This is a genomic window from Mucilaginibacter sp. PPCGB 2223, assembly GCF_001705515.1.
In the GTDB taxonomy this organism is placed as follows: domain Bacteria; phylum Bacteroidota; class Bacteroidia; order Sphingobacteriales; family Sphingobacteriaceae; genus Mucilaginibacter.
The window spans coordinates 1-115,343 of record NZ_MDJS01000005.1; the positions used below are offsets into that span (position 1 = coordinate 1).

Annotated in this window: 89 protein-coding genes and 1 riboswitch (1 of these 90 running past the window's edge); of the genes, 36 read left to right on the plus strand and 53 right to left on the minus strand. The window is 47.2% G+C overall.

All coding sequences use genetic code 11. The annotated features are described in order from the left end of the window. A partial coding sequence (locus BEL04_RS21300) for a terminase small subunit (RefSeq protein WP_066007357.1) occupies positions 1 to 641 on the minus strand: 641 nt, incomplete at its 3' end. Positions 642 to 1,564: 923 nt separating this feature from the next. Between BEL04_RS21300 and BEL04_RS24465 the strand changes: the two genes are divergently transcribed. The 6 genes from BEL04_RS24465 to BEL04_RS21325 all read left to right on the plus strand — a co-directional run bounded on the left by BEL04_RS24465 (position 1,565) and on the right by BEL04_RS21325 (position 6,199). Continuing rightward, positions 1,565 to 1,738, plus strand: coding sequence for a hypothetical protein (locus BEL04_RS24465; RefSeq protein ID WP_175404128.1), 174 nt, complete (start codon positions 1,565 to 1,567; stop codon positions 1,736 to 1,738). Further along, positions 1,738 to 2,322 (plus strand): toll/interleukin-1 receptor domain-containing protein, encoded by a 585-nt coding sequence (locus tag BEL04_RS21305; RefSeq protein WP_083228029.1) that lies wholly within the window; start codon positions 1,738 to 1,740, stop codon positions 2,320 to 2,322. The genes BEL04_RS24465 and BEL04_RS21305 overlap by 1 nt, the downstream gene beginning before the upstream one ends. A gap of 3 nt (positions 2,323 to 2,325) precedes the next feature. Next, the gene (locus BEL04_RS21310; protein WP_066007361.1) at positions 2,326 to 3,273 is read left to right on the plus strand and encodes a caspase family protein; all 948 of its coding nucleotides are present in this window, start codon (positions 2,326 to 2,328) and stop codon (positions 3,271 to 3,273) included. Positions 3,274 to 3,279: 6 nt separating this feature from the next. Beyond that, on the plus strand, positions 3,280 to 3,660 hold the full coding sequence (locus tag BEL04_RS21315) for a TIR domain-containing protein (protein WP_066007362.1): 381 nt from the start codon (positions 3,280 to 3,282) through the stop codon (positions 3,658 to 3,660). A gap of 22 nt (positions 3,661 to 3,682) precedes the next feature. Further along, positions 3,683 to 4,360: a hypothetical protein gene (locus BEL04_RS21320; protein WP_066007366.1), complete on the plus strand. Its 678-nt coding sequence runs from the start codon at positions 3,683 to 3,685 to the stop codon at positions 4,358 to 4,360. A gap of 555 nt (positions 4,361 to 4,915) precedes the next feature. After that, positions 4,916 to 6,199, plus strand: coding sequence for a hypothetical protein (locus BEL04_RS21325; protein WP_066007368.1), 1,284 nt, complete (start codon positions 4,916 to 4,918; stop codon positions 6,197 to 6,199). Positions 6,200 to 6,217: 18 nt separating this feature from the next. Here the strand turns inward: BEL04_RS21325 and BEL04_RS21330 are convergent, their stop codons facing one another. Then, the gene (locus BEL04_RS21330) at positions 6,218 to 7,165 is read right to left on the minus strand and encodes a tryptophan 2,3-dioxygenase family protein (protein WP_066007370.1); all 948 of its coding nucleotides are present in this window, start codon (positions 7,163 to 7,165) and stop codon (positions 6,218 to 6,220) included. Between the two features lie 80 nt (positions 7,166 to 7,245). After that, entirely contained in the window at positions 7,246 to 7,926 is a 681-nt protein-coding gene (locus BEL04_RS21335; protein ID WP_139113138.1) for a DUF6250 domain-containing protein, read from the minus strand. Positions 7,927 to 8,094: 168 nt separating this feature from the next. Between BEL04_RS21335 and BEL04_RS21340 the strand changes: the two genes are divergently transcribed. Then, positions 8,095 to 9,246, plus strand: coding sequence for an acyltransferase (locus BEL04_RS21340; RefSeq protein ID WP_066007372.1), 1,152 nt, complete (start codon positions 8,095 to 8,097; stop codon positions 9,244 to 9,246). Here the strand turns inward: BEL04_RS21340 and BEL04_RS21345 are convergent. Together BEL04_RS21345 and BEL04_RS21350 are read right to left on the minus strand one after the other, a co-directional pair. After that, positions 9,238 to 11,907: an amino acid adenylation domain-containing protein gene (locus BEL04_RS21345; RefSeq protein ID WP_139113139.1), complete on the minus strand. Its 2,670-nt coding sequence runs from the start codon at positions 11,905 to 11,907 to the stop codon at positions 9,238 to 9,240. The two genes, BEL04_RS21340 and BEL04_RS21345, sit on opposite strands and share 9 nt — an antisense overlap. Before the next feature lie 266 nt (positions 11,908 to 12,173). Next, a complete protein-coding gene (locus tag BEL04_RS21350; protein WP_066007377.1) occupies positions 12,174 to 13,031 on the minus strand; it encodes a beta-1,6-N-acetylglucosaminyltransferase in 858 nt (285 codons plus the stop codon). A gap of 118 nt (positions 13,032 to 13,149) precedes the next feature. On the opposite strand from BEL04_RS21350, the gene BEL04_RS21355 reads away from it, so the two are divergent. From BEL04_RS21355 to BEL04_RS21365, 3 genes are all read left to right on the plus strand, one after another. Continuing rightward, positions 13,150 to 13,647 carry a hypothetical protein gene (locus BEL04_RS21355; protein WP_066007380.1) on the plus strand — a complete coding sequence of 166 codons (498 nt, stop codon included), beginning with the start codon at positions 13,150 to 13,152 and terminating at the stop codon, positions 13,645 to 13,647. A gap of 36 nt (positions 13,648 to 13,683) precedes the next feature. Beyond that, positions 13,684 to 13,749, plus strand: a riboswitch (Fluoride riboswitch). Between the two features lie 25 nt (positions 13,750 to 13,774). Continuing rightward, the gene (locus BEL04_RS21360) at positions 13,775 to 15,088 is read left to right on the plus strand and encodes a voltage-gated chloride channel family protein (RefSeq protein WP_066007382.1); all 1,314 of its coding nucleotides are present in this window, start codon (positions 13,775 to 13,777) and stop codon (positions 15,086 to 15,088) included. A gap of 58 nt (positions 15,089 to 15,146) precedes the next feature. Next, positions 15,147 to 15,620: a universal stress protein gene (locus BEL04_RS21365; RefSeq protein ID WP_066007384.1), complete on the plus strand. Its 474-nt coding sequence runs from the start codon at positions 15,147 to 15,149 to the stop codon at positions 15,618 to 15,620. Positions 15,621 to 15,691: 71 nt separating this feature from the next. Here the strand turns inward: BEL04_RS21365 and BEL04_RS21370 are convergent, their stop codons facing one another. Then, positions 15,692 to 16,984 (minus strand): HAD-IB family phosphatase, encoded by a 1,293-nt coding sequence (locus BEL04_RS21370; RefSeq protein ID WP_066007386.1) that lies wholly within the window; start codon positions 16,982 to 16,984, stop codon positions 15,692 to 15,694. A 176-nt stretch (positions 16,985 to 17,160) separates the two neighbouring features. Further along, a complete protein-coding gene (locus tag BEL04_RS21375; RefSeq protein ID WP_066007387.1) occupies positions 17,161 to 18,135 on the minus strand; it encodes an NAD-dependent epimerase/dehydratase family protein in 975 nt (324 codons plus the stop codon). Between the two features lie 72 nt (positions 18,136 to 18,207). Between BEL04_RS21375 and BEL04_RS21380 the strand changes: the two genes are divergently transcribed. The 3 genes from BEL04_RS21380 to BEL04_RS21390 all read left to right on the plus strand — a co-directional run bounded on the left by BEL04_RS21380 (position 18,208) and on the right by BEL04_RS21390 (position 20,949). Beyond that, the gene (locus BEL04_RS21380) at positions 18,208 to 19,392 is read left to right on the plus strand and encodes a formimidoylglutamase (RefSeq protein WP_066007388.1); all 1,185 of its coding nucleotides are present in this window, start codon (positions 18,208 to 18,210) and stop codon (positions 19,390 to 19,392) included. 17 nt (positions 19,393 to 19,409) lie between these two features. After that, a complete protein-coding gene (locus BEL04_RS21385; protein ID WP_066007389.1) occupies positions 19,410 to 20,549 on the plus strand; it encodes a TlpA disulfide reductase family protein in 1,140 nt (379 codons plus the stop codon). A gap of 205 nt (positions 20,550 to 20,754) precedes the next feature. Continuing rightward, positions 20,755 to 20,949 carry a hypothetical protein gene (locus BEL04_RS21390; RefSeq protein ID WP_066007391.1) on the plus strand — a complete coding sequence of 65 codons (195 nt, stop codon included), beginning with the start codon at positions 20,755 to 20,757 and terminating at the stop codon, positions 20,947 to 20,949. Positions 20,950 to 20,979: 30 nt separating this feature from the next. Here the strand turns inward: BEL04_RS21390 and purD are convergent, their stop codons facing one another. Next, a complete protein-coding gene (gene purD, locus BEL04_RS21395) occupies positions 20,980 to 22,254 on the minus strand; it encodes a phosphoribosylamine--glycine ligase (protein WP_066007393.1) in 1,275 nt (424 codons plus the stop codon). 75 nt (positions 22,255 to 22,329) lie between these two features. Between purD and BEL04_RS24470 the strand changes: the two genes are divergently transcribed. From BEL04_RS24470 to BEL04_RS21420, 5 genes are all read left to right on the plus strand, one after another. Then, positions 22,330 to 22,521 (plus strand): hypothetical protein, encoded by a 192-nt coding sequence (locus BEL04_RS24470; RefSeq protein ID WP_066007394.1) that lies wholly within the window; start codon positions 22,330 to 22,332, stop codon positions 22,519 to 22,521. A gap of 107 nt (positions 22,522 to 22,628) precedes the next feature. After that, entirely contained in the window at positions 22,629 to 25,934 is a 3,306-nt protein-coding gene (gene secA / locus BEL04_RS21405) for a preprotein translocase subunit SecA (RefSeq protein WP_066007395.1), read from the plus strand. A gap of 42 nt (positions 25,935 to 25,976) precedes the next feature. Next, a complete protein-coding gene (locus BEL04_RS21410) occupies positions 25,977 to 26,435 on the plus strand; it encodes an SPOR domain-containing protein (protein ID WP_066007396.1) in 459 nt (152 codons plus the stop codon). Beyond that, positions 26,428 to 27,612, plus strand: a complete 1,185-nt coding sequence (locus tag BEL04_RS21415; RefSeq protein WP_066007399.1) for a M20 family metallopeptidase — start codon at positions 26,428 to 26,430, stop codon at positions 27,610 to 27,612. Before BEL04_RS21410 ends, BEL04_RS21415 begins: the two co-directional genes overlap by 8 nt. A 186-nt stretch (positions 27,613 to 27,798) precedes the next feature. Beyond that, positions 27,799 to 28,725 (plus strand): hypothetical protein, encoded by a 927-nt coding sequence (locus BEL04_RS21420; RefSeq protein ID WP_066007401.1) that lies wholly within the window; start codon positions 27,799 to 27,801, stop codon positions 28,723 to 28,725. Between the two features lie 18 nt (positions 28,726 to 28,743). On the opposite strand, the gene BEL04_RS21425 is transcribed toward BEL04_RS21420, so the two are convergent. From BEL04_RS21425 to BEL04_RS21435, 3 genes are all read right to left on the minus strand, one after another. Continuing rightward, the gene (locus BEL04_RS21425; protein ID WP_066007403.1) at positions 28,744 to 29,238 is read right to left on the minus strand and encodes a hypothetical protein; all 495 of its coding nucleotides are present in this window, start codon (positions 29,236 to 29,238) and stop codon (positions 28,744 to 28,746) included. A 143-nt stretch (positions 29,239 to 29,381) separates the two neighbouring features. Further along, positions 29,382 to 30,818, minus strand: coding sequence for an asparagine--tRNA ligase (gene asnS, locus BEL04_RS21430; RefSeq protein WP_066007405.1), 1,437 nt, complete (start codon positions 30,816 to 30,818; stop codon positions 29,382 to 29,384). A 31-nt stretch (positions 30,819 to 30,849) separates the two neighbouring features. Beyond that, positions 30,850 to 31,362 carry a DUF6252 family protein gene (locus BEL04_RS21435; RefSeq protein ID WP_066007407.1) on the minus strand — a complete coding sequence of 171 codons (513 nt, stop codon included), beginning with the start codon at positions 31,360 to 31,362 and terminating at the stop codon, positions 30,850 to 30,852. A gap of 141 nt (positions 31,363 to 31,503) precedes the next feature. Here BEL04_RS21435 and BEL04_RS21440 point away from each other — a divergent pair, with 141 nt between their 5' ends. The 5 genes from BEL04_RS21440 (at position 31,504) to BEL04_RS21460 (ending at position 38,385) form a co-directional block, all read left to right on the plus strand. Next, positions 31,504 to 32,364 (plus strand): DMT family transporter, encoded by an 861-nt coding sequence (locus BEL04_RS21440; RefSeq protein ID WP_066007411.1) that lies wholly within the window; start codon positions 31,504 to 31,506, stop codon positions 32,362 to 32,364. A 192-nt stretch (positions 32,365 to 32,556) separates the two neighbouring features. Beyond that, complete coding sequence (gene dnaG, locus BEL04_RS21445) at positions 32,557 to 34,500, plus strand: DNA primase (protein WP_066007415.1); 1,944 nt, start codon at positions 32,557 to 32,559, stop codon at positions 34,498 to 34,500. Then, entirely contained in the window at positions 34,500 to 34,871 is a 372-nt protein-coding gene (locus BEL04_RS21450) for a YraN family protein (protein ID WP_066007417.1), read from the plus strand. Before dnaG ends, BEL04_RS21450 begins: the two co-directional genes overlap by 1 nt. Before the next feature lie 10 nt (positions 34,872 to 34,881). Then, positions 34,882 to 35,952 (plus strand): glutaminyl-peptide cyclotransferase, encoded by a 1,071-nt coding sequence (locus BEL04_RS21455; RefSeq protein ID WP_066007419.1) that lies wholly within the window; start codon positions 34,882 to 34,884, stop codon positions 35,950 to 35,952. Between the two features lie 252 nt (positions 35,953 to 36,204). Further along, the gene (locus tag BEL04_RS21460) at positions 36,205 to 38,385 is read left to right on the plus strand and encodes an LruC domain-containing protein (protein WP_175404129.1); all 2,181 of its coding nucleotides are present in this window, start codon (positions 36,205 to 36,207) and stop codon (positions 38,383 to 38,385) included. Between the two features lie 81 nt (positions 38,386 to 38,466). On the opposite strand, the gene BEL04_RS21465 is transcribed toward BEL04_RS21460, so the two are convergent. After that, on the minus strand, positions 38,467 to 38,892 hold the full coding sequence (locus BEL04_RS21465) for a PepSY-like domain-containing protein (protein WP_066007426.1): 426 nt from the start codon (positions 38,890 to 38,892) through the stop codon (positions 38,467 to 38,469). 147 nt (positions 38,893 to 39,039) lie between these two features. Here BEL04_RS21465 and BEL04_RS21470 point away from each other — a divergent pair, with 147 nt between their 5' ends. After that, the gene (locus BEL04_RS21470) at positions 39,040 to 40,359 is read left to right on the plus strand and encodes a zinc dependent phospholipase C family protein (protein ID WP_066007428.1); all 1,320 of its coding nucleotides are present in this window, start codon (positions 39,040 to 39,042) and stop codon (positions 40,357 to 40,359) included. Positions 40,360 to 40,385: 26 nt separating this feature from the next. Here BEL04_RS21470 and BEL04_RS21475 read toward each other — a convergent pair whose 3' ends face one another. From BEL04_RS21475 to BEL04_RS21485, 3 genes are all read right to left on the minus strand, one after another. Beyond that, complete coding sequence (locus tag BEL04_RS21475; protein WP_066007429.1) at positions 40,386 to 40,910, minus strand: biopolymer transporter ExbD; 525 nt, start codon at positions 40,908 to 40,910, stop codon at positions 40,386 to 40,388. A 144-nt stretch (positions 40,911 to 41,054) separates the two neighbouring features. Next, entirely contained in the window at positions 41,055 to 42,575 is a 1,521-nt protein-coding gene (locus BEL04_RS21480; protein WP_066007430.1) for a hypothetical protein, read from the minus strand. Between the two features lie 25 nt (positions 42,576 to 42,600). Beyond that, positions 42,601 to 42,801, minus strand: a complete 201-nt coding sequence (locus BEL04_RS21485) for a hypothetical protein (RefSeq protein ID WP_066007431.1) — start codon at positions 42,799 to 42,801, stop codon at positions 42,601 to 42,603. Positions 42,802 to 42,990: 189 nt separating this feature from the next. Here BEL04_RS21485 and BEL04_RS21490 point away from each other — a divergent pair, with 189 nt between their 5' ends. Next, the gene (locus BEL04_RS21490) at positions 42,991 to 45,456 is read left to right on the plus strand and encodes a DUF5686 and carboxypeptidase regulatory-like domain-containing protein (protein ID WP_066007433.1); all 2,466 of its coding nucleotides are present in this window, start codon (positions 42,991 to 42,993) and stop codon (positions 45,454 to 45,456) included. Between the two features lie 180 nt (positions 45,457 to 45,636). On the opposite strand, the gene BEL04_RS21495 is transcribed toward BEL04_RS21490, so the two are convergent. From BEL04_RS21495 to BEL04_RS21520, 6 genes are all read right to left on the minus strand, one after another. After that, positions 45,637 to 46,845 carry a DUF2252 domain-containing protein gene (locus BEL04_RS21495; RefSeq protein WP_066007434.1) on the minus strand — a complete coding sequence of 403 codons (1,209 nt, stop codon included), beginning with the start codon at positions 46,843 to 46,845 and terminating at the stop codon, positions 45,637 to 45,639. A 111-nt stretch (positions 46,846 to 46,956) separates the two neighbouring features. Continuing rightward, positions 46,957 to 47,145 (minus strand): twin-arginine translocase TatA/TatE family subunit, encoded by a 189-nt coding sequence (locus BEL04_RS21500; protein WP_066007435.1) that lies wholly within the window; start codon positions 47,143 to 47,145, stop codon positions 46,957 to 46,959. Between the two features lie 169 nt (positions 47,146 to 47,314). Continuing rightward, a complete protein-coding gene (locus BEL04_RS21505; protein WP_175404130.1) occupies positions 47,315 to 48,166 on the minus strand; it encodes a DUF6515 family protein in 852 nt (283 codons plus the stop codon). 586 nt (positions 48,167 to 48,752) lie between these two features. Further along, the gene (locus tag BEL04_RS21510) at positions 48,753 to 50,378 is read right to left on the minus strand and encodes an NADP-dependent glyceraldehyde-3-phosphate dehydrogenase (protein ID WP_066007440.1); all 1,626 of its coding nucleotides are present in this window, start codon (positions 50,376 to 50,378) and stop codon (positions 48,753 to 48,755) included. A gap of 58 nt (positions 50,379 to 50,436) precedes the next feature. Further along, positions 50,437 to 51,816 carry an MFS transporter gene (locus BEL04_RS21515; RefSeq protein WP_066007442.1) on the minus strand — a complete coding sequence of 460 codons (1,380 nt, stop codon included), beginning with the start codon at positions 51,814 to 51,816 and terminating at the stop codon, positions 50,437 to 50,439. A gap of 35 nt (positions 51,817 to 51,851) precedes the next feature. After that, positions 51,852 to 52,514 (minus strand): bifunctional 4-hydroxy-2-oxoglutarate aldolase/2-dehydro-3-deoxy-phosphogluconate aldolase, encoded by a 663-nt coding sequence (locus BEL04_RS21520; protein WP_254659613.1) that lies wholly within the window; start codon positions 52,512 to 52,514, stop codon positions 51,852 to 51,854. Between the two features lie 205 nt (positions 52,515 to 52,719). Here BEL04_RS21520 and BEL04_RS21525 point away from each other — a divergent pair, with 205 nt between their 5' ends. The 3 genes from BEL04_RS21525 to BEL04_RS21535 all read left to right on the plus strand — a co-directional run bounded on the left by BEL04_RS21525 (position 52,720) and on the right by BEL04_RS21535 (position 54,971). Beyond that, a complete protein-coding gene (locus tag BEL04_RS21525; RefSeq protein WP_066008035.1) occupies positions 52,720 to 53,745 on the plus strand; it encodes a sugar kinase in 1,026 nt (341 codons plus the stop codon). Positions 53,746 to 53,865: 120 nt separating this feature from the next. Then, a complete protein-coding gene (locus BEL04_RS21530; protein ID WP_066007444.1) occupies positions 53,866 to 54,315 on the plus strand; it encodes a YhcH/YjgK/YiaL family protein in 450 nt (149 codons plus the stop codon). A 104-nt stretch (positions 54,316 to 54,419) separates the two neighbouring features. After that, positions 54,420 to 54,971: a hypothetical protein gene (locus tag BEL04_RS21535; RefSeq protein WP_066007445.1), complete on the plus strand. Its 552-nt coding sequence runs from the start codon at positions 54,420 to 54,422 to the stop codon at positions 54,969 to 54,971. Positions 54,972 to 55,092: 121 nt separating this feature from the next. Here the strand turns inward: BEL04_RS21535 and BEL04_RS21540 are convergent, their stop codons facing one another. Further along, positions 55,093 to 55,983 (minus strand): AraC family transcriptional regulator, encoded by an 891-nt coding sequence (locus BEL04_RS21540; RefSeq protein ID WP_066007446.1) that lies wholly within the window; start codon positions 55,981 to 55,983, stop codon positions 55,093 to 55,095. A 79-nt stretch (positions 55,984 to 56,062) separates the two neighbouring features. Next, positions 56,063 to 56,881, minus strand: coding sequence for an SDR family NAD(P)-dependent oxidoreductase (locus tag BEL04_RS21545; RefSeq protein ID WP_066007447.1), 819 nt, complete (start codon positions 56,879 to 56,881; stop codon positions 56,063 to 56,065). Between the two features lie 215 nt (positions 56,882 to 57,096). On the opposite strand from BEL04_RS21545, the gene BEL04_RS21550 reads away from it, so the two are divergent. Then, complete coding sequence (locus BEL04_RS21550; RefSeq protein WP_066008036.1) at positions 57,097 to 58,068, plus strand: YihY/virulence factor BrkB family protein; 972 nt, start codon at positions 57,097 to 57,099, stop codon at positions 58,066 to 58,068. Here BEL04_RS21550 and BEL04_RS21555 read toward each other — a convergent pair. Next, positions 58,055 to 58,480, minus strand: coding sequence for a hypothetical protein (locus BEL04_RS21555; protein WP_066007448.1), 426 nt, complete (start codon positions 58,478 to 58,480; stop codon positions 58,055 to 58,057). The genes BEL04_RS21550 and BEL04_RS21555 overlap by 14 nt on opposite strands. Before the next feature lie 5 nt (positions 58,481 to 58,485). Beyond that, on the minus strand, positions 58,486 to 59,766 hold the full coding sequence (locus tag BEL04_RS21560; RefSeq protein WP_254659614.1) for a D-alanyl-D-alanine carboxypeptidase/D-alanyl-D-alanine-endopeptidase: 1,281 nt from the start codon (positions 59,764 to 59,766) through the stop codon (positions 58,486 to 58,488). Between the two features lie 172 nt (positions 59,767 to 59,938). Here BEL04_RS21560 and BEL04_RS21565 point away from each other — a divergent pair, with 172 nt between their 5' ends. Then, a complete protein-coding gene (locus tag BEL04_RS21565) occupies positions 59,939 to 61,141 on the plus strand; it encodes an aspartyl protease family protein (RefSeq protein ID WP_066007450.1) in 1,203 nt (400 codons plus the stop codon). A gap of 55 nt (positions 61,142 to 61,196) precedes the next feature. Here the strand turns inward: BEL04_RS21565 and BEL04_RS21570 are convergent, their stop codons facing one another. Beyond that, positions 61,197 to 61,469: a hypothetical protein gene (locus tag BEL04_RS21570; protein WP_139113142.1), complete on the minus strand. Its 273-nt coding sequence runs from the start codon at positions 61,467 to 61,469 to the stop codon at positions 61,197 to 61,199. A 296-nt stretch (positions 61,470 to 61,765) separates the two neighbouring features. On the opposite strand from BEL04_RS21570, the gene BEL04_RS21575 reads away from it, so the two are divergent. Next, positions 61,766 to 64,774 (plus strand): TonB-dependent receptor, encoded by a 3,009-nt coding sequence (locus tag BEL04_RS21575; protein WP_066007453.1) that lies wholly within the window; start codon positions 61,766 to 61,768, stop codon positions 64,772 to 64,774. 176 nt (positions 64,775 to 64,950) lie between these two features. On the opposite strand, the gene hisS is transcribed toward BEL04_RS21575, so the two are convergent. Further along, positions 64,951 to 66,534: a histidine--tRNA ligase gene (gene hisS, locus BEL04_RS21580; RefSeq protein ID WP_066007454.1), complete on the minus strand. Its 1,584-nt coding sequence runs from the start codon at positions 66,532 to 66,534 to the stop codon at positions 64,951 to 64,953. Between the two features lie 378 nt (positions 66,535 to 66,912). Here hisS and BEL04_RS21585 point away from each other — a divergent pair, with 378 nt between their 5' ends. Further along, the gene (locus BEL04_RS21585; protein WP_066007455.1) at positions 66,913 to 67,935 is read left to right on the plus strand and encodes a GNAT family N-acetyltransferase; all 1,023 of its coding nucleotides are present in this window, start codon (positions 66,913 to 66,915) and stop codon (positions 67,933 to 67,935) included. 67 nt (positions 67,936 to 68,002) lie between these two features. On the opposite strand, the gene BEL04_RS21590 is transcribed toward BEL04_RS21585, so the two are convergent. From BEL04_RS21590 to fumC, 5 genes are all read right to left on the minus strand, one after another. Next, positions 68,003 to 68,719 carry a TonB family protein gene (locus tag BEL04_RS21590; protein ID WP_139113143.1) on the minus strand — a complete coding sequence of 239 codons (717 nt, stop codon included), beginning with the start codon at positions 68,717 to 68,719 and terminating at the stop codon, positions 68,003 to 68,005. Between the two features lie 33 nt (positions 68,720 to 68,752). Next, positions 68,753 to 69,028, minus strand: a complete 276-nt coding sequence (locus tag BEL04_RS21595; RefSeq protein ID WP_066007457.1) for a hypothetical protein — start codon at positions 69,026 to 69,028, stop codon at positions 68,753 to 68,755. Continuing rightward, entirely contained in the window at positions 69,025 to 69,468 is a 444-nt protein-coding gene (locus tag BEL04_RS21600; protein ID WP_066007458.1) for a low molecular weight protein-tyrosine-phosphatase, read from the minus strand. The genes BEL04_RS21595 and BEL04_RS21600 overlap by 4 nt, the downstream gene beginning before the upstream one ends. 128 nt (positions 69,469 to 69,596) lie before the next feature. Continuing rightward, the gene (locus BEL04_RS21605) at positions 69,597 to 70,112 is read right to left on the minus strand and encodes a hypothetical protein (RefSeq protein WP_066007460.1); all 516 of its coding nucleotides are present in this window, start codon (positions 70,110 to 70,112) and stop codon (positions 69,597 to 69,599) included. A gap of 42 nt (positions 70,113 to 70,154) precedes the next feature. After that, complete coding sequence (gene fumC / locus BEL04_RS21610; RefSeq protein ID WP_066007462.1) at positions 70,155 to 71,552, minus strand: class II fumarate hydratase; 1,398 nt, start codon at positions 71,550 to 71,552, stop codon at positions 70,155 to 70,157. A gap of 172 nt (positions 71,553 to 71,724) precedes the next feature. Between fumC and BEL04_RS21615 the strand changes: the two genes are divergently transcribed. After that, positions 71,725 to 73,467, plus strand: a complete 1,743-nt coding sequence (locus BEL04_RS21615) for a M14 family zinc carboxypeptidase (RefSeq protein ID WP_066008037.1) — start codon at positions 71,725 to 71,727, stop codon at positions 73,465 to 73,467. Between the two features lie 291 nt (positions 73,468 to 73,758). Here BEL04_RS21615 and BEL04_RS21620 read toward each other — a convergent pair whose 3' ends face one another. Continuing rightward, entirely contained in the window at positions 73,759 to 74,187 is a 429-nt protein-coding gene (locus tag BEL04_RS21620) for a hypothetical protein (protein ID WP_066007464.1), read from the minus strand. Positions 74,188 to 74,455: 268 nt separating this feature from the next. Between BEL04_RS21620 and pgi the strand changes: the two genes are divergently transcribed. Together pgi and BEL04_RS21630 are read left to right on the plus strand one after the other, a co-directional pair. Beyond that, positions 74,456 to 76,105, plus strand: a complete 1,650-nt coding sequence (pgi, locus tag BEL04_RS21625; protein WP_066007467.1) for a glucose-6-phosphate isomerase — start codon at positions 74,456 to 74,458, stop codon at positions 76,103 to 76,105. Positions 76,106 to 76,203: 98 nt separating this feature from the next. Next, on the plus strand, positions 76,204 to 77,085 hold the full coding sequence (locus BEL04_RS21630; RefSeq protein ID WP_066007468.1) for a hypothetical protein: 882 nt from the start codon (positions 76,204 to 76,206) through the stop codon (positions 77,083 to 77,085). A gap of 623 nt (positions 77,086 to 77,708) precedes the next feature. Here the strand turns inward: BEL04_RS21630 and BEL04_RS21635 are convergent. The 18 genes from BEL04_RS21635 to BEL04_RS21720 all read right to left on the minus strand — a co-directional run bounded on the left by BEL04_RS21635 (position 77,709) and on the right by BEL04_RS21720 (position 110,042). Next, positions 77,709 to 79,670, minus strand: a complete 1,962-nt coding sequence (locus BEL04_RS21635) for an OmpA family protein (protein ID WP_066007469.1) — start codon at positions 79,668 to 79,670, stop codon at positions 77,709 to 77,711. Positions 79,671 to 79,679: 9 nt separating this feature from the next. After that, positions 79,680 to 80,675 carry a PorP/SprF family type IX secretion system membrane protein gene (locus tag BEL04_RS21640; protein WP_066007470.1) on the minus strand — a complete coding sequence of 332 codons (996 nt, stop codon included), beginning with the start codon at positions 80,673 to 80,675 and terminating at the stop codon, positions 79,680 to 79,682. After that, positions 80,672 to 84,790 (minus strand): gliding motility-associated C-terminal domain-containing protein, encoded by a 4,119-nt coding sequence (locus BEL04_RS21645; protein ID WP_066007471.1) that lies wholly within the window; start codon positions 84,788 to 84,790, stop codon positions 80,672 to 80,674. The genes BEL04_RS21640 and BEL04_RS21645 overlap by 4 nt, the downstream gene beginning before the upstream one ends. Before the next feature lie 321 nt (positions 84,791 to 85,111). Then, positions 85,112 to 86,128 carry a sugar kinase gene (locus BEL04_RS21650; RefSeq protein WP_254659615.1) on the minus strand — a complete coding sequence of 339 codons (1,017 nt, stop codon included), beginning with the start codon at positions 86,126 to 86,128 and terminating at the stop codon, positions 85,112 to 85,114. Beyond that, positions 86,125 to 87,525 (minus strand): glucuronate isomerase, encoded by a 1,401-nt coding sequence (gene uxaC, locus BEL04_RS21655; RefSeq protein ID WP_066007472.1) that lies wholly within the window; start codon positions 87,523 to 87,525, stop codon positions 86,125 to 86,127. Before uxaC ends, BEL04_RS21650 begins: the two co-directional genes overlap by 4 nt. 149 nt (positions 87,526 to 87,674) lie before the next feature. Beyond that, the gene (locus tag BEL04_RS21660) at positions 87,675 to 89,327 is read right to left on the minus strand and encodes a UxaA family hydrolase (RefSeq protein WP_066007474.1); all 1,653 of its coding nucleotides are present in this window, start codon (positions 89,325 to 89,327) and stop codon (positions 87,675 to 87,677) included. 19 nt (positions 89,328 to 89,346) lie between these two features. After that, a complete protein-coding gene (locus BEL04_RS21665) occupies positions 89,347 to 90,855 on the minus strand; it encodes a tagaturonate reductase (protein ID WP_254659616.1) in 1,509 nt (502 codons plus the stop codon). Positions 90,856 to 90,956: 101 nt separating this feature from the next. After that, a complete protein-coding gene (locus BEL04_RS21670; RefSeq protein WP_066007476.1) occupies positions 90,957 to 92,885 on the minus strand; it encodes a glycoside hydrolase family 88 protein in 1,929 nt (642 codons plus the stop codon). A 7-nt stretch (positions 92,886 to 92,892) separates the two neighbouring features. Continuing rightward, complete coding sequence (locus BEL04_RS21675) at positions 92,893 to 94,533, minus strand: glycoside hydrolase family 28 protein (protein ID WP_066007477.1); 1,641 nt, start codon at positions 94,531 to 94,533, stop codon at positions 92,893 to 92,895. 6 nt (positions 94,534 to 94,539) lie between these two features. Continuing rightward, entirely contained in the window at positions 94,540 to 95,370 is an 831-nt protein-coding gene (gene kduI / locus BEL04_RS21680; RefSeq protein WP_066007478.1) for a 5-dehydro-4-deoxy-D-glucuronate isomerase, read from the minus strand. Positions 95,371 to 95,523: 153 nt separating this feature from the next. Further along, a complete protein-coding gene (locus BEL04_RS21685; RefSeq protein ID WP_066007479.1) occupies positions 95,524 to 96,294 on the minus strand; it encodes an SDR family oxidoreductase in 771 nt (256 codons plus the stop codon). A 280-nt stretch (positions 96,295 to 96,574) separates the two neighbouring features. Next, positions 96,575 to 99,400 carry a carboxypeptidase-like regulatory domain-containing protein gene (locus BEL04_RS21690; protein ID WP_066007480.1) on the minus strand — a complete coding sequence of 942 codons (2,826 nt, stop codon included), beginning with the start codon at positions 99,398 to 99,400 and terminating at the stop codon, positions 96,575 to 96,577. Between the two features lie 283 nt (positions 99,401 to 99,683). Then, on the minus strand, positions 99,684 to 101,351 hold the full coding sequence (locus tag BEL04_RS21695; protein WP_066007481.1) for a glycoside hydrolase 43 family protein: 1,668 nt from the start codon (positions 101,349 to 101,351) through the stop codon (positions 99,684 to 99,686). A 55-nt stretch (positions 101,352 to 101,406) separates the two neighbouring features. Next, positions 101,407 to 102,408 carry a pectinesterase family protein gene (locus BEL04_RS21700; RefSeq protein ID WP_066007482.1) on the minus strand — a complete coding sequence of 334 codons (1,002 nt, stop codon included), beginning with the start codon at positions 102,406 to 102,408 and terminating at the stop codon, positions 101,407 to 101,409. Between the two features lie 2 nt (positions 102,409 to 102,410). Further along, complete coding sequence (locus tag BEL04_RS21705) at positions 102,411 to 104,063, minus strand: glycoside hydrolase family 28 protein (protein WP_066007483.1); 1,653 nt, start codon at positions 104,061 to 104,063, stop codon at positions 102,411 to 102,413. Between the two features lie 24 nt (positions 104,064 to 104,087). Next, a complete protein-coding gene (locus BEL04_RS21710; RefSeq protein ID WP_066007485.1) occupies positions 104,088 to 104,873 on the minus strand; it encodes a rhamnogalacturonan acetylesterase in 786 nt (261 codons plus the stop codon). A gap of 85 nt (positions 104,874 to 104,958) precedes the next feature. Beyond that, positions 104,959 to 106,758 (minus strand): RagB/SusD family nutrient uptake outer membrane protein, encoded by a 1,800-nt coding sequence (locus BEL04_RS21715; RefSeq protein WP_066007487.1) that lies wholly within the window; start codon positions 106,756 to 106,758, stop codon positions 104,959 to 104,961. Between the two features lie 20 nt (positions 106,759 to 106,778). Beyond that, positions 106,779 to 110,042 (minus strand): TonB-dependent receptor, encoded by a 3,264-nt coding sequence (locus tag BEL04_RS21720; protein ID WP_066007489.1) that lies wholly within the window; start codon positions 110,040 to 110,042, stop codon positions 106,779 to 106,781. Positions 110,043 to 110,435: 393 nt separating this feature from the next. Here BEL04_RS21720 and BEL04_RS21725 point away from each other — a divergent pair, with 393 nt between their 5' ends. Further along, on the plus strand, positions 110,436 to 111,485 hold the full coding sequence (locus tag BEL04_RS21725; protein WP_066007490.1) for a LacI family DNA-binding transcriptional regulator: 1,050 nt from the start codon (positions 110,436 to 110,438) through the stop codon (positions 111,483 to 111,485). 7 nt (positions 111,486 to 111,492) lie between these two features. On the opposite strand, the gene BEL04_RS21730 is transcribed toward BEL04_RS21725, so the two are convergent. Beyond that, positions 111,493 to 112,638, minus strand: coding sequence for an efflux RND transporter periplasmic adaptor subunit (locus tag BEL04_RS21730; RefSeq protein ID WP_066007491.1), 1,146 nt, complete (start codon positions 112,636 to 112,638; stop codon positions 111,493 to 111,495). Between the two features lie 14 nt (positions 112,639 to 112,652). Beyond that, positions 112,653 to 115,343, minus strand: the 3' portion of a protein-coding gene (locus BEL04_RS21735) for an efflux RND transporter permease subunit (protein WP_066007492.1). The gene runs 546 nt beyond the window's last position; the window shows 2,691 of its 3,237 coding nt (coding positions 547-3,237); its start codon lies beyond the right edge, outside the window — the gene reads right to left on this strand; the stop codon is at positions 112,653 to 112,655.

Here is a 115,343-nt window from a genome sequence, read left to right on the forward strand (position 1 = left end):
CCCTCCAGCTCAAAATCCTCCTCCGGGTAATCCATCGGCAAGTTATCCAGGCTTCGGTCAACAACTGCAGTTGCTGCTACTTCTTCCGTCTTTCCGACTTCCGGACTTTCGGAAATCGGACTATCTTCCTCTTGATACTTGATACTTGCTACTTGATACTTCCCAACTCCCGAAACACCATAAAACCCCAAATGCCTCGCTATCTTATCCAGCGCGCTCATCTTATTGTGCAGCTTGATCTTGCTCTGCATCCCCACCCGATAGCCTTCCCCGTCCTGTATCTCCACAATATCATAACTGGCAATGGCTGCTTTCTCGTCCACCGTCAGTTCGTTCATCCGTTTCAGGCAGGCGTATTCGTCGTAATAATTACCCATATTGCTGAAGGCTATCTTTGATAGTTCCCGCAGGATCATATCATGCGTGATCTCCAGCCGCTGGCTGCGCCGGTTCATCGCCTCCTTTAAATAATGTTGAATTTTAGGCACATGCAGCAGCGCGCCTTTCCTGCTCGTGTTCTCGCTGTAGCCGCTGTTGATCGCAGCCTTAAAAGCGTTAAAATGGGTCAGGTACTCATCGCAAAAGCGCTGCTGCTGGTGCGTGAGTTTGCCATAAAGTTCGTTTGTTTCGTCTGTGTTCATCGGGTTGGTCTATTTAAGTTTAATTATTACTATAGTAATTTAAAATCTTAAATATACGGAAAAATTGGGGAATTACCAAGGTTTATTTATTACAAAACAAACTAACCATCACCACCATGGCATTGCGGGGCATGGCCTGTGCCGAACTTGTTTCGGTAAAGCAATCTCTCAGGAAAGTCTATGTGGAAGTCTCAAACGGCCATCTTTACTGGCGCAAGGTTAACAATTGGTGGTGATTATGTTAGCTTAGAATGGCTTGTTCTTGCGATTATATTGCAGAACTACAGGCACAACATATGCAAGCAATGAAAACGGACAAGATGTCTGACTATATGCCGAAATCGATTTCAATATAAAAAGTCCTTATTTAAGTAATTCGTAGTATTAATCAGGATAAGATTGACAAATAAATATTAAAAAAAATGGCAATTTGTCAGTAATATGTAGTCTTTAACTGACCGACATCTGACACAGGAGAGTTTTTACCCAACAAAAAAGAGAAAACATTTCCCAACACGAAATTAATTTTATCAAAACAGATATGTGTAAAAGTCTGCAGGCCAAACAAGTAACTTTGGCATAGTTATTCTTACAGCTTGAAAGATTCGATCTTTATAAATATAAAAGGAAAGCCTGAAAGGAGTCGTGATCCTGACAGGCTTATAGTTTGTCAAATGCTATCAGGGCGTCTAATCACCGCTGACATACTTTGTGACGGGTGTTGTTTGTTATTACGTGCAAAAGTATAAAAAGTTTGTTTTACGCAAATTTTTTCTCAAAAAACTTTCTCGCGCATTAATTCTGCCGTTTTTCTAAAACCTGATGCCGTAGTATCTTCCTGACACGAGATAGAAATGGAAGCCTCAATTACCTATGCCAAATGGGATTGGGAGGATTATGTTTTCAACTAAAACTAATAAGACATGGCAAACAACGGAAAAAATGAAGGCTACCGTCAAGGAGCGGTAAGAGGTCGTTCTCAATTTTTCAACCCAGTTACCGAAAAATGGGTGAAAAGAAACACTGAAACAGGTGAGTTTATGAATGTTAAACAAGATGGCTATCCTTTCAAAGGTGTCAGAAAGGAGAAGAAATAATGTCATTATATAACAGTAATTATTTGAAGAGTCTTTATAGACAAAATCTAAATACAATTAATGAAAATGCCCGAACTAAAATGTTCAGCACTAGTACAACTTCCATGTTTGATATTTTTCTTTCGCATAGTTATTTAGATAAAGAAGAGGTTTGGGGGCTTTATTTTGACCTAAAGCGAAAGGGATATAATGTCTATGTAGATTGGATTGTTGATCCGCATTTAGATAGGAGTAATGTTACCAAAGAGTCCGCACAGCTAGTGAAAACAAGAATGAAGAACTCGAAATCACTGTTATTGGCGGTTTCGTATAACGCAAGTGTTTCAAAATGGATGCCATGGGAGTTAGGATTTGTAGATGGAAATACTGATAAATGTGCTATTGTGCCGGTTAGCGAAGGAGATGTGAATAGAGCATCATTTAAAGGTGTAGAGTATTTGGCGTTATATCCATTTGTTACAAAAGATTCCTTATTGGGAACAGAAAATCTCATTATCGTAGAAAGTCCATCCACTTATGTATCCATGTATGATTGGATCAAGAGTAATGCAAAGCCAACTTTTAAATCGAGATCAATATTTTAATTTATGAGAAAAGCTTTAATTATTGGTATCAATGACTATCCGGGCGCACCATTAACAGGTTGTATTAATGATGCGACATCTATTGCAGGAATCCTAGAAAGGAACGGAGATGGATCTCCTAATTTTGATATTAAAACTATTTTGGGGCCTCCTCAAACTGTCACAAGAGCACTTATAAGAAGTGAGATTCGCAGTTTGTTTGAAGGAACTGCAGACGTAGCGTTGCTATATTTTTCTGGCCATGGATTACTACAGTCAAATTCAGGATATATAGTAACTAGTGATTATGAAAACTTTGATGAAGGAGTGCCCATGGATGAAATCCTGAAATTGGCCAATAAATCTAAAGCCAAAGACAGGATAATTATTTTCGACTGTTGCCATGCGGGTAATGTTGGTAATTCGAACAGCATCGACGATTTGACAGCGTCATTAGGTGAAGGGATGACCATCTTAACCGCTTGCCATAATTTTGAAACATCATTAGAAAGAAATGGCCGTGGGGTTTTTACATCGCTAATAACCGATGGTTTGCAAGGAGGTGCAGCAGACATAAGAGGTAATATTACTCCGGGAAGCTTGTACTCATACGTTGACGAAGCTTTAGGTGCATGGGATCAACGCCCTATCTTTAAAACAAATATCACGCGATTTACGCCTCTACGAAAAATTGCTCCCAAGATACCTTTAGAAATCATAAGGAAAATAACAACTTATTTTAATTCTCCAACCGATGAACATTCTTTAGACCCATCTTACGAATTTACTTCGACTGATGCTAAACAAGATAAGGTCGAAATTTTCAAGAATTTGCAAAAATTCGTTGCGGTTGGACTTGTAGCTCCTGTTGGCGAAGAACACATGTATTTCGCTGCAATTAATAATAAATCGTGCAAGCTAACCGCCATGGGATATCAATATTGGCGACTTGTTAAAGAAAATAAAATTTAAAAACTTATGAGAAGAATATTTGTCGCTTTTGCCATTGAAGACTGGAACCATAAAATATTATTTACAGGACACGCGAAAAACGCGCGTGTACCCTATGAATTTGTGGACATGTCTGTACGTGAGCCTTGGGATAGCCAATGGAAAACTAATTGTAGGGCAAGGATCAAAAGCTGTAGTGGTGTAGTTATTTTAATATCACCTAACTTAAAAAATGCCACGGGAGCTTTATGGGAGGCGAAATGTGCAATCGAAGAAAATAAGCCAATAATAGGAGTTTATATAAATGGTGGCAATGCTTGGCATGTACCATTAGAATTTTGGGGGAAATTCAAATGTTATACATGGCAATATGATCATATAAAAAATTTTGTCGAATCATTATATTAAATAACGCCTAAAAACCATTATTATGATAAATAAAGTGCCTGTAAAGAAATTGGTCGAGTTCAACAGATTTACCGAACGACAACAACAAACTTTTGTCAACAATTTAAAAATTCCTAAAAAGCCGAAATCGGATAAGGATGAAGGTGGAAATTACTGGACAAGAAGTCTTAGTGGTTTAGGGCGTGCTTTTAAAGAAAACAACAATGACAAAATAAGAGAGAAAATAGAAGCTTTAACAGAGGTCTACGAAACGGCAGATCTTAAGAGGACTAAAGTTATGTATCAGAGAAATCTCGAAATACTTCATATTTATGAAGATTTTGATTTTTCAATTTGGCGTCCAATGGGTAATCTCTATTTTCTCACCAAAACCCAAGAACCTTTGTCGATTAAGAATGTACCCGTGCAAGTCATCCCTCATCATGTGTTTACTTTTGGAGATAAAGATAATTTACATGTCGGTGGTATATGGTTTGTAGTTTGGTTGGATGGTTTCAAATCGAGCGATCTCGGTACTTATTCTGAAGCATTATATAAATATCTATCCCATTACTATTCAAAATACAAGGCAGATCCGAATTATTGCTTAATTGTTGATGCTGCCACTACAGAAGTAGTACGATATCAACAAATTTTAGATAATAAAGTACCATCGTTACTCCAAACTTCAATTGATGCTCTTAATAAATATCTAAATTGACCCCCACCCTAGCGCAAGTATGTCGGGCAGGCAAGCGGGCAAAAGCTACTTGTGCCTTAAGGCCCCCTGCTACCGAAAGCGTCCCGCTTGTGGTAAACCATGCAAATCCACTCTGACAACATTAATCCACAAATAATATTCAACCGGAGCGCCGGCCCGAGAATACGCCGGGCCGGGAGTATGGCCCGCGCGCCGAAGGATCGTATTCTCTTGATTTTTGGATACTTTGTATCAAGACAAAGTATCGAGCCCTCCCGCGGCGGCGAGCGGGAACCCAGATGCTATCGCAAGCATCCTCCAAGTATAGGCACAAGTTAAGCCACCACACCACCAACCCTTAAACTTGCGCCAGTAAAAAGCCATCGGGTACTTGCCTGTCGGATTCTGAAACAAGTTCAGCATGGCATGTATTTCATCATCTGTACATTCACGCACATGCCAATCGCAACAAACCCATCTTCCCGACTTGCGGACTAAAAGCCCCCGGCTTTATCCAACCCCAAGCAACCCTTTGCCACAATATGCTGTATACCCAGCGTAACCTAAACTACCTTCATGACGAATACCTTACCACCCGAAACGCACTGGAAACCCTGGCAAAAAATGTTGTTCAGGTATGGCTTTGTGTTCCTGTCGCTCATGTCGCTCATCGCCTATAACCCACTTATGCAGGCGCTCGACCTCAGGTGGGCAACCCAGACTGCTTTTTTCGGGCATCTGCACGGTTGCGCTGCCTGGCTGGACGACCATGTTTTTCATCTGGGCTATCTGCCCGCCGTACACGCCCCCGAAATCAGCGATACGCATTTTGGGGTTATCCTCACCCTAACCATCGCCATCCTGTCGATCGTGATTGCCCTGGCCTGGTCGTTTTTCGATAAAGAGCGCAGCAACTATAACCGCCTGTACTTTTGGTTCTGTAATTACCTGGCCTACTATATTTTTTTAGCGATGATACCCTACGCCGTCGAAAAAATAATACCGGTGCAGGCGCATTACCCCAATGCAACGGAGCTGATGTCGCGACTGGGCAGTTTCCGCAGGTGGGAGTTCCTGTTCCTGTTTATGGGCGCGAGCCCGGCCTATTGCATGTTTTGCGGCTGGCTCGAGTTCATCGGGTCGGCCCTGCTGCTGTTTAACCGCACCAGGGTTTTGGGCGGCTTGCTGATGATCATCGCACTGGTACAGGTGGTGTGCCTGAACATTTTTTATAACAACAACGTCATCCTGCTATCGGCCATGCTGCTATTGTGTACCCTGTTTATAATGGCCCGGGCCATGCCCAAACTTTACAGGATACTGGTCGGGCTGCAGCCCGTATCGCTGGCCGAATACCGGTACAGTTTTACCACCCCGTGGAAAAAGTACGCCCTGGTTTTATTGTGCTTTTTACCTGTATGGAAGCTTTATGCCATCACAACAAAAAGCTGGAAATATTATTGCACCCTGGTGCGTGAGCAGCAAACGCAGCGCCTCTATACGGTCGCCAGCTTCGGCGGGCAAAACGGTGCGATGCCATCGGCAGACAGCATCCGCTGGAAGTACGTTGTGCTCTTTGATCATCATCCCCGCCCGGGCACGCTCATCAAATACGATATGCAGGAAAAAACCGAGAGTTACATTTACAGCTGGGATACCCTTAAAACAACACTCGCCGTTTATACCAAAAAGGATACGCTGCACAAAAACGTGTTTACCTATTCCCGTTCGGTTAACGGCAATCTGCAACTAAAAGGGTTTTGGCAGGGTAAAGCTATTGCAATGGAGCTAAAAAACATGCCCGTCGACAGCATGACCCTGGTAAAGGATACCTTCTTATTTATGCAGGAAGATCAATAATATCTGGTTAACGGCTCATCACGATAACGCTTCCTCCACCCAACTCTTCCCCCAGTTCTCCACCTGTCCGGCCGTCCATAGTTCGGGGTAAAATATCCGTTTCTGGAAACGCGGGGGCAGGTATTTCTGCCAGTTGGTGCCACCGGTGGCCTTAATTTCTTCGGGTTCGCGGTGCAGGTAGCGCACGGCCGATCTATAGTGCGCCAGCGGCCAGTTTACGTTCACCAGCACGTCGAAGCGCCGCAGCTCGTCTTCGAGGGCGGCGGTGTTTTCGCCACGGGCCTTGAGCTGCGCCAGCAAGGCGTTAAAGTTATGGTTTACCGAAGCCTCGCCCAGCTCGACAAAGGTTTTGGCGTATTTTTTTTCGAACTGTTTTAATGTAAGCGTTTTTTTGCCGGTCGATAGTTCCGTCGCGCCGAATTTCCAGTAGATATACTCGAACTGTTCGGCCAGGGGGGCCTGGCGCAGTTCGTCGCGCTTGTCCCGGGCAACCAGGTTAATAAAATCGGTGGCGTAGATCTCGATCATGCGGTACTGCCCGCTCTGGAAACCGCTCGCCGGCAGCAGCGACATCCTGAACTGCAGAAACTGCTCCTTCTCCATCCCGTCCACCATGATCTGGAACGAGTGCGTTAAAGCTTCAAAATACCGGTTAATGCGCTGCAGCCGTCCGGTAAAAAAGGCAGCGGTAAGCGCAGTGTGGTTGGCTATCTGCCTGCATTCGTGCAGGGCCAGCTTAAAATACAGCTCGGTTATCTGGTGATAGATGATGAAGATCTCCTCATCTGGGAAAGGCGTTTTGGGGTTCTGCAAACTGAGCAGGGTATCCAGGTGGATATAATCCCAATAGGTTAAAAAATCGGCGTGCAGCAGACCGTCCAGGTACGATACCATATCCTGGCCCATGGCTTCGTATTTATCCTGCAAACGCTTTAAGCGATCTTCGATTTCGGGGGTGATGTGCATAATTGACCCGGTTAACTATGGGCTAAATTAAGGATAATTTTACAGAGGAAGATTTGACAACTTTTTAAAAGTTGTCAAATCTATAAGCGGTAAACCCTGAAGTTTTTAACCTCCTGCCGCGACCAGGTCGACCGGAAGCCGAAGTAGCCGTCGTTGAGCAGTTTGGCGTCGGCATACGTAAAATAACATTGCCCGTCAACCCAATAGCTGGTTGTACCATCCTTTACAATGATGCTGATATGATAGCTTTTATTGGCCTGCAGCAGGTGCGCAGCGTCGGTATACTCCTGTATCAGCGGCTTGGTTCCGTCGCCCAAATACTTGCGGAAGCGCGTGGTTTTATTGGTATTGCCGCCCATGCCGATGTAGTAAAGCGATAAGGCGTCGTAATCTTCCAGCTTACCTTTACGGGAAAATAAGCTGGCGTTGTTCGGGTCGGCAGCGCCCCAAAACTGGTTAAAGTCGGATAAGCGGTCGTTCTTGCCGGTATCCACCAAAACCCTGCGGTCGTACTCTATCCGGATGTTACCCTTAAGCCGCTGACTGAACCACACCGTTACGCCCTTGCGGGTGTTTAACACAAGTGCGCCATTTTGTGTATACACGCCCGAGTTGGGGGCAGGTTCCATCTCTATTATCCAGTTAGCGGTATTAAGCGGCCGGGTAAAGTTATCACTGTAAAGCAATTGGCCGCCCTGCGCTTTAAGGATGGTTGCCGACGCCATAAACAGGCAAAACAATATACCGGGTTTTAATTTCATAGCGAAAAAATGTGTGCGATGGTTTATCAACCCAATCTTAGCAAAGTTTACCGGTAAGTGCATCCTGTGGTGTTATGATAATTTTGTAATAAAGCGGCGACCGGTTGATTTTGCGCCATCCGAAACTTATATTTACACGTAGGTTAAACCCCATTTTGAACTATTGACTTGAAACGCTTTTTCGGGATACCTGTAGCCGAGCTGGAGGGCCGCAATTTCGGGCTCGACCTGTTTCGCTGCACGGCGGTTTTGCTGGTGTTAACATCGCATACGCTTTTGGGTTTTTTAAATACCGAATCGCTGCGGGCGTTTACCTTTTACCTGGGCAGCGCCGGCGTCGACCTGTTTTTTGTACTGAGCGGGTTTTTAATCGGTACCATCCTGATCAGGATACACAACAGGGAAACAGTCACCACTCTAAGCAGCATCAAAGGTTTTTGGGTGCGGCGCTGGTTCCGTACGCTGCCCAATTACCTGCTGGTTTTTGTTATCTATATCCTATTCTTTAAATTCTACAGCTTATACATCCCGTACCATAAACTGCCGCTTTACCTCACCTTTTTACAGAATGCCTTTATCCACAACGAGTGGTTTTACGGCGTGGCCTGGTCGTTAAGTGTTGAGGAGTGGTTTTACCTGTTGTTTCCGCTGGTGCTCTTACTTGCGCAGCACTTTTTTTTAAAGAGTAAGATGCGGATTGTAGTGATATCGGTATTCTGCTTTTTAACCGCCTGCCTGCTGCTGCGCATCATGGTATCGTTAAGCACGCACCACGAGTGGGACGATGGCTTCCGCAAGCAAATGCCGCTGCGCTTGGATAGCATTGCCATCGGGGTGCTGGCCGCCGTGATCAAGTTTTATTACCAGGATTTCTGGCTCAACAATAAAAACAAACTGGTCATCGCGGGCACCTGCCTGCTCACCGTTTTAACAGCCGAAATGTACCACAGCCTGTTAAAAAACAACACCATTTACGGCAACCTGTTCATGAATACGGTGTACTTTACGCTGTTCAGCCTGGCGCTGGCTATGCTGCTGCCCTTTGTACACGGCATCAGGTTGCGCCAGTTTAAATACCTGCGTTACAGCATTACCTATATCAGCCTCATTTCGTATTCCATTTATCTTATCCACCCGCTTTTCAGCTACCTGGTATCGCATTATTTAGGCGGCCGTTTAGGCGCCTGGTGGCTGATGGGCATATTATGGGTTTGCGTTTTTATCAGCTCATCGCTCATCTACAACCTCTTCGAAAAAAGGATCACCGCCCTGCGCGGGCGCTTTGCCGAAGCAAAAGAAGCAGCTCCGGTTTTAAGCTAAGGCCAGGTTATCTATCAGGTAATTTACAAAAAACAAAAACAGGTACCCTTTGGCCACCTCGTCTAAAACACGCTGCAGTATTTTGGCAAACTGCTTATCATGCGGTGGCAGCAGCATAATCTTGTGGTCGCCGGGCACATCGTTTACCACAACACCTTTTTGTGCGATTTTGCCCCAGCCCAGGGTTTTAAAATCATCCACAAAATAAACCCTTGTTTTCGCCCTGAATAAAAATATCTTTCCGTTGTACGGGGTAACTTTATAATTGGCAACGGCCGTACGCAACTTTTCAACCAGTTTGCCCATAAAATCGGGGATACCTTCGAGGTAGCTCCCTTTAAAGCTTTTCTCTTTCTCAAAAAGCTCCCGCGTTTTTAAGCTGATCATTTTGGCCTGGTATGCCACGGTAGCGCCAGGGTCGGCAAATAACGATTTAATAACAAACAGCGCTTTAGGGAACTGCCTTTTGATCTTGCTGAAGATCCGCGCTGCCTTCGTATCCCCATCCGATGGCTTCAGGTTGGTATCGATCATCCCGAGCAGCTTAACTTCTTTGCCTTGTGCTTCCAGTTGCTTTACCATCTCGATGGCGATATGGCCGCCCAGCGAGTAGCCTACGATAGCATACGGGCCGCTGGGGTTATCGGCCAGTATTTCGCTGTTATAGTGCGCGGCTATCTCCTCAATGGTATCCAGCTGCTCGTCGAAGCCGTTCAGGCCCAGCGATTGCAGGCCGTAAACCGGTTGCTCCGGATCGAGATGATTGGCCAGGCCGTTAAATACCAGCAGGTTCAGCCCTTCGCCATGGATCAGGTATAACGGTGTTTTTTTACCGCCTTCTTTGATCTTCACAAGCGATTTCCAAGCCGTTGTTTTGTCTTTATCATCAACCCAGGCCGCCAGTTGCTGTATGGTAGGATGATCAAACAGCAGCGCTATCGGCAGGCGCTGCCCGGTTAACTTTTCAAACTCAACCATAACCTGTACGGCAACCATCGAGTGCCCGCCCAGGTCGAAAAAGTTATCCGCGGTGCTGATGTTTTTTACCGCAAGGTATTTTGCCCATAACGCGGTGAGCATCCGTTCGGTTTCGGTAACGGGCGCTATGATATCCCCAACCGAAGCATGCGCCTCAATTACAGGCTTTGGCAGCGCTTTCCTGTCTATCTTGCCATTGGGCGTTAAAGGCAATTCTTTAATGATCACGTAAAAATGCGGCAGCATATAATCGGGCAGTTTGCCGCGCAGCGCATCCGTCCAAACAGCAGTATATTCATCCTGGCTTATTTTTAACGTATCATCCTTCAACTGCACATAGGCTACCAAACGCTGGTTGTCGAGCTCGTCGGTATGCACCACAACCACCGCCTCGTTCACATTCTCCAGTTTAGACAGGTTATGCTCAATCTCTTCAGTTTCGATACGGAACCCGCGTATCTTAACCTGGTGGTCTATCCTGCCGAGGCACAATACATCGCCGTTGGCTACTATCTTGCCTAAATCGCCCGTGCGGTAAATCCTGTAGTTGCTGTCGCCGTCGTCAGGATAGCGTATAAACTTTTCGTCGGTTAGTTCGGGGCGGTTATAATAACCCCTGGCAAGCCCGGCGCCGCCTATGCATATTTCGCCTACCTCGCCCGGCCTTACCGGCTTCAGCTGTTCGTTTAAAATATAGATCTGGGTACTGTTTACCGGCTTGCCTATGGTAATGTCTTCGGCCGTCGTGGTAACCTGTTTGATGATCGAATAAATAGTGGTTTCGGTTGGCCCGTACATGTTCCACAGTTCCGGGCACACGGCCAGCAGGCTGCCGGCTAACTTTTTGGTCATCGGTTCGCCGCCGCAAAACACCCTTACGGGCAACGGCTCATCCCAACCCCCTGCAACAACCATCCGCCAGGTGTATGGCGTGGCCTGCATAATGGTTACCTTCTCTTTTTTCAGGGTATCGAGCAATAGGCGTCCGTCCTTCACCGCTTCGGGGTCGGCTACGATGAGCAGCGCCCCCGATACCAGCGGCAAAAACAGCTCCACTACCGACATATCGAACGAAATGGTGGTAACGGCCAGTAAAATATCGTTATGGCTTACGCCCGGCGTAGTTTGCAGACTGTATAAAAGGTTGATCAGGTTTTGGTGGCTGATCTGTACCCCTTTGGGCAAACCTGTCGAGCCGGATGTGTATAAAATATACACCAGGTCGGTACCCTTTACCTTAACGGCGGGATCATCGATACCAAAAGCGGCCGATTGCGCCAGGGCGTCGTCAATAAATAATTTGCCGGTTTCTGTTTCAAACAGGCCGGCATATTGTTTTGATGTAATGAGCAGGTTGGCTTCCGAATCGGCCAGCATAAAGTTCAGCCGGTCGGCCGGGAAATTTGGGTCGAGCGGCACATAAGCTGCGCCTGCTTTAACTATGGCCAGCAAACAGATCACCATTTTGTCCGAACGGTCCAGGGCTACGCCAACCCTATCGCCAACCTTAATATTTTGGCTGATAAGCAACGCGGCGAGCTGGTTAACCTGCTGATTTAAGTTTTTATAGGTAAGGGTCGAATCCTTAAATTTAACAGCTAAGCGATCGGGCGATTGATGAGCCTGCTCACTTATTAAATTACCAAGGGCCTCAGGGATTGGGTACTCAGCTATAGTATTCAAAATTTTTTTACAGTATTGCAAAAACAATGCAATAAGCCTGCCACAGGGCCCAACAAATTGCGCTCTTTTTAAATATGGTTAACTACGTTTAAAAATAAATGGGCTGTTTAGCCACCCATTCAATTAAGGTATGCGAAAAATATAGATAATTCTTTAAACAAAAAAGCTTAACAGTTAAATAAGCGCCGTTTTATTAAATGGTATTTAATTTGTTACCTATTTTGATTAAGGGTCGTATTAAATATTCTCCCAAAAAAATATCAGCATTAACCAGCCTTTGTTTTGGCAGCCAAATCATCAAGCGCATCCATTACTGTGGTATCAACTCCGGGGTCAAATTTCCGGGCATAAAACTTCCCCGAGGCGGTCAGTATTTCCACATCGGCCAGGGTGAGGGTATGCGGGCGTGAGTCGCCGCGCTTAAAACGGATATACCGCAGGTGATCGTTTACGACACTGTCCCGTAAGGGCGAATTGAGCAATATCGTCTGGAAGATCAGCTCATCGGCAGCCCAGGTGAGCTTAAAAAAACGCTGTATTTTGGGGTAAGCTTTTAAATAATCGATGCAAAATTTTGCGCCAGCCGGCGTAATGGTAAACCATTGCGAGCGGCCGTATATTTGCAGCCCGGCGGGTAATTTCCGGGCCGGTAAAAACCGGTTTGCCAGTATCTGCAGCTGATGTTTACCCGGTATCGCAAAATCGCCGAAGTTATGTTTCTGCAGTCGCGATACGGGCTCGTCCCAGTCCTGCGGGATGGCAAAATAGCGCATAAAGCTTTTATCCGCATTGGCGAATAAGAATTGCTGGATCTCCCCGGCGCTTTTCAGCGGATAATCCTGCCCGCTCAGCAGGTTAATGTGGCTGTATTGCTTCCCGGTTGCCAGGATCTCGTCAAAACCGTTCAGCTCGGCTTCTATCATACTGTAATTGCCCCAGAAAACCGACACCCGGTTACGGATGAAGAACACGTTGCCGATATCAGCAAGGCTTTCAAATCCGGCCATATCGGTTTTAGCATCCAAATGGATGTATACATCCGCGCCGGCATGGTGCAGCCTGTTTATTAAACGCCTGGTTTGCTGCGGATCGTTGTGGATGAGCAATAAATGGGCTAACCTCATGCAAAATTCTGTTTCAGTAAAAATATAAATATCCGGCTCATATTTACCCGCGCAAGCGTTATTTGCAAAATAAATCTACTTTTGGCAATCATACCGCGCAGTTTTGCGTTATAACATTATGGAAAGATCAACGGGCAAATACATCAAGCTATTTATTTTAGTCGCGATAGCGGGCATGCTCAGCAGCTGCGGCAAACCAAAAGCGCTTAAAATAGGCGATATACATAACATCAGCGTAAAAAGCATCAGCTTAAGCGGCGTCGAACTCGAAGCTGTGGTGCCGGTACAAAACCTCAACGGCTATAACATCACCGCAAAGGAAGCCGAAATGGATGTACTGGCCGATAACCGGGTGGTAGCGCACATTACGCAAACTTCGCCGCCGGTGGTTATCCAGGGCAACAGCTCTGCCGATCATACCGTAAGCGTTAAGATCAACCTGCTGCACCCCGGCGAAATATTATCCCTGTCGAACCTGTTTTCGGGCAAAAGCGCGCTCAATGTGGATGGTACCATTAAACTCAGTTCGTTTGTTTTCAGCAAAACGGTGGTGGTGCACCAAACCAATGTGCAGGAGTATTTCAAGCCTATTTTCGAAGGTATTCGCTTAAACTAATTGTTTTTGCCCATCTTTTTACAGACATTTGAAATGTACTAAGGGGGTGATGGTGTACCACCTATTTGAACCGCTGCAAAAGCTGATGACGCCTGCCAAATAAATTTATTTATTTTACAGGTGTATTATGCTTAAACCCGAACTAACAAACCGCAACTTCCTGATCAGGTATATTACCCATCGTATTTTACTGGTTATACCCGTTGCCGCAGCCATTGGCAGTATGGTTGCGTTGTTTTTATGGTTACTTAGCCGGGCCATCCATTATCGCTTCCAGCATACCTGGTTGTTGTATTGTTTACCCTTAGCGGGGATAGCGATCCATTTTGCTTATAAACTTTATGGCAAATCGGCCGAAAAGGGCAATAACCTCATCATCGATGAGATACACCGCCCCGGCGCGGGTGTGCCTAAACGCATGGCGCCGCTTATTTTGGTTACCACGGTCGTCACCCACCTGTTCGGCGGCTCGGCCGGGCGCGAGGGCACGGCAGTACAGATCGGCGGCAGCGTGGCACACTTTTTTGCCGACCTGTTTAAACTCGACCCGGTAGAAATGCGCACCATGCTTACTGCCGGGATTGCGGCAGGTTTCGGGGCCGTTTTTGGAACGCCTTTAACCGGCGCCATCTTCGCTGTCGAGGTTTTAACGCTCAACCGGGTGCATTACTCGTACCTGCTGCCCTGCCTGGTGGCAGGCTATACCGGCGATGTAACCGTTTCGGCCTGGCACATCAAACACACACCTTACCATATCGATTATGTAGCGGCCGGGCATTACTTTGACGCGGCCGGCATCAGCGGTACCCTGCTGCTGTTTGTTAAAGTAGTTTTTGCCGCCATTTTGTTCGGCACAGCCAGCATTGCTTTCGCGGAAGTCACACACCGCATTAAAAAATTCTTTTTAAAACTCATCAGTATCACCTGGCTGATACCGGTATGCGGGGCGTTTATCATCATCGGCTTAACATTAGCCTTAGGCAAACCCGATTATCTGAGCCTCGGCGTCGAACCCGAATACCCCGGCGCGGTAACCATCGTATCGGCATTTGCCCATGGCGGCGCCGGTATGCTCAGCTGGTTTTGGAAATTACTTTACACCGCCATCACCTTAGGCACGGGTTTTAAGGGCGGCGAGGTTACACCCCTGTTTTATATCGGCGCTACACTGGGTAATACTTTGGCCGGCTTTTTAAACGCCCCCGTCAGCCTGTTTGCAGCGCTGGGCTTTATCGCCGTGTTCTCGGGCGCCACCAAAACGCCGGTGGCCTGCACTATAATGGGCGTAGAGTTGTTCGGGTCGGAACATGTGGTGTTTTTCGCTATTGCTTGCTTTGTAGCCTACCTGGCCAGCGGGCATTCGGGCATTTACCCTTCACAAAAAAACGGGGTCGGGCCGGCGGGATATTTTAAAATAAAGCTCGGCAGGTATAAATTATAAGCTATTTAAAACATATTGGCTGTGTATTGTTATATCAGTAACCTAACGTAACACAGCCATGAAATTTCAAAGGATACTGATAGGCATCGACGAGAGCAGATACTCCGAAAATGCCGCCGAATATGGTTTTGCACTTGCCCGCACTTACCACGCACAGGTGGGCCTGGTCCACATAACCGAACCCGTTGTGCTGACACAGCCAACCGACCCGGGTATCGTCGGTTCGATCATCCCTACCTTAGGTGCTGATGAGCCCGAATTATTAAATATTCAGCAGGAATATTCAGGCAAGCTGATCGAAAACACGATTAAAAGGTTTGGAGATGACCTGCAGATCACCCAATTTAACGAATTTGGCTCCACAGCCGATACCATCCTCGAATGCATAGCTAAGTTTAATGCCGACCTGGTCGTGCTGGGCACCCATAGCCGAACCGGCCTCGATCGCTTTTTTATGGGCAGCGTTGCCGAAGACGTGGTGCGCCACTCGCCGGTAGCTGTATTGGTAGTGCCGTTAAAAGAGGAGAAGTAAGCTCGCGCAAAGGCGCACAAGGCGCTAAGATAGATTCAGGACACTTTGCGTCTTCGCGCCTCTGCGTGCCCTTAATACAGCAGCCTGAATTTAATGGTATGCGGTATCTTTTTCAGTTCGCTCAGCACCTGCTCGTCGTAACCGGCGTTTACATCGGTAATTACATAACCAATCTGTGCGTTGGTTACCAAAAACTCGCCGACAATGTTAATATCGTGCCCGGCAAACACTTCGTTGATCTTCGCCAAAATCCCCGGTACGTTTTTGTGGATATGGATCAGCCGGTGCGCGTTGTTTACACGCGGCGGCTGCAGCTCGGGGAAGTTACAGCTCAGGTGCGTTTTGCCCTCGTTCATAAAATCCATTACCCGGCGGGGTAAAAACTCAACATTACGCGGGTTGTGCCGCGGGTCGTCGAAAATAATGATACCTTGTTCACAGGCCGCCTCGGCCAGTTTGCGGCTTTGCACACGGCCAAAACAACCGATCACCTTTAGCCTTGGGGCAGCAATAAGCTGCTCGGGCGTTGGCTGGTTCTCTTCATCGCAAAACAAAATGCCGGCTTCCTGCAGGTATTTATCTTCGATGGTTTTACGCTCGCGGATGTTGTAGCCTTCCTTGTCGAGGTAGCTCAGCGCCTCATCGGCAACATTGCCCACCACCAAACATTTAATGCGGTTTTTAGGGTACGATATAGCCCGCGGAAAGTTGTTGAGGTACAAAAACTCATCAAAGCTCGGTGTAACGTGGTCGGCTTTTTCGGCTACCGATTTGCGCTCGATATTCTCGGTAAACGCAAAAAAGGTATCGATCATCCCCGATTCTTTCAGCTGGAAATCAGAGTGCCCGTCGCCGATGCCGAATATCTCACCCGGCAGGTTGAGGTGTTTCAGCAGTTTAACCTTGCCGCCCTCCTGCGAAAGCGGGTTCTCCTTGTCATAACCAACAATATCGCCTTGTTCATCGAACACGAAGGTATTGGCGTAGATATTCTCTTTTTTGATGTGGTATTCGGTTACTACCGGGGTGATGAACTCCTTAAAGCCGCCCGAAACGATGAGCACCTTATCCTGGTGATCGCGGAAGAAAGTTTTATTGCGCGAGAACGATGCCGAAACCTTACGCCTTAAATGCCTGATGAGCAATTTTAAATGATCCTGGTTAGCTTTGAGCAGTTTTACCCTTCCCTCCAAACTTTCGGCGAAAGACAGTTTGCCTTCCATGGCGGCATTGGTCAGGTCCTCAATTTGCCTGTATATCTTTTCCCTGTCGGGATGATCTTTTAACGATATGCGTGCCAGTTCGTCGAGCGCCTCAACCTGGGTAAAAGTGCTGTCGAAATCGATAATAAAATATGGGCTCATCTATGTAGTTGTGCAGATGTGCAAATGTGCTAAAAAATACCACAAGATTGGTAGGCTTTTTGCGATTAGTGTGTAGACCATAGTCGATGGTCAATAGTTCATAGCCGACAATAAACCAATTGCCGGTAGATCTACACAGATTTTCATAGGTACCAACAGCCTCTATGGTCTATGGACTACTGACCATCGACTAAAAACTTACAGATCTCTTTAATCGACTGGCTCACCGGCTTAAACTCAATTCCTACCGCCTGCCTTATCTTGGCATTATCAAACCGGGTGTTTTTACTGGCCGCCTGCGCCGATGTTTTATCAATACCCACACGCCTGCCCGATAAAAAACTCATCAGGGCCGATGCGCGCCAGGCCAGGCCCAGCATCCAGGGTCTGGCTTCGATAGTGGGTGCCTTAACCCCAAAGCAACGTGCCGCTTCGCCCACTACATGTTTGTACTCCAGGTTCTCGGCGCTGATGATGTAGCGCTGGGCCACAATATCGCTGTTCATCAGGGCGATCATGCAGCGGGCCACATCTTCCACATCCACCCAGCCCAGGCTGCCCTTCGTATAATATTTTAAACCCTTGCGAACCATATTAAACAATGCCCCGGTGCCGCCGGTGCCCGCATTAGCGCCGATAATGAGCGAGGGGTTCACAACCACGGCATTCAGCCCCTCGGCAATGCCCCGCCACACTTCCATTTCGCTTTCGTATTTGGATATGGCGTAGCCATCTTCGTGTGGCGTTTCTTCGCGGTGGTTATTTTCGGTGATCAGGCTGCCGGGTTTGGCATCGCCTATGGCTACTATCGAGCTGACATGTACCAGGCGGATGTTGTATTGCACGCACAGGTTAACCAGGTTGGCCGTACCCTCCACATTGGTTTTGATGATCTTCTTTTTATCCGCCGCGCTGAACGACACCCAGGCCGCGCAATGGTAAACCTGCGTTACGCCCTGCAGGGCATCCTCTAACGCAAAAACATCCAGCATATCGGCTTCAACCCAGTTGATTTGGTTAGCGTACGGTTTTAATATTGCCGGGATAACCGATGCGGCGCGTTTTGTGCACACCAATTGATGGCCGGCAGCAGCAATTTGCTTCGCCACTTCTGCCCCTAAAAAACCTGTCGCGCCGGTTACCAGTATCATCCTTGGATTTTTTTTAAAACGGTGCAATTTAATGCAAAATAAGTTGATATTTGATCGTTTGATTACAGGTATATGTCGTTAGCCGATTTCTTTACACCCATCGATCTAAAAAAAATTGCACCTAAAAAGGGTTATTATACCAGCCAGCTCGGTATGAAGATTGACCATTATACGGTGGATTTTCCTTCGCTGGAGGAGAACAAACCCGATATTGCCCTGATAGGCGTACTTGAGGACCGGCAGGCGATTGATAATTCGGGCTGCGCTTTGGGCCCTGATTATGTGCGCGAGCGCCTGTACCAGTTAAACGAAGGCGCTTACACCATCAGCATTGCCGATCTGGGCAACATCCGCCAGGGCGCAACGGTAACCGATACCTATTTCGCCGTAAAGACAGTGGCTAACGAGCTGATTAAAAATGGCATCGTCCCTGTGATTATCGGCGGCGGGCAGGATCTGACCTACGCCCAGTACATGGCCTACGAAAACCTGGAACAAAAGGTCGACGTGGTGACCATCGATCCCCGTTTCGATCTCGATGACGATTTTGCCGAGCTGAGCCTCGAAACCACATCCAATTCCTATCTCAACAAAATATTTCTGCACGAACCCAACTACCTGTTCAACTTCAGTAACCTGGGTTACCAAACCTATTTTGCCAGCCAGGAAAGTTTACGGGTGATGGACAAGCTGTTTTTTGACGTGCACCGCCTGGGCGAGCTGAGCGGGCAGATCGGCGTGGCAGAGCCTGTCATCCGCAACGCGAGCATGATCAGCTTTGATATGGGCGCCATCCGCTCGTCCGACGCGCCGGGCAACACCAACGCTACGCCCAACGGCTTTTACGGCGAAGAGGCCTGCCAGCTCTGCCGCTACGCCGGCTTTAACGATAAGCTAAGCTCGATTGGTTTTTACGAATTTAACCCCGCGTATGATAATAACGGGCAAACTGCCATTTTGCTTTCGCAGATGATCTGGTACTTTATCGATGGTTTTTATAACCGTAAAAAAGACTTCCCCTTACAGCCGCGCTCACAATATTTAATATATAAAACCAGTTTAAAACACGAAGATCATGAGCTGGTATTCGTAAAAAGCAAAAAGAGCGACCGTTGGTGGATGCAGGTGCCGTACCCTACAGGCGGCTCAAAAAACGAGCGCTTTCACCTGGTGCCCTGCCGGTACGAAGATTATAACCTTGCCGTATCGGGCGAATTACCCGATCTTTGGTGGCGCACCTACCAGAAACTGGTATAAATTGTAAACAACTGATAATGAAGAGAATATTTTTAATGCTGCTGGCAGCAATCCCGGCGGCTGTTTTTGCCCAAACTACTGCCGATAATTTTACCATAAAAGCTAAAATAGGCAACATCGGCGCGCCTGCCAAAGTTTACCTGGGATACCAGGTTGCCGGTAAAAACATCATCGATTCGGCCGCCATCGTTAATGGCGATGTGAGTTTTCACGGCCATGTGAACAGCCCGGTAAGCGCCCTGATGGTGATCAATGCCAAAGGCACAGGGCTTAACAATATCCCGCGCGGCTCCGACCTGCTGAATTTTTATATCGAAAAAGGTAATATCACTTTAAACAGCGCCGACTCGCTTTCAAAAGCGGTGATAACCGGCTCGAAGGTGAACGACGATAACCTGCGGCTGATGGCTGTGTTGAGGCCCACAAACGAGGCGAAAGCAGCCGTGCTGCATGAGGCCGATACTGCGAGCGATGCCCTGAAGATCAGCCCTTATTTTCAGGACGCCATACAGCGCAAATACAAAGTAGCTTTGGATGAGGAGCAGGTAGCCATGCGCAAATTTATTGCCGATAACCCCGGCAGTTTTATGAGCCTGGCCGTGCTGGGTACGATTAACAATAACACTTCCGACCCTTACGAGATGGAGAAAATATTCAATACCCTTTCGCCCGAGGTACGCACTACCGAGGGTGGCCAGGCCTTTAAGCAGGTATTGGATATTGCCAAAACAACAGCCATAGGGTCCATAGCGCCCGAGTTTACCCAGGCCGATACTTCGGGCAAACCGGTTAGCCTGTCCTCGTTCCGCGGTAAATACGTGCTGATCGATTTCTGGGCGTCATGGTGCGGCCCCTGCCGCCAGGAGAACCCTAACGTGGTTAAAGTTTATAACCAATATAAAGCCAAAAACTTTACCATCCTGGGTGTATCGCTCGACAGGGAAGACGGCAAAGCAGCCTGGCTGAAAGCCATTAAGGACGACGGCCTGACCTGGACACAGGTATCCGACCTGAAATTCTGGGCCAACCAGGTTGGTGTGCTGTATAAAGTGAGCCAGATACCGCAGAATTACCTCATCGACCCGACCGGCAAGATCATCGCTAAAAACCTGCGCGGGGTGCAACTGGAAGAAAAACTGGCGGAGGTTTTGAAGTGAGTGGTGAATGGTCAGTAGTGAGTATCAAACTTTTTTCGTTAACTATTCACTACTTACCATTCGCTACTCACTAAATCAAATCAAACCCTATATCCCTTCTGAAATAAACGCCATCGTGATAAATACTGCACCGTCGGTTGTCGTTTTTCAAAAGTATAGGAAAGTAGACAAAAAGATAGTAAATTTATCTATAACCTAAACTCAAATGGAAGACACACAAAAGAAGGCATGGATTCAGCCTGAGCTTACTTTAATTTCAAAAAATAGCGATGTAAATGCTAAAGGAAATATTACCAGCATTCATGAACTCAGGAACACTCCTCACTATCCCTATTTGGTAACCGGCCCGGCAGGTTCGGGGAATGTCCCTCAAACTTTATTTAACAGTGTCGCGTCATAAAAAACGCTCCGTTTTAGCCCACCTCCCCCATCAGATCAGATCGAAGCCTATATCGCGCCTGAAATAAACACCATCGTAATATATGCGTGCCGCATCGGTTGTGGCGTGTTGTAAGGCTTCGAATAAATTATCCTGCAAAGTGGTTACCGCTAAAACCCGGCCACCGGCAGTTTTTACATCCTCGCCATCAAGCACTGTACCCGCCTGGAAAACGATCGAATCGCGCACGTTATCGATACCGCTGATCACTTTGCCGTTGACGTAGTCGCCGGGGTAACCGCCTGCTACGCACATTACCGTAGCCGCTGTTTTGGGTGATATTTTCAATTCGCATTGGTCGATATTGCCATTGGCTACGCCCAAAAGCAGATCCACAAAATCGCTCTCTATCCTCGGCATTACGCTTTCGGTCTCCGGGTCGCCCATACGGCAGTTGTATTCGATCACGTAAGGTTCGCCGCCGCAGTTCATCAGGCCGATAAAGATAAAGCCCTTGTAAGGGATGTTCTCTTTCTTCAAACCTTCAACGGTCGGGATCACGATGCGTTCTTCAACTTTCTGTAAGAACGCGTCATCGGCAAACGGCACCGGCGAAACCGAACCCATGCCGCCTGTATTTAAACCCGTATCGCCTTCGCCAATGCGTTTGTAATCCTTGGCCGAGGGCAGTATCTTATAATGTTCGCCGTCTGTCATTACAAAAACCGAAAGCTCAATGCCCTGCAAAAACTGCTCGATCACTACTTTGCTGCTCGCTTCGCCAAATTTGGCATCGGCAAGCATGGCTTTCAGTTCGGTTTGCGCATCTTCCCAGGTGGTGCATATCAATACGCCTTTGCCTGCGGCCAGGCCGTCGGCTTTCAGCACAATGGGCAAACCTGCGGTAGCCAGGTAAGCCAGGCCCTCATCCAAAGTATCCCTGGTAAATGTTTTGGATGCCGCAGTAGGGATGTTATGTCTGAACATAAACTCCTTCGAAAAATCCTTGCTGCCTTCCAGTTGTGCACCTTCCTGCTGCGGGCCGATAACCGGGATGGCTTTCAGCTGCTCATCGGCCAAAAAATAATCATGAATACCTTTTACCAGCGGTTCTTCGGGTCCAACCAAAACCAGCTCAACTTTATTCTCCAGCACAAAGCTGCGGATGCCTGCAAAATCCGTAACCTTCAGGTTTACGTTGGTGCCGTACCGGCCGGTACCGGCATTACCCGGTGCAATAAAAAGCTGTGAACATTTTGGGCTTTGCGCCAGTTTCCAGGCAAAAGCGCTTTCGCGGCCGCCGCTACCGATGATGAGGATATTCATGCGGGCAAAGATAGGTTTTTGGGTTAAAGGCTGAAAGGTAAAAGCAGAAAGGTTAACGGGAGTTTGCGTTAATGGATGGCAGCGGATACCGGCCGCGCGATGGGTTGTGGGCCGTGGCTAATGCCGGTGCAGTATGAGCGTACAGCCCGGGCCGCAGGCAACGCCCAAACAACGGTAATTGAAGGATTGATTGTCCGAACGATCGAATTAAAAACTTATAAAACATTGCAACCTTTCAGCAAAGCATCCGCCCATTTACACATTTAATTCAAAACTTTCGGCATTAAACCGTAATTTCGCCTGTCATTATGGCTTTTAATGGCCTGTGGCTTAATTGTTGATTGAGCCATGTTTTAATTTCAAAATATAAACCAATGTTGGGATTTATCAGCAAGCTTTTCGGAAGCAAGTCAGACAGAGACGTAAAAAGTATACAACCTATAGTCGAGAAGATCAAAAATGAGTTTTCGAAGCTTGGCGATATCAGCAATGATGAACTGCGTGCCAAAACCATCGATTTTAAAGATAGAATAAAAAACGGCCTCGCCAATATCGATACCCAGATACAAAACCTTAAAGAGCAGGTTGACGACCCCGAACTGGAACTCAGTGCAAAGGTTGACCTCTATACCGAACTCGACAAATTAGAAAAAGACCGCAACAAAGAGCTGGAAGCTATTTTGCTGGAGATATTGCCCGAAGCTTTTGCCGTTGTAAAAGAAACCGCCCGCCGTTTTACCGAAAACAAAACGCTCGAAGTTACGGCTACCCAGTTCGACCGCGACCTGGCCGCACACAAAAAGAACGTCGTTATAAACGGCAATATCGCTACCCACCACAATACCTGGGTGGCAGCCGGCAACGAGGTTACCTGGAACATGGTTCACTACGATGTACAGCTGATTGGCGGCGTAGTGCTGCACCAGGGCAAAATTGCCGAAATGGCCACCGGTGAGGGTAAAACCCTGGTTGCAACTTTACCGGCTTATTTAAATGCTTTAGCCGGCCAGGGCGTACACATTGTAACCGTGAACGATTACCTGGCCCGCCGCGACAGCGAGTGGATGGGGCCGCTGTACGAGTTCCACGGTTTATCGGTTGATTGCATCGACAAGCACGAGCCCAGCAGCGAAGAGCGCCGCGCAGCTTACCTTGCCGATATCACCTTCGGCACTAACAACGAGTTTGGTTTTGATTACCTGCGTGACAATATGACACGTAGCCCCGAAGAACTGGTGCAACGCAAACTGCATTATGCCATGGTGGATGAGGTCGATTCGGTTTTGATCGATGACGCCCGTACGCCATTGATCATATCGGGCCCCATACCCCGTGGCGACGAACATGAGTTTTACGAGCTGAAACCGCGTATCGAACGCCTGGTAAACACTCAGAAAAATTACATTGTCGGCGTGCTGAACGAAGCCAAAAACCAGATCAATAACGGCAAGACCGGCGTTGATGACGGTGGTTTAGCCTTGCTGCGTGCCCACCGCGGCCTGCCGAAAAATAAAGCTTTAATAAAATTTTTGAGCGAAGGCGGCAATAAAACCGTATTGCAAAAAACCGAAAACTACTACATGCAGGATTCGGGTAAGGAGATGCCTAAGGTCGACTCGGAATTATATTTCGTTATCGACGAAAAGAACAACCAGGTTGAGCTGACCGAAAAAGGCATCGAGCTGATCACAGCGTCGGGCGAAGACCCGCATTTCTTCGTGATGCCCGATGTGGGTACCGAAATTGCCGAGATCGAAAAATCGAACCTGAGCAACGAAGAAAAGATCGCCCAGAAAGATGCCATGATCCGCGATTATTCGATCAAGTCGGAGCGTATCCACTCGGTTAACCAGCTTTTAAAAGCCTATACCCTGTTCGAAAAAGATGTGGAATACATTTTGGACGACGGTAAAGTAAAGATAGTTGACGAGCAAACCGGCCGTGTACTGGATGGCCGCCGTTACTCGGATGGCCTGCACCAGGCTATCGAAGCTAAAGAAAATGTAAAGGTCGAGGATGCATCGCAAACCTTTGCTACCATTACCCTGCAAAACTACTTCCGTATGTACCACAAGCTTTGCGGTATGACGGGTACCGCCGTTACCGAGGCAGGTGAGTTTTGGCAGATCTATAAGCTGGACGTGGTGGAGATACCGACCAACACGCCAACCGCCCGTAAAGACGAGCAGGACCTGGTATACCGCACCACCCGCGAAAAATTTAACGCCGTTGCCGAAGAGATTGTAAAACTAACCACAGCCGGCAGGCCGGTACTGGTTGGTACCACTTCGGTTGAAATCTCAGAATTACTGAGCCGTATGCTGAAAATGCGCGGCATCAAACACAACGTACTGAACGCCAAAATGCACCAGAAAGAGGCCGAAATTGTGGCCGAAGCCGGTAAAGCAGGCACCGTAACCATCGCTACCAACATGGCGGGCCGTGGCACGGATATTAAACTGGGCCCTGGTGTTAAAGAAGCCGGCGGTTTGGCCATCGTTGGTACCGAGCGCCACGAGTCGCGCCGGGTTGACCGCCAGTTGCGCGGCCGTGCCGGCCGTCAGGGCGACCCGGGTTCGTCGCAGTTCTTCGTATCGCTTGAGGATAACCTGATGCGTTTATTCGGCTCGGAGCGTATCTCGGGCCTGATGGTGAAGATGGGTATCGAAGAGGGCGAAGTGATCCAGCATTCGATGATCACCAACTCTATCGAGCGCGCACAGAAGAAAGTGGAAGAAAACAACTTCGGTATCCGTAAACGTTTGCTCGAGTTCGACGACGTAATGAACTCGCAGCGTACCGTAATCTACACCAAACGTAAAAATGCCCTGTTTGGCGAGCGCCTGGATGTGGATCTGAGCAACACAACTTTTGATGTGGTCGACGATGTAGTTAACGAATATAAAGAGGCCAAAAACTTTGAAGGCTTTAAGCTGGAGATCATCCGCCTGTTTGCTATCGATCCCGAGCTGACCCATGAAGAATTCGACACCCTGACCATCCCTAAACTAACTGACAGAATATTTGCCGAGGTAACCGACTTTTACAAACGCAAAGCCGAAGCCATAGCCGCGCAGGCATACCCGGTTATTAAGGATGTTTATGATAACCGCCAGGAGATAGAGAACATTATCGTTCCGTTTACTGATGGCATACATGGCATGCAGGTAGCTGTACCGTTAAAAAAGGCTGTCGAAAACCATGGTTTGGAAGTATTTAAATCGTTCGAGAAAAATGTAACGCTTGCGCTGATAGATGAGGATTGGAAAGAGCACCTGCGCGAGATGGACGAATTAAAACAATCGGTACAAAACGCGGTTTATGAGCAAAAAGACCCTTTACTGGTGTATAAATTCGAAGCATTTGAGCTTTTCCGCCAGATGCTGGCCAACACCAATAAAGAGATCGTAAGCTTTTTATACCGCGGCGGCATACCGATGCAGCAGCCGGAGGAAATTCGTGAGGCCCGCCCTCAACCAAAGATCGATATGCGCAAAATGCGTACCTCGAAAGCCGAGTTCGCCCACGAGACAAGCGGCATGCCCGATGGTTTTGACGATACCCGCGAGCTGCAAAAACCAATGCCTGTTAAAGTTGAGCAAAAGATCGGCCGTAACGACCCATGCCCCTGCGGGAGCGGCAAAAAATACAAAAACTGCCACGGTGTAGGCGAGGGGTAATCCCCTAAATCCCCCTAAAGGGGGACTTAAAAAACATACTCCATGAAACAAAGCAATACCATATCGTTAACAGGCTTTTTAGTTAAAACATGTGGTGTTGCTTTTTTTATTTTACTGGCATTGTCTGTCTCTGCACAAACCCGCGGCACGGTAACCGAAGTTAAGGATCCACGCATCGACAGCGTTATCGCCAAACGGATCGAGCTGAGCAAACAGCCTAATAGCCCGATAGCACAAAACTCGGGTAATGGTTTCCGGGTACAGATCTTTATGGGATCGAACCGTACCGACGCCTACAACGCACAGGCTAAATTCAATAATCTTTACCCCGATATCAAAACATACCTGCAGTACGTCGAACCCAATTTTAAGGTAAAGGCCGGCGATTTTAAAACACGGCTGGACGCGTCGCGCCTGATGGAACAGTTGCGCAAACAGTTCACCTCGCTCATTATCCTATCCGAAAAAATAAACCTGCCTAAAACAGACAGTAATGATTAAAGAGAAAATACAGCAGCTATCAAAAACTATTTATAACGATGTGGTTGCCAACCGCAGGCATATCCATGCCAATCCGGAGCTATCTTTTAACGAATACAATACTTCGGCCTTTGTAGCCAAACAACTGGATACGCTGGGCATTCTGTACGAAAAAATGGCCGATACCGGCCTGGTAGCCTTATTAAAAGGCAATAAACCATCAAACAATGTAGTGGCCCTGCGCGCCGATATGGATGCTTTGCCGATAACCGAAGCCAATGATGTGGTTTATAAATCCACCAACGTGGGTGTGATGCATGCCTGTGGGCACGATGTGCATACTTCATCACTGTTGGGTACTGCCAAAATATTAACCGAGTTAAAGGATGAGTTTGCGGGCACGGTAAAATTCATCTTCCAACCTGCCGAAGAGCGTTTACCGGGCGGCGCCAGCTTAATGATCAAAGAAGGTGTTTTGGAAAATCCAAAACCTCAGGCCGTAATGGGCCAGCATGTAATGCCACTGATCGATGCCGGCAAAGTAGGTTTCCGCGCAGGTAAGTACATGGCTTCGACGGATGAATTGTACGTTACCGTAAAAGGTAAAGGCGGCCACGGCGCACAGCCGCAGCAGAATATCGACCCGGTAATTATCACCGCACATATTTTGGTCGCATTACAAACCATCATCAGCCGCAGTAACGACCCTAAATCGCCCTCGGTATTATCGTTCGGCAAAGTGATCGCCAATGGCGCTACCAACGTGATCCCTAACGAGGTTAAGCTCGAGGGCACTTTCCGCACCATGGATGAGCAATGGCGCAAAGACGCACACCAAAAAATGAAAAAAATGGCCGAAGGCATTGCCGAAAGCATGGGCGGTAGTTGCGAGTTTAATATTATGCACGGTTATCCATACCTCATCAACGAAGAGAAATTAACGGCCAGCGCCCGCGGTTTTGCCGAAGATTATTTAGGAAAAGAGAACGTGCTCGACCTGGATATCTGGATGGCTGCCGAAGATTTCGCCTATTATTCGCAGGTTTCCGACGCTTGCTTTTACCGTTTGGGAACACGTAACGAAGAACGCGGCATCACATCATCGGTGCACACCCCTACTTTCGATATCGATGAAAAGGCGCTCGAAGTAAGTACCGGCCTGATGGCTTACCTGGCCATTAAACAGTTAGGTAACTAATTTATTGTATTGGCCGGCTAAAAGTGCGCAATATCATATTTTAACAAGCTGTTTTTAAGCATCTTTGCCACGCCAGAAAAAGCAACTTTCTCTGCCCAAGGAACGAAGCAATGCCCAACATACAGAGCGGCTCTGCTTATTTGAGATTGCTTCGTTCCTCGCAATGACGGTTTGATATAATAACAAATGAAAAAAGCGTTCATCATCCTATTTCTAATCTGCATAAGCGGCGCTGCTTTCTCCCAGCAAATACCCCGCTTTAACCCCGACACCCTCCGTACCATCGTCATTGACAGCAGCCTGGTGAACATCCGCTCGCACAAGCTCAACGCACAGGATTTTATCGACGCGATGCTGGCTGATACCGGTTTTTATATGGCCTTCCGCAACATGAAGAAGTATGCCTTCGATGCCGAGAACCGGGTATTTACCTACGATAAGAAAAACAAGGTTGATGGTAAGATCTATCGTAAGATACATCACAGCAATGTGAAAGGCGCACACAAAATGGAGTTTTTGGCTAAGCGTGACAGTGGAGCGGTTTATAAAAAGAACGGCAAATACGAGCTATACACAGTCGAGATGTTCGATTACATTTTTATGAACGCTTACAACTCCGATTTTGTTAAAAGCGATGCACCGATAGGCAGCGGCAAAAACGAAGGGTATAAAGCTAAACTTAAAACTTTGATTTTTACGCCTGGCCGCAGGGTAAGCGGTATCCCTTTCATCAGCGGGAAGACCGAGATCTTTGGCCCCGACCTGAAACAGTTTTACATGTACCAGTTTTCGCATGCCATGTACCTGGATACCATACCCGTTTACCGCTTCCGGATAACGCCCAAACCCAGTACCGCCGATGATGATGTGATGATCAAAGAAATAACCACCATCTTTGATGTCCGCACTTTCCAGATACTGGGCCGTTATATCGACCTGAAGTTCCACAATTTTTTGATGGACTTTAACGTGCAGATGAACATCGAATGCAACAACTTTAACGGCGAGCTTTTACCCGTTAAAATAACCTACCAGGGTAATTGGGATGTGCCCTTCCACAAAGAAGAGCGCGCCAGCTTTTTGATCGTGCATAAGAATTATAAGAAAGAATAAGCTAAAAGACCAATAAGATCAATAAACTGTAACGCTCTGATCATTCTCGGTACCTTTCGTTACCGCAATAGTAGGTGCATCCGTTTTGTCGGAGTTGTTAATTACCCCATCGCCGTTAATATCCCGGAATTTTACACCACCAACCGTACCCGCAGGGTTTTGCGTTGCGCTATTATTGATATCTGTTTGCGATTGAAATAAACCTACCGGGATATAGCCGCTGTAATAGTTTTTAGCCGGGCCCTTGGTTACTACTACATAATACTGGCTCAGGTAATCAACCGTAATATCAACACTGTTATTATCAATAGTGGTTTGCGTATACAACGGGAAACTATTATTCACGTCAGTCATGTTTCGATACAGGCAAATTGTTGCGCTGCCGGTTGCCGCCGGGTTGCCGTTTATCACGGTAATATGGACGATGGTAGGTTGTTCGGCCTTTTCAAAGCAGGCTGTGCCAATGTCGATGATAATAAAGCCGGCCAGGATCAAAAGAAAAAGTTTCTTCATGGTAGATAAGCAGGTTTTAACAAATATACATTTTCGCCGGCAAACATCTGCTAATAACCTAATTACCTGTGCGATAAAAAAAGGCCGGGATCTCTCCCAGCCTTGTATCGGTGTAATCAAATAAATAATCGGTGTAATCCTGATTAAAATTCCGCTGTCTTCGGTGCTCTCGGGAAAGGTATCACATCGCGGATATTGCCCATACCGGTAACAAACAGCACCAGGCGCTCAAAGCCCAAACCAAAACCAGCATGCTCGCAGCTGCCGAAGCGGCGGGTATCCAAATACCACCAAAGCTCTTCTGTAGGCACACCCATTTCGTTCATGCGTTGCACAAGTTTGTCATAACGTTCTTCACGCTGCGATCCGCCTATGATCTCGCCAATACCCGGGAACAGGATATCCATGGCACGCACCGTCTTACCGTCATCGTTTAAACGCATGTAAAACGATTTGATGTCTTTAGGATAATCGGTCAGGATAACCGGTTTCTTAAAGTGCTTCTCCACCAGGTAACGTTCGTGCTCGCTTTGCAGGTCGGCGCCCCAGCCTTCGATCAGGTACTGGAACTTTTTCTTTTTGTTGTGGTTCGACTCTTTCAGGATGTCGATCGCCTCGGTATAGGTCAACCGTACAAAATCGTTATCCAAACAAAACTGCAGTTTTTCGAGCAGGCTCATTTCGGAGCGCTCGGCCTGGGGCTTTTGCTTTTCCTCATCCAGCAAACGCTGGGTTAAAAACTCGATATCTTCGCGGTTATGCTCCAGGGCGTAGCCTATCAGGTATTTCAGCATTTCCTCCGCCAGGTCCATGTTATCGTTCAGGTCGTAAAAAGCCATTTCGGGCTCTATCATCCAAAACTCGGCTAAGTGGCGGGTGGTGTTCGAGTTTTCGGCACGGAACGTCGGGCCGAAAGTATAGATATCGCTCAAAGCCATCGCGCCAAGCTCACCTTCCAGCTGGCCCGATACGGTAAGATTGGTCGATCGACCGAAAAAGTCCTGTTTAAAATCCACTTCCCCGGTTTCGGTCAGCGGCGGTTTCTGCGGGTCAAAGGTCGTCACACGGAACATTTCGCCCGCGCCCTCGGCATCCGATGCGGTAATGATGGGCGTATGCAGGTAAACAAAGCCTTTTTCGTTAAAAAACTTGTGTACGGCAAAAGCTAAAGTATTGCGCAAACGGAATATCGCGCCAAAAGTACTGGTACGGAAACGCAGGTGCGCTTTTTCGCGCAAAAACTCCAAAGTTTGCCTTTTAGGCTGCAGCGGAAATTCTTCCGGGTCGCAGTCGCCTAAAATCTCTATAGTTTTAGCGGTAACTTCAACTTTTTGGCCCGATCCTACCGAAGGAACCATTTCGCCGGTAACGCTGATTGCCGAGCCAAAAGTGATGCGCTTTAACAACGCCGGGTCGGTATTTTCAAAATCGACAACGATTTGGATGTTATTATTGGTTGAGCCATCATTTAAAGCAATAAAACGGTTTTGACGGAACGCGCGTACCCATCCTTTAACTGTTACTTCCTTGCCGGTCAATTCGCCGGTCAATAGTGCTTTGATCTTGATTCTCTGGCTCATTATTACTATTTGTTGAGCCGCAAAAATACGATTATTTAGCTAACGGCAACTTGAAATTTCCATTCAAAAAGTTGATATTTTGCGGAAATCCGGTATTTGGAGCGCCGTAAGTTTTGGTTAAAACTATGCTGAACGTCCCGCTAACAGTATTTGCCGACGAATCATAATTAGAAATGCTAAGGGTATTTGCCGCGGTGTTATCCAGGGTGTAATTACTTAGGTTAACTAAGGCTACCATGGGCGAGGTAGTGTTGTGGTAATACACCTGGTTACCTGTTAAAGTATATTGCCCGGTTCCATTATATTTAATAGTAATACCCAGTACCTCGGTATCATCCATATGTCCTGTTATTTTCAGGCTATCCTGCACTATTGCAGCATTATATGCTATGGCCGACCATGATACACCATTTTTTTGAGCAAAGATAAATGCAGCGGGCTGAGGTAATACGCAACAAACAGGGTGCTCTTTATTATCTACTTTGGTACAGTTAATGGAGAATATCAGGCATGCAACGATCAATACCGATAATAACTTTTTCATTTTTTAAGGTTTTATACCATTACGTAAGTTACGATATAAATGCTACAAATTTCGATACTGGCGTCATTTTTCTTTTATTGGCGGCTTATGCTTCGGCTTTCGCTAAAGCTTTATAAGTTTGCTCCGCCAATTTGACCTCGTATGACGAATCCTAAACTAAGCCTTGCCATCGGCATTGCCTGTATTTCCTTTTCGCCCATTTTTGTAAAACTGGTTCCGTTAACCGCCCTGGGCGCGGCTTATTACCGCATGTTCTTTGCTTTTATTATGCTCGCGCCTTATTGCCTTTTCTATAAAAATCTGCGTATCCCGGTAAAGTCGTTGGTTATTGCGATCACAGGTGGTTTGGTATTTGCATTGGATATCGCCGTGTGGAATATCTCCATCCTCAGGTCAACTGCTACCGTCTCTACCCTGATAGCCAACCTGGCGCCGGTTTGGGTGGGTATACTGAGTTTACTGATCCTTAAAAAACAACCCGGCATCAGCTTCTGGCTGGGTACGCTTATCGCGATAACCGGCATGTGTATTTTGGTTGGCCTGCACAATGTAATACACCTTAAGCTAACCGAAGGCGTATTATACGCTCTCGGTTCGAGCATACTTTATGCGATATATATTTTACTCACCAAAGATGTGCTGTCCAGTATTGACGGCATCGTATTCATGTTTTACAGCATGCTGGCCTCAACGGTAGCTTTGGGGGTATTCTGCATATTTAATGGCGATCAGCTCTGGCACTACAGCGCACACACCTGGCTGCTGTTAGCGATATTAGGCATTGTTTGCCAGCTCATCGGCTGGATCACCATCAACTACGCTATCCATCACCTCAACCCAACCCAGGTGTCGGTTACCCTGCTGTCGCAAACCGTGGTTACGGCTTTATTAGCCTGGCTTATGCTGGGCGAGCATATAGACTTTATTGAACTCATGGGCGGGTTTATTGTACTGATAGGAATAGGGGTTACGTTTATGAAAAGGAAGGCGGCGGCGGCCTGAAAAATATTTGGTATATTTGATAAACGAGCATTTCTTGAAAAAGCTTTTGTCATCTCGACCTAAGGTGAGATCTTCTGCGACATACCTGGCACATTAGTCGCTTGCCGAAGATCTCCTGTCGCTTCACTCGCTCGAAATGACAATTTCTCTTTTTTTCAAGAGATTATTCCGATTAGCATACCTTTGTAACCCATGATTCTCAAACACACCATCGATCGCATATTCGAAGCCACAGATATTGTGGAGGTGATAGGAGAATTTGTGACCTTAAAAAAACGGGGGGCCAACTATATCGGCCTTTCTCCGTTCGCCAACGAGAAAACGCCTTCTTTTACGGTCTCTCCGGCTAAAGGCATTTTTAAGGATTTCTCATCAGGCATAGGCGGTTCGGCTGTGACCTTTTTGATGGAGCACGAAAAATTCAGCTACCCCGAAGCTCTGAAATGGCTCGCCAAAAAATACGGCATCGAGGTTGAAGAAACTGTAGATGCGCCCGAAGACCGCGAGGCCGAGAACCATCGCGAAAGCCTGCTGATCGTTACCGGCTACGCGTCTAAATTTTTTGAGAAAAGTTTATGGGATACCGACGACGGGAAGGCCATCGGGCTGAGCTATTATAAAGAGCGCGGCTTTACCGATGCTACTATCCGTAAGTTTGAGCTGGGCTATTCGCCCGATCAATGGGAAGCATTCAGCAGCCAGGCGATAAAGGATGGCTACAAACAGGAATACCTGGAAGAAACGGGCCTGTCGGTAAAACGCGAAAACGGCACGCTTTATGATCGCTGGCGCGGGCGGGTAATGTTCCCGATACATAGCTTTACGGGCCGGGTTATCGCCTTTGGCGGGCGTACCTTAAAAAATGATAAGACAGTACCCAAATACGTTAACTCGCCCGAGAGCGAGATCTATCACAAATCTAACGTGCTATACGGCCTGCACTTTGCCAAAAAAGCCATCCGCGACCAGGATAACTGCTACCTCGTAGAGGGCTACGCCGACGTGATCTCGGTACACCAGTCGGGCATCGAAAACGTGGTGGCTTCATCCGGTACATCGCTTACCGTGGAGCAGATCAGGCTGATCGGCCGTCTCACTAAAAACATCACCATACTTTACGATGGCGACGCAGCAGGTATTAAAGCTTCCTTACGGGGATTGGATCTGATCCTCGAAGAGGGCCTCAACGTAAAAGTGGTGCTCTTCCCCGACGGGCACGACCCGGATTCGTACGTGCGTTTGCTGGGCAGCACCGGTTTTAAAAACTACATCGAACAAAATAAAAAGGATTTTATCCTTTACAAAACCGATATCCTGTTAAAGGAAGCCGGTAACGACCCGATCCGAAAATCAGAAGTGATCCGCGAGGTAGTGGAGAGCATCGCCAAAATTCCCGACTCGATCAAAGCTTCGGTATTTTTAAAGGAGTGCAGCCATATCCTCGATATCGAGGAGCGTTCGCTGATATCCGAGCTCAATAAAATGCGCGCTGCCAAAGGCAAAAAGGAGTATCAGCAGCAGCAAAACCGGGCCAGCCGCGAAACGCCGCCTGAAGACTACTACGAAGCCGCTCCGCCTGCCGAAGCCGCAATTTTAGAAAAAGCAGAGCCTTACGAAAGCCAGGAAAAAGAGATCGTACGCCTCCTGGTAACTTATGGCGGCCAGCTCATCAACTGGGACGACATCGCCAATACCTATATCGGCCCGTTTATGATCGCCAGCCTGAGCGACGTAGCTTTCGAGCACCCGGTTTATAAGGAGTTTGTAGATATCTATCATCAGGAAGTTGAAAAAGGCAGCCTGCCCGATGAGGCATTTTTTATTAACCACAGCGATAAAAAAGTGGCCGATGTAGTGATCACGATGTTACTTTCGCAGTACACACTGAGCCCCAACTGGTACGATATGCACAAGATCACCACCAGCGACGAGACTAAGAACATGAAGGCCACCATCCTCACCGCCATCTTCCATCTCAAAAAACAAAAAGTAAGCGCCATCCTGCGCGATCTGCAAAAACAGCTGCAGGCCACCAAAATACCCGAGGAAGAGGAAATTTTACTGAGCCAGTTTCAGCACATGAAAAAGGTGCAGAAAACCATTACCGATTATTTAGGCATCGTAATTACCGAATAATGGCCAACCACCTCGATCTTGGCCGCCTGGGCGAGCAGTTAGCCAAAACATACCTTGAGGGCTTGGGCTATGAGATCATAGATGAAAACTGGACGCACGGCAAAGCAGAGGTGGATTTAATAGCTTATCACGATAAAACCATCATTTTTGTGGAGGTTAAAACACGTACAGGTACGGGCTTTGGCCAGCCCGAAGATTTTGTGGACGCGCGTAAACAAAAATTACTGGCTGATGCCGCAAATGAATATATTTACCTGATGGAACACAACGGCGATGCCAGGTTTGATATCGTTTCCGTTTTGTTCGATCAGCAAAACAAACACACACTAAAACACATACCCGATGCGTTTTGGCCTGCGCCGGACATTTAAGAATACCAACATGAAATTTAACACCCGTTTATTTATAACAGCCTTATTTTTTTTAGCTATTGCCGGATACTATGGTTGTAAGAGCCCCGGCAGCGAAACCATCAATATTACACCCGACGCAGGCACCGCTTACAAACTGGGCGATGTGGTACCGGTTAAAGCCTCATCGTCGGCAGGTACTATGCCCGATTCGGTTGTTTATCTGATCGATTCGATCAGGAACACCTCCCGTAAAGATACCCTGGCGGCCAGGATCAAAACCGACTCGCTGCCCTGTGGTTCGAGGCTGGTTACCGCCCGTTTTTATAAAGGCGGCAAAGTACAGGAAGCTTCCACCAATATTATCATAAAAGCCGCCGCCCCACCGGTTGAGTACACTTACAGAGTGAATAAAGTTTACCCGCACGACCCGGCATCATACACCGAAGGTTTGGAGTATCACGATGGTGATTATTTCTTCGAAAGCACCGGTCTCGAGAAAGAGTCGTACCTGCTCAAAGTCGACCTGAAAACCGGCAAAAGGTTACAGGCGGCCAAACTCGACGATCAGTATTTTGGCGAAGGCATCGCAACAGTTGGCGATAAGATACTGATGCTCACCTACCGCGAAGGCAAGGCTTTCGTGTACGATAAAAACACTTTTAAAGTATTATCCACCATACCTTATACCTGGGGCCGCGAAGGCTGGGGCATGTGTTTCGACGGGAAGCATATCCTGAATGACGATAGCAGTAACCGCATCTTCTTTTTAAATAAAGATACCTTTATGCCCGAAAGCGCTATCGATGTATATGACGATAAGGGCCCGGTAAACGCAGTAAACGAACTGGAATACATTGATGGTAAGATATACGCCAACGTTTATACTACCGATAACATTTTGGTGATCAACCCAAAAAACGGCGCAGTACTGCAGCGCATCGATATGTCGAACCTGTGGCCGATGGCGCAAAGGCCCGCAAACTTTGATAACGACCAGAACGTTTTGAACGGCATAGCTTACGATAAAAAGGGCGGGCGTATTTTTGTAACCGGAAAAAAATGGCCGCACCTGTACCAGGTAAGCTTTATAAAAAAATAGCTTAACTCCCGATTAATTTTATGTACTTGTAAATAAGGCCGCAATAGTTTTATTTTGCAATAAAAACACCTCCCGTTTCTCAAAAACAGGAACGATGTGTATGAAAATCCCCAGGTCGGGGAATTTTACCAGGAGGAAAATTATAAAAAACTTGCTTATTCTGTTAATTGACACACCGGAACAACTTTTGCTTATACAATGTCGTATATCAGCCTGTTTAGGCAGAAGAAATTTTCCAACTGTTATCTCAAAATGAAAAAAACATTACTGATTGCGGCCTTACTCGGAGTGGTAGCGATCTCATCCTGTAAAAAAGATACTGCACAGCAGCCGGATACAACCACTACTGCCGGCATTAACTCGGTAGAGGCACCTACCGGTTTTAACTGGGCAAGCACCAGGAGTTTAAACGTATCGGCAACTATTACTGATACCCGTTTCGGAGCCACAGCGATACACCGCATCGCTATTTACGACGGCGACCCGTTTAACGGTGGCCGTTTGCTGGCTGCAGGTTCGGCTACAACCGCCAATCCTTTTACTACAAAGATCACCATACCAACTGCGTTGGGTACGTTATACGTAGTTAAAACCTCCGCAGATAACTCACAGATCATTCAGAAAGTTACCCCGGGCCCTGCTGATATCGCGCTTACCTTCGGTTCTATCGACCCAAGCATAACCGCCGAAAAAGCGGCTGCAGGCAAACTGCAGGTAATGGGCGGTACGCCTGCCAGCCCCGACTGTAACAGCGGCTGCTCCACAACCATCACCACCAGCACCAGCAACGTTAACGTTAACAGCGGCAATGTTATTTGCATTACCGGCAATAACATCACCGTAAGTTTTGCAAGCGTTAACGGCGGTACGGTAAGGGTATGCGGCAGCAATGTAACCTTACAGAACTATAACTTCCAGAATGGTTCGAACGTGTATGTTACCACCAACGGCTCAGTAAACCTGAGCGGTGTAAACTTTAACTCATCAAGCTCAACGCTGTCAAACTGGGGCACGGTTAATTATAGCGGCTCGTTCCCGGATAACGGCATTATTAACAACTACGGCACCATGAATGTATCCGGTGATTTCAACATCAACAGCAACGCCGGCGCATTAACCAACAACGGCACCATGAATATCGCCGGCAGTTTTAATAACGGCTCATCGGCATCAGCTACCAACAATGGCAGCATGATCGTCAGCGGTAACTTCCAGCAAAATGGCGGCGCGGGTGTATTTGTAAACAACTGTTCGTTAAACATCGGAGGCGACTATAACCAAAGCTCGGCTGTAAAAAATTATAGCTACATCAAGGTTACCTCTAAAACAACCATCAATAGCAGCACTACTTTAAACCTGTACAACGGTGCCATGTTTTCAACTCAGCACTTTTTGTTAGACGGATCTACCATTGCAGGTAACGGCAGCACTTCGTTATTACTCATAACAACCGGCGATGCCAAGGTGCAAAACTCGGGCGCGATTATTACCGGCCCGATATCGGTTTGTGTTAAAGGGAATTTTTCAACCGCCTACATGAGCAACGGAGCCGCCCTTGATTGCGACTTATATATTCCCGTTTCGGGCTGTAACCCCGATGGTAACGGCACAGCTACCGTAAAAGATACCGATGGCGACGGCGTACCCGATAACCTCGACGCTTTCCCTAACGATGCTACTAAAGCGTACATCAGCTCGGGCGGTACCGGCACCGTAGCTTTTGAAGATCAATGGCCCAATAAAGGCGATTTTGATTTGAACGACCTGGTAATGTCATATTCGTACACCGTAATAACCAACGCAGCAAACGTGGTGGTACAGGTTACCGGCAAATACAGTTTACTGGCTACCGGCGGTAATTACGGCAACGGTTTCGGCGTTGAGTTCCCAACGGCGCGAGCCAATGTTAGCGGCTTAACCCGCGGCACTTTGGAGGCCGGCCAAACCAAAGCGGTTGTTACCTTATTCTCCAACATGCGTACAGTAATGGCTAACTGGAACACCCAGCCGGGCGTAGCGCAATCGCCGGTTGTGAAAGACAGTATCACCTTTAACGTAGCCAACGGCCCGACTTTAGCAAGCTTCGGCCAGGATGGTTACAACCCTTTCATCTGGAACATGGGCGGCGATAACAAACGTCACGAAGTTCACCTGTGGGGTAAAACACCAACTACGCTCGCCGATCAAAGCTTATTCGGTACGGGCGCCGATAATACCAACGTAGCCGCAGGCCGCTACTATGTAACTACTACAGGTTTGCCTTATGCCATCAGCATACCGGCTACCTTCAGCTACCCTATCGAAGGTACTGATATCACCTCGGTATACCTGCATTTTGCCGACTGGGCACAATCGGGCGGTACATCGTATACCGACTGGTACAGCAATACGGCTACCGGTTACCGGAACACCAGCCTGATCTACACACATTGATTTTTGATATAGTTAAATAAGATATAAATAAGAAAGCCGCCCGTGAGTATCCGGGCGGCTTCCTTGTTATAGAACAACTCCTTAGTCGATCTTAATGAACTTTCCGTTCTCATCAAATACCAGGTCCTTGCCTTTTACCTCGGCTTCGTAAGTTAATTTGCCTCCAGCATCGGTTACTTTACCGGCCTCTGTAATCGGTGCCTTATAATGTTCTTTTATGTAAGGCGCTATACTTTTCGGGAGCTCGCTTACCGGTATGGCATTCACAATTTCGACAAATGAGCCGGCCGGCGTAAATACGGCCGAGTGGTCCTCGCCCGATTTACCTCCCCAGTTAGCTTCATAGTTACCTTTTTCCTTTTCCCAGGTTACCTTGGTTGCCGCAGGATATTTCATTGCAAATTCGGTTTTTACCGCCGATGGTACATCTTTGGATTTTACACCCTGAGCGGCAGCGATCGAGGCGGTACAGCCCAGCGCAAGCGCAATTAAAAGTACAGTTTTCATGCTTTTGATTTTTAATGGTTTCCTCCAATAATAAAGACCATTTCTGAAATAAACCTGTATCCTTTCTGGAAAAAATCTGTACGAATATATTGCCGGTAAAACAATTCTGCGATTTTAAGTATTTATACCTCGTTGATCCCTTAAAAAATGAAGCTGAGTTTCTTCCCCAAATACCTGTTGGTTTTGTTAATGCCGGTGATGTTCATCCCGTTAACATCCAAAGGCTACGCCGTATTGGCGCATGAGGCATTGATCGACGCCAGCTGGGATAAATACCTGAAACCCCTGCTCAAAAAACAATACCCCAACAGTACGGATGAGGAATTGAAACAGGCCCACTCATATGCTTACGGAGGCGCGCTGATAGCCGATATGGGTTATTATCCGTTCGGCAGTACTTACTATACCGACCTGGCCCATTATGTACGCAGCGGCGATTTTGTGATAGCACTGATCAACGAGTCGGAAACGCTTAACGAATACGCTTTTGCGCTCGGCGCGCTGTCGCACTACATGGCCGATGAATACGGGCATTCGCTGGCTACCAATGTAGCCGTGCCTATTGTTTATCCTAAGCTAAAGCAAAAATTTGGCGATGTGGTAACCTATGAAGACGACCGCATTTCGCACAGCCGGATGGAATTTGCTTTTGATGTGCTGCAAACCGCCCGCGGTAATTACGCCCCGATCACTTACCACGATTTTATCGGGTTTAATGTTGCGCGGCCGGTGCTTGAGCGCGCTTTTCTGCGTACCTATGGCGAAGACCTGAACGATGTGTTCGGCGATCTGTCATTAAGTATATCAACCTTCAGGTGGGCAGTTAAAAACCTTTTCCCCGGCCTGGCGCGCACGGCCTGGGCGCTTAAAAAGGATGATATCAAAAAGATAAACCCCTCGGCCACCGCCCGGAAATTCAGGTACAGGATGCGCCGGAGGGAATACTTTGCCGAATTTGGATATGCACACGAAAAACCGGGGTTAAAAGCCAGCATATTTTCATTCATCATTAAAATCCTGCCCAAGGTGGGCCCGTTAAAAGCCCTTAAGTTTAAGGCGCCCGGAAGCGAAGGCGAAAAATTATTCAGCACCAGTTTTGACAGCATACTGGTACATTACCAAACCGCGCTTACCAAACTTAACAAAAACCGCCTCATCCTGCCGGATATTGATTTTGATACGGGCAAGCCCACCAGGTTAGGCGAATATGGCTTAACCGACGACACGTACAGCGACCTGGTATTAAAACTTAAAGACAAGAAGTTCGACAAATTATCGAACCCTTTAAAGCAAAACATCCTTGCCTTTTACAATACGCCCGATACTTCGGCTTATGCCAAACGCAAACCTGATGAATGGAAAAAAACCTACGCGGCCCTGAAGGAGCTTAAGGCCGCGCCGACCATCAAAACAGATACTTTGAAAAGCTTCCCTCCTGATGCGTCGGAAAAAGCAAAAGGGCAGTAGTTAATTACTGCCCTTTAACCGGTTAATCAATAAGCGTTATGCTGTTTAAGCATAGCGATATCTTTGGGTTGGATGTCGGTGATTGCGTAGGTTGGATTACCCGCTATATTTAATTCGTCGAGCACGTTAACCAGGTTGTCGTACACCGAATGATCGCTTGCTTTAATAACTACCAGCATGGATTTATGTGTACTGGTCTCGATGTATTTCTCTGCATCAACTATCGCGTGCCCTATGCCCTTGTTACCGTCGCTGGTAATTACAGGGTTAGTGATCGGTTTATCAGGCAGGCCGATAAACGATAGCACCTGGTTATTTTTACCAAGCTCTATGGTTAGTGTGCGGCTCGCCGGAAATTCACCCTCTATCGGCCCGTCATCGGGCATTACTGCTTTGAACATTTTAGGCTTCTGCAGCGTGGTTGTCAGCATAAAGAAGGTGATCAGCAGAAAAGCCAGGTCGACCATTGCGGTGAGATCAACACGGGCATTTAATTTTTTACGCGGGGTTTTACCGGCAGGTTTTGCGGGCGATGAGTTAAGCTCGGCCATGATGTTAAGTGTTAAGGTAAACAGATCGGTTTATTAAAACAGCCGGGTTGAGATGGCAGCCGTTTACAATAAAACGCTTGCCATCAGGGCATTGTTGCGCCAGTAGTAAAATATTTATTCCGTAAAATTTAGCTGTGATTCAACTCAATGATCGCACTCGTAAATGCTGCCGTCGGCGCTGTGAAAGATCAGGGTCATGGCCTTCCGTTGCTGTATGTCCTTTATAGTAAGTAAAGCAGGGTCGGGCAGCTTATCGAACACCACCACATAAAAATGCGATTGCCCGAGGAACTTGCGGATAGCCTTCGGGTCGTTCTTATGCGGGATGTATTCGGATGCTAACCCTGTAAAAAAGTAGAAGGCTTCACAAGCATTGTTGTAAACCGTATACCCGGGTTTGAACAATTCGAGGTGGGTTTTCATGAGGTTGATCAGCTCCGACTTGTTCCAGTCGTCATCCGTATACCCGGGTATGCCGTAATCGCATTCGTCGTCGTTCCGCTGCCAGTCGCGCTGATATTCGCCATAAGCAAACAATAGCCCGATGCCCACCGCCAGCACGGTTAGTGCAACCCGGTAGCCGGCCCTTGTCCTACGGATAAACTGTGGTACCCACCAGGTACATCCCCACAAAAATGGAATGAACAGGTGCGATAACAAACGGTTATTGAGGCGCTCGTACCGGCTGATGGTTGCCGATAAGATCATAAATAAAGCGTATACGATAAAAAATGCCAGGGCGATATTCTCATAACTGTTGTACATGGCCCGGTTACGGAAGGCATTGTACAAAAACACGGTAACAAAGGCCACAATAAGCAGCAGCGTAATGGTAAAGGCCAGCCCGTAAGCTTTTTGGCCGAAGGTAAACCAGTCGCACATCACGGTGCCGAAATAGTGCATATTTTCGGACAGGGACGTGAGCGATTTATACCTTGGCCCGGTACCGGTATGCGTAACCAGGTTATTGCGCACTAAGTTGGCTATCAGCAGCGATACCGAAATACTGCCGAAGATGAGGATGTGGCGTATCTTGTCTTTCAGCTTAAGCTCACTATCGCACAGCAAAAGCAAACCGCCGGTGCCTACCAGCGTAATGCCGGCATACCGCGTGATCAGGGCAAGTGCCGTGACGGTAGCCAACACGATCAACGATTTAACACTGTGCGTTTTTGTATAATGATGATAGGCCAGGAAAAACACCAATACCCATACCATAAACAAAGTTTCTGACCAGAGGTAGGTGTAGATTTCCAGCAGCGAAGGGCTTAGCACTATCGCCAGCAAAATAACCCATTTGTATACTTTAGACGGGAACCTGAACCGCTCCATGATCACGCCCGAAAGGAAAATAAGCGTGCCGAACAGCAAACCATCAAGTACCGGGCCCAAACGTACCGGATCGGTACGTGTAATAAACTCGGCTATAGCCAAAAATGTGGGATAAAATACCGGGAACGCCACAATAGGTTTACCGCCGAAGTACACATAGCCCAAACCCTCGTTAAGATTGCGCGCGGTGCTCATATACATAATACTATCGGGCGAGATGCCTACACCGCTGTATTTGGTAAAGATGTGTATCAGCACAAAACCGGCGATGCCTGCAATCAGCGCATCCAGATGGTCAGTAATAAATTTACGTATAGCTGAAGCTGCGGTCATAACTGAGTATTAAACTATAAAATCATTATCGTGTTTTACTTCCTTTTCGGGTGCGTTTTATCAACACCCATATAATAAGGCCTAAAATGATTAATGCCGAGTACATTTTTAGCCTGAAAACCAATACGCCCGCTTCATAACCAAGCTTAACCGCCGAACCAATAATAAAACAACTGTTTAAACAAATAGACACAATGAGCAGCAGCAGGTAGTGGATCTTCTTCATAAAAGCGGCTGAAATTAAAAAAAATGACCGACATTAATATCCGCAACCAATCAATTAGCGTTTATATCCGTATAATACGGCCATAGCGGTAATTATTGTGTTACCATCGTTATTTATGGAGCGCAATTTGTTAATAATGTGGGGCCTTTATAGTATTTTTATGGTTAACCTTTTACCCTGCTTTTTTATATGCGCGCCGCAACAGTAGCTTTACTGACGCTTTTTTTTTGCTGTAATGCAGCCTTTGCGCAGAGCTATGTTATCGAGGGTAATGTTACCGATTCGCACGGCAAGCCTATAGCCTTTGTACCGGTTTATATTAAAGGCACCAGCAATGGCACTATTGCCAACGAGCATGGCTTTTATCAGCTCAAGGTTAATCCGGGCAATTATATTGTTGCCTTTAGGTTTATAGGGTACGAGCAGCAAACGCTTGATGTTAAGGTTATTGATGCCAATGTTGAACTTAATGCCACACTCGAACCCGAAAATTATACCCTGCAAAGTTATATACCCCAGGATGCCGAGCTCGACAGCGCCACTGTCATTATGCGCCAGGTTATCGGCAGGCGCAAATACTATCACGACCAGGTTAAAGAATACTCGTGCCAGGTATACCTCAAGGCCGATCAGCGTTTATTGAATGCCCCGCACACCTTTTTAAAAGCCGATGTTGCCAAGATACTGAACCTCGACCCCGACCGCCGCGGTATCATCAGCTTATTCGAATCGATATCCGGGTTTAACAAGCGGCAGCCCGGCAAGGTAAAAGAGGTAATGGTGGGCATGAAACATGCCGGCGGCGAAAACCCGTTTGGCTTTAACCGCGCGCTCGATTTGCAGGTTAACCTGTACGATAACCTTTTATCATGGGGCGGGCTGAGCATACGCAGCTATGTTTCGCCCATTGCCGATAACGCCCTGCGCTTTTACAAATACACTCTGCTGCAAAGCTTTACCGATGATGATAAGAAAATAGACGTGATACAGGTCGACCCGAAACACGAAGACTCGCACCTGTTTCATGGCATCATTTACGTGATAGAGGGTTACTGGCGGCTTTACGGCGCCGATCTGCATTTGTACAAACGGGCGCATATCGATTTTGTGGATACGCTGAACATCCAGCAGCAGTTTATGCCGGTAGCCGATAGCATCTGGATGCCCCTGTCGCTCAACTTTAACTTTACGGGGAAGATACTGGGTTTTAAATACGGCGGTTATTTCATCGGCGTAGCCAATAACTATAATGTTACCCCTAACTTCCCCAAAAAGTATTTTGACGGAGAGGTGTTTGATGTAGGAAAAGAAACCACCCGGCGCGATTCGGCGTTCTGGGCCACGAGCCGGGCAGTACCTTTATTGCCCGACGAGCAGCGTTATTACCACCTGTTTGATGTAGCCAAAGCAAACCCCAAAGAGCAACTGGCCAAGGATTCGACCAGGGCCAGCAACAACAAATTCAGGCTTATACCTTACCTGCTGAACAATTACCATTACGACGACCCTTACAATAAAATCAAAATATCGATTCCCTCGCCATTTAAAGTGGTTTTTTACAACACCGTCGAAGGTGTCAGCGTCGATATCAAACCCCAGTTTTTTAAAGAGTTCGACCGGCATAAAACCCTCACCATCGAGCCCGAGGCGCGCTACGGTAACTCGGATAAGATCTTCACTTTTAACACCAACATCAACTACCGGTACAACCCCTTAAAGCAGGCAGCGGTATACGGTACTTTCGGGTCGGATTTCCTGGATCTGAACAATTCGGGTACGCTGAGTTTGTTCCTCAACTCTTTAAGCACCCTCTTCACCGGCAATAACTATCTTAAACTGTACAAAGCCGAGTTTGGCATGCTGGGTACACAGGGCGAGGTTTGCAACGGCATATTGCTTAACGGGCAGGTAGAATACGCTTACCGCGAAACGGTGATCAACACCTCGTTGTACGCCATCGGCAAGGATAGTACACAGCTTACTACCAATAACCCGCTGCACCCCAGCCCGCTCGACCCGGGCAGCAACGTGCCACTGTTCCCTAATCACCAGGCATTATCGGTGAGGGGTTCGGCCACCTTTACCTTTAACCAGGAATACACCATGAACCCGGAGGGTAAGTTTATCGAACCGACCCGTTATCCTCGCTTGCGTATAAACTACCGCAAAGGCATACAGATATTAGGCTCGGATGTAAACTATGATTTCCTGTCGGTAGATTTTTTCCAGGACCAGGTACGGATGGGTATTATGGGTTATTCATCGTACTTTATATCGGCCGGTAAGTTTTTAAACAACAAATACCTGTACTATCCGGATTATAAACAGTTCCGCGGCGGGCAAAGCTTCTTTTTCGATTCGAGCCTGGGCAGTTTTCACTTTTTGGATTACTATACCTACAGCACCAATAAGCAGTATTTCGAGGCGCATTTTGAGCACAATTTTGCCGGCTATTTTTTGGGCAGGATACCTTTTATCCGCGCCCTCAACCTCGAAGAGATCATCGGCGGCTCGTTTTTAACGCAGGAACTTTTGCCCGGATACAAAGAGTATTATGTTGGTTTAAAACGCAGCGTTATCCGGCTCGATTACGGTTTTTCGTACGGCCGCAACCTGCCGGTGCTGCAGGGGTTCAGGTTCACGTATAATTTTTAACTCGAAGGGCATCAGGTAAGCGCGATTCCCTCCTGTGGGAGGGTGTAGGGAGGGGTCTTATGCGATAGACTTGTCGGAAAAACCCCTCCCTGCCATTTCACAAGCAACCGCACCCCCTTCCGAGGGAGGGAATTAAAACCATTCGCACCCGCTTTAACCATGGAGTCTTGACGCCCTTAGCTATTTTCCAAAAACACCCTTTTTATAATCTGCTACAAAATCCTTGTAATCTTTTTTCACCTGTTTAGTATATTTTTTTGCGTAGGCGATCAGTTGGTCGTGCCAGTGGGTATCTTCACCAAAAGCAATCAGGTCATCGGCTATGGCCGAACCCTGCCTGCCGCTGCTGCGCAGATGCGCGGATGCTGTCAGGGCAGCCATATCATCTACCACCTGATAAATATCACGGTAACGCTCTTTGATCAGGTCAAAATCTATACGGTCTTCGGTGGGCTGCATTTCCTGTATTACGTACGAATCGCCCCTGAAACTGGTAACACTTATCAGCGCAGGCAGTATATCCTGCATACGCTGTTCAATAGCCAAAATCCTTTCGGCCTCAGTTTCCCATCCGGGTTGCGGCGCATCAACATACGGACTCACCGACGATGGCCTGGCCTGCTTCATATCAATGAGCAGGTACTTCTTTTTCTCTTTGGCACTGCGCAGCAAAAACATATACCTTTTTACCCCAACACTCCCCGTACCGGCCAGCCGGAACACCACGTCGATAGCTTTAAAGTTATAAGGGCCATCGCTGCTGTTGGCTATCCACTCGGTAATATGGTGCAATAATTCGGCCCGCAGCTTTTTATCGACAGCAAAGTGGCGTTTATGGTTCAGTGATAATACCAGTTTATTTTTCCTTATCTCGGTGCGCTTCTCCAGCAGTTCTTTCAGTTTGCGGTTTTCGGCCTTCTCTAAAAAGGTACAAACAATGCCTTTGGCGGTACGCGGTTCGAGCGAGATGGCTTTACCTTTTTTTAACCTGTCCGAATACGACCGCAGAAAGAGCTGTACCATGCGCAAGGCTTCTGCTTTATCAATCTTTAACGATTCGAACGCAACAAAAATACTGGTCAGCATCCGCACAATTTCCCAGGCGGCGGGCGCAAGCAGGCTTTCGTCAAAATCGTTCAGGTCAAAATACACCAGGCGGTTGTCGCCTTTGTAACTGCCGTAGTTCTCGATATGCAAGTCGCCGCTGATCCAGGTAAGTGGTGAAGGCGGCAACGCCTTATGTGCCTGGCTCAGATCCTCATAAAATATGTGGCAGGTGCCACGGTAGAAGCGAAACGCGTTTTCGGTCATCGCCTCATATTTCAAACGCACCATGCCGGGTAACAGCGGCGCGTTAAAACTGATCAATCGTTGTGAAATTTTACGCATTTAAAATTGATGTTATCAAACAATAACAAAACGCCTCAATTGTTTGTCAATTTAGGCAATTTAAATACGGTAAAATAGCAGGAGAGTTTTTCCCGGAAGAGGAAGCTTACTTTATTTCTTTTCAGACGAGCCTTTGTCGTCGTCCTTTTTGCCTTCGCTGGCTTCTTTAAAGTTGCGGATACCCTCGCCTAAGCCTTTGGCAAATTCAGGTATCTTACGGCCGCCAAATAACAACAGGGCTACTACAGCGATAATGATGAGATCTTGCCCGCTTAAAAATAAAAGTGTTGCCTGTGTCATGATATTGTGCTTTTAAAAGATACCTGCCTGTAAATAATTCTGCTAAGTTACAAATTATAATTAAATCAAAAGTTTATTTTGACGAGAGCCTAACCTGCCTTGATAAAAAAAGACCACGGCTTGATGAAGCCGTGGTCTTTTATCAAATTATATATGATCGATCCGGCCTTTAATAGTTTGAAGGCGGCGGGTTATTATTATCCTGCGGATATTGCTGATCGTCGTCCGTACCCGGATTGGTGTTCAGCTCACCATCTTTACCGGCTATCTGGTAAGCAACGGTACCATCATCATTGGTTACCGGCTGGTAATACACCCCGTTTAACTGGTAATATTGTACGCCATCTATCATGATGCTTTCGGCACCGGCCGGCAACTGGCTAACTAAAGCGCCAATCGGTGGGGTAACCACCTGGTAGCCGCCGTTATATGGCTGATAGAAATAGCCCTGGTCATAATAATATTGCACACCGCCATACCAGAAAGGATAATAGCCATAAGGCAAGGTATTAATATAGAAGCCTATACGTGGCGCATAAAAGTGGGTGTAATAACCGCCGTAGAAGTGAAAGTATCCGCCCCTGTATATCGGGCGGTAGCCATAATACCTGCCGCCAAAACCGCCTCTGTCGTAAACCCTGTAACCACCGCGGTAACCGCCGTAGCCGCCATGGAAACCAGGATAAATATTTACCCTGTTGCGGTAAGCCCCCTGAAGTGCAGGATTGCGATACCCTTGCGGTACATTATTAAAATGTCCCTGAGGTGCCGGGCTATGATAGCCTTGCGGCGCGTTATAGTGACCGCCGGGAGGGAAGTTACCCCTTGGCGAATTATTAAAATGGCCACCCTGAGGAGCCGAATTACCGCGTGGCGACTGGCCGAAAGAACGACCGCCGCCAAAACCGCCGCCGCGGCTGAACGAGCCGCCGCTATGGCTGTACGAGCCGCCGCCACCATGGAAACCGCCGCCGCCACCCCTGTGCTGGGCAAATGAAGCAGAGAATACAAACATTGACATTATCCCTGCAAGGGCTGAGAACAAATATTTTGATGAATTTTTCATGATCTGTTTTATTTTATGAGTATGACTACGCCGGTTTACAATGGTTTATGCGTTTAAAGCCTGTAATGGCTATTTTACAAATGGTTTACAAATCATCGTCCAGGTTTCGGCACGCCATAAATAGTTAACGTATTTAATTTACAATTAATTATACCTCGCGTAAATTAATTGCCGGTTTCCATTGGTTATTGCAATATACATGCCATAGTCAATAGCCGTTTTAAGGTAAGATGTTGATTAAAGGTGAAAGGTTGCATGGGGGAATGAATTAATATGCAGATATGCGGAGATGTGTAGTGATTTTTGTTGAAAGGTTGAAGGTTGAAAGGTTTTTATTTTGGGCTTTCAGGCTTTTAGCTTCAAACAGGGCATTACCTGCGGCCCGTGCTTTCCGCTCATACTACACAGGCATTAGCCACCGGCCGGTATCCGCTGCAACCACTAACGCGGGTGCCGTGATATCTTATCAAAAATATTCATAAACAAAAAATGCCCGTTGTTAACGGGCATTCTGTTTCATTAAGCTTTGATTTTTCTAAACTTAGAAAATATACTTCGTGCTCAAAAAGTTCGAATCGTGGTTGTTCACGATCTCGTTGATGAGGTGCTTATTGGTATCGTTGAGCTTGGTTGCTACCAGCGAGCGGATAGAGAAGCTGCGCAGGGCGTCAACTACCGATAGGGTACCTTCGGCGCTGTCTTTACGGCCGGTGAAAGGGAACACATCCGGGCCGCGCTGGCACTGGCTGTTGATATTTACACGGCTTACCAGGTTCACAAACGGATCGATCAGGGCGGCGATCTCGGTAGGGTCTTCGCTGAAGATACTTACCTGCTGGCCGTGTACCGAGTCGATCTGGTATTGTATCGGCTCATCGATGCTCTCAAAAGGCACCACCGGGATAACCGGGCCAAACTGCTCTTCGCGGTACAGCTTCATGCCCGAGTTTACCGGGTATACTATAGCCGGGTAAACAATTGAAGCAGCTGTTGCGGCACCGTTTTCGTTGATCACTTTGGCGCCGTGCACAGCAGCATCGGCAATCACCTCTTTAATATAATCAGGTTTGCCAGGCTCGGCCAGCGGAGTAATGGCTACACCTTTTTCCCACGGCATGCCTACCTTCAATTTAGCTATTTCGGCAGCGAGCAAGGTATTGAACTGATCGACCACATCTTTATGTACAAAGAAGATTTTCAACGCAGTACAACGTTGCCCGTTGAATGAAAGCGAGCCTAAAACAGCTTCGCCTACGGCCATTTTCAGGTCGGCGCTTTTGGTTACTATGGCTACGTTTTTGGCATCCAAACTTAAAATGGCACGCAGGCGGTTAACTTTAGGGTGCATCTTTTTCAGTTCGTTGGCTACCTTGCTCGATCCGATCAGCGTCAGCACATTTACTTTACCGGTTTGCATCAAACCCGGAACAGTATTGGCCCCACGGCCATAAACGGTATTCACTACACCTTTAGGGAAACACTGGCGGAAGGCCTCTAACAGCGGGTAATGCAATAAAGTACCATGTTTTGGTGGTTTAAAGAGGATGGTGTTACCCATGATGAGGGCAGGGATGAGCGTTGTAAAAGTCTCATTCAACGGGTAGTTGAATGGCCCCATGCACAATACCACGCCCAGCGGCGAGCGGCGCGATTGCGCCACGATGCCCTGCTCTATCTCGAAACGCGATGACTCGCGGTCGATATCTTTTAACGCGTCGATAGTAAGGTTGATATACTCAACGGTACGGTCGAACTCTTTGGTCGAATCGGCAATGGATTTACCGATCTCCCACATAATTAATTTGATCACCTTATCGCGCTGCTCGAGCATCTTAAAGGTAAAGTTCTCTACGCATTTAATCCGGTCGGCAACGCTCATGGTTGGCCATTCGCCGCGGCCGTTATTGTAGGCCGCAACAGCCGCGTCAAGAGCCGCCATGGCTTCGGTTTCGGTACCCAGCGGATAGCTGCCTATCAGTTTACGGGTCAATCCATCGGCGCCCGGGAAGCATATCGGCGAGTAAACGTCGCAGGTAGGGCCATCCCATTTTTTCATTTCGCCATTGCTCAGGTACTCGCGCTGGTGCAGTTCGCCATCCAGGCGGTACTCGGCAGGAACCTGGCTTTCGGCAACAAATAAGGATTTTAGTTGATCTTCAAAACTCATATAGTTTGTTTATGTGAACAAAAAGCGGGTTTTTTAGGCCCGCTTCATAAAAAAGGTCTTAGCACAATTCTTCTTTGCTAATCGGGGTAAACTTCGGTACCAATGCTTTCATGATGCCCCATGCAACAATGTATGCCAGGGCGCAGGTGCAAAACATGAACAAGTACGCAGTTTGTGGTGTAGCTATATAATGCTGGGTTAATCTGCCCGCCAGTTGTTGAATAAGCACACCGCCCAAACCACCGGCAGCGCCGCCAATACCCGTAACGGAGCCTACGGCTATTTTAGGGAACATATCGGATACAGTAGTGAACAGATTAGCTGACCATGCCTGGTGCGCCGCAGCGCCAATACAAATAACCGCAATGGCCAGCATGGCAGCATTATCGCCAAAAATGGCTTTATCGCCAAAATACTGGGTTGATAATAATGCCAAAGGAAACAACGCTAAAATTAACATAGTGGTCATACGGGCCTTGTAGGTTGCCCAGCCGCGGTTCATAAATAGCATTGGGATACGACCGCCGTAGATACTACCGAAAATAGCAATACCGTATACAATGAATGTCGGCCAGCGCACATCGTGGGTGTTCATGCCGAATTGTTTTTTCAAATAGTCAGGCAACCAGAATAACAGGAACCACCAAACGCCATCTGTCATAAATTTACCTACGAAAAATGCCCATGTTTGGCGATAAGTTAACAGCCTCCACCATGATACTTTAGCTGTTGCTTCGTCTTTAGCGACATCTTCGGATGGGGCAGCATGTACCGCCTGATTGTCTGCATCACTGTGGATATAATCAAACTCCTGTTTGGTTAAATATTTATGTTTTGCCGGAGAGTTGTACAGGATAAACCAGAATATCAACCAAACAAAACCGATAGCACCGGTTAAGATAAATGCCATTTTCCAACCTAATGCAGGACCGAAAAAAAGCATACACCAAGGAACGAACAATGAAGCTACCATCGCGCCGATATTTGATCCGCTATTAAAAATACCTGTTGCCAAGGCACGCTCTTTGCGCGGGAACCATTCGGCGACGGTTTTGATGGATGCCGGGAAGTTACCTCCTTCACCAATGCCAAACAGGCTTCGTACAGCAATGTTCAGGGCAACTGTACGGCCCACAAAGGCATTAACGATACCAAAGGTAGACCAGGTTACCAACGACAGTGCCAAACCAAGTTTGGTGCCTATCTTATCGATCACCCAACCGCTAACAATGGTTACACCGGCGTAAAAAAAGGTAAACCAGGATATCAGGTTACCATAGTCGATATTGGTCCAGCCAAACCCACCTTGTGCCACCGGGGTACAAAAGTACTCCTTTAAATAACTCACAACCTGGCGGTCCATGTAGTTAATGGTAGTCGAAAAGAGAAGCAGGGTGGCTATAGTCCACCGGTACCTTCCCATTCTGTTTTCGCTCATAATGGTTTATTGTTTTAAATTGGTTTATGTGATACTTATCTGCAAGATTTTACAATCTCGATAGCTTCTTTAGTAGCTGCAGTAAGCTCTGCATATTTCTGGCCTTCCATTACTTCTTTGCTTACCAGTTTACTTCCCATCCCAACCGCGCAAACACCGGCTTTAAACCAGCCCGAAATGCTTTCTTTGGTCATGTCGACACCGCCGGTAGGCATAAACAGCAGGTTAGGGAACAACTCTTTTATCCCCGAAAGGAAAGATGGGCCCAGTATATTACCAGGGAACAATTTGATCACCTTAGCACCTAATTTTTCGGCACGGATGATCTCGCTTGGCGTCATACAGCCGGGGAACCACAGCACGCCTGCTTTATCGGCCACCGGCACAACATCTTCAACCAAACCCGGGCTGATGATGTAATCGGCGCCTGCATCGATGAATTTTTGAGCGGTTTCGCCATCCTTAATGGTACCTATACCTAAATACATGCCTTTCAGTTCGGTATCGCAAACTTTACGTAATACTTTAAAGTTTTCGTAAGCTGCTTCGCCACGGTTAGTGTATTCAATGGTTTTAACTCCGGCTTCGTAAAGTGCGTGCAAAAGCTTAACGCTTACTTCGGGGCTTTTATTAAAAAATAAAGGCAGGATACCTTGCTCCGGTATCAGCTTAAGGATCGTTTCTTTTTTGTCCATCATGGTATTGGTTTATCTCACAATTGAGGGCTAAAGTATAAAGAAATAAAAAAGTAAAGGCCATCCGGGCCAAAATAATTACGCAAACGTTCCCGGTGATTTTTTCGTAAAAAGCTATTAATTAGTGATGTTTAAATGTAATTTTGGCACCACTAAGTACCTTAGTATATATAAAACCTATTTTCAAACTAAAAACATAAGTATAACGATGTCGAAAAAAGTCGTAACCCTGGGAGAGATCATGCTGAGATTATCGACCCCTGATTTTAAAAGATTTGTACAGGCCGATACCTTTGATATTACCTACGGTGGCGGCGAAGCCAACGTTTCGGCGGCCCTTTGCAACTATGGTCTCAATGGTACCTTCGTGTCAAAAGTTCCTAATAACCCGATCGGCCAGTCGGCTATCAACCACTTACGCCGTTACGGTGTTGATACCCAGTTTGTAGCACGTGGTGGCGACAGGTTAGGTATTTACTTTTTAGAAACAGGCGCTTCGATGCGTGCTTCGCAGGTTGTTTACGACCGTGCCGGTGCTTCTATCGCCGATGTTGATGCCAGCGAATTTAACTGGGACGCTATTTTTGAAGGCGCCGACTGGTTCCACACTACCGGTATCACCCCTGCTTTGAGCGATAAAGCTGCCGCTTTAACCTTAGCTGCTTTAAAAGCTGCAAAAGCTAAAGGCATCACTACTTCGATCGACTTAAACTACCGTAAAAAATTGTGGAGCAAAGAAAAAGCCCGCCAGGTAATGACCGAACTTTGCCAGTATGTTGACGTTTGTATCGGTAACGAAGAAGACGCTGACACTACTTTAGGCTTTAAAGCCGAAGGTACCGACGTAACCAAAGGCGAACTGAACCTTGACGGTTACAAAAGCGTTTTCAAACAAATGAAAGAAAAATTCGGCTTTAAATATATCGCTTCTACTTTACGCGAAAGCCACTCGGCATCTGATAACGGCTGGAGCGCTTTGGTATACAACGGCACCGATTTTTACCACACTAAACAGTACGAAGTACGTATTGTTGACCGTGTAGGTAGCGGCGACTCTTTCGCCAGCGGTTTCATCTTCGGTTTGGTTACCGGCATGAGCCAGGGCGATGCTGCCGAGTTTGGCGTAGCTGCTTCGGCATTGAAACACACCATCCCGGGCGATTTGAACCACGCTACTTTATCAGAAGTTAAAGACCTGGTAAAAGGCGACGGTTCGGGACGCGTGCAACGCTAAGATTAGCCTATAGTCCATGGACCATAGTAAAAAGGTTTATGGTTATTGATAAAATAAAAACAAAAGAAAGACCATGGTCTATGGACTATTGACCATGGTCTTCTTCAAAAAACAAAAACAATGATCATAGATAAATTAGCAAACGGCGGTCAATACATCGCTTTGCACCCGGGCTTTAAAGCCGCTTTCGACCATTTGGCTTCTGTCGACCTTAATGCCCTTGAAGTGGGTAAATACGATGTTGACGGTGTTAAATATGCCGTAATGGCCAAAGACGGCGTGAGCAAGGAAGCTGCCGGCGAAAAATTTGAGTGTCACGATAAAAATATCGATATCCAGGTACTGATCAGCGGTACTGAAAGCATGGGCTGGACACCACGTAACGATTGCAAATCGCCAAAGGCTGAATACAACGCTGAGAAAGACGTTACTTTTTATGCGGATGCGGCCCAGATGTATTTTACATTAGAGGCCGGCCAGTTCGTTATCTTTTACCCGAATGATGTTCACGCGCCGATGATCGGTGAGGGTTTCATTAAGAAATTGGTGGTGAAGGTACCGATTGGATAGCCCTGAGCCGGGAGCCTTTAGCCCTGAGCCGAAAAGTTTAAGAGCCTGCATGTCGGAAGATGTGCGGGCTTTTTTGTTAAATTCATATTTAATCTTGTAATGTGATGAATGTCCAGCCTCAAACACCTTATGAATACAAATTTTCCCAGGAATACATAAGGCAACTGGAATTTGACTATCTCGAAACCTATTCATTTCAGCGTGGCGAAGTATTCGAGTTGGAATTAGAAAACAATCGGGCCAGATTTCGAGCACTTAATGATTCTCAGAATAAGAGAACGCCGGATGAGGAAATGGAATTCAGGGCGTTACTTAGCAGGCCGGTGAGCGCTGAGCTTTTAATCGATGATAATGAGCAAATGCACTTAACTGCTGTTAAAACGGGGAGTTTTCCGAAACTATCGCGAGAAGCAACCATGATTACAAACATCCTAAAAATGGAAGCATTAAATGTGCCGGCATGGATGTGTGCACCAATGTATAGGGATGCTATCGTCTTTTATGATGCAAACGGTAAGAGAGCTTCTGTTTTGAATATCTGTTTTAGCTGCGAGTATATGGCTACAGGAAAGTCGCATCTCATAAACGCTGATAGTAACGTTTATAGCCAATTAAAAAATTTACTCATTAATATCGGACATGCAATAACTGAGTAAAATGCTTTAAATAAACTCATTTGGCGCAAGCGTCCGCTTGTGCCGTTTAAGCTGGTTAATTAGCGAGCGTGGGATACAAGCACCCGCTTGCACCAGGCTCGCTGTTTGTAAGCGTTTTTTCTTAATTCCAGATCTGATTCTGAAACTGCTTGGGCGTGATGCCTGTTTCGCGCTTAAAGAGCCTCGAAAAATAAGGAAGATTATCAAAGCCTAAGGCATAAGCGGTTTCGGTAATGTTGTTACCTGAGCCTTTCAATAGGTTTTTAGCTTCAGAAATGAGATGGATATGGATCAGTTCGATGGCGGTTTTGCCGGTTTCCTGTTTAAGGAGGTCGCTTAGGTAATGAGCCGAGATATTGAGCTGATCGGCCATGAATTTAACAGACGGGAAGCCATTTTGACGCAGGGAGCCGCTTTCGGAATATTGTGTTAAAAGCTGATCGAATTTGGAAACTACTTTGCCAGTTAACTCCTTGCGGTTAATAAACTGCCTTTTATAATAACGCTGCGAGTATTTGAGCATCGAATCGATATGGCCGAGCATGATCTCGCGGCTGTATTCGTCCTGGTTATTCAGGTATTCGGTTTGGATCTTATCGTGAAGCTCCCACATTACTTTTTCTTCGCTTGGCGACAGGTGCAGCGCTTCGTTTACATCATAATCGAAAAAGTTATATTTTTTGATGTCGTGAAAAAGCGGGTGGCCGTTTAAAAAATCAGGGTGGAAGAAAATCAGAAAGCCATTTTCCTCAAAAAGCAGATCGCGAAAAGCCACTACCTGCCTTGGCTTTACGTACGACATGGAGCCATTTTGATGATCGTACCTGGTTTTACCATAAGTAAACATACCCGATTTTAATTTTTTAAACCCGATCATGTAAAAATCGGTGGTAAACTCACGATCATTAATAGAGCAATGCCCGTTGCATTTAACCAGGCTGATCAACGGGTTTTCGGGCAGGTCAAAGCCATATTCGCGGTGGAGTTCGTCGAGCGTTTTAAAATGTTTCATTTTCGGGAAAATATAAGTAAATCTACGCCCTGACGGGCGTAGATTCTGTCAGTTAAATTCAATTTTATTTGCGGCTTAATTACGCCCCGTGGGCAGCTACGGCTACGTCGTTCCATTCTTCCCAGGTGGCCAGCTTCTGCTCGTAAACCTGTTTAGCCCATGGGTAAGCCACTTTGCCTAAAAACAACCTTAACGGCGGGTTTTCGCTGTCGACCAGTTTAAGTACGGCTGCCGAGGTTGCGGCAGGGTCGCCAAAGATATCAGGGGTTAAACCCGACTTAAAACCGGCGTGAACGGCAGCGTATTCGTCCATGGGTTTAGCCTGCGATGCTGATGCACCGGCCCAATCGGTAGCAAAGCCGTTAGGTTCGATGAGGCTTACTTTGATGCCAAAACCGGCAACTTCTGATGCCAGGGTTTCGCTCAAACCTTCAACCGCAAATTTTGAGGCGTTGTAAATGCCCAAAGTCGGCAGTGTGGTGATGCCCAATACGCTCGATACCTGGATGATATGCCCATGACCTTGTTTACGCATTATCGGCAACACCGCCTGTGTAACCCAAAGCAAACCGAACACATTGGTCTCGATTTGTTGCCTTGCTTCATCTTCACTGGTTTCTTCGATGGTGCCAAACAGCCCGAAGCCTGCATTGTTGATCAGCACATCGATACTGCCAAGCGAGGCATTTGCGTATTTTACGGCTTCGAAAACCGCAGTACGGTTATTCACATCCAATTGGATGGGTGTAACCTGGTCGCCGAACTCGCTAACCAGGTCGTCCAGGTCAGCTAATTTCCTGGCTGTTGCGGCTACCTTATCGCCGCGTTTTAAAAAAGCTTTGGCCCATAATTTACCAAAACCTCTTGATGCTCCTGTTATTAAAATTGTCTTTGCCATGTTGTTTTTGATTTAATGATACAAAGGTACCGGGCGCTACCAGCTGCGGTTTATACAGAAGCGGGGAATACTGATACAAAACGCGGAATGTAACAGGAGGTGAGAGCGGCCGTGATTGTTTTTTCAGCCTGAGGGGCAGCCCATTAAACATTCACACCCTTGCTTTGTTATGCAATAAGTTAGGGTCAAATTAACTTTATTGCATGAACGTAGTTATGAAGTTATTTTCAAAAAGCGGCATTAAACACATCGGCCAATTGCTGTGGACAACCGCTATCAACTTTGTTAACGATAACGGTTTAAAATACAGCGCTTCGCTGGCCTACTACACGGTATTTTCGCTGGCGCCGCTGATGATGCTGATGATATTCATCGTCGGTATTTATTACGGGCACGATGCGTTTACCGGGCAGATCTATCCGCAGCTGCGCGGCTTTGTAGGCGACGATGCCGCCGCCCAGGTGCAGGAAATGGTGAAAAGCATCCAGATGGGCAAATCAACTATGGCGATAGTAATCGGTGCAGTAACCGTAATTATTGGCGCTACCGGTGTGTTTTTGGATATGCAGGATACATTGAATATCATTTGGAGGATAAAAGCCAAACCCAAGCGCAGTTGGGTGAAGTTTTTAACCAATCGTTTACTATCGTTCTCGCTGGTGATCAGTATCGGTTTTCTGATGCTGGTATCGCTGCTCATCAATACCCTTGTTGATGCTTTGAGCGATAAGCTGGCGCATTATCTGCACAGTGATGTAACGGTGCTGCTGTTCAGCCTCATTAACCTGGCTATTACCTTTGTTGTGATCATGGTGCTGTTCGCCATCATTTTTAAATTTTTACCCGATGCCGAAATACAGTGGAAGCATGTACGTGTAGGCGCATTTTTTACTGCGCTGCTGTTTATGCTTGGCAAATATCTTATTGGCCTGTACATCTCATCCAGCAAAATAGGGTCAACGTATGGTGCTGCGGGATCTATCATTATCATTTTTGCATGGATATACTATGCTTCGGCGCTGGTATATATGGGCGCCGAATTCACCCAGGTGTATACCGAGTTCAGGGGCAGCCGCATCGAACCATCCGAATACGCAGTGGCTGTTAAACAAACCGAGGGAGAGAAGGATGTGGCAACACTCCCTGTACAGAACCCCGAAATCAAGAAGGTTGCTACTGAGGGCTGATGTTCACCTCATCAGGTCCGTCCAGTTTGCTGACATGGCAGGCACATTTACCCCCGCTGATCTTGTAGTTCACCTTTAGGATACTATCATTTGTTTTTTTGATCTGCAGTTGCAAATTCTCGCCTTTCTCTGCAAATTGCTTCAGATGGCTATCGTCGGCTATCACGATGGTGTTGGGGTTAGCTGTCCCCGGCAAGGGGTTACTGTTAACCGTTCTGCCGGTAGCCAGATTCACCACTTTATAGGATTTGAACTTAACCTCGCTGCCATCGGTGGTGATGATCTTTACCGGGATAGAAACGAAAATATGGGTACAGATGATATCGCCGCACCCGGGCTTTTTTGTGTGTTCCGAGCTACAGGCTGTAGCTAAAATTGATACAAGGGCTGCGATAAACAAGCGCGTTTTCATGATTTTTAGTAATTATCATGTAGGTACGTCATAATCCGTACCATTTCGTCGCGTATCTCGCGTGTAGGTCGGGTAAAGTTATTGTTCATGAACGAAAATGCCAGCCTTTTGCCTTTACGGGTAACCAGGTAACCGCTCTGGTTATGGTTGTTGGCCAGGGTACCGGTTTTTGCCCAGACAAAGGGCACACCATTATCGGTTTTGTAGGCCGAGCGGATGGTGCCCGCCACCCCGCCTATTGGCATCATGCCGTGTAGTTTCTTTTCATCCTTAACCTCGGCAAGGATTTTATTGAGCAGCGCTACCATATCGCGCGGGGTAAACAGGTCTTTTCGCGACAGGCCAGAGCCGTCGGCCCATTGGGGTTTATCGGGCAGGTCGCTGAGGTAATGTTTAACCGAGTAGCTGATCACCGAATCGGTGCTCAGGGTTTTAAAACGGGTTGACGCGCATACTAAAAGCAACTGTTCGGCAATAAAATTATCGCTCGGTTGCAGCATGCGTTTATAAACCGAATCGGCAGGAGCATTGTAAATAGTTTTAGCGTCCCCTGGGATGGGTAAACTTACCAATCCAACCGTTTTATGTAAAGTATCCTGCAAAAGCTCAAGCGTTAACTGCACAGATGTTTTCCAGGGTATTTCCTGCCGGTATTTTTTGGGGACAGGCATATTGGGATATACAAAGCTATTGCTCAGGATATCGCGCTGCACAAAAAACGAACCGGGTTTGTAAGTATCGTCGCGGCGCAGGTAGCGTTTCAAAAAGCCGGGCTTTACCTGTAATTCGCCCGCGGCGTCAGCGTAAACTATCGCCACATTATCCTCAACCGGCAGTTCGGTTATTTCGGCCTGGTAATAGTCGTTATAATCGCCGTACGGCCAGCCATCGCCATAAAAAGTACCGGTATAGCGCCCGTACGAGTAATAAATATTTTGTGTAGTGTTTTTTAGCAGGTTGTAGGCTTTGACGGCTTTCAGATCAGTTTGCAGGAACGAGGGGTCGCCCGTACCCCAGAATATCAACGAGTCGCCCCGGTTAACATACTGCAGGCCGGGGATCGAATCGCCCAGCATTCGTAGGCAGGTATAAAAAGTATACAGCTTGGTGTTGGAGGCGGGGGTAAAATACTTGTCGGAGTTTAGTTCGTAGATCATTTGCTGCTTATCCAGGTCGTACAATGCAAAGCCGGTAAAGTGATCGTTTACAATTGCAGATTGTTTGAACAGCTTTTTTACGCTGCCTTTTTGAAGTTTTGGGGTACAGGCCTGGAAAGTGGCAGTCAAAATAATAAGCAAATAAAATGTGCGAAAGCAACCTTTGTTTAACATATAATGTATTTTATTATGAGGGCCAGTATGACTGACTTAATTATTCGTAAATTTATAAAACCAATTGTAAATACCCTTGATAATTAATTTGATTGTGCGGTTTAAGTATTGCATTGTTATTTTAATAATGATGCTGTATTGTAATATCAGGGCAACATATGCGCAGCAATATTTTGAGGTGGAAAATAACCACAAACGTGCGTATTTTAGGTTTCAGTTATTGCGGGATATGATCATCGTACCCCTTAAAATAAACGGAAAAGGGCCATATAACTTTATATTAGATAGCGGCGTGGGGGTAATGATCATTACCGAGCCAACGCTTATCGATTCGCTCGACATACACAATAAACGTTTAATTAAAATTTCGGGCCTTGGCAACAATGAGGACTTTGATGCTTATGTAACTTCGGGGCTTCATGTTAACCTGCCTGGCGGCATCAGGGGGCAGGATATCTCTGCCGCTATCTTTACAAAAGATCATTTTGGCCTTTCAAACTATGCGGGCACGCCCATCTATGGTTTATTAGGGTATGAGTTTTTTAACAGTTTTACGGTAAAGATAGATTTTGACGATAGCACGGTAACGGTCGGCGCGCCAAAAGACATCCGTATTTTTAAACGGGGCAGCAAATTGCCTCTGACTGTTGAGGACCGGAAACCATACATCAAAACCAGGCTGTTTTTGCCCGATGGCAAACAGGTAGAGGATAAACTGGTCGTCGACCTGGGCGCCGGCCACCCCTTATCGCTCGAAAACCTGATAGAAGCCAACAAAGGCCTGCCAGATAAATTTATATCGGCCAACCTGGGTATGGGTTTAACCGGCCCTATAAGCGGTTACCTGAGCCGCATCAGCGAAATAGAACTGGGTAAATACAAGTTAAAAAATGTGATTACATCGTTTCCAGATTCGATAACAAAAAAAGATGATACCTTATCGGTTAAACGCGATGGCAATTTGGGCATAGGCATCCTCAAACGGTTTAATTTAATCATCGATTATTCGAACCAGGTAATGTATTTTAAATCGAACTTATTATTCTATAAGCCATTTGAGCACGATATGAGCGGTATTGAATATTTTTGTGGAGGGGATAATTTAAAGCATATTGTTATTAACCGGGTTGAAAAAGGCTCGGCAGCCGACGAGATCGGCTTAATTAAAGGAGATGAGATCGTGCGGATCAATTTCAAATCGGTTCAGGATATGTCTATCGAAGAAATTGATAATATTTTTAAATCGCGCGATGACCGCAGTATTTTGCTGGATGTATACCGGAACGGGGTTTACGACAGATTAATATTAACCTTAAAAAGACGGATTTAAGATACCGGGAACCGGCCAGGCTGCTAACACCTGCTCCATATATTAAAAAACAAAACTATTTTAATTCGCTCAGGTTCTCAAAAAACGCGCTTTGCAGATCGAGCAGCGAGCGAATTTTGATTTTTTCGCCGTAGGTATCAAAACAGATAAATTCGGGTTTTTCTGCCTGTCCCAGTTTGTGTTGCTCAATAAAGTTGAATGTCTTAAAAAAATAGTGATCAACTTTAACACCGGTTTTTTTGATCACTTCAGACGAGTTTAACCTAAACCCGATCTTATCCATCCAGTTGTGAACCCTGGAGTGTAACGACGCCCGCAATTTGTTCATATAGGTTATGTTTTTATAGACTAACGAAACACCATCCCTATTGTTTCAACAAATTTACAATCAACTTAAGCACAATTGTTAACAAAACAATAACACCGATATGTTATAAAGTATATAATATGGTGTTTGGTCGCAAAAAATGACCCTTTTGTCGTACCTTCGCGGCAAATTGTAACAATGCTATGATTTTTACCGGATTATCGTTAAGAAAGTGAACTTTTGTATCGTGTAAATGTCTACCTAATTAAGCATTTGATTTTACCCCGAGATAAAAAGGAGACATAGAATTTATAATCATGAAAAAATATCTGATAAACTTAATTGTATTGTTGTGTTTGACGTCGGCAGGTTATGCCCAAACCAAACAGGTGAAAGGCGTAGTTGCCGATACCACCGGTGTAACCATCCCGGGTGTAGTGGTGAAATTAACCTCGCCGCAGGATACACTCGCCGCCAGTACCGATATTAACGGAGGATTTGTGTTTGGTGCTGTTAAGGCCAAACAGTTTTCGATCACTTTTCAATCTATAGGCTACCAGGGCCTCAAACGCAACTATACCGTTGCCGAAGATGCGCCTTCGTTAAACATTGGTACCATTAAATTAAAAACCGAATCGAAGGTGCTTAACACCGTGCAGATCACCGATGTTAACGCAGTAAAAATAAAAGAAGATACAACGGTGTATGATGCCAAGGCATACCCCGTAAGGGCCAATGCCAGCACCGAGGAAGTTTTGAAAAAACTGCCGGGCGTTGATGTTGATGCAAACGGTAACGTTACAGCCGAAGGTAAACAGGTAACTAAAGTGCGCATTAACGGTAAAGACTTTTTTGGCGGCGACGTACAAACCGCAACCAAAAATCTGCCGGCCGACGTGATCGAAAGTATCCAGATGATTGACGATTATGGCGATCAGGCGAATTTAACCGGTATTAAAAGCGGCGAACCTAATAAAGTAATGAACATCGTTATCCGTAAGGATAGAAACTTCGGTTACTCCATATCGGGCACTGCAGGTGGTGGCCGCGATATGTTACCGGCTCCGCAAAGCGATGCAACCCGTTATACTTTCTCAACCAACTCTTTCGAGTTCCGCGGCGATCAGCAGATTGCTTTGCTGGGAAGTATCAATAATAACAATACCAATACCTTCAACTTTGGCGGCGGCGGCGGTGGCGGCGGCTTCGGAGGTGGTGGTTTTGGCGGTGCCGGCGGTGGTGGCCGTGGCAACGCTGCCCGTGGCGGCGGCGGCGGTGCAGCAGCTGCAAGTACAACAGCGTCGACCCAGAACGGTATTACCGATGCAAAATCTATCGGCTTAAACTACCGCGACCAATGGGGCAAGAGCCTTTCGGTATACGGCAGCTACAGCTTTAACGATAACTCAACCAATACGCTCAGCACCAGCCAGCAAACAAACCTGTTGGCAAGGGCCAACTCTACATCAACCATTGTTAATAACCAGAACAGTAATGAAACCGATGGTGTGTTGAACCACCGGGTAACCTGGAACATGGAGTGGAAGCCTGATACCATCAATTATCTGAAATTTACCCCGACTTATGCTTACGGCAGTACAACTGCCAATGGTTATGATGCCAACTCGTTTATTACAGATGGCATTGCAACCACAAGCTATTATACCAACACCAATGGCAGAACCAGCACTAACAGCTGGGGAGCTACTTTATTGTACAACCACAGGCTTCCGCACCGCCGTAACTTTAGCGTAACAGCGAACGGTAGTACAGCACCTAATATACAATATCAAAACCCGATCAGCGTTTACCTGTATGGCAGGCCAAATGCGCCGCAAAATCAGCTGGTGAATATAACCAGCCGCACCAACAGCTTCGGCAGTACCTTATCTTACATTGAACCATTAGGTAAGATCACTTACTTAGAAGCAAACTACAGCTACAATTATTCGCACACTACTAATGATAAAGGCGTAGATACTTTGGTTTATACCAGTATCAATAACCCCGCTGTACCACCGGTGGAGAATTTTTACGATCGTTTGAGCAATAATTATAACTACAGTTTTATTACCAACCGGTTTGCGTTAAACTACCGTGTAGTTGCCGAGAAATATAACTTTACCTTAGGCCTTGGCGTACAACCTGCCGAATTAAAAGGCACTTCGCCTGCAACAGCTACCCAGGCCGCTGTAAATACCGATATTACTACAACCAACTTTAGCCCTACTGCAAGGTTTGTGTACAACTTTTCGCGCAGCCAGGCCTTTACCTTTAACTATAACGGTAACAACAACCAGCCAACTTATACCGAGTTAAACCCGCGCCTCGACCTGTCGAACGCATCGTACCCGGTACAAGGTAACCCTGCATTAAAGCCTGAGTTTTCGAACAACTTCTCGATCCGTTACAATCAGTTCAGCTTCGGCACGGGCAATATTTTGTTCACCAATTTCTCATTCACACAGGTAAACGATCATATCGCACAAAACACTACTACTTATCCACGTGTATATAAGCCTAATCCGGCATTGGGTAACCACGCTATCCTGACTACTTATACCAATACCGACGGTTACTACCAGGGCTCGGGCTTCTTTACCTATGCCAAACCATGGAGCAACCGTAAGTTTACGCTGATCTTCAATGGTAACGTATCGTACACCAATAATATCTCGTTCGTAAGTACGGTTGATTCGGTAAGCTATGCGGTTTCGACTCAAAAAAATACCGCTAAAACATGGACCTTCACCCCTGGCTTACGTTTCAGGGTTGATATCCAGGACGTGATCGACGCGCAAGCCAGCGCCAGCTACGCTGTAAACTCGACCAATAACTCGATCGCTTCTGCCGATTTCCAGAACCCGACATACCGCACCACAACTTTAGGTTTAAATGGTAAAAACTATTTCTGGAAAGATTGGACCCTGAGCTACGATTACAGCAAAGTGATATACGACGGTTTCTCGGGCGATGTCAAAAATCCGAACATTTTTACGACCTATGTTGAGCGCCGTTTCCTGAAAAACAATGCAGCGACTATCCGCGCAGCTGTGTACGATGTGTTTAACGAAAACACCGGCTATACCAGCAGCCAGAGCGCTACGCAATTTACTTCGACCAACGTTAACCGTTTGGGCCGGTACTTCCTGTTAACCTTTACCCTGCGCCTGCAAAAATTTGCGGGTAAGGCTCCGCAGATGGATATGGGCCCTGATGGCGGTGGCCGCCGACGTGGTGATGGCGGTGGCCGTGGCCCGGGTATGGGCGGTCCGGGCGGAGGCCCTGGCGGCTTCGGCGGCCCTGGTGGCCCGACTGTTGACTAATATTTTCAAATACACAGCAAACAACAAGGGCCCCGATGATATCGGGGCCCTTGTTGTTCTATATTTTATCAAGCGTCGTCGCCCCCGATTTACAGGTCCGATTGAATGCATCGATTGTCTTGTGCAGAGATTGCTTCGCTACCGCTCGCAATGGCGTAATTGAAAAGTAAGTTATGCTATTCGCTCAGCACCGCCACGATCATTTCTGCCGATAGCTTTTCCTGTTCGCCGGTTTGCATGTTTTTAAAGGTGAGCAAACCGCTTTCCATCTCATCGCTGCCGATAACGATGGTGTACGGGATGTTTTTGTTATTGGCGTAATCGAGCTGCTTTTTCATTTTGGCTCCCGCCGGGTATAGTTCAGAGTTGATGCCTCGGCTGCGCAGTTCCTGCAGAAAGCTTAACGAATACGTTTCGCCAGCCTTATCAAAACAGCAGATTAAGACTTTTGTGGTTTGGTTGGTGGTTTCGGGGAACAGCTTCAGTTCTTCCAGCACATCGTATATCCTGTCGGCGCCAAAAGAGATGCCAACCCCGGTTAAACCTTTGAGGCCGAACATGCCGGTCAGGTCGTCATACCGGCCGCCGCCGCCAATGCTGCCCATGGCAACCTCGTTGGTTTTTACTTCGAATATGGCTCCGGTATAATAGTTCAACCCGCGGGCCAGGGTAATATCCAGTTCGACGGTAGCCTTTTGCAGTTTAAAGTGCTGATGATACGCAAATATCCCTTCTATCTCGTCGCAGCCTTTTAAACCGGTTTGGCTATACTTTAAGGCTTTGCGCAGGCTTACGAGTTTTTCTTCGTTTGTACCTTGCAGCAATATTACCGGTTTCAGTTTTTCGATATCGGTATCGGTGAAGCCTTTTTCATTCAGTTCTTTGATCACACCGTCCAGCCCTATTTTATCCAATTTGTCGATAGCGACTGTCAGGTCGATGATCTGATCGGGTTTGCCGATCACCTCGGCAATGCCCGATAATATTTTGCGGTTATTGATCTTGATGGTAAAATCGTTGAGGCCGAGGTTGGTTAAAGCTTCATCATAGATGAGGATAAACTCTGCTTCGTTCAACAATGAGTTTGAGCCAACTACATCGGCATCGCATTGGTAAAACTCGCGGTAGCGACCTTTTTGCGGGCGGTCGGCGCGCCAAACCGGCTGCACCTGGAAACGCTTAAAGGGCATAGTGATCTCGTTCTGGTGCATCACCACGTAGCGGGCAAAGGGTACGGTGAGATCATAGCGAAGGGCTTTTTCGGAGATATCCAGAGTGAGTTTTTTAGATTCAATCCCTAAATCAATTGGACTAACAATAAAGTCATCCAAGCTTATATTAGATAGTTTTATTAATTCTTCAACTGAAATAGTCTTATCTACCCACTTGGTCCTTAAATCAATATAGTAATCAGCAATATCCCTATAGTATTTATAATCAGCATCATTTTCAGGAAGATTTGATAGGCGGATATTTTTACTAATAATCTTATTGATAACAGTAAATAGCGTATCAAACTCACCTTGAATATTTGAAACAAAATCACCCGAATCCAGCACCTTAAATATCAGCTTATCACCTTCATCGCCATATTTTCCCATCAGGGTGGAAAGATTTTCCATGGTAGGCGTTTCTATCTGCTGATACCCGTATTTGCGGAACACCGATTTAATGGTATCGAAAATATAATTGCGTTTGGCCATTTCGGCCGGCGAGAAATCGCGCGTACCACGCGGGACTGATGGTTTTACAGATGCCATGCAACAAAGGTACGAAAACAGAGGCAAGAGCCAAGAAGCAAGAACCAAGAGGACAGAAAACAGCCTGTTATTTCCCTGCTGCGCACCTTTCTTCGACAAGCTCAGAATGACGCCCCAAGGTTTGCGTTAGCGATTGCAGCGGATACCGGCCGCGCGACGGTTAGGGCAGGCCGAGGCTAATGCCTGTGCAGTATGAGCGGAAAGCGCGGCCCGCAGGGAAACGCCCCAATAATAATGATTGAAGGATTGATTGACTGAATGATTGAATTCTAAATAAAGTCTCCCTATCCCCAGTGTATTTAAAACTTGATGCACAACCTTAGCTAAAGCACTATGCCAACCTTTAGCAATAATACTTTTATTCTCTAAATTAGCCTTATGTCTACTATCATAGCCCGAACTCCGCGGCTTATCATCCGCGAATTTTTACCCGAAGAAAAAGAGCACTTTTTTACCCTGATGGCCGATACCCGCATCAATGCCTATTTGCCGAAACGCAGCCATCAGCAGATTTACGACGTGTTTACCGACACCATTGCCGATTACCTGCAGGGCATTAAATTAACCCGCTGGGGTATGTTCGATGTGGTTACAGGCGAGCTTGCCGGGCTGGCGATCTTGCGGTATAATGCCGAAGATGCAGAGAAGGCCGAGCTGGGCTACGCATTGCACCTGCATTACCACGGCCGGGGCCTGGCTACCGAAATGGCTAAAACGCTGGTGCGTTACGGCTTTGAGGTGATGCAGCTGCGCGAGATCATCGCGGTAACGGTTGAAGAGAATAGTTTATCGCACAAGGTATTGCTTAAGGCGGGGTTAAAGCGTGGGGATAACACCGTGCGCAGCGGGGAAGAGCTGGCGTTTTACAGCCTGCAGCGGGAAGATTATTTTGCTTTGCGCCCAAAAGTAATTGCGCAGACACCGCGGCTGATCGTGAGGGAATACCGGCCCGAGGAAGAAGATGCCTTTGTGGCTATGCATTCGGACGAGGAGGTGATACGCTATCTGCCCAAACGCAGCCCCGACGAGTACCGCAAATTGTTCAGGGAAGGGTTGGAGGCATACCGGGGCGATACCGGCTTAGCGCGCTGGGGCATATTTGAACCTCTGACCGGCGATTTTATCGGCTCGTGCCTGTTGCGCCACCCGGTCGACGCGCCCGAAAAAGTGGAACTGGGTTACAGCCTGCGACCTGACTATTGGGGCAAAGGTATAGCAACCGAAATGGCCCGCGAACTGATAGCTTATGGCTTTAACCGTTTAGGCTTTGATGAGATTACCGCCGTTACCGACCCGGAGAACTCGGCCTCGCAAAACGTGCTGCAAAAAGCGGGCATGCAGCGCCAGGGCGAGGCTTTCTGGTACGGGCAGATGCTGCCTTATTTTGTGGTGGCGAGATAAGATCGGAGACGTTATTGTCGGTGTCCCCACCGACAATAGCTGGAATAGGATCATTATGGTTATAACCCTAATTGCCCAGGCTAAAATTAATGGGTAGTGTGAATTTGATACTTTCCGGCTGGCCGTCCATTTTGCCCGGTTTCCATTTAGGCATGGTTTTCACTATGGCCAATGCGGCATCATCCAACAAAGGGTCTGCGCCTCGAGTTACCTCTGCATCCACCAGGTCGCCATTGGGGTCGATATTGAAAGAAATATAGACTTTACCGGTCACATTATTTTGCTTTGCAGCTTCGGGATATTTTAAATTATCGCGTATGTATTTACCGCAAGCTTTTTCACCGCCTATAAATTCGGGAGGAACCATAAAAGGGAAATAGGATGTATCGGCGCCCGAATGTGTAAAACATTGACCTTCGGTTAGTTTATCATTTTTAAAATGATCTTCTCTTTTCTTTTTTCCATCTGGATAATACGACAAAAATAAACCGTTCAGCTTACCCTTAGTGTATTCACGATCGGTGCGTAATTGCCCGGTTTCAAAATACGAGAGGTATTTCCCGTCATATTCACCATTCAGATAATTAACCTCGGATTGAACTTTTCCATTAGGAAAGAAATATTGGTATTTGCCATTTTCTTTATCGTTCATATAGTTAAGGACGACTGACACTTTACCCTCATGATCGAAATAGGTGGCTTTTCCTTCTCTCCTACCATCAACGTAACTCAGCTCCGACGAAATTTTCCCGTCGGCGTAGAACCTCTGGTATCTGCCGTTCAATTTATCTTCCTTATAGTTTTGAACGCTGGTAACCTAGCCCTGGCTGTTATAAAACGTAAATTCTCCGTTTTTAATTTCAGGCCTGGCGAATGAATAGGCACCGCTCATTTGAGGATTGCCATTGCTGTAATGATCGGTTACATAAAACAGGCCGCCTGCTGTTTTATCGATGGAGCGAAAATACCAGGCATTATCCCTGTTCTTTATCTTTTTCCAGTTGGCATCGTAATAAATGGTATCGCCGACTTTTTGTGCGTACACCGTGGTATAAAAGCAAAACAGCGCAAACGCAATAGCTAAGGGTTTCATATATTACTAATATACGTCTTTATAATTTGCTTACAACCCTCTTCCAACATGTTAAACACAGGTTCAAACTGGCTGTCGTTGTAGTACGGGTCGGGCACTTCCTGATCACCTAACAACAACTTTACTTTGGCGGCATCCCGGTCGTTCCGCGCAAGCGAAAGCACATCGCGCAGGTTGCTTTTATCCATCACGTAGATCACATCATAATCATCAAAATCGCTGATACAGAACTGCCGGCATACCTGTTTGCTGATATCGACACCATGCTCAAATGCGGTGCGTATGGATCGCCTGTCGGGCGCCTGGCCAATATGCCAGTTACCGGTCCCGGCGGAATCGATAGTCCAGTCGAGGCCGTTATCTGCGGCCAGTTGTTCCATAATGCCGTGGGCAAGTGGTGAGCGGCAGATGTTGCCGAGGCAAACCATAAGTATTTTCATATTGAATATCTTTTAAAATTGTCATTTAGAACAAGGAACGAGAGAGAAATCTTCTGCTGGCGACCGATTTGAAGCAGAATATCTCTCCTTAGGTCGAGATGACATCGTTTAATATTGTTATCGTGCCGTTACAGCGGCTTCGGTACGCAGGTTGTGCGTTTAACCAGTTTAACTTTAACCACTACGGGGTTACCAAGCGGTTGCAGGTTAAGGGTTGAATCGCCTTGTTTGTTTACTTTAAAGCTATCTTCATAAACCCCGCTGTTAAAGCAGCCGCCCGGGTCTTTCAGCGTGTAGTTGGCATTGGCATAAAACCCTTTAATGTGCAGGGTATCGCCGCTCACTTCGTAGCTGCCTTTAGCGTACTCAAACCAGTGGCCGTTCTTCATGCAGGTATCTGCCCCGTAATTTACAGTGCTATAATTTTCCATTCGCACAAAAAAACTGTCGCAGCTAAAAGTAAAATGGTAAAGTGCGTAGTTAACCAGGCGTTTTTCGCTTGCCACCGAATCCTGCCGCCATTCGCCTTGCAGGTAAGCAACACCTTTGCCCTGGTAGTTGGGATTAAAGGAACAAGCCGTTAAGCCTAAAGCAAAAAGCCCAAAGCAGAAAGCGAAAACGAAAGTAACCGAAGACCTGTGCATAAAAATAAAAAAGCCTCCCCTAAAGGGGAGGTTTGGTGAGGTTTATTTTAAACTGCCGATCATATCTTCGGGGCGTACCCAAGCATCAAACTGCTCGTTGGTTAATAAGCCTAAGCCTATGGCTGCTTCGCGTAATGAGCTGCCGTTCTTTAAAGCAGTTTTGGCAATTTTGGCGGCGTTTTCGTAACCGATGTGCGGATTTAAAGCTGTAACCAGCATCAGCGAGTTTTCGAGGTGTTTTTTGATGCCCTCGTAGTTCGGTTCGATGCCCTTGGCGCAATGATCGTTAAAAGATACGCAGGCATCACCAATCAGGCGTGCCGATTGTAAAAAATTGGCTGCCATTACCGGTTTGAAAACGTTGAGCTCGTAGTGCCCGTTTGAGCCGCCTATCGAGATGGCTACATCATTACCCATTACCTGTGCGGCTACCATGGTCACAGCTTCGTTTTGGGTCGGGTTAACTTTACCCGGCATAATGGATGAGCCAGGTTCGTTATCCGGGATATGGATCTCGCCGATACCCGAGCGCGGGCCCGAGGCCAGCATACGGATATCGTTGGCGATCTTCATCAGCGATACGGCAATCTGTTTCAGGGCGCCGTGGCTTTCCACAATAGCGTCGTGAGCGGCCAAAGCCTCAAATTTGTTTTCGGCGGTGCGGAATGGCAGGCCGGTAAATCTGGCAATGTATTCGGCAACCTTAACATCGTAACCTTTTGGCGTGTTGATGCCGGTACCAACGGCGGTGCCGCCTAATGCCAGTTCGCTTAAGTGATCTAAAGTATTTTTTAAAGCTTTCAGCCCATGATCCAATTGCGATACATAGCCCGAAAACTCCTGTCCTAAAGTCAACGGCGTAGCATCCATCAGGTGGGTGCGGCCGATCTTTACGACCGATTTAAAGGCTTCGGATTTTGCTTTCAGCGTATCGCGCAGTTTTTCGATACCGGGGATGGTTACATCGATCACCATTTTATAGGCGGCGATGTGCATGGCCGTTGGGTAAGTATCGTTTGACGACTGCGATTTGTTCACATCATCATTCGGGTGGATGAAAGTTTTGCCTTCGCCCAGTTTGTTGCCTTGTAATACGTGCGCACGGTTAGCGATCACCTCGTTCACGTTCATGTTGGATTGCGTGCCCGAGCCTGTTTGCCAGATCACCAGCGGGAATTCTGTTGCCAGTTGGCCGGCCAATATCTCATCGCAAACGGCTGCGATCAGGTCGCGCTTTTCGGCCGGCAGTACCCCGCAATCGGTATTGGTAAAGGCGGCAGCTTTTTTCAAATAGGCAAAAGCGGCAATGATCTCCTTCGGCATGGAAGCCTCGGGGCCGATTTTAAAATTATTGCGCGAGCGCTCGGTTTGTGCGCCCCAGTATTTATCGGCAGGTACCTGTACCTCGCCCATGGTATCGTGTTCGGTTCTGAAACTCATGGTGGCAAAGATAATGTGATTTCACTGATTTTTTTAGAGTGATTTCACCGATTGATTTGATTTTGATTACACAGATTTTGATTAGATTACACCGATTTTGCGAACAATATCGATTGGTTAATTCTTATCGGTGAAATCATTTTTTCACATCAGTGGAATCAAGTATATTATCATGAAAAAACTCATCTGCCTTTTACTCATCGGCGCAAGCCTGTTATCCGCGCAAGCACAAATAACTCCGTTTGAAGCCCATGCCGACAAAAACTACACCGCTGCCTATCCCGAGATCATTTCCTATTACCAAAAGCTGGCCAAAACACAGCCTCAAATGCGCCTGTTTAATTATGGGATGACAGATATCGGCAAGCCGTTGACGCTGATCGTGCTTTCGCGGGATAAGGTGTTCGACCCGGTGCAGATCCGCAAAATGAACAAAACCGTGATCCTGGTGAACAACGGCATCCACCCCGGCGAACCGGAAGGTATTGATGCCAGCATGATGCTGGTGCGCGATTTGCTTAAAAAGAACGCCCTGCCCAAAAACCTGGTGCTGTGTGTTGTAGCGGTTTACAATATCGATGGTTGTATTACGCGTGGCTTATCTCGTGTTAGCCAGAACGGACCGGAGGCTTACGGCTTTCGCGGAAATTACCGCAACCTCGACCTGAACCGCGATTTTATTAAGGCCGACAGCCGCAACGTTTTAGGCTTTATGCAGATACTCAACACCTGGAAACCGCAGGTATTTTTAGACAACCATACCAGCGACGGCGCCGATTACCAGTACGTGATGACCCTGATCGAAACGCAGAAAGACAAGCAAAACCCGCTGCTGGCCGAGTATACCGGCAAGACTTTATCGCCCGAGTTGTACAAACGCATGAAAAAGAGCGGTTACGAGATGATCCCTTATGTGGAAGGTTTTCGCGGTACGCCGGATAGCGGTATCGTAGCTTTTTTGGAGACGCCGCGCTTCGCTACCGGTTTTACCGCCCAGCATAACATCATCAGCTATATTACCGAAACGCACATGCTCAAAACGTTTGATAAACGGGTTTATGCTACCTACGATTTTATGCAGCACCTGTTCGATATCTGCGAGCGCGATGCTACCGTGATCCGCAAACTTAAGGAGCGCGTTGATGAGGAAACCAAATCGCAAAAAACCTTTGCGCTTAACTGGGATGTGGATATGGCCAATTACGATACCATTACCTTTAAAGGCTATACCGCCGGTTATAAGCCCAGCGAGGTAAGCGGCCTGCGCCGATTGTACTACGATCGCAGCAAGCCTTTTACCAAAACCATTAAGTATTTTGATAATTACAAGGTTACGCTTACCGCGGATAAGCCGGTGGCCTACATCATCCCGCAGGCCTGGGGTAAGGTGATCGACTTGTTTAAGCTGAACGGCGTTGCGATGAAACGCCTGACGCATGATACCACACTTAACATGCAAATGTATTATATCGGCGAGTTGCGCCCGCCTATGCGCCCGTACGAAGGCCATTACCTGCACAGCAATGTACCTATTAAACCGGTTGATATGCCGATCAGGTTTTACGAGGGCGATTACGTGGTTTATACCAACCAGGCCATTAACCGCTATATTGTTGAAACGCTGGAGCCGCAGGCTGTTGACTCCTTCTTCGCCTGGAATTTTTTCGATTCGGTGCTGGGGCAAAAAGAAGGGTACAGCGATTATGTATTTGAAGACGTTGCCGCCGGTTTGCTAAAGAAAGACCCGGAATTGAAAAAGAAACTGGATGATGCCAAAGCCGCCGACCCTAACCTGGCCAAAAGCGCGCGGGCGCAATTAAACTTTATTTATCAAACCACGCCAAGCTACGAAAAGACTTATATGCGCTACCCTGTTGGGAGATTGATGCAGGATGTGAAGTTGGATTTGAAGTGATCTTTTAATTTCGGATGTCGGATGTTCAATTTCGAGTTTTTTTTGAACAGTAGTGGCTTACCATTTACACTTAATTATGTCCAACATTTAAAAGAATAGCTCAGATGCGCATTAGATGATTGTATTTGCTGACTTGCTCACCCGCGGGACGCGAGCGAGTGCGAGGGTGTAATTGCAAATTTAAGTGTACTCCAAACACGTATCCCCTATAAAACAAATATGGCTTATCTATCATCCCTAAGGATAATGGATAAGCCATTATATCGTAGCAATATTTTTTAAACCTCTTTTTTACGAGGCCAGCATCATGCCGTTTACCAGGCCTGTCAGGTCGGCGCGGTTACCGTTAAGCTGGGTGAACATGGCGCCCATGCTTTTTTCGGTTTTGGTTTGCTGCATAAACTGCACCATTACCTGCGGTATCAGGCCATCGGCAATTTTATAGGCCGAGTTTGGCGAAATGTTGTAATACTTGTTTAAACGGTTGGCGAATTTGTTCACCATGCTGTTCACCAGCGGGTTGTTGTAAATACCGTTGAGCTGGAAGAAGTTAACCAGGTCTTTCATGCGTCCGGTTTCGATGTGGTTTTTCAATACATCGATGATAGAGCTTGATGCTTCGGTGATCACCGCTTCACGGTCTTTTTCAGCAATCTCGGGGTTGCCGATCACAGCCTTTCCGGCGTTGTTTTTTACGAGTAAAAAGAGATTTTCAAACATTGCTAAATAAATTTAAAAGTGTATTAACAAAATGATGATTTTTTTACCGTTTTGTTATTGATACTACAAATATACTAATTAATAATTTGGATTATCAAAATATAATTTACATTTTATTGTAAATTTCTAAATTTAGATGGTGTATGATATACACTAAGTTATAGGTGTACTTGCCACACTAAGTTTACCGTTTTTGCAAACCTTATTTTCAATAAATAGTTGATGTATTGGTTTACTTGTTAATTTTGGCTCTAAATACTCATCAAATATGTTGCCTAAAATAAATTTCACCCAAACCCAAGCATATCCGTACCTGGCCAGTCAGTTCGAAAAACTGGAGCAGGTTCACCTGAAAGATCTTTTCAAAACTGACAGCCAGCGCTTTACTAAAATGTCGGTACAGTTTGAAGATATTTTGCTCGATTACTCGAAAAACCGCGTCGACGATGAGACAGTAGCTTTATTGCTACAGATGGCCAAAGAATGTATGGTAAACGATGCGATCAAAGCGATGTTCGGCGGCGAAAAGATCAACATGACCGAAGGCCGGCCGGTGTTGCACATTGCTTTGCGCAACCAGAGCAATACGCCGATTTTGGTAGATGGCAAGGACGTGATGCCCGATGTGAATGCAGTACTGGCACAGATGCAGCAGTTTTCGGAAGAGGTGATATCGGGCGCATGGAAAGGTTATACCGGCAAAGCCATTACCGATGTGGTGAATATCGGCATCGGCGGATCGGACCTTGGACCGGTAATGGTGACCGAGGCTTTAAAGGCCTACAAAAACCACCTGAACCTGCATTTTGTAAGTAATGTTGACGGCACGCATATCGCGGAAACGCTGAAGAGCCTGAAACCCGAAACTACTTTATTCCTGATCGCATCAAAAACCTTTACCACGCAGGAGACCATGGCCAACGCCCATAGCGCACGCGAGTGGTTTTTGGCAGGCGAGGGTGCCAAGGAAGCGGATATTGCCAAACACTTCGCGGCTTTATCAACCAACGGCAAGGCGGTATCGGCATTCGGTATCGACACCAAAAATATGTTTGAGTTTTGGGATTGGGTTGGCGGCCGCTATTCGCTTTGGAGCGCCATCGGCTTGTCGATATGCCTGGGCGTAGGCTTTGATAATTTTAAAGAGCTGCTGGCCGGCGCACACGCTATGGATAAACACTTTAGCGAGACCGAATTTGAACAGAACATGCCGGTGCTGCTTGCTTTGATGGGGATATGGTACAATAACTTTTTCGGCGCGCAAACCGAGGCCATTTTACCGTACGACCAGTATATGCACCGTTTTGCGGCTTACTTTCAACAGGGCGATATGGAAAGCAACGGCAAATACGTCGACCGTAACGGCCGGCCTGTTGATTACTCAACCGGGCCCATCATCTGGGGCGAGCCGGGCACTAACGGGCAGCATGCCTTTTACCAGCTGATACACCAGGGCACCAAGCTTATCCCCTGCGATTTTATAGCGCCTGCACAAACACACAACCCGATAGGTGAGCATCATACTTTGCTGCTATCCAACTTCTTCGCGCAAACCGAAGCTTTGATGAACGGCAAGACCGAAGAGGAAGTAATAACCGAGCTGAAGGCATCGGGCAAAAGCGAGCAGGAGATTAAAGATATCGCACCTTTTAAAGTATTTGAAGGCAACCGCCCGACCAACTCCATCCTGGTAAAGAAAATCACGCCGCGCAGCTTAGGTTCGCTTATCGCGATGTATGAGCATAAGATATTTGTACAGGGCATTATGTGGAACATTTACAGTTTTGACCAATGGGGTGTTGAGCTGGGCAAGCAACTGGCAGGTAAAATATTGCCGGAGCTGCGCAATAACGACGAGGTGAGCAGCCACGATGCTTCGACCAACGGGTTGATCAACCAGTTTAAGGCCTGGAGGTAACATCGTGCCGGTGAGGACACCAGCATGAGCGTTTTAGAATAGCGATGGGTCTTGGAGCCTATCGCTATTTTTTTGATATCTTATAGCAATATTGATCAATGGGGGAGTTTCACATTCACAGCGAAAATGAGCGCTATCACAAAAGAGTCAGCACTTCAATAACAGGCGCCTTTGCAATTGTTGCTTTCATTTTCATCGGCGGGGCGGTAATCAATAAAGGGGCGATTGATTGGCCTACGTATCTTGGTTTAACTGTATTCATTTTCACTATCGTATATTTTCAGGCAATAAAGTCTCAACGATTTTATATTTTATCGGTCTCGATAAATGCCGATAAAGTTGAATTATCCTACACAAATCGCGAGCAAATATGTTCAATTAGCGATGCAGCCGATTGTTTTAAATTTGAGAAAACCACTGGTTTCGGCAAAACACGTGTTGTTTATTTATCGGTCTTTTATAACCAAAAAAGCCTGTTCAAGCAACCCAGAACAGGATACTGGACCGAAAGTAGATTTGATGAGATTATAGAAGCCTTTGATGAACGAAACATTTCAAAAGATAGCATATTAACTACTAAAGAACTGGTTCTCCCAAAGTATGGGCTGCATATGGAAGATGCGGGGCAAATAATCAATATGGGCGGCCCATACGTAGGCTCCTTATATTTTGAAGATGAGTTGCTCTCTCTGAACTGTGTAGCCGATAATCTATTGATTGATGAGCAAAACCGCCGGGTTTATTTTGTTAAATACCATGCTCGCACAGAATGGGGAGATCCGTTGTATTTTACAGTCAACTATTATTGCATAAACGAGGACAGGATATTTGAATCTGTGCGGGGATTTGATACGCTTTACATTAAGCCATCATATAGTACTGCCGTGATAAAAGTATTCCATGGGTTTCATGATCAATCTCCAGTTAAAAATTCGAAATTTAACTTACTCAAAGAGAACTTCTTTGAAGTTATTGATTAAAAATAGCGATGGGTTTGAAACCCATCGCTATTTTTTTGGTAAAGTACAATAACTAATTAACCGGTGGGCAGCACCTCCGGAGCTATTTCTTCTTCTTACTTAATCCTACAACAGGTAACATCTCCGGGGCAGAAAAATTGCAGAAAGCAATGGATATAGACCATCGCTTTTTTGCAAAATCGCTGAATTTTGGGTATATTTAAGCAAATGGGCGAGCCATTAGGATTATCAATTTGTTAATTGAATACGATTAACTAACAAAAAAATACCGAAGAATACCGATGTCCTTGGATTTTTTGTTGCGGATTTGATAATGGCGTTTTTGTTGACCCGGATGGTTATAAATTTGATAATCGAACATCGACACCTTGTTGAAAATATCGACAATTACCCCCCTGTTTTATTTTTGGGGTTGCGAATATGGCAATGCGTCTCTTGTTGGTGACAACACCAATAAAGTGCCGGGAGAAATATCCATATATAACCATGTGTCTGTACTTGCTGAGGAGCTTGTCCTGCGGGGTGCTGAAACAAGTTCAGCATGGCTTCCTCTTTCTAAATCGAATACATTTGGAGCAAAAAGATGCAAAGACATTTGCACGTTTACTCATCTGCACATTGTATTACTCGTTACTCAATACCGTAAACTCCGTGCGGCGGTTAAGTTTACGGCCTTCGGGGTTATCCTGGCCGTTGGGTAAAGTATTGGGTGCGATGGGCACCTGCTTGCCATAACCTTTGGCAATGATACGCTCGGGGGCGATGCCTTTGAGGATAATATAGTTCACGCATTCCTGCGCCCTGTCCTGTGATAATTCGTTATTAGCCTTATCGGTACCCAGGCCGTCGGTATGCGAGCCCAGCTCCACCTTGATCTTCGGGTTATCGTTCAGGATGGTGATCAGGCCGTCGAGTACCGTTTTTGACTCGGGTTTGAGTTCGAAGCTGTTGAAATCGTACAGGATATTGTTGATAACAATAGGCTTATTGAGCTGATACTCCTGCTGGCAAACCACGGGGTTAAACAGGGTATCTACCTTGGTTGTGGTAACTGCGGGTACAGGTGCGTATTTGGCAAAGTAATCCTTCTTTTCCAAACGCAGGCTATAGTTGTGCCTGGCGGTAAGCCTTATCTTGTAGCGGCCGGTGGCATCGGTAATATAGCTTGCAACCTGGCTGGTAAGCGAATCCAGCAGCGTAATAGTTACACCCTGCAAAGGCTTACCGGTAGCGCAGTTGATTACGGTACCAGTGAGTATGGCAGTAGGCGGCGGCACAGGTTTGGGCCTTACTATTTTGGCCTTGAACAGGTTGAGGCAACATTCGGATTCGCGGTCGGAGCTGAGATAGGCTACCGAACTGTCGCGGCTATCGGGGTAATAGTACAGATCGTCTTTGGTAGAGTTGAGCGGATAGCCCAGGTTATGGGGTTTTGTCCATGAGCTGCCCAGGGTATCGGTACTTTCAAACAAATCGAAACCGCCCATTCCGGCAAGGCCTTTTGAGCTGAAGTACAGTTTATGCTCCGCAATGCTGTAATAGGGGGCCTGTTCGTCATCTGTCGTGTTGATGCTGCTGCCTGCGTTCGTGGCATTTATGGGTTGTCCGTCGGCATCCAGGTCGCTTATCCAGATATCGGTACCGCCCTGGCCACCCGGGCGGTTAGAGGCGAAGAACAAACGTTTGCCATCGTCGGCAACCGATGGCTGCATCGAGTTGTATCCATCGGCATTTACCCGATTGAGTTTTTGCGGAGCCGACCATTTGCCTGCGCTGTTTTTACTGTAATAGATGGCCGAGATGGTTTTTTCCTGTTCTTTATACCAGATGGTAAAATACATCAGCTTACCCGAAGCGCTGAGCGACGCCGGGCCATAATGCATTTGTTGCCGGGTATCTCCGCCCGGATCAACGCGGTTTACCTTAGCGGGATTGGCCTGGTCGGCAATGTAAAGATGATTGATACGTTCGCTGCCGCCGCGCACGGAGCGCGACGAAGTGAACCAGTATTTGCCGTTGTTTACCGTGAGGCCAAAGTCGCCTGCATCGCCGTTTATGCCCTGCATTTTGGCAGCTGATGATAATGTCGGGTTTTTGATCTGCGCCTGTGCAAAAAGGCAGGTGGCCAATTCTTTATTGGCTATGGCAGTATATTGTTTATCCTTGTTATCCTTCAAAAACAGTTGCAGGTTTTTTATGGCTTCATCAATTTTTTTGTTCGAACGCAGGCATACGGCATACCAGTAGCGGGACAGAGGATAGGTGGTAACATACTTATCGATAACGTACCTGTACCAGGGCTCGGCCTGTAGCAGGTTATGGTAAAGGCGGTACGATTCGGCCAGGCGGTAAATAATATACCCGGCCATTTTTTCGTCTTCGTACACATTTTGGCGGGTCGAAAAATAAGGCACTGTGCCCTGCGTTGTGGCTGTTTTATTTTCCAGGGCTTTCTCATAATAATAGGCGGAAGTGACGTAATCTTTTTCGTCGAAAGCCCTATCCGCACGTTCTTTATAAGCCTTGTTTTGTGCCGCGGCAGCTTGAACGATGAGAAGAAGGGTGACAAATATCAATCGTTTCATGCAGATAACTTACAATCGCGGACATACCTGATCGCGGTTTGACAGGTGGTGTTTGAACAGGTAGCTGATCGATATCTCATAAGTTCCCTGCGGCATGGCTGTTTGCAGCGGCGAGGTGGTGTAGTCATAACTCATCCCGATAATGGTGTTGCCCATGTGAAAACCCAGATTGGCCACTGCGGCATCGTTGAGGCGATACATGCCGCCCAGGATCAAACTGTGATCGGCCTGGAACCTTAATTCCAGGTTCATCCCTGCAGCGCATATCTGGTTTTTTTCCTGTCCAATATACAAAGCGTGGGTGGTAATATCAACCAGTTCGGAAGCGCGTATGCGCAGGCCGCCGTGTATGGTGTAACGGAACGGGAGGGTGCCGTTAAGGCCATCGCTGTTCACCGGGTTCTTTGCCGGTGTAAGGTGTGCCGCAGCAACCCCGCCAAAAAGGTTAACGTCGTTATCGGGGTTTCCGTCGTAATAAAAAACACCGGCGCTGGCGTCAAATATCATGGCGCTGGTAGTGGTAAAGTTCTCAAAGTTAGACATCGACCCATCATAGCCCCCTGTAGATGAGTTATACTGGTTATCAAACTGCAGTTTGTTGGCGTCGAAACTGCGGTTGATGAAGCCGGCCTGTATACCAAAGCTCAGCTTTTGGTATTGATTGTCGGATACGGGGATCTGATAGGCAAACGACCCGTATGTCGCCAGGTAGTTATACCCCGCCGTGCCGGCCGACTGATCGATCATGTTGAAACCGAGCGCTACCTTATCAGAAGTACGGAGATCGCCTGATACGCCACCTGTTTTATACCCGTTATCTACCCCGCGCCACTGATCTTTCAGATTGGCTGTTATACGGGCATCGCCGTCAATAACACCTGTTAAGGCGGGGTTGAGCCACATGGGATAGGCATAATACTGCGAAAAATGCGGGTCGACCTGCGCATTTGCCGTGCCGGCCAGTACCAGCAAAAGTATTACAGTATTTAGAGTTAGTTTTTTCACTTGAGTAAAGTAATGGTTCCTTTTTTATTCACTTCGTGCCCGTTGTTCATCACTGCCTTCAAAAAATAGGTATAAACGCCCAGTGGCTCTTTAACCCCTTTATAGGTGCCATCCCAACCGTTATTTTTTTCTGCCGAACTGAAAATCATCTGCCCCCATTGGTTGTATACGTAAAAGCTTAAGCTTTTGATTCCTTCACTGTGTACATAAACCACATCGTTATTGCCGTCGCCATTAGGTGTAAAGGCATTGGGCACATAAATATCATCGGTTTGGTTGAGCGCCTGGCCTGTAACGGCATTCGAGTTGGCGCTGAGCGAACAAGGGGTAATACCCATAGCCCGCACCACCAGGGTTACGCTTTGATTCTGTTTTAATGATGATACCGTATGTGTTAAACCACTCGCACCCGAACTCGGCCCGCCATAGCTCGATCCGTTATCGGTACTAACCATATAGGTTATGGCGCCTGTTACAGCATTCCATCCAAAGGTTACACTGTTATCGGTAACCGAATTTACCGCCGCCACCGGCGCGGCTAATGGCTGCAGTATTTGCACTTGTGCAAGCTTACGGGTTGTTGTAACGCACCCGGTAAGCGTATTAGTAGCCTCGACATAATAAGTTACGTTAGCTGTGGCAACGGGTACCGATAACGTATCGCCGGTACTTACCGGTGTGCCGCCTGTTGGGGTGGTATACCATGCAAAGCTGACATTATGGTCGCTGGTATTTGCGGCCAGTGTAGCATTAGAGCCCGGGCAAACCAGGGCATCCTGGGTAGTATACTGCGGCATTGGTATTAAGGTAGCGTAACAGGCTGTTCGTTGCAATGAGTTACAGCCTTGTCCGTTTACCTGCTCAACATAGTATACTGTATTGGCGGTTAATACCGGCGTAGTAAACGAGGTCCCGGTAAACAGGGGTGTACCGCCCGTAGCTGCCGGATACCAGTTATAGGCAAATCCGCTTTGTGGGTTTGCTATGACAAACGTTGCGCGCGACTCGGCACATGTATTAACCGTATCCATAGCCAGGGTTGGTGCAGTTGGCGGGGTAGCCATATTTACCTGTATCGATGCCATCGATGAACCTGAACATGCACCATTAGAGCTTTCTACATAAAATGTTTTTGTTGCTGTAAGCGGTACTGTGGTATAGCTTACACCGGTAAACAGCAACGTTGTTTTAGCAGGGCTGTCGTACCAGTTATAGGTAAAGCCTGCCTGCGGGTTGCTTACCGAAAGCACAGCGGGGCTGCCGGGGCATACGGTTACCGATGGCTGTACCGTTGGCGGTATGGTAGGCGGTACCATAATGGTAATACCAACGCTGTTGCTGATAACCGGGGTGGTACATTGCCCGGATGAAACTATGCGGCGATAATAGGTTGTTGCCGTAATAGCGGCCGGGTCGTAATCGCTTGCTGTGGCGCCGGCAATGTTGGTAAAGTTTACATTATCGGTTGATTGCTGCCATTGATAGCTGTAGGTATTGTTGCCGCCGGCAGGCGCGCTTCCGGCAATGTTAGCTGGGTCGCCCGCCAAACAAAAACTGGTTACACTCGGTGCCGCGACGCTGTTATTGCTTACCGGTGTTAAAACCGGCAGTATAGTTACGTTTGCGGCAGTCCTCGCCGAGGCACATCCTCCGGAATTTACCGCTTCAACATAGTAAGTTGCATTTGATGACAATACCGGGGTAGTATAACCTGTACCGGTAAATAACACCGTACCGCCGGTTGAAACACTGTACCAGTTGTAGGTAACTCCTGCCTGCGGGTTTGCTATCGTTATGGTTGCAGAAGTGCCCATACAGGTATTGGTTGGGTTATTGGTTAATGCAGGCATTACCGGCAGCGCAGTAACGGTAACCTGTACACTGGCCATCGACGGGCTTGAACATAACCCGTTTGAGCTTTCGACATAAAAAGTAGTATTTGCTGATATGGGCGCCGTAACAAATGTAGGGCCGGTAAACAGCAAATTAGTTTTGGTGGCGCTATCATACCAGTTGTAGGTCATGCCGCTTTGTGGATTGCTTACCGATAAGGTTGCGGGGCTGCCCTGACAAACGGTCGCACCGGGTGGCGCCGACGGTGTGGCGGGTGGCGTCATCATAGTAAAAGCCACGCTGCTGCTGATCAGCGGCGTCAGACATTGGCCCGACGAAACCACACGGCGGTAATAAGTGGTGGTGCTAATTGCCGCCGGGTCGTAGTTAATTGCGGTAGCTCCGGTAATATTGGTAAAGTTGATATTATCTGTAGATATCTGCCATTGGTAGCTGTATGTACCATTGCCTCCTGCGGGCGTACTACCGGTAATGTTCGCCGGGTCGCCTGCCGAACAAAAGCTTGTTACAGCCGGTGCGGTAATGCTGTTATTACTTAACGGGGTTAAAACGGGCAGTATAGTTACATTAGCGGCAGTACGGGCCGAGGTACACCCACCGGCATTTACCCCTTCAACATAATAGGTCGCATTTGCCGACAGTACCGGCGTGGTATAACTGGTTCCGGTAAATAACACCGCACCACCGGCAGCAACGCTGTACCAGTTATAGGTAACACCGGCCTGCGGATTGGCTATGGTTATCGTTGCCGAAGTGCCCATACAGGTATTGGTTGGATTGTTGGTCAGCACCGGGGTTGCCGGTGCTGCTGTAGCATTTACCTGTACGCTGGCCATCGACGGGCTTGAGCACAAACCGTTTGAGCTTTCCACATAAAAAGTAGTATTGGCAGCAATTGGCCCGGTAACGTAAGTTGAACCGGTAAACAGCAAATTGGTTTTAGTAGCGCTATCATACCAGTTGTAGGTTATACCGCTTTGCGGATTGTTAACCGATAAAGTTGCCGTATTGCCCTGGCACACAGTAACAGCAGATTGCGCAGCCAGTGGTACGGTTGGCGGTGATACGATGCTTATTGTAACCACATTACTGACAAGCGGGGTAGTACACGCACCCGAAACTACTGTACGGCGGTAATAGGTTGTAGTGCTGATTGCTGCAGGATCATAATCCTTAGCAGTAGCGCCTGCTATATTGCTGAAATTGATATTATCTGTCGACTGCTGCCATTGATAGCTGTAGGTACCGTTGCCCCCGCTTGGGATATTACCCGTTATAATTGCCGGATCGCCACCCGAACAAAACGATGCTAAAGCGGGCGCGGTTATATTGTTATTTACCGGGGCACTTAAAATTGAAATGGTAACTACGTTGCCGATCACCGGCGTTGAGCATATACCCGATGTTGCTACACGCCGGTAATAAGTAGTTGTTGAAAGCAGCGATGGATCATAATCCCTTGAGGTAGCACCCGCTATATCTGTAAAATTTACGTTATCTGTCGATTGCTGCCATTGATAACTAAAGCTACCCGTTCCCCCTGTTGGCGTATTACCGCTGATACTGGCCGGATCGTTGGGCCGGCAAAAACTGTTTGTTGCCGGCGCAGTTATATTATTGTTCGATACAGTTGGATATACGGTAATGGTAACCACATTGCTTATCGAGGTAGCAACACAACTGCTGCCAAAGACTACCCTGCGGAAATAGGTTGTCACGGCTAATGAGCCCGGGGTATAGTTTATCGCTGTAGCGCCCGAGATGTTGCTGAAGCCGATATTATCAGCAGAGCTTTGCCACTGATAAGTAAACTGCCCGTTACCGCCTGTCGGCGTACTGCCGCTAATGGTTGCAGGTGTGCCCGGTGCGCAAAATGCCGTTACTGCAGGCGGCGTCAGGCTATTATTTGAAATGGCTGCCGACGGCAAGGTGGTCACATCGTAATAAGAATCGTAAACCGTGTTGCCGCTCACTATAATTTTACGCCTGATACTGTATATAATAGGCGCCAAAGTGTTATTGGTGAGTAACGATGGCGGATAATCTGCTCCTGTACTGGTGCCGGGCGCATTTCCCCAGGTGCTGCCTTGCAGCAACTCCCATTGATAGCTGCTCGGCGTCGGAGAAACCGCATCGCCCTGAATTACGATCGAGGCTCCACTGCATATCGTGATCGGCTGAGGTGTTTGCGCAAATGAACCGAATGACAGGCTCAATATAAAAATAACCGAAAAGAAGCCACTTAAAAGCAACCTGCGCATTTTATCAAGGGATAAGTAAAATGTTTTCACAGTTATAGCAATTAGCAGAAGTTCTTGTTTATCATCACCGTAAGTAGCTGCGCATCAGGCCTGTTTGTTGTATTGTCAAAGCACGATGCGTGGCTTCCGATATTTCGTTTTTCAACAATTTACCGGTGAGTTATACTTTTACGAAAGTCTTTTTAGTTTAGTTACAAGTATTTACAAAAAATGTTGAAAACTTTTGGGGTTCTGATTTATAAATATTTAGCTCGATTGCGTAAAAGGTAATCTTGCCCAGTCCGGCTTTCTTAAAGTGAAAGTTATAAAGTGTGGTAAACGCTACTCCTCCGCCCTAACTTTTTTAACAGTCAGCACATCCTGCCCGGTAGCATCACCCTGCTCTTGCAATTTGCCAAAAGCTGCAGCCGTAGCGTAATCTAAAATTTCCTGTGGTTGGTTGTTGTTATAAAAACCATAGATCAATCCTGCCATAAAACAATCACCGCTACCCGAACGGTCGACCACGCCGGCGCAGCTAAATTCGGGCGAATGGTACAACTTGCCACCGTTATACAAAGCGGTATAATAGTGCAGATGGTTATTATCGCTATCGAAACGAAAGGTATTGGCAACGGTTTTTACCTTTGGGAATCGCTGCATAATCTCGCGCGAGGTTTGTCCGGCATGATCGAGATAAGCCTGTTTGCTTTTTTTTGCATGAATGTCGATATCGATCTCCGTACCCAGCAAACTATTTGCGCTCCAGATGTTGCCCATCACCAGGTCGCAATGCTCAACCAGTTTGGGCATAATTTCGGTTGGTTGCTTGCCGTATTTCCAAAGCCGGGAGCGGTAATTCAGATCAACAGAGATGGTGATGCCTTTACGGGATGCCGCTTCTACGGCCTCGAGACAAACATCGGCCATGTGCCCGTTAAGCGCCGGGCTGATCGCTGTAAAATTAAACCACGATACATCGCGCAGCACTTTATCCCAATCGATCATCCCCGGCTTTAGGCTTGAGAACGATGAATGATCGCGATCGTAAATCACGCTGCCCTTCAGGTCGGCGCCGCGCTCCAGGTAGTAAACCCCGATGCGCTGGCCGGTATACAAAATGGACGAGGTGAAGATGCCCTTGTATTCCAGGTAATCTATCACATGGCGGCTCATAAAGTTATCGGGTAGCGCAGTGCAGTATTTTACCGGCACATTCCAGCCGGCCAGCGCCGTGGCTGCGTTGGCCTCGGCACCGCCCATATACAAAAAGAAAGGATGCTTTTCAACAGCAGAATCTTCCGGCGCGGGCGATACCCGCAGCAAAAGCTCGCCAAAGCATAACACCTTTTGTATCACCAGCCGAAGTATTTTGAAGCGTTGTTATAGCTGATATTCCGGATGATCTGGCCTATCCACTCGATATCGTTCGGTAATTCTCCGTTCTCTACATCCTCGGCAAATAAATTACATAAGATGCGGCGGAAGTACTCATGACGGGGGAACGACAGGAAGCTGCGCGAATCGGTCAGCATACCCACCATCTGGCTCAGCAGCCCCATGTTCGACAGCGAGTTGATCTGCTTGGTCATACCGTCTTTCTGATCCAGAAACCACCAGCCCGAACCGAACTGAACCTTACCGGCAACCGAGCCATCGTTAAAGTTACCGATCATGGTCGCCATCAATTCGTTATCGGCAGGGTTAAGGTTATACAGGATAGTTTTTGCCAGTTGGTTTGTTGTATCCAGTCTATTCAAAAACTTCGATAACGCACGGGCCTGGCTAAAATCACCGATCGAATCCCAGCCGGTATCGGGGCCAAGGTTAGCCAGTGCGCGGGCGTTGTTGTTACGCAATGCACCTAAGTGATATTGCTGAACCCAGCCCCGGGCATGATCCCAAATAGCAAACTGGTACAGCATAGCCGATTTGAATTTCAGCACTTCAGTCAGGCTGATCTCTTTATTGGCGCGGATCTTTTCGAATATCGCGGCAACTTCGGCATCGGTATAATCTTCGGCGTAGATCTGCTCCAGGCCATGGTCGGATACCGAACAACCGTTATCTGCAAAGTAATCGTGACGTTGTTTCAGGGCTTTCAGGTAGCTGTCGAGGCTGTTGATATCGGTATTGCTTACCTCGCCAACTTTGTTGATGTAGGCGTTAAAGCTGGCCACATCATCAGCAGCCATTGCTTTATCCGGGCGGAAGGCCGGTAATATCTTAGCTACCGCACCATCCTTAGCAATCTTTTGGTGAAACTCCAGGTTATCGATCGGGTCATCTGTGGTACAGATCACCTTTACGTTCATCTTTTTGATCAAACTCTGGATCGAATATTCTTTGGTTTGCAGCTTCGCCGAAGTTTCGTCGTAAATCTCTTTCGCATTCTTTCCCGAAAGGATAGCATCGATATCAAAGTAACGCTGAAGCTCTAAATGCGTCCAGTGGTAAAGCGGGTTACGCATAGTATAAGGCACGGCTTCGGCCCATTTCTGAAATTTGTCCGCATCGCCGGCACTACCGGTAATGTAATTTTCGTTCACGCCATTGGCACGCATCGCACGCCATTTGTAATGATCGCCATACAACCAGGCGTGGGTAATGTTATTGAAATTGATATCATTGGCTATCTGATCTGGTGGCAAATGGCAATGATAATCAATGATCGGCATATCCTTGGCAAAGCCATGATACAGCTTTTCCGCTGTTGGTGTTTGTAACAGAAAATTCTCGTCTAAAAACTTCTTCATTTTATTTGGATTTCATTGATGTAAGTGATGATTACACCGATGTTTATATTAATCTACCCGTGCCAAAAGACATGGGTAAATATGGGTATTTTTTACAATTATCCTTACAGCTTATTGCGAACTACTCACTATTCACAACTCACCACTCACTACAACGATATCCCCCGTTTCCATGGGATAAAATCATCCTGTCCGTGGCGAACGGCGCTTACCTCGATTTCGCCGCTGGCAACTTTGATCACGTAATCCAAAATACGCTCGCCCGCCTGCTCAATGGTTTCGTCACCATCGATGATCGAACCGGTATCGATATCGATAATATCGCTCATTTTTTTGTACAGGTTGGTATTGGTCGATATTTTAACAACCGGGGTAATAGGGTTACCCGTTGGCGTGCCCAAGCCTGTTGTAAACAATACCACGTTGGCGCCTGAAGCAACTTCGGCCGTTGTGGATTCCACATCATTACCCGGGGTGCACAGCAGGTTTAAGCCCGGTTTGGTTACCTTTTCGGGATAGTCGAGCACATCAACCACAGGCGAAGTACCGCCTTTTTTGGCAGCTCCGGCAGATTTGATCGCATCGGTGATCAAGCCGTCCTTAATGTTGCCCGGCGACGGGTTCATATCAAAACCAGATCCCACTTCTTCGGCACGCTGTGCATAGGTTTTCACCAGGTGGCTAAAACGGTCGGCCTTTTCCTTGTCTACACAACGGTCGATAATGTTTTGCTCAACACCGCACAGCTCAGGGAACTCGGCCAGAATAACCGAACCGCCCAGGCTCACCAGCAGATCGCTGGTATAACCGATTGCCGGGTTGGCCGATATGCCCGAAAAACCGTCCGAGCCGCCACACTCCAAACCAATGGTGATCTTACTGAGCGGTGCAGGTTGACGAACATTGTTGTTGGCTTCTATCAATCCGGCCATGGTCTGGCGGATAGCCAGGTCGAGCAGGTCGCTCTCCTTACCAACTTTTTGCTGATCTAAAATATACAGCGGTTTATTGAAGTTGGGCGAACGTTTTTTGATCTCCTCTTCCAGTATACTTACCTGGGCGTTCTGGCAGCCGAGGCTCATTACGGTAGCGCCCGCAACGTTAGGGTGGGTGATGTATCCGGCCAGCAAACCGCAAAGCGCGGTCGCATCCTGGCGGGTACCGCCGCAGCCCCCGTTATGGGTTAAAAACTTAATGCCATCCACATTGGGGAACACACGGCTCGCTTTATCAACAGCAACACCGCCCTGTACCTCGGTATACAAAACCTGCTCAACGCTGCCGCCTTCTTTAACAAGATTAATCAGTTGCTGCGCCTTGGTTTGGTAGCTGCTGTGGCGGCCGTAGCCCAAAGGTTTTACGAGCGCGTCCTGCAATACTTCGAGGTTGCGGTTTTCGCAGAAAACCATCGGTATTACCAGCCAGTAGTTGCCGGTACCCACGCTGCCGTCTTCACGGTGAAAACCGTTAAAAGTAGCGCCTGCCCATTTGCTGGTGTCAGGCTTGTGCCATTCGGCGTGATGCTGCGCAGTTAAAAAGCCGCTGGCCGCGTGCTTAACGTTTGCTGTGCTCAGCAAGCCCCCGGGTTGTATGTCGCTTTGCGCTTTGCCGACCAAAACACCATACATGATGATTTCGCCTCCGGCCGGGATCAGCACTTCGGCAAATTTGTGCTTTGCGGCTATAAACTCCTTAACAGTGTAGGTTTTGCCTGCATACTCCGCGCTTTCGCCTGCTTGCAGGTCGGTAAGCGCTACCACCACGTTATCGGCAGGATGTACCTTTAAAATTCTCTGTTTCATTGCAATTACTGTATCTGTATTATTTTACGGGATCTAAAATACCGTCGTGTAAAATATGTTTGAGCTTTTTTGCGACAGCCTCTTCAAAACCCGGCAGGATGATCAGGTTCGGGCCTCCCCAAAGGTTCTCGTTCGATAATAAGCTGTGTACTACGTGGTCTGTATTCTCGTCTTTCCAGGCCTCGGCAAAAATAGCCGCGTTATCGTCGGTCACTTTATATTCCTGGTCGTTGCTGGTACCGACGTATTCGCCTTTGGCATTCTTAACCGTTTTCATAAAGCGGATGAAAGCAGCAAAACCTAAGGTCATATTCTCCGGCGGCGTTGTTTCGGTGCGATAATGCTGCATCAGTACCGGTATCACGCGCATCTTCATTTTCGAAGAGTATTGTGCCGATATACTGATCCACTGGTGCTCGATATGCGGGTTGCGGAAGCGATCTAATACCTTGGCTGCAAAATCGTGAGCAACTTCCTGCGATACTTGATATGGAATAGCCGGGGCGATCTCGTTAAAAGATAATTGGGTAATGAACACCGAAAAGATCGGATCTTCCATCGCTTCCTTTACCGTTTTAAAGCCCGATAAAAAGGCAACGGCGCAGCTTAAAGTATGTGTACCGTTCAGCAGGCGCAGTTTCAGCTCGCGGAATATTTCGATATCCGGTTCGATCACCACGCCCGGATCGGCTTTGGCAAAGCTCAGTACCGATTTTACTTTCTCATCACCCTGGATGGCCCAAAGGCTGTATGCTTCCGAGGCAATGCGCAGGTTATCGCTGTAGCCGCACTGATCTTCCAGGCGCTCGATGGTTTTGGCATCGGGTTTGCCTGGAACGATACGGTCCACCAGCGAATCGCAGAAATAGTTATATTGATCTACCCAGTTAATAAAATCCTTGTCAAAATCGTTTTGCGAAGCCAGCTCCAAAACAATGGCCTTTAATTTCTTGCCGTTGTCTACGATCAGCTCTGTCGGTACGATAACCAAACCGCTGGCTTCGCCACTACCCAAAGCCTCATAGCGTGCGTGCAATACGGCTAATAATTTACCCGGGAAAGATACCGGCGGAGCCTTGTGTACATCACCCTCGACCAGTTGGATACCAACCTCAGTCGTGTTCGATATCACCACCTGCAAATCGGGGTTACGGGCAAATTCCAATATGGCTGCCCAGTCTTTACCGGCGGTTAAAACACGGCTGATCGACGAGCAGATGATATCTTCCTCAACCTTTTTACCGTCAACAATACCTTTAATGCCCAGGGTATATAAGCTGTCCTGGTCGTCAAACTCAGCCGACGAACCGGTATCCGTCGACTTTACTACGACTATGCGGCCATTAAATATGCCGGCACGGTTAGCTTTATCGATAAAAAAATCCGGCAATCCTCTTAACAAAACCCCGGTACCAAATTGCAGTACCTTTTCGGGCAGTTCAAATAGTTTAGCGTCGGGTACGGTTAGCCCGGGTACCTTGATCCCTTTCAGGTTACCTTTCGAAAGTATCATATTCTTCTTAGTCATCTCTTTTAGGTTTGCTCAAAAAGCGTTTTAGGGCAAAGGCTTCGCAAAGTTACAACCCTCACGCTATACAACAGGTAAACTGTATTACCCGCTTTGTAACTTTATTTGGCATTCAACTGCGCCAAGGCCCATCTTATTAAATCGTTGGCTGCTTTTAAATTATCGTAGTCGGCCGGCAGCTTGCGGCCATCGGTATATTCGTTGTAGAACCATGGGTCACCTACCACAAAAACCGCACCCTTTCCGTATCTGGCAGTGGCTACTATTACATCTTTATTATCAATCAGATCGGCTGTTGCCGGAGGTTTAACCCCGAAAGTCGATATCTCTTTAATGTAGATCTTTTTAGCCGTTTTAAATACCTTATTCGTTGCCGGGATATTGATAGCGCCGGTTTCGAAATGCGGTGTTACCACGTGGTTTCGGCTGTCCTCATTATCGTGTATGCCAAATTTAGCCAGCAAAGTATTCAGGTGTTTAAACTCGGCATTGCCGGTATCGTTATTCAGTACGATCAATACGCCGCCTGCTTTTACCCATTCGCTTACCGCGGATACATGGGCAGGTTCGATGTATTTGGTATCCGGGTTTTCTTTCGGGATATCCGGGTCGACGATTACATAGATATTGCCTTTTTTGAGATTGCCCGCCGTTGGAGCATCGTACAGCGTAGTAGTTTTTACGCCATAATTATGAAAAGCATTGCCGAAGAACGAAAAGCCGTTGTTATCCTGCTCTTCCCATTTGTAATGGAACGACAGCGTCTGACCAGTCAATGCATCCTTACGATGCTCATCGTTAAAGTACGAATCGAGGATAACGGTTTTACCTTTACCTACATTGCGATTAGTTAGGCGTTCCATTTCGACAGCGCACTGCAAAAACGCACCTGTGCCTTTCGGGTCGTTAGTGACTACCTTTTCGCTCAGATAGTATTCGTAACTGCCATCGCGGTAAGGGTTGCCGCCCAGGCCCGATACGCTTACGGTACCTTCCAGGTTGGTTTGTCCGTCGGCATCGGTTTTCACAAATTGCTTCAGGATGCCTTTGTAACCTTTTTCGGCTACAGCCAGGTAACTTTCGGGCAGGTAACCGTTACGTACGCCCTTAGCAAATGCATAAACAAACATGCTCGATGCCGACGATTCCAAATAGTTGCCTTTCGCATCAGGTTTATCTAAGATATCATACCAAACACCGCTTTTTGGATCCTGGTATTTTTGGATGGCAACGGCCAACCGGTTTAAGATAGCAATGATGTCGGCACGCTTGGCATAGTCCTGTGGCAGATAGTCCAGCACGTCAACCAAAGCCATGACGTACCATCCATCGGCACGGGCCCAGAAATTTGGCGACAAGCCGGTTTGCGGGTTGGCCCATTTTTGTTTTTTGCTATAATCCCAACCGTGGTAAAGTAAACCTGTTTTGGGGTCGCGCGCATGCTGCTCCATCAGGATAAACTGTTTGGCGATATCGTCAAAATCAGCGTCGTGGTGAAACTGCGCGGCATATTCGGCATAGAACGATTCGGCCATGTACAAGCCGTCGAGCCACATTTGCTCTTCGTATATCTTTTTATGCCAGAAACCGCCTTCGGGCGTGCGCGGCTGCTTTTTCAGCTGATCGTACAATATGGTCGCTGCTTTCAGGTATTTAGCCGAACCGGTAACATTGTACAGGGTAAGCAGGTTGCGGCCGCACAAAACATTATCTAAAGTATAAGCATCGCTTTTATAACCGGTTATCTGGCTGCCGTCGGCGCTGATCAGGTTATCCATACTTTGCTGCAGGTATTTATAATAACTTCGATCGGCTGTCTGCAACCAAACGCCTTCAATACCTTTCAGAATAACGCCTTCATCATAGTTCCAGCGTTTAAAGGGCTTTCCGGTTTTCGATGCCGTATCCGAGGGCCAGACTTTCATTACCGTTGCCGCCACTTTTTGCGACATGGGTACATCCTGCGCCATTGTGCTGCTGCACAGTGCAGCAACCGTTAATGTCAGACCAGTTTTGATCAATGCTTTCATCCGTTGTTTATTTGATAGCGATCGCGCTTTTTGCCGCACCGTTGGTAAACGTCACATCGGCCATGCTGGCTTTGGTATCGCTAACGGTTACATCCGATGTATTACCCGATATATTGAACAACAGCTTCTTGCCGCCGCTGTACGTCACATTTTCCAGGTCGACACTCTGGCTGTTGTCAATGCTCACTACCGGGTTAGGCTCATCGGTCACCAAATGTAAACCGCGGATGTATACCCCGGTGGCCTCGGTACAAACAATGCCTTTTTTAGCTTTGATGGTCATGTTATCCAGGTACGCGCCCAGCACATTCATCTCGGGCAGGCCGCGGATAAATATCGCTGTACCCGCCCCGTTGCAAACAATATTGCTTACATGAAAATCTTTAAACTGCGGGGTGGCCTCGGTAACGGGCAAGGTAACTATTTTGGGCGGAACACGGTTCTCGCCCGCCAGTACAACAGGGTCCTTAGCCTCGTAGTACATATCAAACAAAATAGCCTCGGCCCCGATGTCTTTCATATTGATATTGGTGACGTAGATGTTTTGCACCACGCCGCCGCGGCCGCGCGCCGTTTTAAAACGCAGGCCCACATCGGTACCTAAAAACGAGCAGTTGTAAACAAAGATGTTGCGCGCGCCGCCGCTCATTTCGCTGCCGATCACAAAACCGCCGTGCGCATGGTAAACGGTGCAGTTGCGTACAATTACGTTTTCGGTTGGTTTACCCAGCTTGCGCCCTGCTTCGTCACGGCCCGATTTGATACAGATGCCATCATCGCCCACATCAAACACGCTGTTTTCGATCAGCGTATTCGTGCTCGATTCCAGGTCGATACCATCGCCGTTCTGCGCGTACCAGGGGTTTTTAACCGTTACATTGCGCAGGGTTAAGTTGGAGCATAAAAACGGATGTAAATTCCAGGCGGGTGAGTTTTGAAAGGTTACACCCTCGAGCAACACCTGTTTGCAGTTATACAGCACCACCATGTTGGGACGCAGGTAATCTTTATAAACTTCAAAATCTTTGATGGTGCGGCCGGGCGATAAAACACCGGGATGATCCGCAGTTGAACCTTTCAGCGATTTTTCGCTCGGATACCATATCTTGTTGTCAGCGCTCAAAACACCGCCCGATGCAATCTTATCAGCCCATTGGGTTTCGTTGAGCTTGTCTTTCTTCACCATGCGCCAGGCATCGCCGTTACCATCGATGATACCATAGCCGGTGATGGCTACATTTTGCAAGTCTTTACCCGATATCGGCGACTTGCAACGCCCGGCTGCCTGCCCTTCATAATAGCCCTCAACAATGGGGTATTGGTTAAAATCCTTACTGAATTGCAGCACCGAATTACGGTCGAGGTGCAGGTTAATGTTGCTTTTGAGCTCGATGGGGCCGGTAAGCCAGGTGCCTGCCGGTATCACTACCACGCCGCCGCCCTTTTCGCTCATATCGCTGATGGCTTTATTAATGGCTTCGGTGTTCAGCGTCAGGCCATAGGCCACAGCTTTATAGTCGGTAATCTTAATGGTGTCGGCCTTAAAACCTACCTGTTTTACTCTGGGCAGGCTCATCCCGGGGAATTGCGCCATCGCAGCCATCCCCATTACCACCAAACCAGCGCTTAACGCAATTACCTTTTTCATTCCGGTTTATCTTAATTCGTTAATGGCAACAGGGTCCATGTCGCTGTAAACCTGGTTTTCGCCGGCCATGCCCCAGATAAACGAGTAGTTAATTGTACCGCAACCCGAGTGGATCGACCATGGCGGCGATATCACGGCTTCGTTGTTTTGCATCACCAGGTGGCGGGTCTCCTGCGGCTGGCCCATAAAGTGCATCACTACCTGGCCGGGTTGTACATCAAAGTAGAAGTACATTTCCATACGGCGGTCGTGTGTGTGCGATGGCATGGTGTTCCAAACGCTGCCGGTGGCTAAAACGGTTAAACCCATTACCAGCTGGCTGCTACGGATACCTTCGAGGTGGATGTATTTGTAGATAGTACGATGATTTGAGGTTTCCGGCGAACCGATGGTTACCGGGGTTGCTTCTTCCTTAGTTAACAGTCGGGTTGGATAGGCCTGGTGCGCAGGTGCCGATAATAAATAGTATTGAGCAGGGTTAGCCGCGTCGACACTTTTAAAAACAACATCCTTTACACCTTTACCTGCAAAAACGCAATCGAGTTTGTTGACGTTGAATGACTGCCCGTCAACCACCACTTCGCCGGCACCGCCAATGTTGATGATGCCCAGTTCGCGGCGCTCTAAAAAGTATTCGGCGCGCAATTCAGGATAATTGCCCAGGGTGATCGGTTTTTCGACCGGTACGGCACTACCCACAATTACGCGGTCGTAATGGCTGTATACAAATTTAAGCTCGCCCGGTTGCATCAGGCCGTCCACTAAAAAGTTAGCGCGCATATCGGCAGTAGTCATGGTGCTCACTTCCTTAGCGCTGTTATGATATCGTTGTTCCATTTGTTTTATTTTTTGATTTCACCGATTACTATGTGATTTCACCGATGATATTTTTGTGGTTACACTGATTATTTAAATTGTTATGATTCACAGATTTTTTTAATGATTCACTTTAAAATCGGTGGAATCAATCAAAAATCGGTGGAATCCATTCTATCTTCCCATCCATCCGCCGTCGACAGGCAGGATAACACCGTTCACATAATCGGATGCCGGTGCAGCTAAAAATACGGTTGCGCCGCCCAGATCCTCGGCTTCTCCCCAGCGGCCTGCCGGGATACGATCCAGTATCGATTTGCTCCTGTCCGGGTCGGCACGTAGTGCCTCGGTATTATCCGTAGAGATATAGCCCGGTGCAATGGCATTCACATTCACACCCTTACTTGCCCACTCGTTAGCAAATGCTTTGGTTAAGCTGCCGATAGCGCCTTTGCTGGCTGCATAGCCCGGCACATTGATACCACCTTGAAAAGTTAACAGTGAAGCGGTGAAGATCACTTTACCCAAACCCTGCTCCAGCATACGTTTGCCGATCTCGCGGGTTAAAATAAACGGCGCATCCAGATTGATGTTGATTACAGTATCCCAGTAATCGTTCGGGTGTTCGGCAGCGGGTTTACGCATAATGGTACCGGCGTTGTTCACCAGGATATCGATCCTTGGGTTCTCCGCTAAAACCTGCTTAATGAACGATTCGAGCGAAATACGGTTGCCAAAATCGCACTGATAAGCCTTGAAATGACGGCCCAGGGCGGTAACTTCGTTTTCGATAGCACTGCCGCTTAACGCGATATTGGCCGAAACGGCGATGATATCGGCACCGGCAGACGCCAGGGCCAGGGCCATTGCTTTACCAATGCCGCGGTTGGCACCGGTAACGATAGCCGTTTTGCCGGTAAGGTCGAACATTTTTTGTATTTGCATAGATATTGTTGTACTTAAGGTGTGTAATTGGGCGGAACTGAATAATTCCCAAGCAATTTTAAGGAGATTTTGCAAGTTATTGCACGATACGTCCAAATAATTTAACGCAATCGTTCCCGAAAAGATCCCTTCTCAACAGCGCAGCCCTCATGGGCGCCCTATTAAAAATAATTGACATCGGGAACAATCTCCCCCGGAAGGGGAGACTTAAAAAACTATTTAATTAAGATACGATATACTATGCAAAGCCCTCCCAACCGGGGGGGTTGGGAGGGGCCTCTTACTTAACGGTAACTTTGCCGGTTTGATAACCCACCTTGCCGTTCATATCGCTACCCTGAACGATCACCGAATAATTGGCGGCTTTATCGGCAGCATAGAACGATACCGTGGCGTTGCCGTCTTTATCTGTAACAAAACTTGGCATCCAGTGTATGGTCGAGCGCAGGTCGGCATATTTATGCGGGGCCCCTTTTACCGGGTAGCGTGGCGTATAGAACTGTTTCGGAAAGGTTAACGCTACAGGCCTGTAAATATAAATGCTGGTGGCCCGCTGCAGGTTCGGCCCGCTGCCGGCTCGAGTCGTTATCTCGAGATAGGCATAATCGGCACCTACGGGCCCGGCCGCTGTAGCCGCCAGCAGGTCATCAGTAGTTAAATTGGCTTCGTTGTAGAGCGCGTTGGCCCGCGAGCTGTACAGCACTTCGATACCTAACACATCTTCGGCGGATATATAATCCAGGTATTGTTTGTGAAACTCGTAGTGCTCATTAGCTATCCCCGTAGTTGGTTCATAAAAACGATCGACATCAACACCGTCGAACACAAAGTGTACGCGCTTGTCGTTAATAAAATAGGTCAGGTTGGTTTGTTTGGTGCTGTCTTTATAAAAACCTGTGCGGAAACCTTTTACCTTGCTGGTAATCACATCAAGTAAACTCGCTTTACCGGCATTAACCATTTCCTCCTCGGTAATCACCTGGTCGGAGTTGCCCGCGCCGTTCAGGTTTTGCGAACCCCGGATGGCGGCCCTGTCGTGAATATTAACCGCGTTTAAAACCCTGCCTGTTGTTCCGTACTGTGCTTTATCCAGTTCAACCTGGTATTTTTTGTTCGAACGGATATAGTTTAAGATAGTGCTGTCGGTATTGACGTTCCATGGTTTCAGACTAACCGGGTTGGGCGAATTGATCGCGATATGGCTTTGATCGTCGACCGAGACTCCGCCGTTAACCGTTTTGCCATGGGCATTCCGTGCCGAAAGCACATAGGTTACGCTATCTATCGGCGGGATACGGGTAAACACAAACTTGCCTTGCGCGTTGGTAGTGGTATCCCTGATGAAATGCTGTTTGCCTGTAGCCAGCAACAACACATTCGAGTTAACCATCGGTTTATTGAACAGGTTGGTAACAGAGCCTTTTACTTCAAAACTCTTCTCAGCTTCGAAGGTTGGTTTGACCGGCTGATCGATCTTTTTCAAATCGTAACCTACCCATCCCTGGGTGAGTAACAGGGCATCAAGCGCGTGCCAGGCTTCGTCGGTTTCCTGCAGGTAATAGGCAGGGTCTTCAACATAACCTTTCAGATCGGCCGAAAGCAGCATGCGCGAAGTAATATTATCAGCGTACTCGTCCTGCTTAACCTGCGAATCATCTGTTACGGCCATTGAGAAGCTGCCGCGAACGGGTTTGCCGGTTTCGTCGACCACGTTCACATGCACAGGTACGCTGTCGCGGGCAGCATAGCTCGAAGCATCGCTTTTTACGGCTATCTTTAAATTGTCGTGATGATCAATATAGGTCAGCCTTTCGCTCACAGGTTGATTGTTCACATTCACCAGCATTAAATGCGCAATGCCGGTTGGGAACAAGTTTTTGGCGATGGTTACTTTAAACGAACTGCTGTTGAGGCCGAACGATGCGCCGTAACATACTACATTGCGCGCCATGCCAATCAGATTGTATTTATTGCCTTGCCCTGCGATATCTGCTGTTGCATAAACATTAACCACTATGCTGTCGGCGGTGCGGTTATTTTTTACTCTTAAGATCACGCCCGAACGGGCCAGGGCAGGCAACTGGACAGTTTTTTGATCGCCGTTGGCAAGCGTTACTTTGGCGGTATAGGTTTTGCCTTCCTGCGGAGCGATATCAAACGTGCCCATACCATATTTAAAGGTGGTTAAACGCGCCACTTCAATTCCGTCATTATCAAACACCGACCCCTGCAGGTCGACACCCTTGCCGTCTTCGCCTATGGCTTTAAAGCCAACACGCGCAGGCAGGCCGGCTATCAGGTGGCCGCTCTCGGGCATAAACTGCAGGTCGATATCCTGCGGGCGGTTCACGCTGATCGGGATGAGCGCTGTACGTTTAGTATCTAATTTATCCTGCGCTATAATACTCAGGTTTTTCAGCGTGGTTTGAGGCGGCAGGCTGAAGTCGACATCCATCGAGCCGTCGGCAGCAGTTTGAGCCGCGTTGCGGAACAATACTTTTTTACCGTTCAGCACTTTCATCTGCATAGTACGCAGGCCTGCCGTTTGCCCGTCGAGGCTGTTGAACTGCATGGCCACTTTCACATTGTCCTTCCCGGCAACGCTGGTAATGGCAGGCTTCAGGTTAACCATCCAGGTGTCGTACCCTTCGTTATTGATATAAAATGTTTGTTTGAAAAAGTAATCATCGCCAAAATTGCGCATCCAGTTGGTGTAGGCCCTAACAGTATACGAGCCTTCGTGCACATACATGCCGCTTAACGCGATGTTGCCCCAGGTAATGCCGATAGCTACCGGGAACACAAATCGTTTTACAACAGCGTTGCTATCATTCACAAGTTCCACGTATAAGCGGTTGCTTTGTTGCGAATAGCCGATGGCCTGGTTCATCAGGTAACCTTTAAACCAGATGGTATCACCGATAGAATAATAGGGCTTATCGAAATGCAGGTACAGTTTTTCGACCGGCAAGGCGTCGTTATAAGCGTTGATCTTGCCGACCAGGTTATTGATGCTTCCGGGAGCTGGCTGCGATTGCGCCATAGCCATCATACCGGCGAAGTTGAGCAGTATAAGCAGCTTAAAGGTTAGGATTTTGTGGTGCATGTTAGTTCAAAAGATAGGTATAGTCGTGCTTTGACTAAAATATAGTCAAGAGGTTTATTTACAGATGCTAATATTCTGATTTATTTATGAAATTAAATATCATTAATATTCAATTCATTAAGCCCCGTTTACACTTAAAGTAACATTTATTTTACCGGCAGCGGTGCGCCGATAATATTCATTTCGTTAGGCCAGGCTTCGCCAAGTTCGGTCCACAGTTGCGTCGAAGCAAGGTTATTGCGCAAAGCGTACCATGGGTACCATGAGGAAAAGCAAGCCCTTCCTACCGGGGAGGGTCGGGTGGGGCTACCGGCTCCACCCTGAACCAATCAAAATCTGCATATCCCGAATCGTTTATCTGGGTAGTGCGGGTACAGAAGACACCAACCCTGGCGCCAATCCAGCGGCCAACCTCGGCTTTAAACTCCGTGCCTGCATCGGTAAACGTTGTTCCGTCCAAACTATAGCTAAATCTGCATACCGCTCCTGCTGTTACTTTTACACGCAGGTATACCGTCGGCTCTGCCATTTTCAGCAGGGTTTCTTCTTTTTCCTTATTTCCTTTCACAGCATCTTTGCAATCAATATAAGTGAGATATATCCCATCTTTTTTATAATGCATGGTCAGGCCTGCATAACTGAACCCCATCATTACCAAACCGGCTTTTTCATCCAGTTTGATGTTGGGCTTAAAGGTCATTTTGGTGGTGGCCATAAATTCATCGGCAGGTGTTTTCTGCAGCAGTACATTCGGCGCCTCCCACAAATTTTTAACCGTGTCGGCAGACTTGTACGAGAACAACCTTAAATAACCTGCGTTAGTGGTAGCCAGCCAGGTTGATTTGGGGTTGGCCATCCATTGCCATTGTTTACCCAGCTCCACGGTGTTAAACTCATCGCTTTCGGCAGGGGTTTCTATCGGGTAAACCTTCCCTACATTGGGTTTTTTATACGTCGTTACCGGCTCTCCTTTGCCCGTATGGTTCGGATCGGTACCGATAACCGGCCAGTTATCCACCCATTTCATGGGCTGCAAATGTGTTACCCGGCCGTAGGGCCCTTTATCCTGGAAATGCAAAAACCAGTCTTCGCCGGTTTGGGTATCTACCCAGGCGCCCTGGTGCGGGCCGTTAATGCTCGTTTTACCCTGGTCCATCACCACTTTACGCTCGTAAGGGCCATAAATGTTTTTTGAGCGCAGCGCCAGTTGCCAGCCCGCAGGCACGCCGCCTGCCGGGGCAAAAATGTAATAATAGCCATTGCGCTTATACAATTTCGGGCCCTCAACAGTCGGGTCGGTTTCGTGCCCGTCGTAAACCATTACACCTTCGTCGATTACTTTGGTGCCTGCGCTGTTCAGCTTGTTAATGGTGATGATGCTTTTGATGCCCGCGCGGCTGCCTGCCCATCCATGTACCAGGTAAACGGTACCGTCGTCGTCCCACAGCGGGCAGGGATCAATTAGCCCCGAACCGCCGGCAACCAATACCGGTTCGCTCCAGGGGCCGGCAGGGCTCTTAGCTTTCAGCACGTAAATACCATAATCGGGATCGGGGTAATAGATATAAAACTCGCCGTTGTGAAAACGGATGGCCGGCGCCCAAACGCCATCGCCATGCTGCGGTTTCGAAAAATGATCGTACGGCGGCTGGCGAAACAGGGCATGGCCGATGATGCGCCAGTTCACCAGGTCGTTCGAGTGCAGGATAGGTAAGCCCGGCATATCCTCAAAGCTTGACGACACTAAGTAAAAATCGTTGCCCACGCGTATGGCATCCGGGTCGGAATAATCGGCGTTCAATACCGGGTTTTTGTAAGTGCCGTTACCCTGGTCGGCCACCCAAACTTTGGATATGTACCTGTTTGATGACGCGGGCGCCGGGCTAATATTTTTTTGCGCTAAGGCGTTCATAGTAAGCAGCAAACAAACTGCCGCTACGGTATTTTTCATAAACGGTTTATATTTAGTGTCAGGTCTGCAATAATAAAAGCTATAATGCAGGGGGTTAAGGGGCTACCGGATCCCAGGCATCCCTGCCTGCAAAAATATTGACAAGCGTATATTCCTTAGCTTCCTTATCCGTTAACTGGTGCGACCATGCCACCCTCGCTTTGGGGTTAGCACCCGGCCCGGTGCTTTTGTACTCGGCATAGTAGGCGGTTTTATCCTTATCCAAAAACATGTTATCGCCTTTCCAGGGGTTCCAGCCTTCGGGCAGTATCTGGCTGCCTAATTCGCAGCGGATGTATACCGTTTTGGCGTACGATCGCCATGGCCTGCCCAGGTAAGCTTTGTGCACCGAAGTATCGGCAACGATCTTACAATCAAACAATACGTAGCCGAATTTTTGACGCTGCGTAGTAGATGCCGCAGTAGTGAACGAGCTGATCAGGTTTTTGATGGTGCAGTTTTGGAACACACAGGTAGCCTCGCCAAAAATAAAATCGGTGGTGCCTTCGATGTAGCAATCTTTATAGTACTGGCGGCTCGCTTCGTTCGATACATACAACGTATCCTGGTTACCCAGTATACGGCAGTTTTCGATCACGCAACGGTCGCCCTCCACGTGCAGGGCAACAGCCTGGCCGACACGCCCGGCAGTATTTTCGATGGTCAGGTTTTTGGCTATGAAATCATTACCCTGTACCAAAACCGTATAGGAGTTAAACGTGGTGAATTTATCCTTGCCGAACATATCCTTACCGCCGGGAATAGCCTTACCCGAGTAATCGTTATTGGTGATGATGGTGTTCGCTTTATCCTCACCCAACAAGGTGATCTGGGTTTTCCAGGTCGGTACCACCAGCTTTTCGTGGTAGATACCTTTTTTAATATGGATAATTACCCGCTGGCCAAAATCACGCACCGAGTTTACCGCTTCCTGGATGGTTTTGTAATTGCCGCTGCCATCCGGCGCTACCGTAATATCCTTAGGATAAACCGGACCCTGTGCTTTAACCTGCACAATCAGTAGGGCAGAAAACAGGAATAGTGCTAAATGTTTCATCGTTATTTAATGCCCTCCAATACTTTGCTTTCGGCACCAAAGTTAAAAGTGGCTTGTGTTTTTGAGCGGCCGGTATCGGTGTTCTGCAATGCGATGTGTGCCGAACGCTCGCCGTTGATGCTCATAAACACATCGGTAGGCGTAAAGCTGCGGATCCCATCAAAAGTGAGCGTATTGCTGTTTTCGATGTAGATGAGCTGTTTACTATCGGTCACGTTCATCGTAATGTTCTTCAGGCTGATATCCTGCGCTTCGATGAACTCTGCGCCGCGGGTGGTTTTAAACACCATGTTTTCGAGGTGAATGCCTTTGATGCTCATTTCGGGTAGCCCCCTTACAAAAATGGCTTCCTTAGCGCCGTTGCAGGAGATATTACTTACGTAAAAATTGCGAAATTGCGGTGTACCCTCGTTAACCGGCGGAAAATCCTTCAAACCGAGCGTCGAGCCGGCTTTGCTCATGTAGTACATATCAAACAAAATGGCTTCGTTTACGATGTTACGCATCGCGATGTTTTTGATATAGATGTCTTCTACAATACCGCCACGGCCGCGGACAGTTTTAAAACGCAGGCCAATGTCTGTACCGATAAAGGTACAGTCGGTCACGAAGATATTGCGCGCGCCGCCGCTCATCTCACTGCCGATCACGAAGCCGCCATGGGCCCGGTAAACCACGTTGTTACGAATCACCACGTTCTCTGTCGGTTTGCCGCGTTTGCGGCCGTCTTCATCCCGGCCCGATTTGATGCAGATACCATCGTCACCGGCGTCAAAAGTGCTGCCCTCAACCAATACGTTCTTACACGATTCGATATCGATACCATCGCCGTTTTGCGCATTCCAGGGATTTTTTACATGTACATCCTGCAGGGTCATGTCTTCGCAAAGTAAGGTGTGCAGGCACCAGTTAGGCGAGTTCTCGAAGGTGGCGTCCTTCAGCCAAACCTTTTTGCAATTGGTTAATACGAGCATGTTGGGGCGGAAGAAATCTTTATACTCGGCATAGTCGCTGAGCGATTTGCCGGGTTGTATCGTACTCACATCCTTTACTTTCATCCCTTTTAAATAACTTTCGGATGGCAGCCAGCTCCTTCCGTCTTCGCTTACCACACCGCCCGATGCAACCAGCGCTTTCCATTCCGATTCGGTCAAACGGTCCTTGCCGATAGCGCGCCAAACACCGCCGTTCCCGTCAAAGATCCCGGCACCGGTAACGGCCACATTAACCAGGTCGGTACCCGATATCGGCGACTCGTTACGAACAGCCGGGTGCCCTTCGTAATTACCTTTTACCAAAGCGTACTGGCTTTTATCATCGGTAAATAAAACCAATGCAGCTCTGTCGGCATGCAGGTTTACATTGCTTTTTAAAACGATGGGCCCGGTTAACCATAAACCCTGCGGTATCAGCACTACACCGCCGCCTTTGGCGCTGCAGGCTAAAATGGCATCGTTAATGGCACGGGTATTCAGGGTAATACCATCGGCTACGGCGCCGTACTTTTTAATGTTGAAGGTGTCTTTTTTAAACACTGGCATTGCGGCCTTGGGCAGGTTGCTCCACGAATATTTTGCAGGTGCTTTTTGTGCCGATGCCTGTAGTATGCCCAGGCTGATCAGCAATGCGAAGGGGATAGATCTTGAGAATCTCATTTTATTATTAATAGGTTATGTTAATCATTTTGCCGCAGGTGCTACAGTCGGTGCGTTTGCCCCTTTAACTATCCTGTTGGCCAGGTCTAATTTCAATGTGCGGATATCTGCCAGTACGATCTGGGCTACTTTACGTGCACCTAACTCGTTAAAGTGCGTATCGTCCATCTTACCATCCGGGTAGTTCGGGTTTTCGCCTGGCGCAAGGTGGTTAAACAGCATTTTAGAGTTCTCCACACCATATTTTTGCAACACGGCCTGCCACTCCTTATCCAGATCGATCATAGGTACGTTTTGTTCTTTGGCTACCTGGCGCACCAGTTCCGAATACGTATCGTGCGTGCCCTGCACATTGCCCGATGCATCGAACTTACGGCGGGCAACCGGGGTTAACAAAACCGGGACACCTTTCTTATTGCGCGTTTCGGTAATGAATTTTACCAGGTTGGCTTTAAACTCTGCTTCAGGCGTATAGGTTTTTTTGGTTGGGACCTCGTCATTATGCCCGAATTGAATGAACACATAATCGCCTTCTTTCAGGTTCTTCTCTACATCTTCCCACCTTTTTTCGGCGATGAACGATTTGGTGCTGCGTCCGTTCTGCGCACGGTTATCAACAGTTACCGACTGATCGAAAAACCAACTGAAAGGCATGCCCCAGCCTGTTTCGGGATAGGTTTTAACCTGTTTATTGGCCATGGTCGAATCGCCGATGAGGTATACGGTTATCTTATTTTGCTGAACCAATGTGAACGACATTAAACCCAATAAGCCTATGGTGGTAATGGTTTTGAGGAGCGTAGCTTTCATAGCGCAGTGTTCTGTTATTTCAAATTTAACAAATTAAAAAGGCCGCCTGTTTAAGCGGCCTTAATATATTTACGTATTAAGCAAATTAGTATCCCGGGTTTTGAGTCAACAAAGGGTTTGCATCCAACGAAGGCTGTGGTATTGGCAACAGCTCGCTGTGATTTGGCGTAAAATATTTAGCCACAAAATCAATATAAGGCACTGTACCGGTATTGGTAATTGCACTTACCCATGCCACTTTGGTAGTACCGGCCGGGGTTGACGACGGCGATGGCGCGTACAACGAATTGCTATATACAATTGTTTGCTGGCCGGCGGTATAATACATTGATTGCGGCAGGTTGTTATACGGGGCCTGCTTATTCATCATCAGCGTTAAATTTGCCCTGGTTGCCAAGATGTTGGTGCTCAACAAATTCCATCTGATCAGGTCGTATTTACGGATACCTTCGCCACCAAATTCGAACATTCTTTCGTTTACGATAGCAGTAAAAAAAGCATCATGTGTGGCTGGTATGGTGCCAATTGAAGCTCCGCCGAAACCTCTGCTGCGCACCTGGGTAAAATAGGCTATAGCATTGGCAGTCGGGCCGTTGTTTAATTCATTATCAGCCTCGGCATACATCAATAAAATGTCTGAGTAGCGTAGTATCGGCCAGTTAACACTAAAATACTGTGACAGGAATCCTGCCGAAGTATTAAAACCAGGATTAGTTATCCAGTCTCTTCTAAATTTACCATCCAGTATCCCGGTAAGTTTTTGCAATACTTTCGTACCATCCAGGTTAAAATAGTACGGCGCAGCGGTAACATCGCGCCGGGTATCATTCGGGTCAAAAGCGTAAAAGTAGGTAGGTAATATCAGTAAAGTTGCATTACCATAGTTCGACGAGCCATTAACCAGGCGGGGGCCGTTGTAATAACCTAATTTACTATCAGATGTACCGCTGCCGCCGGCCATCGCAACCTCAAACATAATTTCGTAGGTTGGGTCGGGGGTATGCGCATCAACATAATTTTTCCATAAATTTTGATAGCTTGGGTTTAAGGCATGGGCACCGCTGGCAATTATTGCAGCGCATTCGTCCCTTGCTATCTGGTAGTACTTAAGATAATCCGAACGGCGTTCCATTAATCCCGATTCGTTTCTCAACGAATATCCGCCTCTAAATAATGCCAGGCGGGCTCTGAGGCCCCTGGCAACGCCTTGAGTAATACGTTCATCACGAGCTACACCCGTAGCCCCGCCCCAAGGCAATAAAGACTCGGCCGTTTGCAAGTCGCCAATCAACTTGTCGTAAATTACGTCGCGGTTGGTTTTAGATATAACCAATGTCGGCATATCGGCCGATGGCACAAACTGCGCCGGTACATCGCCCCAGTTCCTGATCAGTTCAAAATAAAACTGGGCGCGTAAAGTCAGCACCTCGCCGAGCAACCTTTTTGCCGCGGCCTGATCACTTGCCGAGCCGCTGGTGTATTGCGACATTAACGGAATATATTTGATACAGATATTGGCCCTTTCAATTCCCTGGTATAATTGTTCAAAAGGACTTTCTAATTGGGTATTTGAAGCGGTCGCGCCATAGCGGGCAATATCTCTCCGGTCGCCGTCAAGCGCAGCAGTCGAATTAGGGGCGCCCAGCATTTCATCGTTATCATAGGGGTAATACATGCTTAGCCTGATGCCATAACCATTGTCTCCGGTTAGTTTGGCATACACGCCCATTACCACATCGGTGGCCAGGGTTACATTGCTAAATGCTTCTTGTGTTGAGAAAGCCGATACCGGCGTTTCTGTAAGATATTTTTTACACGAGCTGATTAACGATGCCGTTGAAACAACAGCTACCATTAAACTACTATATATTAATTTCCTTTTCATCCTGAATAATTTTTAAATAGTTATAAACTAAGGTTTACACCAAAAATATATGTCTTTGCACGCGGGTAAGCGGCATAATCAACGCCAGGGGTTAAGCTGGTCGCCCTGCGCGTATTGGCTTCAGGGTCGTACCCGGTGTAGCCGGTTATGATGCCGATATTATTACCCGTAGCATATACTCTAAGTTTACTCACTTTTATTCTCTTTAACAGATTGTTGCTAAAACTATAACCCAGGGTAAGGTTGTTTAACCTGATAAACGATGAGCTTTCCAGAAACTTTGAGGCCATATAGTATTGCGCAGGGCCCGTAATTGGAACCGGTTGTGTTGCATTGGCATTTAAAGCGGCAAGCTGATCGGGGGCTATGCCCGTAGCCGTACCCGTGTTTTCGACCTGAGCGCCATTGGCATCAATGGTTTTCCACCGGTTAGCAGCAGAGGCAAGTAAATTGGTATTGGAAGTGTAACCATTGGTAAACTCAATTGCATTGGCATTGAAAACCTTACCGCCAGCCTGGAAATTGATGAAGAAACTCAAATCAAAGCCTTTATAGGTAAATTGCTGATTTAAGCCGCCTGTAAATTTAGGCACAGTGTTACCCAGGACAGTTTGATCCGCCGTTGATAATACCGGGTTACCATTCGCATTTAATGTCGGATTAGGGTTAATTAATTTAAACTTTGTCATGCCTGGAAATGGTGTTCCGATAATTTTCGACGGATCAACATAATTAGCGCCTGCTTTCAAAGTATATTTTTTTGATGTCGGATCATAATCAAAATCGCTGGTTGTATAAAAGCCATCGCTGACATAACCATAAGCTTCGCCAACCGGCTGGCCTACCTGTACAATAAAATCGGCAGGGGTTCCCGAAACACCGTAGCCCGACGATTGCAGGAAGGAGTTTTGGCCCGATGCAAGCGCTACGATTTTGTTCTCGTTATAGGCTATGTTAAAGTTGGCCGTCCAGCTAAAATCCTTAAATTGAAGCACGGTTGCATTTAACTGGGTTTCGATCCCCTGGTTTGAGGTGCGCCCAATGTTCTGGTATTGCGTTTGATAGCCCGAACTGGTAGGGATGCTCGCATTAAGTAGCAGATCTTTAGTAGTGTTTCGGTATGCATCTATCGAAACCTGGATCCTGTCATTTAGTATGCCAAAATCTAAGCCTATGTTTTTTGATACGGTTGTCTCCCATTTCAAATCAGGGTTAGCCAATGATGATGAGCTAAAGCCAATATTAGAGGTGTTTTTGTTAAGCGGGTACAGCGTATTGGCAGCAAAGGCTGTTTGGTAAAGATAATCGGAGATACGGTTGTTTCCGGATGTACCATAGCTTAACCGTAACTTAATGTTCGACAGGGCTCTGAAGTTCTGCATAAAGCTCTCGTCGGATACCTTCCAGGCAACCGAACCCGAAGGAAAATATCCCCAGCGGTTACCATCGGCAAACTTTGACGAGCCGTCGGCCCGTAATGTAAACTGAGCAAGATATTTTTTATCAAATGTATAATTTACGCGGGTAAAGAACGACACCAGGTGGTTTTCATAAACGGTTGGCACCGGGTTGCTCACAGCCAGCGTGCCCAGGTTGGGCTGATTAATGGCATCTGTTGAAGTTACGCCGATCGGGAAGAGTTTGTACGTCGAACTTAAACCATTAACATTCTGATTGTAAAATTCGTTGCCGAATAGCACACTTATATCGTGATGCTTCGGCTTGAATGACGCATTACTGAACGACAATACGTTTGAAAGGTCGAGCGTGTTGTTGTTTAAATTAGCCAGCGTTAAAATTGGCTGCCCGCTGCCATTTAAACGCGCATTAAACGTAATAATATCATCAAAAGCATTCTGTTTTTGCAGGTTATAATCTAAACCCAAAGTTGTTTTAAATTGCAGATACTTATTGATGGTATAATTTATATATCCGTTTAAATCCAGTACGGTTGTCGTATTTTCTCTAAATTGAGCCGCCGAGTTTACAATTGGGTTAAGTATGCCCACATTGTTGCCGGCCGCCAGCGTTTCGGCAAGATAATTCGGGTCGAATGAATCGGCGCCTTGACCCGGAAGATCAAAAGGGCGATACTTTACACTATTGCGCAACCCGTTATAAGTGGCGCTACCCGAGTTTGAGGTACCCGCTCCATGTACCACGGTGTTATTATAGCGTACGCCTAAACCTATTCTAAATTTGTCCGAAGCGGTGTGATCAAACTTAAAATTTAAAAGGTTACGGCCATAATCAGAGTTAACTACCGTACCCTGTTGCTCGTTATTGGTAAAGCTGATGTTAAACTGCGTAGCCTTTGTTCCCCCGGTTACACTGATGTTATGGCTTTGCTGAAAAGCATGGCGGCCCAATGCACGTTGCTGCCAGTCAACAAACGGTATGCTTTGATAGGTGTTTAAACCTGCCCATGTAGCACCATAATCAGGTATAAAGTTGGTTGTACTATCAGAAGCAAAGCGGTTTCTTTCCCACTGATAAACAACAAAATCGTATGGATTTAACACGGCTAACTCCCTTGCCAGCGTTGCTACACCCACAAAACCGTTGTAACTAACGGCTGTTTTTTGCTCGCGACCTCCTTTGGTTGTAATAATCACTACGCCATTTGCACCGCGTGCACCATAAATTGCAGTCGAAGCGGCGTCTTTAAGCACGTCTATCGACTCTATATCCTGAGGAGATAGACCGGTTAAACCGTTTTCAACCTGCACACCGTCAATAATGTACAACGGCGAATTATCCTGCGTTATTGAACCGCCGCCACGTACCCTTATCTTGATGTCGGCATCAGGAGAGCCCTCCGACTTAGTTACCTGTACGCCGGCCAGGCGGCCTGCCAATGCCTCGGCAGCCGAGTTCACCGGAATGTCTTTAAGTTGTTTTGCGGTTACTGATGATACCGAACCCGTGAGGTCGCGTCTTTTAACCGTTGCAAAACCTACAGCCACTACCTCATTCAGTTCTTTTGACTCATTGACCAGCGAAACATTCACAACAGTACGGTTACCAACGCTTACCTCCTGGGTAGCATAACCAATGTAACGAAATACCAGTACTACATTCTGGTTGTTTGCGATGGTTAATTTAAATTTACCATCTACATTAGTTTGTGTGCCGGTGGCAGTGCCCTTAACCAGTATACTGGCACCTATTACCGTTTCGCCGGTTGCTTTATCAGTAACAGTACCTGTAATTTGCCGGGTAGTTTGTGCCTTTGCAAATATTATTGCAAATAACAGCATAATAAGAAGTAAAATTTTCCTCATAAAATTAGGGTTAGTTTGTTTTTGGCATTGTTTATTATTTAATTTAATAACAGTCAGGTCAACTTTACGTTAGCATTTGTGAAAAATGGCAACCATTGTTTTACAGCGCTCATGCAGTTGCATAAACACCTATTTAAAAAAAACATGCTTTTTACAATACTTTCGGTTACAGTTGGTTAAACTGTTTAACGGTTTAAAAAGGATGGTTTATAATCTCCCGCAACAATTTTAGGTAGTTTTTGGCAACAAAAACCCAATATGGTCATAAATATTTGTGCAATCGTTGCCGGGAACGTTGCCGGATTATTATCAAAATTTGAATTATATTTGTCAATATCGTTTTTCGGCCTTTTAACGTTACCTTTATAATAATTGATTTGTAATTAAAAAAGCATGTTTGAGCCTATAACTATTAAGGATATCGCTAAGGCGCTCGGGCTTTCAACTTCTACCGTTTCAAGGGCGCTGAGAGGTGGCTACGAAATAAGTGCCGATACCAAAAAACTGGTGCTCGAATATGCCGAAAAAATAAACTATCACCCCAACCCTATTGCGCTGAGTTTAAAGGAGCGGCGCAGCCATTCGATAGGCGTGGTGGTTTGCGAAGTGGCCAATAACTATTTTTCGCAGGCCATCAACGGTATCGAATCCATTGCCTATAACCGGGGTTACCACGTTATCATTACCCAAACGCACGAGTCGTTCGATCGTGAAGTGGTGAACGTGCAACACATGGCGTCGCGTTCTGTGGATGGTTTGCTGATCTCGCTGTCATCAGAAACCAAAGACTTATCGCATATTAAATATTTACACGAAAAAGGGTTACCGATAGTGTTTTTTGATCGCGTTGCCGCGGATATCGAAACGCACAAAGTGGTGGCCAACAATTACCAGGGCGCTTTTGATGCTACCGAACACCTGATCAAAGCAGGTTTCCGTAAGATAGGGCATTTAACCAGTTCGCCAACCTTATCCATCACTAAAGAAAGGCTGGAGGGTTATAAAGCCGCTCTTGCAGCATACAATATCCCTTTCAGGGAATCGTACCTCAAAAATTGTGAGCACGGGGGCATGATCCAAACAGAGGTTGAAAGCGCTGTGCGCGAATTAATTACGATGACCGACAGGCCGGACGCTATTTTTGTAGCCGGCGATAAGCTGAGCACCGGTTGCTTAACAACGGTAAAAAAATTCGGGCTAAAAGTGCCTGCAGATATTGCCATTGCGGGTTTCACTAACTCCGATGTAGCCGAACTGTTTAACCCCCCGCTGACGTCGATCAGGCAGCCTGCTTTTAAAATAGGCCAGATAGCCACCGAAATGCTCATCCAACTGATTGAGAGTAAATACCCGGTTACCGAGTTTATAACCACCCGCCTGGATACCGAACTGGATATCCGCAAATCGTCCGAATATCAGCCGGTGCCCAAGTATACTTTCTGACAGAACCTCATTGCGCCTTATTGGCCTTGGCAGCACCTGCTTTAACGGGCGCACCGTCGCGTATCTCATCATTACCGGCCTGTACAATCTGATCGCCGCTGGTCAGCTTACCAAAAACTTCTACTTTTCCGTTAGCTTCGCGGCCTTTCTGTACCTCAACCCATTCGGCCCTGCCGCCAACCACTTTGATCACAAAAACCTTTTCGGTCGACTGCACCAGGGCTGTTTTCGGGATGACAAAAGTGCTATCGGCACCCGGCAGCGCCAGTTTTACCTCGGCATACATACCGGGCAGGAGGGCTTTGTTATCATTCATCACATCCATTTCCAACCGCTCAGACCGCAGCTTGTTATCCAGCGAGCCCGCCAGGCGGTTGACCGTAGCCGTGAATTTTCGACCGGGCATCGATCGTACAGTAAATTCGACCTTGTTCTTTTCCTTTAGCACGCCCGCGTAAGCTTCGGGCACCGACACTACCAAACGCAGGTGCTTTTGCTCCTGCAGTACAAACAAAGGCTGATCTGAACCTTTACCCGATGGGCCTACATATGCGCCAGGATTTACGTTACGCGCGCTGATCACACCGCTAAATGGCGCGCGGATATCCAGATAGCCTTTAGTTGCCAAAATACCCTGCAAAGCCGATTTGGCGGCCTGTAGCTGCGCTTCGTCGGAGTTTTTGCGGGCGGCTGCCTGATCGAGGTCGTTACCCGAAATGGTGCCCGGTGTTTTGCTGGTTTCGTACAAACGATCGTAATTGGCTTTGCTGGCCAGGTACACCGCTTCCTGCGATTTGAGCTTGGATTGTGCTTCGGCCAGTTGCGAATTGATCTCAGGGGCTTCCATGCTCACCAATAACTGGCCCTGGCTCACTTCGGAACCTACATCAACAAAAACCTTTTTTACAAAACTGTTCTCTTTGGCGTAAATGTCCACCTGCTGGTAAGGTATCAGTTCGCCGGGGATAGCCAGCGATGCGTTGAACAGGTCTTTTTTCAGCGGGGCCACCTGTACTGCAGGCGGTTGATCCATTTGCGCCTGGTTTTCTTCGTCGAGCTTTTTCTGCTCGTCCGAACCGCCGCATGAGAACAGGCTAACGCTTAATGCGCCTGCGATGATAAAAACCGGGGCTTTTTTAAATATATTGTTCATACAATTCATGATCATCAATTAGCTGGGATATAGTGTATACTTTCTTCGTCTTCGGGATCTAACGATACCGATTTTGTGGAGGCTTTGCCTTGCACCCAGGCAAACACCATGGGTAAAATAAACAGGGTTGCAAAGGTCGACATGAGCAGACCGCCGATAACCGCGCGGCCCAGCGGTGATGCCTGGTCGCCACCTTCGCCTAAGCCCGATGCCATGGGTATCATCCCTACGATCATGGCCATACTGGTCATCACGATAGGGCGCATCCGGATGGCCGCGGCTTCTTTGGCTGCCAGCAGGGCATTGCCGCTATGCCTGCGCAATTGCTCGGCATTGGTAATAAGCAACACCGAGTTGGAGATAGATACCCCGACAGACATGATCATCCCCATGTACGATTGCAGGTTGAGCGTAGCGCCGGTTAAGCGCAGCAACAGCAGCGAACCCAGCATTACCGCCGGTACGGTAGACAGTACCACCAGCGATACTTTAAACGACTGGAAGTTTGCCGCCAGCATTAAAAATATCACCACAATAGCTACAATTAATCCGCCTTGCAGGCTGTCCAGCGTATCTACCAAAGTAGTGGTCAGGCCTTTGGTCTCGATATTTAAACCACGCGGCAGCTTACCAATTGATTTAAGCGCTTTCTGTACATCGGCATTGGCCGTGCCTAAGTCCATTTTATTTAAATTGGCCGTTACCGACAGGTAGGGCAAAGCGCCTAAGTTATCATTTTCGCCATTGGTGGTATCGCGCCTGATGGTGGCCACATCGCTCAGCGTTGGCCGCGGATTATTACTTAAAACCGGTATCTCGCCGATATCGTTCACGCTGCTCATGTTATACTCGGGCACCTCAACCTGTACGTTGTAACTCAGGCCCACTTTTTCATCCACCCAAACGTTTTTCTCGGTATACCGCGATGAAGAGGTTGAAGCCAGTAACGAGCGTGAGATATCGGATACGCCAACACCCAGTTGGGCAGCACGTGTACGGTCGATATCGATATCGATAGCCGGGTATTTGGTCGACTGACCGAGCTGCACATCGCGCAGGTAAGGTATTTTCGAAAGCTTTTTGATCACCGTATCGGCATAAGCTTCGTTTTGTTTTTTGTTTTTGCCCGATATCTGTACTTCGACAGGTGTCGGCGAGCCCTGGCTCAGGATCTTATCCGTCAGCTCGATCGGTTCGAAGGATAATTTTACATCAGGCATTTCCTGGTGCATTTTTTTGCGGAAAGCTTCTTTCAGGTCGTCGAGGTTAACCCTGTAATCCTCTGTCAGGTTAACCTGTAACACGGCTTCCTGCGGGCCTGCCATAAACAGATAGATGGGGCTGGTTGAGAACTGGCCAGGGTGCTGCCCGATAAATGCCGATGTTACGGCGATGTGTTTTTTACCAACAAGGTCTTCGAGCACGTGCAGGGTCTTCACCATATCCATTTCGGTACGCTCCAAACGGGTACCATCAGGTGCGCGCAAACGCACCTGGAACTGGCCGCCGTTAACCTTTGGCAACACATCGCGGCCGATGGTTACCAGCATCAAACCAGCCAGCGCAATGGCAACGATCACATACAAACTAACGATGGTTCGCCGGTAGCCAACGGCATTATCCATGCCTTTTAAATAGCGTTCGCGCAGTTTTTCGAATTTTGATTTTTTGCTTTCGGGCTCATGTTCGGCTCTGTGCAGCGATGCTTCTTTTTGTTCGGCAGCGTCGTGCTTATCCAGATGATATGCCTTTTCGGGATGATCTTTATCTACATTATGATCGACCATCAGCCAGTTGGCCATGATCGGCACAAAGGTTTGCGATAACAGGTACGAGGTGATCATAGAAAAACCTATAGCCATGGCCAGCGGCAGGAACAATGCGCCCGGGATGCCCTTCATGGTTAAGGCCGGGGCAAATACCGCCAGGATACAAAACAGGATGAGCAATTTAGGGAAAGCGATCTCTTTACAGGCATCCCAGATGGCCAGTGCCTTGGGTTTGCCCATATCCATGTGCTGGTGTATGTTTTCGATCGTTACCGTGGATTCGTCGACCAAAATACCGATGGCAAGCGAAAGGCCGCTCAACGTCATGATGTTGATGGTTTGATGGAAAAGCGACAGGAACAATATGCCCGAAATGATACAGGTTGGGATGGTGAGGATCACGATCAGCGCCGCGCGCCTGTCGCCCAAAAACAGCAATACCATTAAACCGGTGAGTATCGCACCGATAGCGCCTTCGCTTACTAAACTTTTTACCGCGTTAATCACATAAACCGACTGATCGAACTCATAGGACAGCTTAACATCCTCAGGTAACAAACTTTGAAAGCGGGGAATAGCTTTTTTAAGATTCTGTACTACTTCCCAGGTAGACGCGTCGGCCGATTTGGTAATGGGCAGGTAAACCGAGCGTTTGCCGTTCACCAGTGCGTAGCTGGTAGTAACATCGGCGCCATCTTCAACGGTAGCCACATCTTTTAAAAACAGGGTCTGTACACCGCCTTTATATAATGGGATGTTCTCAAAATCCTTAATCTTTTTAATGGTGGTATTACTCGGCGTAAAGTAGTTGTAATCGCCAACACGTACGTTACCTGCGGGCGATGTCTGGTTATTATCGCGCAAAGCGGCAACTACCTGGTCGGGCGTTAAATTATGCGCACGCAGTAACTGCGGGTCGACTTTAATCAATATCGT

Bases quoted from the DNA above. Each gene is read 5' to 3' on its own strand.
- BEL04_RS24465 (WP_175404128.1), top strand. From the start codon at position 1,565: ATGGCAAACAACGGAAAAAATGAAGGCTACCGTCAAGGAGCGGTAAGA.
- BEL04_RS21305 (WP_083228029.1), top strand. From the start codon at position 1,738: ATGTCATTATATAACAGTAATTATTTGAAGAGTCTTTATAGACAAAAT.
- BEL04_RS21310 (WP_066007361.1), top strand. From the start codon at position 2,326: ATGAGAAAAGCTTTAATTATTGGTATCAATGACTATCCGGGCGCACCA.
- BEL04_RS21315 (WP_066007362.1), top strand. From the start codon at position 3,280: ATGAGAAGAATATTTGTCGCTTTTGCCATTGAAGACTGGAACCATAAA.
- BEL04_RS21320 (WP_066007366.1), top strand. From the start codon at position 3,683: ATGATAAATAAAGTGCCTGTAAAGAAATTGGTCGAGTTCAACAGATTT.
- BEL04_RS21325 (WP_066007368.1), top strand. From the start codon at position 4,916: ATGACGAATACCTTACCACCCGAAACGCACTGGAAACCCTGGCAAAAA.
- BEL04_RS21330 (WP_066007370.1), bottom strand. From the start codon at position 7,165: ATGCACATCACCCCCGAAATCGAAGATCGCTTAAAGCGTTTGCAGGAT.
- BEL04_RS21335 (WP_139113138.1), bottom strand. From the start codon at position 7,926: ATGAAATTAAAACCCGGTATATTGTTTTGCCTGTTTATGGCGTCGGCA.
- BEL04_RS21350 (WP_066007377.1), bottom strand. From the start codon at position 13,031: ATGAGGTTAGCCCATTTATTGCTCATCCACAACGATCCGCAGCAAACC.
- BEL04_RS21355 (WP_066007380.1), top strand. From the start codon at position 13,150: ATGGAAAGATCAACGGGCAAATACATCAAGCTATTTATTTTAGTCGCG.
- BEL04_RS21360 (WP_066007382.1), top strand. From the start codon at position 13,775: ATGCTTAAACCCGAACTAACAAACCGCAACTTCCTGATCAGGTATATT.
- BEL04_RS21365 (WP_066007384.1), top strand. From the start codon at position 15,147: ATGAAATTTCAAAGGATACTGATAGGCATCGACGAGAGCAGATACTCC.
- BEL04_RS21370 (WP_066007386.1), bottom strand. From the start codon at position 16,984: ATGAGCCCATATTTTATTATCGATTTCGACAGCACTTTTACCCAGGTT.
- BEL04_RS21375 (WP_066007387.1), bottom strand. From the start codon at position 18,135: ATGATACTGGTAACCGGCGCGACAGGTTTTTTAGGGGCAGAAGTGGCG.
- BEL04_RS21380 (WP_066007388.1), top strand. From the start codon at position 18,208: ATGTCGTTAGCCGATTTCTTTACACCCATCGATCTAAAAAAAATTGCA.
- BEL04_RS21385 (WP_066007389.1), top strand. From the start codon at position 19,410: ATGAAGAGAATATTTTTAATGCTGCTGGCAGCAATCCCGGCGGCTGTT.
- BEL04_RS21390 (WP_066007391.1), top strand. From the start codon at position 20,755: ATGGAAGACACACAAAAGAAGGCATGGATTCAGCCTGAGCTTACTTTA.
- purD (WP_066007393.1), bottom strand. From the start codon at position 22,254: ATGAATATCCTCATCATCGGTAGCGGCGGCCGCGAAAGCGCTTTTGCC.
- BEL04_RS24470 (WP_066007394.1), top strand. From the start codon at position 22,330: ATGGCAGCGGATACCGGCCGCGCGATGGGTTGTGGGCCGTGGCTAATG.
- secA (WP_066007395.1), top strand. From the start codon at position 22,629: ATGTTGGGATTTATCAGCAAGCTTTTCGGAAGCAAGTCAGACAGAGAC.
- BEL04_RS21410 (WP_066007396.1), top strand. From the start codon at position 25,977: ATGAAACAAAGCAATACCATATCGTTAACAGGCTTTTTAGTTAAAACA.
- BEL04_RS21415 (WP_066007399.1), top strand. From the start codon at position 26,428: ATGATTAAAGAGAAAATACAGCAGCTATCAAAAACTATTTATAACGAT.
- BEL04_RS21420 (WP_066007401.1), top strand. From the start codon at position 27,799: ATGAAAAAAGCGTTCATCATCCTATTTCTAATCTGCATAAGCGGCGCT.
- BEL04_RS21425 (WP_066007403.1), bottom strand. From the start codon at position 29,238: ATGAAGAAACTTTTTCTTTTGATCCTGGCCGGCTTTATTATCATCGAC.
- asnS (WP_066007405.1), bottom strand. From the start codon at position 30,818: ATGAGCCAGAGAATCAAGATCAAAGCACTATTGACCGGCGAATTGACC.
- BEL04_RS21435 (WP_066007407.1), bottom strand. From the start codon at position 31,362: ATGAAAAAGTTATTATCGGTATTGATCGTTGCATGCCTGATATTCTCC.
- BEL04_RS21440 (WP_066007411.1), top strand. From the start codon at position 31,504: ATGACGAATCCTAAACTAAGCCTTGCCATCGGCATTGCCTGTATTTCC.
- dnaG (WP_066007415.1), top strand. From the start codon at position 32,557: ATGATTCTCAAACACACCATCGATCGCATATTCGAAGCCACAGATATT.
- BEL04_RS21450 (WP_066007417.1), top strand. From the start codon at position 34,500: ATGGCCAACCACCTCGATCTTGGCCGCCTGGGCGAGCAGTTAGCCAAA.
- BEL04_RS21455 (WP_066007419.1), top strand. From the start codon at position 34,882: ATGAAATTTAACACCCGTTTATTTATAACAGCCTTATTTTTTTTAGCT.
- BEL04_RS21460 (WP_175404129.1), top strand. From the start codon at position 36,205: ATGAAAAAAACATTACTGATTGCGGCCTTACTCGGAGTGGTAGCGATC.
- BEL04_RS21465 (WP_066007426.1), bottom strand. From the start codon at position 38,892: ATGAAAACTGTACTTTTAATTGCGCTTGCGCTGGGCTGTACCGCCTCG.
- BEL04_RS21470 (WP_066007428.1), top strand. From the start codon at position 39,040: ATGAAGCTGAGTTTCTTCCCCAAATACCTGTTGGTTTTGTTAATGCCG.
- BEL04_RS21475 (WP_066007429.1), bottom strand. From the start codon at position 40,910: ATGGCCGAGCTTAACTCATCGCCCGCAAAACCTGCCGGTAAAACCCCG.
- BEL04_RS21480 (WP_066007430.1), bottom strand. From the start codon at position 42,575: ATGACCGCAGCTTCAGCTATACGTAAATTTATTACTGACCATCTGGAT.
- BEL04_RS21485 (WP_066007431.1), bottom strand. From the start codon at position 42,801: ATGAAGAAGATCCACTACCTGCTGCTGCTCATTGTGTCTATTTGTTTA.
- BEL04_RS21490 (WP_066007433.1), top strand. From the start codon at position 42,991: ATGCGCGCCGCAACAGTAGCTTTACTGACGCTTTTTTTTTGCTGTAAT.
- BEL04_RS21495 (WP_066007434.1), bottom strand. From the start codon at position 46,845: ATGCGTAAAATTTCACAACGATTGATCAGTTTTAACGCGCCGCTGTTA.
- BEL04_RS21500 (WP_066007435.1), bottom strand. From the start codon at position 47,145: ATGACACAGGCAACACTTTTATTTTTAAGCGGGCAAGATCTCATCATT.
- BEL04_RS21505 (WP_175404130.1), bottom strand. From the start codon at position 48,166: ATGTCAATGTTTGTATTCTCTGCTTCATTTGCCCAGCACAGGGGTGGC.
- BEL04_RS21510 (WP_066007440.1), bottom strand. From the start codon at position 50,378: ATGAGTTTTGAAGATCAACTAAAATCCTTATTTGTTGCCGAAAGCCAG.
- BEL04_RS21515 (WP_066007442.1), bottom strand. From the start codon at position 51,816: ATGAGCGAAAACAGAATGGGAAGGTACCGGTGGACTATAGCCACCCTG.
- BEL04_RS21520 (WP_254659613.1), bottom strand. From the start codon at position 52,514: ATGATGGACAAAAAAGAAACGATCCTTAAGCTGATACCGGAGCAAGGT.
- BEL04_RS21525 (WP_066008035.1), top strand. From the start codon at position 52,720: ATGTCGAAAAAAGTCGTAACCCTGGGAGAGATCATGCTGAGATTATCG.
- BEL04_RS21530 (WP_066007444.1), top strand. From the start codon at position 53,866: ATGATCATAGATAAATTAGCAAACGGCGGTCAATACATCGCTTTGCAC.
- BEL04_RS21535 (WP_066007445.1), top strand. From the start codon at position 54,420: ATGAATGTCCAGCCTCAAACACCTTATGAATACAAATTTTCCCAGGAA.
- BEL04_RS21540 (WP_066007446.1), bottom strand. From the start codon at position 55,983: ATGAAACATTTTAAAACGCTCGACGAACTCCACCGCGAATATGGCTTT.
- BEL04_RS21545 (WP_066007447.1), bottom strand. From the start codon at position 56,881: ATGGCAAAGACAATTTTAATAACAGGAGCATCAAGAGGTTTTGGTAAA.
- BEL04_RS21550 (WP_066008036.1), top strand. From the start codon at position 57,097: ATGAAGTTATTTTCAAAAAGCGGCATTAAACACATCGGCCAATTGCTG.
- BEL04_RS21555 (WP_066007448.1), bottom strand. From the start codon at position 58,480: ATGAAAACGCGCTTGTTTATCGCAGCCCTTGTATCAATTTTAGCTACA.
- BEL04_RS21565 (WP_066007450.1), top strand. From the start codon at position 59,939: ATGATGCTGTATTGTAATATCAGGGCAACATATGCGCAGCAATATTTT.
- BEL04_RS21570 (WP_139113142.1), bottom strand. From the start codon at position 61,469: ATGAACAAATTGCGGGCGTCGTTACACTCCAGGGTTCACAACTGGATG.
- BEL04_RS21575 (WP_066007453.1), top strand. From the start codon at position 61,766: ATGAAAAAATATCTGATAAACTTAATTGTATTGTTGTGTTTGACGTCG.
- hisS (WP_066007454.1), bottom strand. From the start codon at position 66,534: ATGGCATCTGTAAAACCATCAGTCCCGCGTGGTACGCGCGATTTCTCG.
- BEL04_RS21585 (WP_066007455.1), top strand. From the start codon at position 66,913: ATGTCTACTATCATAGCCCGAACTCCGCGGCTTATCATCCGCGAATTT.
- BEL04_RS21595 (WP_066007457.1), bottom strand. From the start codon at position 69,028: ATGAAACCCTTAGCTATTGCGTTTGCGCTGTTTTGCTTTTATACCACG.
- BEL04_RS21600 (WP_066007458.1), bottom strand. From the start codon at position 69,468: ATGAAAATACTTATGGTTTGCCTCGGCAACATCTGCCGCTCACCACTT.
- BEL04_RS21605 (WP_066007460.1), bottom strand. From the start codon at position 70,112: ATGCACAGGTCTTCGGTTACTTTCGTTTTCGCTTTCTGCTTTGGGCTT.
- fumC (WP_066007462.1), bottom strand. From the start codon at position 71,552: ATGAGTTTCAGAACCGAACACGATACCATGGGCGAGGTACAGGTACCT.
- BEL04_RS21615 (WP_066008037.1), top strand. From the start codon at position 71,725: ATGAAAAAACTCATCTGCCTTTTACTCATCGGCGCAAGCCTGTTATCC.
- BEL04_RS21620 (WP_066007464.1), bottom strand. From the start codon at position 74,187: ATGTTTGAAAATCTCTTTTTACTCGTAAAAAACAACGCCGGAAAGGCT.
- pgi (WP_066007467.1), top strand. From the start codon at position 74,456: ATGTTGCCTAAAATAAATTTCACCCAAACCCAAGCATATCCGTACCTG.
- BEL04_RS21630 (WP_066007468.1), top strand. From the start codon at position 76,204: ATGGGGGAGTTTCACATTCACAGCGAAAATGAGCGCTATCACAAAAGA.
- BEL04_RS21635 (WP_066007469.1), bottom strand. From the start codon at position 79,670: ATGAAACGATTGATATTTGTCACCCTTCTTCTCATCGTTCAAGCTGCC.
- BEL04_RS21645 (WP_066007471.1), bottom strand. From the start codon at position 84,790: ATGCGCAGGTTGCTTTTAAGTGGCTTCTTTTCGGTTATTTTTATATTG.
- uxaC (WP_066007472.1), bottom strand. From the start codon at position 87,525: ATGAAGAAGTTTTTAGACGAGAATTTTCTGTTACAAACACCAACAGCG.
- BEL04_RS21660 (WP_066007474.1), bottom strand. From the start codon at position 89,327: ATGAAACAGAGAATTTTAAAGGTACATCCTGCCGATAACGTGGTGGTA.
- BEL04_RS21665 (WP_254659616.1), bottom strand. From the start codon at position 90,855: ATGACTAAGAAGAATATGATACTTTCGAAAGGTAACCTGAAAGGGATC.
- BEL04_RS21670 (WP_066007476.1), bottom strand. From the start codon at position 92,885: ATGAAAGCATTGATCAAAACTGGTCTGACATTAACGGTTGCTGCACTG.
- BEL04_RS21675 (WP_066007477.1), bottom strand. From the start codon at position 94,533: ATGAAAAAGGTAATTGCGTTAAGCGCTGGTTTGGTGGTAATGGGGATG.
- kduI (WP_066007478.1), bottom strand. From the start codon at position 95,370: ATGGAACAACGATATCATAACAGCGCTAAGGAAGTGAGCACCATGACT.
- BEL04_RS21685 (WP_066007479.1), bottom strand. From the start codon at position 96,294: ATGCAAATACAAAAAATGTTCGACCTTACCGGCAAAACGGCTATCGTT.
- BEL04_RS21690 (WP_066007480.1), bottom strand. From the start codon at position 99,400: ATGCACCACAAAATCCTAACCTTTAAGCTGCTTATACTGCTCAACTTC.
- BEL04_RS21695 (WP_066007481.1), bottom strand. From the start codon at position 101,351: ATGAAAAATACCGTAGCGGCAGTTTGTTTGCTGCTTACTATGAACGCC.
- BEL04_RS21700 (WP_066007482.1), bottom strand. From the start codon at position 102,408: ATGAAACATTTAGCACTATTCCTGTTTTCTGCCCTACTGATTGTGCAG.
- BEL04_RS21705 (WP_066007483.1), bottom strand. From the start codon at position 104,063: ATGAGATTCTCAAGATCTATCCCCTTCGCATTGCTGATCAGCCTGGGC.
- BEL04_RS21710 (WP_066007485.1), bottom strand. From the start codon at position 104,873: ATGAAAGCTACGCTCCTCAAAACCATTACCACCATAGGCTTATTGGGT.
- BEL04_RS21715 (WP_066007487.1), bottom strand. From the start codon at position 106,758: ATGAAAAGGAAATTAATATATAGTAGTTTAATGGTAGCTGTTGTTTCA.
- BEL04_RS21720 (WP_066007489.1), bottom strand. From the start codon at position 110,042: ATGAGGAAAATTTTACTTCTTATTATGCTGTTATTTGCAATAATATTT.
- BEL04_RS21725 (WP_066007490.1), top strand. From the start codon at position 110,436: ATGTTTGAGCCTATAACTATTAAGGATATCGCTAAGGCGCTCGGGCTT.
- BEL04_RS21730 (WP_066007491.1), bottom strand. From the start codon at position 112,638: ATGAACAATATATTTAAAAAAGCCCCGGTTTTTATCATCGCAGGCGCA.